Source organism: Vibrio albus, from assembly GCF_003144035.1.
GTDB lineage: Bacteria > Pseudomonadota > Gammaproteobacteria > Enterobacterales > Vibrionaceae > Vibrio > Vibrio albus.
Genome location: NZ_QFWT01000009.1, coordinates 115,344 through 215,817 on the forward strand (window position 1 = coordinate 115,344; position 100,474 = coordinate 215,817).

The following is a 100,474-nucleotide window of genomic DNA, read 5'->3' on the forward strand; positions in this document are numbered from 1 at the left end:
AAAACAGATCTGACACCCTGCAATACACAGCGCCCGGATAATGATCGGCTTCAATAGTGACCTCGGAGGTAAAGTCAGCTTTGATGCCCAAACGATAGCCAAAAGCAACACAGCAGGAATAAGAAAGCGTAAAAAACTCAAAAGCCCAACGCTCATTGTTCCGGTCAGTTGCTTGGCAAACAGTCCGGTCAGAGACAGACTGAAAGTCGATGTAAGCATATATAGTACGGCACGATTATTTAGCAGCATTTCATTCTCCTGTTGACCTGGCTAATAATAAGCCAGTGACAGAAAGTAAAAAAACGAATATTATTAACAAAACTTATTAGAAAAACTTACAGATGAGAAAGATACTTCCGCTAAAATCTATCTATGCATTTGTCGCGGTAGCAGAAACAGGCAGTATGACTGAAGCAGCAAAAGCGTTAAATGTCAGTCACTCGGCTATCAGTCAGTCAATAAAAAGCCTGGAGGCACAACTTAAGCAGCCACTCTTTCAAAGGGTGGGCAGACAGGTGAAGCTTAACCCGCAGGGGAAAAAGTACTATAAAGAGGTAGCACCGGCACTGGAAAAGATCGTTAACGCCACTGAAGCCATCATCAACCCGCCTAATTCAAACCGTATTATGCTAAACATGGTCAACTCACTGGCCATACACTGGTGGGTTCCTAAGGTGGGAGAGTTTCAGCAATACGCACCTGATATCGACGTCCGGCTATCTAATCTGATAGGCCCTTTTGATCTTGATCAGGAAGGCGTGGATGTGGCTATCATCCATGGAAAAACCGAAGAATGGCAGGACTATTACTGTGAAAAACTGGGTGACGATGAGCTGGTACTCGTCTGCAGCCCTGACTTACTGGACGAAGATAACCAGCCTTCACCTGACGATCTGATAAAACGTTACCCCGCCATTTATGCCGAAAACCTGCGACGCAAACATGACTGGAAAACCTGGTGTCAGACAAACCAGTTTCCTGTACCCCGCCAGAGAAGAAACCTCAGCTTTATCGCCTCCATTCAGGCTGTGCAGGCTGCCATAAGGAAGCTCGGCATACTGGTCACCCACCGGTTATTTGTTCGGGATGATATTAAGCACGGCCTGCTAATAGAGATCGGCGATCCGGTAAAAAACCCTCATCAGGACTTCTATTTTGCCTGCCAACCGGAAAAACTTCGACAGGATAGCGTTCTGACTCTTCGCTCCTGGCTTAGGGAAGAATTTAAAAACACCATGTCTTCTGACTGACCTGGTCATACACGTGAGCCAATAAGAAAACCGTGACATGCCCCATGGTAATTTGAAACAAAATGATTTGCCCCACTCACATTGTGATATTCACCCAACAAATGATTCATCTTATCGTTGATTGATTAACATATATCCTACAAAATATCCGAAAAATCAGCATTACCTTCTCAAGGGTAAGACGAAAAGAGCCATATAGATAATTTAACCTGGCTAACGGAAAAAATATGGATAATCAGAAAACTGAAAAGAAATGTCAGTCTGGCGAGCAAAAAGGTATCGGCGTTTATTTATGTACCCACTGTAATTTTGCTGTGGTAGGTATCAGGGCAGATTATGTATTGCCCGACTGTCCGTGTTGTGAAAATAACGCCTATAAAATTTTTCTCAATGCAGAGCCCGAGCTCGTCTGAGCGATAGCAACAGGTCGAATACCAGCCAGTAAAGGATGGCTGGTACGGAAGTGAGATCAGGTTATTCCGCGGTCTCGATCAGAGACTCAAATTTAGGGTTACCTCTCAGCATTTCAAAGTCCGTTTCTTCTGCCGCAAGATCCCGGTTGGAGGCACTGGCCTCAATGGATCTTTGCAAGTCATAGATCGCCTGCTCTTCCGCTCCCAGTCGGGCATAAGCACAAGCTCTCTGATACAGCGCATGAGAGTTCGAATCATCCACTTCCAAAACCCGATTACACAAACTCATCGCCCAGTGATATTCCTTAATTTCCATGGCCGCATCCGCTTTATAGGTCAATGCCTCTAAGTCACCCGGACGAATTTTCAGTATTTCATCAATGATCTCGATTTTTTGCTCTGCTGTCTGAGCGTTCTGAGCCCTTAACCACAGATTGTGGACTTCATTAATGATTTCAATTTCCCGGTTATTTTCCGAAATGATCCGAGTTTTACGTTTAAGGTCCCGTTCCAGAGCCAGGAATTTTTTCTCATAATCCTTAGTGATTTGTTCCAGACGTTTGTTGGCCATCTCTTTGGTATTTTGTTTGATCTCTTTCAGAGACTGCCAACCGATCAGGGCCACCAGAGAAGCCACACCAGCAATAATATAAAAGAAATAGGTCACGGTGACGTTCGCATAGTTCATTGATTTATCAGCCACCGTCAGCTCACGATCGGTTATCTGAATAATGACCCGACGCTCCAGATCCTGTTGCTCTTGCCTGATTGACTTTAGCTCATCAAGAATATAACGCTCCACCAGAGGCCGATCTAACAGCTCACTATCAGAATACTTCTCTGCAGCAAAGGACGAAAAAGAAAACAGTGCTGTCAGTAATACCAAAATCAGGTGTTTTACCATAATAATAATCCGGTTAATTTGGATGCTTGAAACATATCTACATATAACATAAACAGTTTACAGAAATTGATCTAATGACAAAACCACTACCAATACAATTAGATCCATTTGCTGTATGATTCACTCAACTTAATAGTAACCCAACTTAATCATAGCAGCATGTCGATCCCAGCAAATATCATTACCGGCTTTCTCGGTGTCGGAAAAACCACCGCGATTCTCAACCTACTGAAGAACAAACCTGTAAACGAAAAATGGGCCGTGCTTGTCAATGAATTTGGTGAAGTCGGTATCGACGGAGCCATCATGGCGGAAAGCGGAGCGATGATAAAAGAAGTGCCGGGAGGTTGCATGTGCTGCACGGCCGGAGTTCCGACCTCGGTGGGCATTACCACGCTACTGCGACAAAACCCAGACCGGCTACTCATAGAACCAACCGGCCTTGGTCACCCACACAAAATCATCAGCATTCTGACTTCCGGTCAGTTCAAAGATTATATTGACCTGAAAGCAACACTGGCGTTAGTCGACCCGAGAAATCTGGCCGATTCCAGATACACCGACAATCAGAACTTTAACGATCAACTGGATGTAGCGGATATTATTGTCGGCAATAAAGCAGATAGCTGTAGCGAGACGGATAAGCAACGATTCAATGACTGGTGCTCTGAGAAACAGCCCAAAGACAAGATTTGTATGCTGGGTAGTCACGGTGCGTTTCCTCCGGATCTGCTGGATACCGAACGCCGAACAGATAAGCAGGGCTCGAATATCGATTCACACCACCACGAACATGCCGCCATGGAGCCTCAGTTTCAGTTGCCACCAGACAAGGCGTTTATTCGTAAAGAGAACCAGGGCCAGGGTTACGTAAGTTGTGGCTGGATTTTTGGGTCGGAGATGACATTCAACTTTGATGGGCTGTTTTCTCTGATGTATCAATTGAATGTCGAGCGGGTAAAAGGGGTGATGAACACCAGCAAGGGCTGCTATGCCTTTAATGCCCATAACGGCGTTGTATCGGTAAATGAATTGTCTCTGGAAGGGTTTGAAAGCCGCGTTGAAATAATTAATAGTCATGCGCTTGCATGGGAAGAACTGGAAAACCGTTTTCTCCTACTTGCTGAACAGTGAAATCGCATCAACGGCTGAGCTTCAGCCGTTGACAACGTTCATCGTATAACCCGATCACTCCAGAACTTATTCCCTCTTATCGACTTGTTTCTGATTCCTAAAAGCCGGTATCGCATTGATGTAATCATATTCATCTTCAACCTGCGCAAGTAAAAAATCCATTAACGCTGGATTAAGCCTTTTGTTTTTGCATTTAAGTAAAGAGGCATCAAATCTCATGTAATTTTCTTCCCGGTTAAAACGGACTTCACTACCGAAAAAGGTATGATACTTATCGACGGGGAATACAGGATCGTGAACCAGATCAATATCGAAGTGATGAGGTTTTTCCTGAATATACCACCTCAGGATCGTAGCCAGGATAATAAAGTTTGCGACCGCAGTGCCAGCATAAAACTCAGGCATGGCCTGGGCAAAAGTCTCTCCGGAGAACTGAATGACAACCTGATCCTCTTCCTGATAACAGGAAAGATAATCCGATTCTCCAATCAGCCCCCGGTACCGAATGTAAGCATTCAGAGCACTGCCTGCATCCGGTTGGTTGACACACAATGCCGGCAAAGAGCCTAATTCCTCGACTAAATCATGAATCGTGATCTCCCAGATTTCGGTGTCCAGTCCCCCATAGCCATGCAACTTAAGAAGCTGAATAAAACGAAGATAATTTGGATATGAAATGCGTGCACTGCTGTTACAAATGTCTTTCTCACTAACACCAGTAGAACGATGGATATAGCTTCCATCTAACCCGGCATTCAAAAGCTTGTGGTAACGGTATCTGAGTACCTTACTTGAGACAGTTTTGTTTTTCACGTCCATGGCGGCATACGACTCGTTTTAGCGGATAAAATGCAGGTCGTGTATTTTATAGCCAATTAACGGATAAAAAACCGATATAGTTAACAGAATGTTGCTTTTGTGACTAAGAATGATCTGGGGGTCGAGAGTTTACTGAATTCTAAACGGCTTCTGATAATCCTTGGGTGTAGAGTCAGTGATAGCCAGCCGAATAACTGACTATCAAAGAAGTGGTAAAACGAGCGATAGAAAGTTTCCTGGTACTGTATAAAGCAGAAAGTTAACCGATCTTCCGGGTTGATTCTTTTACCTGTAATGAGCCCAGATACTGATAATGCTTCTGTTCCGTATCTTGCTTTTCATCCAGCGTCAGAGCGGTGGTAATAGCATCACGGGTCAGCTCAACAATCGGCAGTTTCACTGTTGATAAGCGTGGTACGGCAAAGGCTCCATTAGGTTCACCATCAATACCGATAACAGATACCTCTTCAGGTACCTTTATCCCTCTGTCAGTTAAAGCCCGTATCGCCCCCATCGCCATAGAATCCGTACAGGAAAAAACCGCGGTGAAAGGCACACCACTATCTATCAAGCTATTCGCGGCTTCATAACCACTTTCCAAAGAACTCTGTCCTTCGTAAATAAGAGCATCATCGATAGCAATATCATGTTCCTGCAAGCTAGTCTTATAAGCTGCCAGACGTTTCTGACCCGTGCTGCTGGACAAAGGTGTCGTGATACAGGCAACCTGCCGATGACCGAGCGCCAATAAATAGTCAGTCGCAAGACGTGCTACTTGCTGTTGGTCAAACCCGAAACTGAACAGCTTGTCATCATCCAATGAACGGTTAATTACAATTAACTGTGTTTTGATTTCCTGTTGAATTTCCGAAAGCTGCTGCTCCGACAAATGACGGCTATAAATCATAATTGCGTCACAATAATGCGCTTTCAATGAACGGATAGCATCTATTTCCCCTTCTACACTATCGTGGCTGTTCATTACAAAAAGCTTTTTATCTGCTTTTTGCATATCCTGGGCTGCCTGAGTTAACATCGAACCAAAGTAATGACTTTCAAAATGAGGAAGAATCAAACCGTACGTATTGTAAGTATTTGTCGCTAACGCCCGGGCAAAAGCATTTGGCTGGTACCCTAATGACTCCATTGCCGCCAGTACCGATTGACGGGTCTGCTCTTTTACTTGCTCACTGCCGTTAATAACTCTGGATACGGTCGCCTTAGATACCCCCGCCGCCTTACATACGTCTTTGATTGTTGCCATTTTTTTATTCCCCAAATCGTTGGACGCACAGTTTACACGATTTGTACAAATGAGAGTATTTCATTGGCGTATTTGGTTCATATTATCTTTGGATAAACGCCCTTTCATTCATTGATTCTATTAATTTGACGCTCGGACGGACTTTATGCGTAACTAATGGGTTCAGCGCTACCGATACAGACATAAAGCCTCAGGAGATTACATGAACAACTTTACCTATGATAACCCTACAAAAATCCACTTCGGAAAAGGCCAGATCGCGGCAATTAAAGAAGAGCTGACCAATAACACCCGCATCCTGGTGACCTATGGTGGCGGTAGTATTAAACGAAATGGCGTATATGATCAGGTTATGGCAGCTCTCGACGGTTATACTGTTGTTGAGTTTGGAAGTATTGAACCTAATCCTCATTACGAAACGCTGATCAAAGCCGTCAATATCGCCCGTGAGGAAAGGATTGATTTTATTCTTGCTGTTGGAGGTGGCTCAGTTATTGACGGCAGTAAATTTATTGCTGCTGCAACACGCTATGACGGTGACAGTTGGGACATCATCACGACAGGTTGCTAATGGTGCTGTAGACAGTTTTGTTCATACTGTTCTCTATAGCCGGACATTATCTTACGAGCATATCAAAAAGCTCCACGCCCAGCTCTCACCCCCTCTGGTTTTAATCAACCGTACCCTGCCAGAGCCTCTTTTTCACTCAGTTACGTTTGATCAGGAAGCCACAGCAACAATGATTATGAATCACCTGATTGGCTATGGGCATCAGCGAATAGCCTGTATCACCGGGCTCTTAGACAACCCCACTGGTAATGCGCGTTTAACTGACTACATCAATACTCTGAAAAAAGCATGCCATTGCATATAAACCAAATCTGGTAAAAAATGCCGATTATCTGATAGAAGGTGGATACTAGGCTTGTCAGGGGCTATTAGAAGAAGATACTTCCTTTACTGCTATTTTTGCATTTAACGATTATATGGTACCAGGTGCGCTCAAAGCGCTGACTGAGGCGAGTATCAAAATACCAGAACAGGTATCGACAATAATATGATGGCTGCCTATATTTCACCAGCTCTGACCACCATTGAACTGCCTATTGAAGTCATGACTAGAAAAGCAATTGAAAAAGCCATCGAACTGATTAATCAACAGAGCAACGCGATTTCTCATCAATACAAAGGAAAACTGATTCAACGGGAGTCAGTAACGCCACTGCATTCAACCAGCAACTGGCTCTCTTTGTACAGACTATTACACTGAGTATACATTTACCCATTAAAGCAACAGGAAACTATTTTGATTGAAACAGTAATATTTGATATGGATGGCATATTGGTCGATTCCGAACCATTTTGGCGTAAAGCAAAGGTCAACGCCGTCGCTAAATTCGGAGGAAACATCACCGAGCAACACGCTTATCAAAGCACCGGACTTCGGATAGATGAAATCGCCAACTACTGGATTCGCTATTGCGACCTGGATCCGGCATGCAGCCAGGATCTTGCTGATGCCATTCTGGATGAAGTGATCGGTCAGATTAAAACCCAGGGTCAGCTACTTCCGGGAGTAAAAGAATCACTGGAATCACTGGCACAAGCCGACCTGAAAATCGGGCTTGCCTCATCTTCACCTCTGCGATTAATTGAAGCGGTGATGGACACCTTTGATCTGCGTAAGTACTTCTCTGTGTATGTATCAGCTGAACACCAGACTTACGGCAAGCCCCATCCACAGGTTTACCTGTACGCGGCAGAGCAGTTAAAAACTGAGCCACACCACTGCTTAGCGATCGAAGATTCGGTCAACGGTCTGATTGCCGCAAAAGCAGCACGCATGACGGCTATCTGTGTGCCTGAACCTGGGCAGGAAACCAACCCCCGTTTTGGTATTGCAGATATCAAACTGGCTTCTCTGGCAGAATTTTCGACTTCTGAAGAGGTACAGAAAATCCTTGGGGCATAACCTTCACTTAGGACGAGATGCCCCACCAAAAACAGCAGGCCAACCTGAACATTCAGTTGGCCTGCTGTTTAAGCCCGGTCCCAGCAAAGAGCTCCCCCCAGTCTCAGAGTGTATTTACGCAGACGATCTGGCACTCACAATTTAGATCAACCTCAACCGTTCATGGCCTAAACCAAGACTCCTCCTAAAAAGCAAAGTGGATTTTAATTGACCAACAACGCAATTTTGTACAAAAAATATCGCCCTGATTCCGATATACTCACGTTAGCGATACCAGTAAACGAGGTTTTATACAGATACTTCCATGGGGAATGAAGCCAGCATCAAAAACCAACAAACACCAACGTCGAAAGAACGCGCCATATATCGTGTCGCAGAAGAATTCGGCGGTATCGAAGTGCTTGATGCAAACTACCACCATCAGAACTTTTCCCGCCACAGCCACGAAGGTTATACCATTGGCGTCATAGAACAGGGCGCACAACAGTTTTATCGTACAGGTGGGAATCATATCGCTCCTCAAGACAGCATTATTCTGGTCAATGCCGATGAAGTCCATAACGGCCATTCAGCAACGGAAGGCGGCTGGTCTTATCAGGCCATGTATCCCCTGCCAGAACAGTTTGAGTCAATCAATAAGGAGTTACATTCGGGTATGTCAGGCTCAGAAAATGGCGCGCCTTACTTTCCGGATCCTGTCGTCTTCGATCCAGAGCTGGCTAATCAGTTACGCCTGGTATTTGAGACACTAAAACACTCAGATAACCGCCTGCTCAGAGAGACTCTGCTATACAGTGTAATGACGAAGTTGATGTGCAAACACGGGAAGCGATTTATTGCTGTACCGGAAACGTATAAGGCTCAACAACAGCTCCGATTGGTTAAAGAGTTTATCGATGATTTCCCAAGTGCCGATATTTCACTGCAGGATCTGGCTAACTTAGCTTCATTCAGTCCATTTCACTTAGTACGTTCGTTTCAGAAGACCTATGGCTTGCCCCCTCATTCATATCAAATCCAGGCTCGCTTACGATTAGCGAAAAAGCTGATAAAAAATGGACAAAAAGTCTTGTATGCCGCCCAGGAAGCAGGCTTTCATGACCAAAGCCACTTTCACCGCCACTTCAAAAAAGCGATGGGGATAACGCCCGGACAGTTTGCCAGACAGGTTAACTGAGCAATCACATACAAGTTTACTTACTTCTCATCCGCTACAGTTGGGTGACATATCCACTCAGAAGTAAAGTAAAAAATTGCCATGAAAACATCCACTTCACTGCACAGCAGAGCCCTGCCTCTCTCTGAACCCAATATATTAAAACCCTTCCTCCAGGGGGCTCTTGCCATTAGTCCTCTCTGTTTAGCTGTTGTTCCATGGGGGCTGCTTGCCGGATCTTTTGCTATCGATGTAGGTCTGGACATGTTTCAGAGTCAGTCTTTGTCTCTCTTCGTCTTTGCCGGCTCAGCTCAGTTGGTCGTATCGGGACTCATCAATGCGGGAGCCGGACTGGTGACCATTCTGCTTACCACTTTTGTCATCACATCCCGGCATTTTTTATATGGGCTGACCATGCGTAATACCATCAGCCGACTCCCTCTGCGCTGGAGACTTTGCCTTGGATTTCTATTAACAGATGAACTATTTGCCGTTTGCGGCCACCAATCAGAAAAAATATTTAACCGCTGGTATGCACTCGGTGCAGGACTCTGGTTTTACCTTTGCTGGAACCTATCTACACTCGCTGGCATTCTCGCAGGTAAATTTATTCCTAATCTGGATTCATTAGGACTCGATTTCGCCATTTCAGCAACATTCATCGCCATTGTCATACCTATGATAAAAGAAGTCTCTGTTCTAATTTCTATTCTGGTATCACTGACTTTCTCTATCGGATGTCAGGCTCTTAATATTGATGGTGGACTGATGATTGCCAGCATTACGGCCATGGTGACAGGCTATGTCTACGATAACGTGTTCAGTAAACAGAAGATCAACGCAGGAGAAAGTATATGATCTGGTTCACTATACTACTTATGACCATCATGGTATTCAGTAGCCGATATGTATTTTTATCTCCCAGGCTTCCTATAAAACTCAATGCTGATGCTCAAAAGCTATTGAGTTATTCCACTCCTGCTGTTTTAACGGCCATCTGGGCTCCTATCGTCTTTTTGAAAGAAGGAAGTCTGGACATCAGTGTTTTGAATCCATACCTGATTTCAGCCCTGCTTGCCGCATTGATAGCCTGGAAAACCAAGAATGTTCTGGTCACTACCATACTCAGTATGACGACTTTCTTTTTGTTCAAAACCTTCGCAGGGCTTTAGTATCGGCACTAAGTAAGGGTAACTGCAATGCTATCGCTGATCTCCATCGTCTGTTCAATGGCATGATTCTGACTGATAAAGATAATGTGGCCTACAAGCCTTTTCATAATCAATTACGTAAGCCTGGATTTGCTATGTTTATGACGGAGCTAGGGGCTGTTGCTCCAAAGCCCGGAACGCCCCAGTTCCGGGTTTTTTATTCCCATATATTCACACGCCTCTTCTATCCGCTCCAAAATGAGCCATGCAAGAAATGATAAACAAGACCTGGAAATTTGCATTAAATCACAAAACTGACATCAAAGTGTGATGTTGGTTCCATTTTTGTCGTTACCCATGCTATTTATTGCCCTTACGAAAGATGAGACTACTCTGTCGCTGAGTCTTTCTTAGCTTTATAAAAAATAATAAATTACATAATCAAGGAACAATGTCATGGCTAGTGGCAAAAAAATCATGCCCATTGACAAGAATAGAGTGGAAACTAAATTCTATCGTTGGTGGCTGGAGATCTGTAAACTCGTTGGTCCAGACCAGCGCCAGAGCTTACGTTGTGCAATCAGTATTATCGAAGCATACCGGAGTGACATGCTGTATCTGCATCTGCGTAACGCATATAGTCACGCTGCTCAGAAAGAAGCATTCAATCGCCAGCAATGGGAAGCAAAATACATCAACGCTCTAGACCTCTACATGGAGCGAGATAAAAAACGTGTACACCGGATAGCCGTTGAGTGCCCGAATATGCTTATCAGTATCGCCGGGGTAATCAACGGCATAAGGCATTCAACGAACATCAGAGGTGCGATTAAAACCATCCTACTACTGGACTGTATTGACAGAACAAACATTAATCTTATCTCTCAAGTTGAGATGAGCCATATTTGTTTCTTACAAAAATCACACTCGGTCTACCTGCCATTAAAAGAACCTGAAATATATTCGGTAGTATCCGTTGTTGAAAATGTGCTAAGGCTAAATCCATCCCTTCACAAAATCGTTGAAGACAAATATCTGAAGAAAAGCCATTTGATAGCCCAAACTCTGGGAATAAGTATCAATACAAAGGAAAAATCTCTGACTTAAAAATCAGAACTATAACCAGAATGATAAATAGCTTAGTTAAATTGTGATCTGATACTAGTTGATTATGACTCTGTATCCGTTACACCTGATGAGTTTGAACTACTATGTATGGAGTGGCATAAGAGATGTAGAAATGCCTAACATAATAAATAGCGGCCACCCAAATAATATAAACTAAGCCGCATTGATAGGGATATTAATATGTCAGAGCTAGAGATCGAAACCAATTTTAAGTCGAGTTCGGCAATTGGTTTAAACGGCTCCAATATTACCTGGAGCCTGAATTATGAGACAAGGGCTTTTCAGATCCTGAAGCTCAGTGATGATGCAAAGCTGAATCAAGTGAAGCACATCACCATCTTCGAGGATTTTTTAGAGTGCTTCAAACCTAAGGAACGATTTCGTTTTAAACAGCACGTAAACAACATTCGTCACGGCAAAAAACCTAAGGCGGCACTTCGCACTCTACTCAGTCTGGATGAACAAGAGCTTCTATATTGTACCATCTCCGCGTCCAGAATAAGCGACAGTATTGTTCACGGTAACATTATCCTTCTATTCAAGTTACCAAAAAGGAGCGAGTTCTCTACGTTTTTTCTGAGTATCTTTGATAACCGGAACCATGGGGTAGTCCTGACTGACAAAAGGGCCAACATTGTGGCATGTAATCAATGTTATGAAGAGTCAATGGGCTATACCATAGAAGAATTGATTGGTAAGAATACGAATATATTCAAGTCAGGCAAATTCGATGAAATATATTATGTCGATATGTGGGCGACGATACACTACATGGGCCACTGGTTCGGCAATATCCTCAGCAAAAGAAAGGACGGGAGCATTGTTCCCCATGAGTTAACCATTCAGACGCTTAACTTCAATAAAAGCTCAACCTATTATTTAGGTATTACCCGTGAACTGACCAATATCCCGGTTACTGTATCACCTGAAGAGCGGTATGGAGGAGTGGAGCTTCTTACTCAACTGCCGAATGAAGTTGCATTTTTAAGAAAAACAGGCAGACATATTAATGAAATGCCCGAAGGTAACAGTCTGTTTTTAATGATAATGGATCCCGAGCTCTCTGATGAAGAAAGTCTTACTTTTAAAATTCAGATGTCCAAAGCGTTAAGTCAGAACAATGACCATTTTTACGGCGGCTATATTCGGGGAAACCGCTTTGCACTTGCGGTCTGTTTTGATGTGGTTTCCGGTAATGCGGACAGCTCGATTCCGCACAAAGAGCTGTCCAATATTCTCAGCTTGTTGAAACACAACCTTCCAAAAGCGTTCTTACACGCGCTGTCAGTGTCTAATATTGGCGTGTCTGTCCTGGGAACTGACGGAAACAGCGCCAATGAACTGTATGAACATGCGACCATAGCGATGGAAGAAAGCCATAGAACAAAGATCAGCAACATTTGCCTGTTTGATAAGGTTGCGCACTATCAGCAAAAAAGACGCCGGCGGCTGGAAGCTCTGGCCAGGCAAGGCATCCGGACAAGGAATGTCGACGTTTTTTATCAGCCTATTGTGGACACGGTCACCTGGAAAGTCAGAAAGGTTGAAGCGCTTTGCCGATTCCGGGATCAAAACGGTGGCTTGTTAAACACTCAGGAAATGGTAAACATCATTGAAGATCTGGGACTGGTCGAAGAGCTTGACCTTATCGTTGCCGAGAGAGCCATCACAGAGCGGGCACTACTTACCCAGAAGTTTGGCTCAGACATCGAAATCTGCCTGAATGTATCTTTAAATACGACCAGTAATAATATCGGTGCTCTTTCCAGGCTGCAGACATTATTGGATGATTTAGGTGCCGATGCAGGCAAGGTAACCATAGAGATAACGGAAAGCGCTTATTTTGGTAACTCCGATGAGCAGATGTCATTAATAACTGCCATAAAGCAGACAGGCGTCTCTGTAGCAATTGATGATTTTGGTACGGGCTATTCGTCGTTTAGCTATCTGAAAGAACCCGCTTTTGACATATTGAAAATTGACCGGGAATTTGTTTCAGGACTTAACACACACAGCCGCTATTATCACATCATCAAGATGATAGTAGATTTAGCGCATAAATTAGGCATTCAGATCGTTGCGGAGGGAGTAGAGTCTAGGGAGGAAGCAACGCTTCTCTACGATATGGGGGTTGATATGCTGCAGGGGTATTATTTTTCTCAGCCAATGTCGGTCACCGCACTGAAGCCGCTTACCAGCCTGTTGTATAGACTGAGAAAAACGATTCAGACCAGAGAACTAACGCAGCTTGTCACGCAACCTCTGGTGCTGGAGCCCAACACGCCGCTTGAGGATATAAAAAACGTCTTTGAGACAACTCCCTATGAGGTTTTGCCGGTTATAGAAGGAAGAAAGTGTGTCGGTCTGGTGGATAAGCCCAGTTATTACTTACATATTTCCTCTACGCTTGGTACCGATCTGGAGACGGCCAGGGATCTGGCCATATTAAAAAAACGAGCTTTGCAGATTATGGATCCGTTGTTCGAGCAAATGGATGAATCCATTACTATCAGTGACGTTGTGGATAACCTTCAACAGGGCAAACGACCGCCATGGGTCGTGGTGAATCAGGAGGGAAAGTATCTGGGGTTAATCGAGCAGGATAATGTCTTAAACATTCTCGTTCAGCCTTAGAGTAGTACTTTATCAATCGCAATGTGCATAATCAGACTCAAGACAAACTCTCGCCTTTGCTTTCGCTCGCGCGATCTGCTCTTGAGTCATGATCGCTTTTAGTTGGGCGAGAAAAAGGTTCACGGATTCAAGGTGATCAGGCTCAGACTGGCTATTATGTTTCGCTATGAACATCCACATATAGGCGAGAATATTGTCCTTCGAAACCCCTTCCCCCTTGCCATACTTTTCCCCCAGATTGTACTGAGAAGTGAATTGCCCCTGTGCCGCTGCTTTACGATACCAGGTAACGGCCTGCTTATTATTCTCAGGAATACCAAGACCGACATCATAAATAAATCCGAGCATACCCTGAGCCTCGACATCTCCCCGCTCTGCGGCTTTTTTATACCAGCTTACTGCCAATGTATTGTTTTGAACGACTCCCTCCCCAACCAGATAGGAGACCGCCGTTCTTCTCTGAGCCTCTGCGATGCCCTGCTCAGCAGCCCTGCGATACCACTTCACGGCTTCTTTACCACTCTGGGTAACGCCCTCGCCTTTCCTGTACATTTCTCCCAGGTGCAATTGAGCCCGGGCATCCCCCTGCAATGCGGCTTTACGTAACCAAAACTCGGCTTTGGCACTGTCCTGCTTAACCCCACTTCCCGCCAGGTAGATGGTGCCAAGTGTATTCTGTGCCTGAGCCAGTCCCTGCTTCGCGGCTTTTTCAAACCACTCCACGGCCTGCTCATCACTTTGCGCTACCCCCAGCCCATACAGATACATACCACCCAGATTATACTGGGCTTTTGCCATTCCCTGTTCGGCGGCTTTCTGGTACCACTGTGCAGCGGCCTTATTATCTGGCTTAATCCCGATCCCCCCCTGATACATAAGCCCCAGATTGAACTGCGCTTTCGCCAGTCCCTGCTCGGCGGCCTTTGTGAACCACTTAAGCGCATCCCTGTCACTGCGGATAACACCATGTCCATGATAGTACATGGCCCCAAGATTAAACTGAGCTTCCGCATCGCCTGAATCTGCCGCTTTACGGTATTGCTGATATATGGCTTGCAAGCGAACCGCTTTTGCCGGCAAGGCCTCCTGACTCACGGTCACCGCAAAACATATATTAGTCAATAAGGTTAACATCAGCAGGTACTTCATCATTACTCCTCGGTCAGGAAGTATCAGATTCAGCAGATAACACGCCAGGTTCCGTCCCCGTATGCTGGCTTAATGATAAAAGTATAGTTTGATAGGCCTTCCCCGGCGTCCAACAAATAAGAATGCCCGGAGTGAAACCCGTTCTTTACCGCATTTGATGCCTCTTTTCCCCTTTTTGCCCGGAATGGCCACGAAAAACCCGCCTACAGGTATAAAAGAGGAAGCCAGAAAACCATCATGATCAATATTTTATTGCTTCCATTTATGTCATTCTGAGCAGAACATTCAACACCCGGGAACAGGGCTGTATCCCAATGAGTGAATAAAAAGCAGCTGAAGACAAATAAATAGATAAATGAAGGAGTCACCATTTATGCCCCGCCAGATAAACAAAGACACCACTGTATGCATGTCGCTTGCCGCCAGACCAAGTAACTTTGGCACCCGTTTTCATAACTTTCTGTATGAAAAGCTGGATCTTAACTATCTGTATAAAGCCTTTACCACCACTGATATCGTTGCCGCAATTGCTGGCGTCAGAGCCTTAGGCATCCGGGGCTGTGCTATTTCAATGCCGTTCAAAGAAGATGTGATACCTCTGGTCGATGAAATGGACGCTTCAGCCAAAGCCATCGATTCCGTGAACACCATTGTGAACACCAATAGCTATCTTAAGGCCTATAACACCGACTACATCGCGATTGCGACGCTGTTGCAGCAGTACAAGGTACCAGCGAATTTGACCTTTGCGCTAAGAGGCAGCGGTGGCATGGCAAAAGCGGTTGCCTGCGCACTGAAAGATGCAGGCTTTGCTAATGGATACATTATCGCCAGGAACGAAGAAAAAGGACCAGCACTGGCCAAACTATACGGGTATCAGTGGCAACCGGATCTGGACAATGTACAAGCAGACATGCTGATTAATGTTACCCCTTTGGGTATGGCTGGCGGTGAAGATGAGCAGACACTGGCATTCAGCGAACAAGCAATTGACAGCGCTTCAGTGGTCTTTGATGTGGTGGCCTTACCGGCTGAAACGCCTTTAATTAAATATGCCAGACAGCAGAGCAAAATGGTTATCACCGGAAGTGAAGTTTTTGCTTTGCAGGCGGTGGAGCAGTTTAAGCTGTATACCGGCCAGGAGCCGACCCAGGAACAATTCGAGCAGGCAGCGGCTTACGCCAGAGGCTAAGATATGCCCGCTTAAAAAGCCGGTTATTTCAGATTTAAATATCGAATCGTTCAATGATGCAAAATCCCATTGTGCGCTATAGCGCACAATGGTATCGTTATTGCTGTGCGTTATTACGCACAAGGAGTTTTATCACAGACACAGGAAAACAAATGATGAAAAAACTATTTAATATGAGTCACCTTACTGCAGGTTTTACTTCGGTATTAGTTGGCTATACAAGTTCAGTAGTGATCATCATTCAGGCGGCAACGACTGCCGGTGCAACCCCCATACAGCTTGAAAGCTGGCTTCTGGCTCTGGGAGTTTCGATGGGGTTAACCTCTATTGTGTTTTCGTGGTTTTATAAAACGCCCATACTCACTGCATGGTCAACACCAGGCGCGGCAATGCTGGTTAGTGCTGTATACCAATACGAGCTAACTTCGGTAATTGGTGCCTTTGTTATATCGGGTTTATTAATCCTTCTGACTGGCCTGATAACCCCTTTGAGTAAAGCTCTGGAACGCATTCCTCCTCAGCTTGGAACCGCGATGCTGGGAGCTATCTTGCTGCCTTTTTGCCTTAAGAGCTTTGAAACTGTCACTAGCGATCCAGTAATTTTCTCCTGCATGTTTGCCGGATTCATGCTGGCAAAGAACTCTATTCCCAAATATGCAATGCTTGTTCTGCTTACTATAGGCGTGATATACGCTGTCGCGGTTGGCAATTCCGACTTGCGGACAACGGAATTGTCTTTAGCTACACCAGTATGGGTAACGCCTGAATTCGACATTTCAGCTATATTAAATCTGTCTGTTCCGTTATATATCGTTACGATGCTTTCTCAGAACTTACCGGGCATTGCGATGATGAAAAGCTATCAATATAACCCTCCGGTGAAACCGATACTTATTGGTACCGGATTAACCAATATCCTGTCTGCTCCGTTTGGTGGTTTCAGTGTCAACCTTGCCGCTATTTCTGCGGCAATATGTATGACTCAAGAGGTCGACTCTGACAAATCACAGCGGTATCGCGCGGTAATATGGGCAGGCTTTTTTTATGTTGTTGCAGGCGTCTTTGCCACAACTGTTGTTGCGATCTTTTTATCATTACCCCAAGAAGTCACCGTAATTTTAGCGGGATTCGCGTTATTGGGAACATTGCTCATGTGCTTACAGTCCGCTTTTAAAGACGAAAGATACAGAGAGTCAGCACTGCTGACCTTTCTTATTACGCTTTCCGGGGTGAGTGTTTTAGGAGTAGGTTCCACACTTTGGGGGCTACTTGTCGGAATACTTTATTTACGAATAATAAACGCATCCAGATAAATTTTGATAAATCAATCAGTTGAATACTTTCTGTCCCACACTGTTTTGATCTTTGAGCCCAACACATTGACGAGTGCGCCGGATACGATCAGCGCCCCTCCCAGATACGTCCACCCAGAAGGAAGCTCATTAAAGAATAGTGCGCCAATCAGTGCTGAGAAAATGATCTGTACATACGAATAAGCAGAAGCACGTCCTGCCTCCTGAGTCTGCATCGCTTTTGTCAGACCAAACTGACCCACCTGGGTAAAGATTCCGACCAGTACCAGCACACCGGTGAGATATAGATCCGGCATCACAAAACTATCCCCCATCAATACCAGTGATACCGGCAGAGCCACCAGCGGAAAATAGAAAATAATCACCGAACTGTCTTCTGTCTGACTCAGCTTACGCACAATCACATAGGCGATCGAGCTGCCAAATGCGCCCATCAATGCGATCAGCACACTAAACAGAGGCAGGTTAGCCGTGACACCACCATCAACTTCCGGTTTCACAATCAGAAACAGCCCGGTCAGACACAATACAATACAGATAAGCGTTGACCGCTGAAGGCTCTCTTTCAGAAACAACACAGCCAGAACGGCCGTAAATACCGGGTGCACATACTGCAAAATGGTTGCTTCTGCCAATGGCAGAGTCGTTACCGAGTAATACACACACATTAATGCCAATGTACCGACCATCCCCCGGGCCAACAGCAATGGTTTATTATTTCCCCAGACAGATATCCTTTTGCGTTTAACATCTAAATAACTGATGACCAAAGAGACCAACGCCCGCGCGGCGACAATCTCAAACACCGGAATATGGTAATTACTGACGTGTTTCACACTGGCGGCCATCAGGGCAAAACCAAGGGCAGACAGCAGCATAAACTGCACACCGACAGGAATAACAGAATGTTGAGTTACAGGCATAATCATAGGTATTAGTGGAGATTATTTGAACTGTATCACATTACGTGCAGTATAAGATAATTAGAGGAAAAAGAATCCATCGAGAACGGGCTTTTTGACATTCCCACCACCTTAGCCCCGGTAGTCTTATTTTCCAGTTAGCACTTCCGTGCTCAACAGCATCAACTGAACACCTGTTGTATCAGGAGATGACATTTAGGGAAAGCGATCAGGATATGGGTCGATAAGAAACTATTCTCTTGTTTACTCTTAGTTTTTATATGACTATACAGGCATATACTTTGCCGATATTTACAGATATGGTTTTGAACAAGCGAATGATTTTGAACAAGCGGATTGTTTTAAACAAGCGAATAGTGACTCCTATCTGGTGGTTTTCAAATAATAAGGTTATATCACGTTTAAGGTAATTCACATGAAGGCAAAAATTAATGCCATTGCGACAGCAATTACACTGTCGCTGTTGGCTGGTCATGCTTATTCTTCTGAACAACATCAACAGCAGATAGAAGTGCTACAATCGGTAGTAGACACAGTCGCATCTTCTATGGAAGTTCATATCGCTTCTATTGAGCATCAGCCTGCAGATACCAAGGCGAAATGTCCTGGCGGATATTGCTACCGCGCAGAGATCACTCTGACTAATAAAGGCAAAAAAGAGTTTGGTGAAGGCTGGGAAATTTATTTCTCCAATCTTCGCCGCATTCTGGATACGAAATCAGATCTGTTCGAGATTACACATGTGAATGGTGATCTTCATAAAATAACGCCGACCAGTAAGTTCAAAGGTCTGAAACCTGGTCAATCTGTCTCAATTCAATTTGACGCTGAACACTGGAAAATCGTCGATTCTGATTACATGCCCCGCTACTACGTGGCTGCACAAGGCGCAGAACCTCGAATTATTCCAAATACCATTCCGGTGGAAGGCGATGGTTTAGCCGACTTATCAGGTTACCTGGATTTGATCAGCACAGCCCCGGAAGACGCCAACATGTGGCAACGTTACCCTGAAGACAGCAGCATTATGGCGACAGCGGGAACGCGGTATGAAAGAAACCTTGCGGTAAAAGATCTCGGCTTACCATCTGTCTCTTCAAAAATCATCCCTTCTCCAGTCGATATACAGGTTCATAACGGCAGTGTTGACATCAGTTCCGGGCTGCATTTGCAGGTAACAGATGACAGCCTGGCAGCAACTCAGATAGAAGCACTTAACCACCGCTTTGCCCAGTTGGGTGTCACTCCAGATAAAGGGGTTCCTGTGGTCATTTCTGTTGACCCCAAACACAAGGTGTTTAGCAGAAAATCAAAGCAGGAAGCCTATACCCTGAAGGTAACGCCAAAAGAGATCCGGGTGATCGGAGCCGATCCCGCTGGTGCATTCTATGGTGTTCAGTCGTTAGCGGCGCTCATCAAAGTTGGCAGCCCGACTATCGCTAAAGTCACCATTGATTATGATGCACCACGCTTTGAACATCGCGGTATGCATATGGATGTGGCCCGTAACTTCAAATCAAAGGCCGAGATCATGAAAGTACTGGATCAAATGGCCGCTTATAAAATGAATAAATTCCACTTCCACCTGGCAGACGATGAAGGCTGGCGTCTGGAGATCCCCGGCCTGCCAGAACTCACCGAGGTTGGGGCTCAGCGTTGCCATGATCTGAGCGAACGTCAATGTCTGTTACCACAAGTGGGTTCCGGGCCAGATATATCAACCTCTGGTTCTGGCTACTACAGCGTTGACGATTATGCGGAAATCTTAGCATACGCTTCAGCACGGAATATTCAGGTGATCCCTTCTATGGATATGCCCGGCCATGCGCGCGCAGCTGTAAAATCAATGGAAGCCCGTTATCATAAGTATGCAGAACTCGGTGATATGGATGCCGCTGAAATGTATCTGCTTACTGACCGGCATGACGGCTCAGAGTATTTCTCAGTTCAAAACTATACTGACAATACGATTAACCCTTGCATGGAATCCAGCTTTGTCTTCATGGACAAAGTGATTTCAGAGATAGCCAAACAGCATAAAGAGGCGGGTCAGCCTCTGGTTGACTACCATATCGGGGCAGATGAAACCCATGGAGCCTGGGTTGATTCTCCTGTCTGTCGTGCACTGTTTGTCGATCCGACCAATAACATCGATGGTGTGGCCGATCTCGGGGGTTACTTCATTGAACGCATCAGCCATATTCTGGAGGCGAAAAAACTCAATCTCGCTGCCTGGAATGATGGCCTGAAACATGGCACGTATATGGATCCAGCCAAACTTGCTGGTGATGCCTCTGCTTATACCTGGTCAGCCCTGTTCTGGGGTGGTGCGAATGAAGCCCACTCTCTGGCCAATGCCGGCTACAACGTTATCTTGTCACTGCCTGAGGTCACTTACTTTGACCATCCATACGAAGCCGATCCAAGGGAGCCGGGGAATTATTGGGCAGGTCGTTACACCGATACGCAAAAAGTCTTTAATTTTATGCCGGAGAACTTGCCGGCCAACGCCGAAACCATGACGGACAGAGACAATAATCCATTCGAAATCCCGGCCAGTACAATAGCCCTTCAGGATGATAAGCACTTTAAAGGTATGCAGGGGCATGTCTGGACAGAAATGGTACGTACTGATGCGCAGTTGGATCACCGCGTATTCCCACGCATCTTAGCCATTGCCGAGCGGGCATGGTCGAAGGCTGATTGGGAACTGGAGTATGACGCTAAAAAGGCGTACCGGACCAACACCTCAGGTTATAAAGGCAGTAACCATATGGGCAAGCGCATTGTAAATCGCGATAAGGACTGGACTCTATTTGCCAATACTCTGGGTTATAAAGAATTTCCTAAGTTGGATGCGGCGGGTGTTGCCTATCGCCTGCCGGTACCCGGTGCAAAAATCGACAACAACGGGAAGCTCTCAATCAATAGCGCTTTCCCAGGAGTCATAATGCAATACTCTGTCAATGGCACTGACTGGCAAAACTACGACCAGTCGAATAAGCCAACAGTGAAAGCAGGCGTGAAGATACGATCTCTTGCCAAAACAGGTCGTGCAGGCCGGGTAATTGTCGTTAACTAACCTACATTAGGCTAACTATGGCTACCTGATGGTTTACCCCTCAGGTAGCCTTTTGTAATGCACATTATTTGATTTCCGGAGGAGATGGATGCGGGTATTAATCGTCGAAGACAGTATTCAGATCGCAGCAAATATCGGTGAATATCTCGAAATAATGGGACACTCGGTAGACTTTGCTTACACGGGGCAAGCCGCTCTGGCGTTATTGTCTGAGAATCAGTTCGATGTGATGATCCTGGATATTATGATGCCCGGTTTAGATGGGCTATCCACGTGCAAAAAAATACGGGAACAAGGCCGTGATCACCTCCCTATTTTGTTTCTTACCGCATGCGATACATTGGAAGATAAGCTGGCTGGATTCGCAGCAGGTGGTGATGACTATTTAATTAAACCATTTGCCATGCAGGAGTTACTGGCAAGACTCACCGCGATCACTTTAAGAGCGAAAGGGGGAAGAAATCATGAGATCACTTTTTCCGGTTTAACCTTATCAACAGAAACAGAGCAGGCTTTTTTTCACGATAATCAGCTTAAGCTGGATCCTTTATTGTTCAAGCTATTAAAAACCTTACTGCTGTCCGCCCCCCGTATCGTCCATAAACAAGATCTTGAATATGAGCTTTGGCATGGTGAGCCCATAGATAGTAGCGTTCTGAGAACACACATTTATCGGCTAAGGAAGGTACTGCCTGAAGGATTACTGGAAACCGTAAGAGGAAAGGGTTATCGGCTCAATGAGATTAGCTAGTCATTATTTGCATAAACGGCTTTATAACCGGGTTTTCGTTCTGATCATGGGGCTGGTGTTATTATTAACCCTTAGCTTATTGTTAATGGCATGGGTTAACGCACAACTGCACACAACCAGTCTGGTGAATCGAAAATTAAACCAGCAGATGCGCTTCTTATTGGATGATTCCATCAAAAAAGGCCGGCTGGTTAAAGTTAACTCTCCGATGTTTTCCAGTTTTGTGGGGTCGGATAAAGGCTTACCACTCTATTTATCAAACTTAACAGAACAAGGGGTATTTAAGATTGAACACCCCAAAGTTTACGTGCAAGTGGTCAGTTCTCCCTTTTCCGATGGCTTGCTTTATCTACTCTATTTTCCTGAGCAAGATCTGGAGAGAAGCCTCTATCAGAACAGGCTTAAATACTATGTTGTTATCGGTGTCATGGCGTTACTGGGTATAGGACTCGTTGCCAGTCTTTATATTACCAAGATTATTGTTAGTCCCATCACCACACTTCAGAAAAATATTGAACATGCCAGCCCTGACTCACCTCCCGTCGTGTTAGATCGGGAAGATGAGTTAGGCCAGCTGAGCCGGAGTTTTACCAACGCATTTCAGCGAATACGTGCTTTTGTGGAGCGAGAGCACAATTTTACCCGTTTTGCCAGCCATGAGCTCAGAACGCCAGTGACCATTATTCAGGGTGCTTTGGAAATCATCGCCTACTCACCGGATCTTGCTAAAGCACAGCCGGCGTTGCGCCGGATTGAAAGCGCAAATAATGATATGCAGGCCTTAATCCGCACTTTTCTTTCCATCAGCCGAGAGTCGAGAACAGAGCAGGTAGAGCTGGTGTCGTTACAAGGTTGTCTGGATTATTGCTTACAACAGTTAAGGCCCAACAAGGCTGAACTGTTATCGGTTCAATACAGTACCCATTCAAAATTGGTGAACAAAATTCTGGCGCATGTCGTGATACAAAATGTACTAAGAAATGCCTTTAGTTACAGCGCCAATAGTGTGGCAATTGAATTAAAGTTCGACAGACTTATGGTATCAAATGATATCGACCCCGATTGCCACTCTGGGTATGGTCATGGGATTGATATTATCAATGTCATTTGCGAAAAAGCAGATTGGCTGGCTTTCTACCGATGTCATGACAACAGGTTTAGCTGGTTAATCTATTTCTGATGGCTGTGATACCATCCTAATAAAGTTTCAGATCAATGATTTTTCCCGTTTGGTATAAGCAATCAGATAAACCGGCCAAATAAAAAAACACCCTATGCCTGAGGCATAGGGTGCATTGAATAGTCTTAAGCTCTACGGTTTACCTTATAGCTTCTCACCATTGCTGCTGATCACATCTTTGTACCAGAAGAACGATTTCTTGCGGGAGCGCTCCATGGTACCTGTGCCATCATCATGACGATCCACATAAATGAAGCCATAACGCTTACGGTATTCACCGGTACCATAAGAGACACAGTCGATACAGCCCCAAGGGGTGTAGCCCATGAGATCCACACCATCATGGATAACGGCTTTTTTCATCTCTTCAATGTGGGCCTTCAGATAATCGATACGATAGTCGTCGTTGATCTCACCATTTTCTTCAACAGTATCCAAAGCACCAAAACCATTTTCAACGATAAACAGTGGCTTGTTATAACGCTCATAAAGCTCACACAGTGAGTAACGCAAACCTACCGGGTCAATTTGCCAGCCCCAGTCGGATGCCTGAACGTATGGGTTTTTTACACTACCGGTAAAGCCGCTCATTGAACCTTCGTCGGCTTCCGGAGCATCAGCCTTCACAGCAACAGACATGTAGTAACTGAAACCAACGTAGTCACACACACCCTCTTTCAGAACCTCAAGATCACCCGGTTCCATCTGGATGTTATAGCCTTTACGTTCCCAATCCCTCAATGTGTACTCAGGGTATTCGCCACGCATGTGAACGTCACTAAAGAAGTAACGGTTACGCATCGCTTCCTGAGCCAGCATGACATCATCTGGTGCACAGGAATACGGGTAAATAGGTACCCATGCCACCATACAGCCAATCTGGAAATCAGGGTTAATTTCGTGGCCAAGCTTAACCACTTTGGCACTGGCAACAAATTCGTTGTGTACCACTTGGTACATGCACTCTTCCGGGTTTTCCTCAACGGTGTAATCAACACCGGAGTTAGAGTATCCCCACAGCGGCAAGTGCAGATCACGCTGGTTATTGATCTCGTTAAAGGTCATCCAGTATTTCACTTTGTTTTTGTAACGACGCATCACGGTTTCTGCGTAACGCACAAAGAAATCCACTAAGCGGCGATCTTTAAAGCCACCATACTCTTTAGACAAGTGCAGAGGCATTTCAAAGTGAGACAGCGTAATCACCGGTTCAATACCATGCTTTAGCAGTTCATCAAACAGATCATCGTAGTACTGCAGGCCCGCTTCATTAGGTACCAGCTCATCACCCTTAGGGAAAATACGAGGCCAGTAGATAGAAGTACGGAAGCATTTAAAGCCCATTTCGGCCAGAAGTGCTACGTCGCCTTTATAGTGGTCATAGAAAGCGGTCGCTTCGTGGTTTGGGTAGTGATATCCCTCAAGGACACCATCGGTAATTTTACGATGCGTGTTTACATCACCACCGGATAATACGTCAACAATACTTGGGCCTTTTCCATCCCGGTCCCATGCACCTTCAACCTGGTGGGCAGCGACCGCGCCGCCCCACAAGAAATCTTTTGGTAATTTATGAGTCATATTTCACCCTTTACGCCATCTGAATAACTGGCTGTCCAATTTCAATTTGTTCGTCTTCGGCATCTTGTCCCAGAAGGTCAAACTTATATTCATCACTGTTCATCACAATGAATGGTGTGGTTGTGTCGTAACCAGCCGCGGTAATGCTTTCTAAATCGAACTGAATCAATGGTTCACCCGCTTTCACTTTCTGATCCAGTTTGACCAACGACTCGAAATATTTGCCTTTTAATTGCACTGTATCCAGACCTACATGGATCAGAACTTCAGCACCATTTTCACATGTCATTCCTACAGCGTGTTTGGTTTCAATCACAGAAGAGATAACCGCATCACATGGTGCTCGAACAATGCCCTCTGTTGGTTTTATAGCAACACCATCGCCCAACAGCTTTTGAGAAAAACTTTCATCATTCACGGTTTCCAGCGGTACGATATTGCCTTTCAACGGGCTGACCAGTGTTGCTGTCTTCTTCATCGCTGGTGCGACGTCTGGCTGGCCTGAACCTTTTTCTTCTTTGCCTTTCGCTTCAACAGGGTCTGTGAATCCAACGAAATAAACCAGCACGGTTGTAACCACAATGGCAATACCTGTACCTGCCAATATGCCAATATGCCAATATGCCAATAAACGATGACGGATTATCTGGGCTAATACCATTTACCACTGTCAAAATGCCGGCAAGTCCCGCATAGACATAGTAGTAAGCATTAAACATACTTGCGACTGCAGCACCAATAGCACCACCAATACAACCGCAGATAAATGGCTTTTTCAGACGCAGAGTGACACCGTAGATTGCCGGTTCTGTAATACCAAAGAAACCGGTTAGGCCAGCTGAAAATGCTGTTGTTTTCATTCGGGTATTACGTGATTTAAAGCCAACAGCAAAGGCAGCAGCCATCTGAGCAACTACCGCAATACCACAGAATGCCTGAATGGAGTCATAGCCGAAGTTTTCGTAGTTAGCGAGTACAATTGGAGTGATGCCCCAGTGAACGCCAAAGATAACCAGTACCTGCCATAGGCCACCAATCATAGCGGCAGCGACCAGCGGAGCAGACTCGTACAAGGCGTTATACCCAGTTGCAATCATACTTGCGACAAAGCTGGTTGCAGGACCGATAACAACCAAGGTGACTGGCACAATAATCAACATACAGATGAGAGGGGTGAACAGCTCGGTCACCAGGTCTGGTAAAACCCGTTTAACAAATCGTTCAACATAACTGAGTGCCCAAATCATAAAAATGGCAGGCAAGACTGACGCTGTGTACACCGTTTTTGCCAGCGGCAAGCCCAGGAAAGTAATAAGCTCACCATCAGCAATCCTGGCAGCAATATCCGCCCAGGACGGGTTAATCAGTGCACAGGCACACACAACAGCAATAAGCGGGTTACAGTTAAAAAGTTTCGATGCTGTAAAAGCGATAAACACCGGCAAGAATACAAACGGTGTCCACGACATAAAGTTAAGTACTTCAAACGCACCTGTTCCGGTTAAAGCCGGGTTTAAATAATTGGTAAAGATCAACGCCCCTTGCAAAATCCCGGCACCCGCAAGAATATAGACAAAAGGAGCAAAGATAGCGGACATCGATGCAATAATCGCATCAAGCACACGTACTTTTTCTTTTCCTTCCGAAAGCAGCGATGAATCAACCAAAGATCCCATAACCGAATACACATCTTGTACGTGTGTACCGATAACCACCTGGAACTGCCCGCCACTCAGGACAACCGTAATAACCCCTGGCATTTCTTTAATTTTGTCTGCTGCGCCTTCCGGGGTCTCTTTCAGCACCAGACGCAAACGTGTCGCACAACGCGAAAACTGATTGATATTATCCTGTCCACCCACTTCCGAAAGAATATCTTTCGCCAGTTGAGCGTAATCTCTGACCGCAGCCATAATCTACCTCTCCATTGACCCTACAATTATTTACCTGTAACCGGTTTCAGTAACCGGTTACAGAATAAGAGGAATGATAAAATCCATTCAACAACACCAAGAGATAACAGAGAATCTGATCACAAAAAATTAGCTATAAAGACGAAAAAACACAATCCAGATCTCTTTTTCCTGCGAATAAAAAAACCCGCCGTAGCGGGTATAAGCAAACAACAAATAAAAAGACGGGATACAGACTATATAACTTTGACCACCTCCAGCATCGATGAAAAACGGTTATCAGCAAAAGCGAACTTAGGGGCCTGGCAATCGTGCGAAACCAGATATGTCGTCATCATCGCTGACTTCGCTGCAATCAACCCATTAAGACTGTCTTCAATAACCAAACAGTCTTTCGGCTGAACATTCAACTTTCTGGCCGTGGTCAGGTAGACAGCAGGGTGCGGTTTACCGTATTTTTCATCTTCAGCGCTGGAGATTTCATCGAAATATTCGACCAATCCAAGTTTATCCAGTACGACATTAACTACCCTCCGACTTGAAGATGTAGCCAATCCTATCTGGTATCCTAACGCCTTTGCTGCAGATATCATTTCCGAGACACCAGGCATTGCTCTGCCCTCTTCCATAACCTGAAGGCACAATTTATCTAAAATACCTTTTTCAAGCGTGTTTAAATCAACATCCAGATGGAACATATCCTTCCAGGTCTGAGCAATCGCATCAATACGCTTCCCCATGGTATGGCGTTCACACTCTTCCGGCGTCACTCTAACCCCGTACTGGGATAAACAGATATCCTGTGCCTTCTGCCACAAAGGCTCTGAATCGATTAACACACCATCCATATCAAATATAATTGCTTTATTATTCACTTTTACCTCTCTTTATATTAGGCCGTAGTTACTTCCTCTTCTGCTATAAATTCATTTTCAAATCCTGGCTGTTCTACTTTAATCATATAAGTAAAAATAAATGCCGCGAGATATAAAACGGTATAAGCAATCACAACACCAATCGTGCTGAAATAAGGCAGTAATATTGAAGCTATCGCCGGAGCTAAGAAATTAGACAAACCAGCAGACAGGTTATAAACCGAAATTGCCGCCCCTTTGTGTTTAGGTTCCAGAGCAGGAAATACGGCCGACATCGGTACGAATGCAGCGACAAAAGTACCCAGTAAAATAGCGGGAACCAACGCCATATAAAAGTTGTGACCAAAGTACTGAGGAATATAATAGAAGGACAGACTTGATACCGCCATACCAATACACCCGAACCAGCGCACGACTTTCATCCAGCCCATTTTCTCACCCATGATTCCCCAGAAGACGTTTGAGAATAGAGTAGTAAAGAAAAATGCCGCCCAGACCTGCAGCCATTCGGATGTGGTAAATCCTAAGTCATCCACAAACATCATCGGCATAATAACCGCAAAGCCAAACAGTGACAGGGTATTGATGATACGAACAAAGCTGGAATACATAATATTTTTATTCGTATACAGAAGCGTTACCGCCCGGCTTAGCTCCGTCAATTTTTCTTTCGTCGATAGCGACTGCATGTGGGTTGGTGTTTTCGCTTTACGCAGGGAAACCATGGCAATAACACCACCACTCAAACAAAATGCCAGTGCCAGCCACAAGGTACCCAGCTCTCCGATCATTGGAATAGTGAAGCTAGGAATATAGCTGCCGGCTACACCGATACCAACGGAATAGACCATCCAGAACCAACCCACCGCTGAACTGACTGAGTCACTTTTCACATTGTGAACAATCACCACGATAAAGGAGTACAGGAAGAGCGGATAAGCAAAGCCGCGAATACCATAGAACAGCAAGATAAGCGGATAATTGGCATTTCCTAATCCAAAAGTCAAAAATAAAACATGAAAAGTACACCAGAATAAGAAACCAATTTTCATCGTTTTCTGTGGGGTAATTATTTCTGCTACCACACCAGAAATCCATGCAGCCAGTGCCGCTGCAAGTCCATATAACGTAAATGCAAAAGAAGCCTGTGCCGGACTAAATCCAAGATCGGTTATATAATGGGATAAAAATGCTAATTCAAATCCATCACCAGTCATAAAAACGGCAATAGCGACATAGCCCCATATCAGGTTAAGGGGAAGCCCTAACCACTGCTTGCTAGTATTTTCCATATATTCCTCAATTTGTAGGGTACGAGAGAATCCAGCACCTTAATTTATATTAAGGTGCTTATTTATATTGTTTAAGATGTTCTATTTATTTAATAATTATTTACTGCGGAAACTCAGATCATTTTTATACAGCGATTGGAATGTATTATATCGCTCCATTAAATAATTTTTATTTTCCGCATTTGTTTCATAAACTTTGTATATTTCCGGTTTTTTACATACCTCTTCTTCCGGTTTTCCGACCGCCAGACAACCCAGGCGAGCCGCACCTAGAGCCCCACCGGTTTCCCCGCCTTTATGGGTAACCACAGAAATATCTAAAATGTCTGCCAGAAGCTGAGCCCAGTACGGACTTCTTGCGCCGCCACCCACCAGTGAACACTGGCTCAGTTCCGTGCCACTTTCTTTCAGCACTCTGAGCCCGTCAGCAATCCCGAAGCTGACCCCTTCCAGAACGGAATAACCAAGCACAGCCCTGTTCGCACTATGAGTCATACCATGGAAGATACCGGTTGCATTAGGATCGTTGTGCGGCGTTCTTTCCCCCGACAGATAAGGGAGGAATATCGGTGCTCTGGATTTCTGTTCCATATCCAGCTGTTCGATCTCTTCCAGCAGTTCAACTTCGGTGACACCCACAATGCGGCAATACCACTGCAGGCAACTCGCCGCACTCAGCATCACACTCATCTGATGCCAACGGTCTGGAAGTGCGTGACAGAATGCGTGGACCGCAGACTCGGGAGCAGGGCGATAAGTATCGTTCACAACAAATAACACACCAGAAGTACCCAGAGAAATAAATGCATCTCCTGGCTTAATCGCACCAACACCAATAGCACTCACGGCGTTATCACCACCGCCACCGGCTACCACTACCGATGGTTGCAGCCCCCAGGCTTTCGCTACTTCCGGAGCCAGTGTCGCTGACGCATCACTGCCTTCCACCAGCTCAGGCATATAACTTCTGTCCAGCCCACATTTGTCCAGAATATAGTCAGACCAGTCACGTTTGCTGACATCCAGCCATAGTGTTCCGGCGGAATCAGACATATCCGAGATCTTACGACCTGTCATTCGCAACCGCAGGTAATCTTTCGGCAGCAACACCGTTTTCAGTTTTCTGAAGATCTCCGGTTCATGCTTTTGCACCCACAGTAATTTAGGGGCTGTAAAACCCGGCATTGCCAGGTTACCAGCGATGGCGTGCAGCTCGGGAGCCGCGGCTTCCAGTTCTTCACACTCTTTCGGACAGCGGGTGTCGTTCCAGAGAATCGCCGGACGCAGAACGTTATCTTTTTCATCCAGCAATACTGCACCATGCATCTGACCGGATAAGCCAATCGCTTTGATGGCACTCCAGTGTTCGCCCAGCTCTTCTCTCAAGATAGTGACAAGGTAATTTGTCGCTTCCCACCACTCTTGCGGAGCCTGCTCTGACCAATGCGGCTGTGGTCTCTGAATTGTCAGCGGGGCGCTGTGTACAGCAACGGTATTACCCGTTTCATCCAGTACCAGCCCTTTGACTTCAGAAGTGCCTAAATCTAATCCTAAATACATCGTCATTCCTTACTGAATCATTGGATATACCGTTGCAATTTTGTCACGCAACAGCTGTTCAAACTCAAGGTTAGATGCAAGTTCACCAAATAAAGCCTGATCCGTCGCATAAACATGAATTGGATCAGCAGAATTGAACATGGCATGTACTGCCGCTTCATCCAGAATGCCGTCCTGATACTCATATGGCAGTTCACCTTTGTGCCACTGTTCCATAAAGACAAAGAACAGAGCAGGAAGCATTGCCGTAGCATTTGGCACCACACCACGCTGGTAACACTCAAGCATGGTCGGAGTGATCATCGCCGGAATTTTCGAGAAGCCGTCAGCCGCTACGCGTTGGTTAGTATCTTTAATATGCGGGTTGGTGAAACGCTCCAGTACCACGTCACGATACTTAGGCAAATCGATACCGTTGTCGCCCAGACAAGGGATCACATCTTCCGTGACATAATCATGGGCAATTTTGTAGATATAATCTGTCAGGGTACTTTCATGGATAAACTGCAGACCAACCAGTGTGCCCGCCCAGGCAATACAGCTGTGAGAAGAGTTAAGAATGCGGATTTTCGCCTCTTCATAAGGAATCACTGAATCGACCAGCTCAACACCAACCGCTTCCAGATTCGGTCGCACGTCTTTGAACTTATCTTCCACTACCCACTGAATAAAAGTTTCACCCATTACCGGTGCTTTGTCAGCAATACCAGTGACATCTTTAATACGCGCAGGCAGGTCTTCCGCTGGTCGCGGCGTAATTCTGTCAACCATAGTATTCGGACAGGTTACGTTGTTCGCCACCCAGGTCAGCAACTCAGGTTTGTCAGTCAGACCGATAAACTCAACCAGTCCGTCATGGAAACGCTCACCGTTATGACGAACATTGTCACAGTTCAGCAGAGTTACAGGACCGGTATTCTGCTCCATCCGTTGCAGCAAAATTTTGCAGATAGTGCCGTAAATCGTCTGGTTACCACCAGCAAGATCACCTTTAATGGCTTCGCTGTTAACTTCCAGCTTATAGCTGGTATCCAGGTAGTAACCCCCTTCAGTCACGGTAAAGGCAATCACTTTTGTGGTTTCCGCTGCACCTTCGTCAACTAAAGGCTTAAGGTCTGCCTGCCAAGGCAGAAGCTTACGGATAGAGGTGATCTCTTCATACTTGCATTCACCCTGAGGACTGACCGTTTCCAACACATATTTACCATTCTGATCAGCCAGCGCTTTGACAGTATGCTCTGCATCATTACGGATGTTACCTGCTGAAATACTCCAGCTTGCATCACCAGACTCAATCAGTTTGTGCAGGTACCACGCCTGGTGAGCACGGTGAAATGATCCAAGACCGATATGAAGCCACGTATATTGATTAGTCATTATTATTCCTCTTTGTGTTTTGTTGTTGCAAAAAATCATATTCGATCTTATGACCATGATCTGGGCTTTTGATCACAAAAGAGCAAAAGTAATTTATATTGAGCAAATGACCGATTGAGAGCAAAAAATCTGATCAAGAGCATGAGTCGTAAAACTAAGTGGTGTATTCTGTAACGAGCTGAAGACAAACGAAGAACACTGAGGTAATAGGGTTGGATAACTACGCAAAATCTGAACAGATCATACGTGCTGCCTGGATGTACTTTATTCTGGGAAAAAATCAGAATGAAATTGCAGCCGAGCTCGGCGTATCAAGGCCTGTAGTACAAAGACTGATTGCGGCGGCCAAAGATGAAGGGGCAGTGTCTGTCAGCATTAACCACCCTATTGCCACTTGTTTGAATTATTCTGAACTGGTTAAAGAAAAGTTTTCTCTGGAGCGCTGCCATATTGTCCCGGAAAATCAAGACGAAAGCGTTCTGAATAGTGTCGCCTATGGCGGTGCTCAAATCATGAGTGAATATATTAATCATCAGAACACGCATATTATCGGTATCGGTTCAGGTAATACCCTGAAACGCGTGGTCAGTTATCTGGATCCTATGGAACACTCAGATAAAAAATGTGTTTCCCTTATCAGCGCTATGGCGGTAGACGGACAATGTAACTATTACGATGACGTGCCACTGATTTTAGCCAGCCGAATCAAAGCGAACTACTATCAACTGCCTGCACCACGGTATTCCCGCTCGGCAGAAGCATACGATCTCTGGTGTCAAAACCCTCTCTATCAGGATATTACTGCTATCGCAGACACGGCGAACGTCACCTTTATTGGTATCGGTTCTGTTATTGATGGCGGTAACAGCCCGATCATTGCCGACGGCTTCATTTCCGATCAACAGGCAGGGGAACTGACAGAGCAAGGTGCAGTAGGTGAAATTCTGGGAACCTTCGTCGATATTGAGGGCAACGTGCTCGATCATGTGATAAATCAGCGCAATACCAGCTACAACGTACGCCGTAATCCCAACCTCAGAGTCGGTATAGCCGGTGGGGCAGAAAAACGCAAAACCATTCTCGCCGCTTTGCAGGGTAAATGGATTAATGGCCTTGTGACGGATGAAGCAACGGCCAAGTGGCTGCTGGTTCGCTAATATGCTGAAAATTTCTAACAATGTTGAGCTCGCCGACTGGGAAATTGACCTGTCGGCCATTCGTGCCATGGGCAGCGGAGGGCAAAACGTCAACAAGGTGTCCAGCGCGATACATCTACGGTTTGATATCAAACGTTCTACCCTGCCGGATGTCTACAAGCAAAAGCTACTCACACTGTCTGATTCCAGAATCACCAAAGACGGCGTCATCATCATCAAAGCTCAGACCTACCGGACTCAGGAACAAAACCGGGAAGATGCTCTGAATCGCCTTCGGGAGTTGATTCTCTCAGCCATGGTGGTCGTAAAAAAACGTCGGGCAACCAAGCCGACCAAAGGCTCTCAACGCCGACGGGTAGAGTCTAAAAAGAGAAAAGGTGCCACTAAATCACTGCGTAGAAAGGTAGATTTTTAGGTAAATACACTTATATATGCTTTACGTTTCTCACACTTTCGCTAGGGCGTGTATATGGTCCCCAGAAAATAATTTCGCTCCTGGCTGTGGCTTATAAAATAAATAACCCTGAGCGGTATCACAGCCTAGTGATGACAAATAGTTAAGCTGCTCAGTCGTTTCTACTCCTTCAGCAATAACAGATAAGCCTAAATTGTGTCCTAATTCAATGATAGATTTCACTATTGTCTGTTCGTGCTTATCAACCGTAATTTCTTCAATGAAACACTTATCAATTTTTAAAGTATCGACTCTTAGTTTACTTAAGTAAGAAAGAGAAGAGTAACCCGTTCCAAAATCATCTATAGAGATATTAAATCCAACGGATTTTAGTCTGGAAAAGAGAACCATAATTTTATCAGGGTCACTGACTAACATGGACTCTGTTACTTCCAGTTCTATCTTATAGGGAGATATATTTTCGCTGTTTAATATTGAAAGTAGCTGTTCATAGAAACGTGGATGTTCAATTTGTTGAACAGAGAGATTGATTGCTACCCGTCCGTTAAATGACTTTTGTTCGTTTTCCCAGCGGTTGAGTTGTTTGCATACCGCCATTACGACCCAATTTCCGAGTAAAGTCATCATTTTGTATTTTTCTGCTACAGGAATAAATTCTACCGGACTTATCATACCCAGTTCAGCATCATCCCAGCGAAGCAACGCTTCCATCCCATCGATTTGTCCTGTGCTTATGTCTACCTTGGGCTGATAAGCCAGCGATAACCGGTCATTCTCTATTGCTAAATGCAGTTTTCTGCTGAGTTCTAATTCTCTGGTATATTTAAAACCAATATCGGAAGAATAAGGACTGTAATTGTGACCCAATGTTTTGGCGTTATACATTGCCAAATCAGCTCTGGAAAGTATCTCGGTGAGAGTCCGCCCGTCTTCGGGCCATATAGCCGAACCTAAACTGGCGTCTAAATAATGTTCTTGCTTGTTTACCATTACCGGTTCATGAAATGACGCTACAATGTTTTTAGCCAGTTGAGATGTACTTTCTTCTGTCGCATTTCTGTGCGTAATTATAAATTCGTCACCACCTACTCTTGCGATAAAATCATCAGAAGAAATAGTCTTGCCTAAGCGCTTAGAGATTATTCTCAGTACTTTATCACCTGCCAGATGTCCATAGGTATCGTTAATATTCTTAAAACGATTTAAGTCAATAAATATAATTGAAAAGTGATTCTTTTTGACCGGCGGTAAAGCGGTCTGTCTGCCAACTTCTTCCACAAAATAAGCACGATTATATAAACCGGTCAGACTGTCAAAGATGGTTAATTGTTGAACTTCTTTTTCTGCTTTTTTTTGCGCTGTAATATCTTTCTTTTCACCAAGGTAACAAACTATCTCACCTTTAACATTCGTGATAGGGGATATCACAGCTTCTTGAATATATTCAACGCCATCGCAGCGAATATTAACAAACTCTCCTTTCCACTGCTTTTTAGCTTGTAATGTGCAGTGCATATCGTGGTATGTTTCTTCAGGCGTCTTATTGGAACTTAAAATCTTAGGTGTTTTACCCAATACTTCGTGATAAGTATAACCACTCATCTCTTCAAACTTTGGGTTTACATAAACAATATTCATATTGTCATCGGTAATAACAACCGAATTTGAACTGTGTTTGACAATAGAAAAATACAGCAGATATTTCTCTTCGACAGCCATATCCGAGATATTACAATCACGAATAAACGATGATTGCAGGAAAGGAACTAACTCCCTGTCACCACGCACAACCTCCTGAAGCCTCGGTTTAAACGGTGGCTTGGTATCATTGGAGTACTTCATGAGAAGTCCTGCCAGAGGTTCTTAAACATAAGATATCCTTATCCATAATTTAAAAACGTATTCCAAATAGATTATCCGGTTATGCTCAGAGTCACCATGATTTGTAAGTACAAGAGCAAACTCACCGCAAAAATACATTTAATCTATATGTAATAACATTAGCCAATTCGTGACCTCATTCCCAGTTTTACCTTGCAAGCCTTGATAACCATGCTATCAATATGGTTAATCTATCATTATCCGTCTATTTATCTCAAATGGGTTTTTATAACCATTAAGCACAAAAAAGCTTAGGTTTATTACTCTACGTCTTACCTGGCCTCTGTGATAGCAATCGCGTCATTGCATTATTCGATACAAAAAATCATCAAGTTATGATTGGGACAGATACATTCACTTATCACTCTGTCTCTGTCCTATGGTTCATGAATTATCTGACGAAATTGACAGACCCCGATCGATGGCATATTAGTTAATAGTAATGTTCACTAATCTTCGTTAGTAGGAAGGTGCCGGATGGAATTAAAAAAAGACCCAAGATGCTATACCGATGTCTGCGTAGACGGAAAGTGGTTTCACCATGATCACTGTACTGACAGTGCTTATATGCTTAAAGGTGGGGCTGCTCCTGACGTCTCACTACACAAGGTGCCAGAAACCGAAGAAGAACTTATTGAGCTGTTGCACGACGCCAACTATAAGTAGCCAGAAATACAATACCATTGCCGCAGCCTTTTTCTGCAAAAGGCTGCCAGTTCTTTGCTTAGCCGTTCAGTACCGCTTCACTAAATTCACTGCTTTGGTTAGCGGCTTCCCATCGCTAGTCACAATAGCCAAATCATCTTGCAGATTACTTTTTGCGGGCTGCATATTGCTCCCGAGCCTGAAGGATATCGTCTATATTCAGTTCAATCCAGTTAGCCAGCTCTTTCACCCGGTTAGCCACTTCAATACCACTGTCCGTCAGCTGATATTCGACATGGGGAGGAATAACAGGATGAGAGATACGCAGCACAAACCCGTCCGCTTCTAATGCCTGTAGCGTCTGAGACAGCATTTTCTCACTCACTCCGGTAATTCTTTTTCTCAGTTCACTGAACCTGTGTGTACCATCCAATAATGAGAACAGTACCAATACCCCCCAGCGACTGGTCACATCATGCAACACGCCCCTTGAAGGACAGGCCTTTGCCAGCACATCACCCCGCTGAAATTTTTCAGTCAGCGACTCTTCTTTTAACTGTCTGATTTCTTTTGCCATTTCCATAATATCCCTGCCCATCAGATTAATTTTCGGCTGCAGATTTACGCTTACCAAAAAGTGCGTACTTACAATTAGTAAGTATAAATGGCAAGCTATACAAAATCGAGTGATACCAGCTTCAGCTATAGAATTATTTAAACATCTCTATAGAAAACATGGCTGAGGCAGGTACGAACCAATAACAAAGGAGAAAGAACATGATTGCAGTTACCGGAGCAACAGGCCAATTAGGTCAACTGGTCTTAAAACATCTGACAAATACCACAGACGCAGGAACTGTCGTTGCGCTTGCACGCAACCCGGATAAAGCACAGCTACTGAAAGAGCTTGGTATTGAGGTGCGTGAAGCCGACTATTCAAAGCCAGAGACACTGACCAGTGCGCTAACAGGGGTTAAAAAGCTGCTGCTTATCTCATCCAGTGAAGTCGGCCAGCGCTTTGCTCAACACAAGAATGTCATTGATGCGGCTAAATCAGCCGGTGTCGAGCTGATCGCCTATACCAGCCTGCTTCACGCTGACACCTCCCCGTTGCAACTGGCTGAAGAACATATTCAGACAGAAGACTATCTGAAAGAGACAAATGTTCCACATACTATTCTGCGTAACGGCTGGTATACAGAAAACTACCTGGCCAGTATTGCTCCGGCTCTGGCAAATGGCGCATTCATCGGCAGTGCTCAGGAAGGAAAAATCAGCTCAGCGGCCCGGGAAGACTACGCAGAAGCCGCCGCGGTTGTGCTAACCAGCGATGAAGATCAAAGTGGTAAGGTATATGAGTTATCCGGAGATGAGAGCTATACGCTTGCTGAACTGTGCCAGATTATCAGCGAGGAAACCGGGAAAACCGTTCCGTACGTTGATATGCCGGAAGCCGAGTTTGCCAAAGCACTTGAAGGGGCCGGACTACCTACGCCGCTGGCAGCCATGCTTGCCGATTCCGATGTCGGTGCGTCAAAAGGCGGCCTGTTTGACGACAGCCACACCATCAGTAAACTTACCGGTCATCCAACCAAAGAGCTGCGCGAGTTGGTGAAAGCCTTTATCTAATCCGCTGTTTTTTTCGGCATGGTATCTGTTGGACACCATGCCGTTTATCCTATCCGGCAATTAACCGATAAATCCACCGGTCTGGCGTGCCCAGAGCTGGGCATAAATACCACCCGATTCAAGCAGCTCTTCATGCGTACCCTCTTCAGCAATACACCCGCCATCCATCACAATCAGACGATCCATTGAGTTGATGGTCGACAACCGGTGGGCAATCGCAATCACTGTTTTATCCTGCATCAGTGTCTGCAGGTTTTCCTGGATAGCAGATTCTGCATCCGAATCCAGAGCCGATGTGGCCTCATCCAGAATCAGAACAGGAGCGTCTTTCAGCAGTACCCTTGCGATTGCAATACGCTGCCGTTGGCCACCAGACAGCTTCACTCCACGCTCACCAACCTGAACATCCAGCCCGGTTTTGCCCTGTCCGTCAATGGCGATGGTTCCTGAGTTAATATCATAGAAACGCAGTAACAGATTGACTAACGTTGACTTGCCAGCACCAGAACGGCCAACGATACCGACCTTCTCCCCCGGTTTAATATGCAGGTTAAGACCATCAAATACCGCCTTGGTATTATCGTAACGGAAGTTAACAGCAGTGAAGCGGATTTCACCTGATGTCACCTGCAAATCCTTCGCCTGCGGAACATCTTTTACCTCTGCCTCATGGGCAATGGTATTCATACTGTCAATCACGATACCGATATTCTCAAACAGAGCGCGGATCTCCCACATAATCCATTTGGACATACCCTGAAGACGCAGTGAAATAGTAATACCAATGGCAATAACTCCCACACTCACCAGTTCATCCCGCCAGAGAAAGATAGCCAGTGCTGCCGTCGAAAGCAGCAGCAGATAATTCAGAATATCCAGACTAAATAGCAGACCGGTAATCGTACGCATCTGCCGGTAGGTGACGTGCAGAAAATACTTCATTCCGGTTTCAGCGAACTCGGTTTCCCGCTGAGAATGGGAAAACAGCTTCACCGTCATAATATTGGTATAGCTGTCAACAATGCGCCCGGTCATATTCGACTGGGCATCCGCCAGCTCGGTGGCATTCTTTTTCAGTACAGGCACAAAATAGAACTGGATAACGATGTAGATAATCAGCCATATAAGAACCGGCAGTACCAGAGTCTGATCCGCCTCTGCCAGCATAAACAGCACTGAGACAAAATACACGGCAATGTAGATCATGATATCCATCATCTTCATGACGGTTTCCCGAATCGCATTGGCGTTCTGCATCACTTTGGTGGCGACTCTTCCCGAAAAATCACGCTGAAAGAAACCGACACTCTGTTTAAGCAGATGGCGATGCGCCTGCCAGCGAACGGACATCGGATAATTACCCAGGATAGACTGGTGCATGATCATGGAATGAAAGAACGCCAACACCGGCATCACCACCATCACCAGCAAAGCCATGGACGTGATTCGAGCCCCCTGATGCAGCCAGAAATTCTCCCGGCTCTGGCTGCTGAGAATATCCACCAGCTCCCCCATATAACGCACCAGAGTGACCTCGGCTACCGCAACACAGGCACTCAACACGGACAGCAGAAGTAATGGCTTTTCAAAGCCTCTGGTGTAGTAACGGCAAAAGGCAAACAGACTATTGGGCGGCGTTTCCGGTTCATGTTTAGGAAACGCCTGAGTAAGATTTTCAAACCATCGGAACATGGATAACTAACCTAATTTAGCAGCAAGGAAAGGGAAATAAACGGAATATTTATTGACCTGAACGACTTTTCATTATTCAAATTATCAGTAAAATGAGGGCAAAACACTAACGATAACGCCAATTATTATCAATACCATTTACAGCCTAATATTAAAAGTAAGATGCTATGTTCACACTGAATAATGTACAAGTGGTACGCGGGGGAAGAGCGATTCTGTCCGTTGATCATTTGTCGATACCAACCAATGAGCTCACCGTGGTTCTGGGACACAATGGTTCCGGAAAATCCACACTGGTTAATCTGTTATCCGGGCAAAACCGACCGGATACCGGTGAGGTACTATTTCGTTCCCAGCCGCTGCACAGACTGAATGCAAAAGCGCGGGCCCGCGCCATTGCTTTCCTGCCACAGAAACTGCCAGCCAGTTTAGGGCTAACCGTCAGAGAGCTGGTCAGGCTGGGGCGTTTCCCCTGGCGCGGCACTCTGGGGCGCTGGCGGAATAAAGATGAAAAGATGATTCAGCAGGCCATGGAGAAAACTGATGTGGCGAATTATGCCAATACCTTTGCCGATGAACTCTCCGGCGGCGAACGGCAACGCGCCTGGGTAGCGATGTTGCTGGCGCAGCAGTCTCCCGTTCTGATACTGGACGAACCCACATCCGCACTGGACATCCATTACCAGTACCAACTGATGGATCTACTTTCAGAGTTGCATAAAAACCACGGAAAAGGCGTGCTCGTGATTCTGCACGATCTGAATCTCGCTCTGCGTTATGCCACCCGAATACTGGCTCTCAAACAGGGAAAAGTGATGTTTAACGGTTCCGCTGATGATCTGGCAGATGAACGTCTGCTGACGAAACTGTATCACACCCCTATCCGGCTGATTGATCATCCTCAGCCAGCCACACCATCCTCAGAAACTCATAAGGTCGCCATCGTATGCCGTTAATCTGCAACATAACTAACAAGCCTCTTATCCTGTTCTTGAGTGTATTTTCCTTTATTACGATCACACTGGGCACAGCCCATGCCACACCGGTACAGGTCACCGATAGCCGGGGTAAGCATACACTAACAGCCAAACCGGTTCGTCCCGTGGTTCTGAGCTGGGATACACTTGAACAAGTCATTGAACTGGGGATCACGCCCGTTGGCGCACCGGATCTGGAAAGTTATTCCGAGTGGGTTGTTCAGCCCGCGATTCCTCGGACGACAAAAAGTGTAGGTACCCGCAGTGAACCGAACCTGGAGAAAATCGCCTCACTGAATCCGGATATTATTATCACCTCCCAGATACACAGAGAGATACTGCCACGCTTAGAACAAATCGCTCCGGTACTGATCTATTCGAATTTCTCCGCCGGTCATCAACATGCCAATGTTGCTATCGAACAATTCAGTGAATTAGCCAAAGTCTTTGGTAAAGAAGAATACGCGCAGCAAAAACTGACCCGAATGAGCAACACATTCCAGGCTCTAAGGAAGAAAATCACCTCTGCTTTCCCAACGCAGACGCCTGAAGTCGTCGCAATGCGCTTTGCCGATACAACCTCCGCCTTTCTCTATACAGAAAATTCAACGGTGCAGTATGTTCTGGAACAACTGGGCCTGAAAACAGCGATACCACAGCCGACAGCCAAGTGGGGGATTATCCAGAAGCCCCTTTCTGAACTGCAGTATGTCACCGACGGTTATGTGCTTTATCTGCTTCCGTTTGCGGAAGAAAAGACACTGCAAAAGTCCATTCTGTGGCGGGCTATGCCGTTCGTTCGCTCAGGACATGTGAACTCAGTTCGCTCGGTCTGGAGTTATGGCGGCGCAATGTCGCTGATGTATACCGCAGAGGCCATCACTGAAAGTCTGCTGAAACTTGGACCTCAGTCATGACTATCCGGCATTTCTTATTTCCTGCCATGTTGCTTCTGTCAGCCGCCTTTATAAGCCTGCAGATCAATCAGTCGCTGAGCTGGCAGCACCAACTGACGCTGGCTTTTACCCCTTTTCAGGCAGAATCTTTTGCAGATTTTAATTTTGTCTATGCCCAACTGCCGAGGGTAGTTATCACCTTGTTGGTCGGTGCCACTCTGGGACTGGTCGGTAGCCTGATGCAACAGTTAACCCAGAATCATCTGACTTCTCCATTTACCCTGGGTACATCGTCAGGTGCCTGGCTGGCTCTGGTGATACTGAGTGTATTTCTGCCTGATTCCATACCAGATTTCAGTGCCATGGCGGCTATGGGCGGAGCACTGACAGCCTTTGCCTTTATCCTGCTGATCACCGGACTGAAAAATATTACCGGCCTGCCACTGGTGATCTCCGGTATGGTGGTTAATATCCTGTTTGGCTCGCTGGCAACCGCTATTATTCTGCTGAATCAACAGTATGCACAAAATGTCTTTATGTGGGGAGCCGGTGATCTGGCTCAGAACGGCTGGGACTGGGTGCTCTGGCTACTGCCACGCCTTTCGCTTGCCCTGCCTTTGCTGATCGTGGCACCGAGAATACTCTTGCTGTTACGCCTTGGACAAGAAGGCGCAGCAGCACGTGGTCTTCCCGTGGTGCCCGTCTTCCTGCTGCTGATGATTAGCGGGATCTGGCTGGTCTCAGCCGCAATCACTGCCGTCGGTCTGATTGGTTTTATCGGTCTGCTGACACCAAACATTTCCCGGGCTCTGGGTGCCAGAACCGCAAAAGAGGAGTTATATACCAGTCTGTTGCTTGGGGCACTGCTGCTTATCCTGACCGATATACTCTCTATGGCGATGAGCGAGTGGACAGGCCAGCTCATTCCCAGTGGCGTCACCGCAGCCGCTATCGGAGCCCCGGCTTTAATCTGGTTCAACCGGAAAAAAATGAAAGCGCAGGACAACATGGCTGTACGTTTACCAGACAGCCGCACTGTCATGAATACCACTACCGTACTTCTGTTCTGTGGTCTGTTTATTACGGCAGTAATACTTTATCTTCTGGCCCAGCCAAATGAACTTCAGTGGCAATTTGCTTTTCCCAATACCTACCAATGGGAACTGCGCTGGCCAAGAGCCATTACAGCGATGAGTGCCGGTGCTGGCCTTGCCGTTGCAGGCACCATACTGCAAAGATTGTTATACAACCCTCTGGCGAGTCCGGATATTCTTGGGGTTTCGTCCGGGGCAACATTTGCACTGGTTTTTTCGATTCTGTTCTTCGGGCAATCTCTGCTTGCGACGCCTTGGTTAACGGCCATGATCGGCAGCCTGGTCGTACTCTGCCTGCTTTTACTGCTGGGTAAACGACATCAATACGCGCCATCCAGTATGATCCTGACAGGACACCATGGAGACACCATTCTCCAGCACCAACTACACCTCCGAGCTGATCAGCAACCAGCAGGCACACAGTGTCGCTGATGTGCTGCAAAATGATCCGACAGTGCGCACAACCAGAGGGTTCGGAAACCTTCAGGAAATCTATATGATCCGCGGTCTTCCCGTATTCTCTGATGATATGCTGGTCAATGGTGTATACGGCATTCTTCCCCGTCAATATGTTGCTGCCGAGATGTTAGAACGGGTAGAAGTTTTCCGGGGATCCAATACGTTCCTGAATGGTGCCGCTCAGGCAGAGAGTGCTATTGGTGGTTCAATTAACGTAGTACCGAAACGAGCGGGTGAAAAGCCTCTGACCCGGGTTACGATGGGGTCGGAAACAGGTGGACAAGCTTATGCCGCATTAGATATCGGCCGCCGTTTTGGTAGTAATCAGGAAAATGGTATTCGGGTTAACCTGATCGGCCGTAATGGTGAAACCTCTGTAGAAGATCAGGAGCGTGAGCTTGGTGTTATCTCTGTAGGTTTCGATCATGACAGCGAACGTTTCCGTTTCTCCGCAGATATCGGGTATCAGGATCATCATGTCGATTCCCCAAGAGAAAGTGTGACCCCAAGTGGCACATCCATTCCATCTGCACCAGATGCCTCAACAAACTACGCCCAAGACTGGACTTACACCGATGACAGGCAATTGTTTGGTGCTGTTCGTGGAGAATATGATTTAACTGATGACACAACCAGTTGGCTGGCCGTTGGAGCCCGTAAGGGTACAGAGCATAACGTATTTGCTAACCTCTCAGTTGATGAAAATGGCAACGGCTCTTCATACATGCCCTATGAAAATATTCGGGAAGACGAAATTTTGTCCAGTGATGCAGGTATCCGTCATGAATTTACGACAGGCTCCATCGGGCATACTGCTGTCGTTTCCGGCTCTTATTACACGATGTCGGCAAAACAGGCATACGCATATGGCTACTATTTCTCCCCGGCAACCAGCCTGTATAACCCTACGAATCTTGCATCAGATATGACAACCACCACAGGTGACATGGGCGATCCAAAAGACCAATTGAAGTACGAGTTATCCGGTATTTCTCTGGCAGATACAATGGCGCTGTTCAATGAACAATTGCTGGTTACACTGGGCGCACGTTACCAGACTATTGAGCAGGAAAGCTCAACCAACTATGACGGGGTAATGGATGTCCAATATGATGATTCTGCGGTGACGCCTTTCGCGGGTATTGTGTATAAAGCCACAGACAACGTCTCACTATATACCAACTACGCAGAAGCACTCACACCGGGAGAAACCGTAAGTTCATCTCCGACGTGGAACGCTATTCGTTCTTCATACGTTACCTACGCCAATGCCGGAGAAGTCCTAAACCCTTATGTATCGAAACAGATCGAGCTTGGGATTAAATATGACAATAGCTTTTATGGGGGGAGCATCAATCTGTTCAGAACAACCAAAGCAGGGGCTCTTATTGACGGAAATGACAACCTGACTCAGGATGGCGAGCAAATCAATCAGGGTGCAGAGCTGACTATGTATGGTATGCCGGTTGAAAGCGTAAAAGTTCTGGGCGGTATCACTCTGACCGATACGGAGCTGAATAAAACAACAGACGGTGCTTATGACGGCAATGCTGTAATCGGTGTTCCGGAAGTTCAGGCAAATCTAAACCTTGAATGGGATACACCGTTTGTTGAAGGCTTAACATTGGAAGGCCGCACTATTTATACTGGTTCTCAGTATGCCAATGAGTCAAATACTCTGAAAGTTTCGTCCTGGACTCGTTTTGACCTGGGCGCTCGTTATCTGGTTAATCTGGATCAGCATGATCTGACTCTGCGGGCACGAGTAGAAAATGTAGCGGATAAAGATTACTGGGCTGCTGCCGGGGGCTATCCGGGTTCCGGATATCTGGTACAGGGCAACCCAAGAACTGTCGTTGTGTCTGCAAGTTATGATTTCTGACAACAAGTTATAACTTCTGACAAATAAATAGTAACTCTTAATCTTTGCTCTCCCCACTTTATGAGGGAGAGCAAAACCGTACTAAGTGCGATATAACACTTTCACCACATGAAAACCGAAGCGTGTTTTTACGATAAATGGCTTCAGTACTTCGTTCTTAAATACAGCCTTGTCAAACTGAGGCACCATGGCTCCCTGATTGAATTCGCCCAAGTCACCGCCCTTTTTACCAGAAGGGCATGTGGAGTATTTTTTGGCAAGCGTCTGAAATTTTGCCCCTTTTTTAAGTTGCTGCAAAATATCTTTTGCCTGAGCCTCATGTTTTACTAGAATATGCAGTGCGGCTGCGGTCCGGGCCATAGTGGTTACCTCTCTTTTGTTGACGCGCGGATTCTAGCGTAATCTGTATGTAATCGACAATCATTAACCTGTCTTGGACTATATACCCAAACAAACTTAACATGAGCGGTGTTTATTCCGCCTTATCAGGTATAATCTCTTAACACCACAGGGAAACAGGATACGATATGAAAAGCAAAGCAAACCAGTCTCAGGGAATGCTGTTATTTAAATTGTCTCTTCAACAGCAGAGCTTTGCTATCGGCACATTAAAAGTCCGGGAAATTATTCCGTATATGCCGACAACCCAAATTCCGTATTCTCACCATAATGTGATTGGCGCTATCACTTTTAGAGGCCTGACGGTTCCTGTGATTGATATGGCTGCCGCGATTGGGTTCCGTTCTATTGCCCCTGAAGAATATAACAACTGCTACCTGATTGTTACCGACTGCCTCCGTACCGTTGTGGCGTTTATGGTGCGTTCTATCGAGAAAATCATCGACTGTGACTGGCGAGCCATTGAACCGGCTCCAGAGACCGCCGGGCATAATATTTTTGTCACAGGAATAACCCGGCATGAAGATAACATCGTTCAGTTGATGGACGTTGAGTTATTGCTGTCCAAAATTTACCCGCAAGAAGCATCCGCCCGTTTTCCTATACTCACCGATGTTGAACGTGAAAAGCTTAAACCTCTTAATATTCTCCTGGTGGACGATTCAACCATTGCCCGTAAGCAGCTCTCTGACGCTCTGGACAGCATTAATATTCCTTACTTCGTCTGTAAGAATGGTGCGGAAGCTATTGATCTGATGAGAGAAAGAGCGGCAGAAGGTAATCCTATTGATATTCTGGTGAGTGATATCGAAATGCCGGGGCTGGATGGCTATGAGCTGGCATTTGAAGTCCAAAATGATCCGTTACTCAGCCACGCTTACCGTATCCTGCATACTTCTCTTTCCAGTGAAATGAGCGCAGACAGAGCCCATCAGGTTGGTGCCCATGAGGCTTTGACTAAATTTGATGCTACGGAGCTCGTTCAGGCAATGCTGCGCGGAGCCGAACAACTCAGCGCAGAAGCAATGAAAAGCTGATACATTACGTTATAACGACACTACTTAAGCTATTAACTGCTCCATCAAAAATGCTATTATCGCTGCCCGGCTTATCTCTGCACAATAAAAGACAGAGAACGCCATCACTGGACATAGCAGCAACATAGTAAATAGTATGAACTTACCATTCGAATTATTCTCATCTTCCCTGCTGACATTCGGGGTGATCTTCCTTGCCGAAATGGGAGATAAAAGTCAGCTGGTCTGTATGACACTCGCTTCCCGACACAGGGCCAGGCCGGTGGCTATAGGGGCTGTGGCCGCATTCAGCCTGTTAAACCTGCTTGCGGTGACCGTAGGCACCAGTTTAACCCACTTCATACCACAGCAATGGCTCACTCTTATTGCAGCCGGACTGTTTGCCGTTTTCGGAATACAGGCACTGCTGTGTCAGGAAGATGAAGAGGAAGGTATAAATGAGGGGAGTCAGAAAACCGGCCGGAATATTTTCCTGACCACCCTAATGATGATTTTCCTTGCGGAGCTGGGTGATAAAACTCAACTGGCCGTCATTACCATGGGAACCACCTATTCTCCTCTCAGTGTCTGGCTTTCAGCGACACTGGCATTATCGGCAACCTCTCTGATCGGTGTCTATGCCGGCCGGAAGTTCCTTTCCCGGATTAATATCCAGTCACTACACAGAATCAATGGCATGTTTTTTATTACACTGGCCGCTCTCTTACTTATCGACCAGCTCTGACCTGTTTACAAAAATGATACACCGGATACCCGTCCGGTGTATTCAGGCATTCTGCAGTTCTGAATGGGTCTGTCGCGATAGTTCATGGCGGAGAATTTTTACATCCCCTTAAACAAAGGCTGGGCATTGCGGCTTACGGGTAATTCATAGCCACTAATCACCACTTTCATCTGACCGGTTATTCCTTTTTTGACTTTCTCAATCGCCGATACATTCACCACGCTGGAACGGTGGACTTGCCAGAACAAGTCGGGATCCAGCCTTTGCATCAACTCTTTTAAGGATGTCCGGATAATAAACTCTTCTCCGCATCCGGTTTCCGTTTGTTTGAGTACCGAAACGTATTTGTCTTCCGCTCTGAAAAACAGCACTTCAGCAACCGGAATCAAATAAATCTCTTCGCCTTTAGCGGCCTTTATCCAGGCCAGGTAATCCGGTTTCGCGTTCTGCTGAAGATGTTGTAACTGGCTGACGAGTGCGGATAAATTGTCGGTATTGTCACCTTGATGTCTCTCATCCAGCCTCTTCTGGAGCTTTTCACAGGTCTCCCATAACCGTTTGTCATTGAGAGGTTTAAGAAGATAGTCCACCGCATTTTGCTCAAATGCTCTTACCGCATACTCATCATAGGCCGTAATAAACACCACCAGCGGTGGCTGAGACATATTTTTCAGTCTGGCTGCCAGCGCCATACCATCCAGCTCTGGCATCCGGATATCCAGAAACGCAATATCCGGATGATGTTGCTCTATCAGCTCCAGAGCCTGAAGGCCATTTTCAGCACGACCAATAATCTCCAGCTCAGCCCATGAATCTGCCAACATTCTATTCAGATGATGTCTTAGTAAAGGCTCATCATCAGCAATCACTGCACTTGTCATCGGTTTCACTCCCTTATTCCCGCCAATGCTTCTAACCCCTGGTAGCTGATCTGTACTGAGGCCGTCACCCCTCCGGAAAGATTTTCCTTTATCGTCAACTGCCCCTGATCACTGAACAATGCTTTTAGCCGGTTACGGATATTTGCCAGTGCGACACCATGCCCGGATCTATCATTGTCGAAGGTGAAGCCTCTGCCGTTATCAATCACTTTAATCCAGATCCAGTCATCATCTGCATAGATGTTTACCCGAACAACTCCCCCTTCACATTTCGGTTCAATACCGTGGGTTATCGCATTCTCAACCAATGGTTGTAACAGTAGTGGTGGTATCATGGTTTTCTTGAGCGGCTCTTCACACTCTACCTGATAGTCCAGCCGGGCACCGAGCCGAATTTTCTGGATATCCAGATACGCTGACAGCATGGTGATTTCCTGCTCCAGAGAGGTTAACTGCTTTCTGTTGGTAGTTAATGTTGTACGTAATAAATCGGTCAGGCGACTTAGCATTAGCTTGGCTTTTTCACTGTCATGATCGATGAGTACCGTCACATTAGCCAGTGTATTAAACAAAAAATGAGGCTCTATCTGGCTCTGTAACTGCTTTAACTGACTGAGCACCAGCTCTTTTTCCTTCTCCGATTGCTTGCGACGCGTAATTTCCAGCTCTTTCTGAATAATCAGGTTTTTTTCGTAAGAATAAAAATAGAAAAAACAGAATGAAGAGAAAATTAACCCCAACACTATTACCGGCAGCATGCCCGAAAAGGACTGAAGCCCTTCGTATTCTGACAACCAGTAATACGCGTTCAGCGTCCCGAATAGCATGGCTCCGGACAGGGAAAAAATATTAATAACACGGCTCGAAAGTTGTGGGAAAAAACAGGACAGCCCCTGTTCACAGATTAATGAACTGTATCCGAACCCAAAACTGATCAACAGATGTTCATGGTAAGGACTAACCGGCCATAAACTCCTAGTGAACATAGCAATGACTGCACACACAACCGTCGTGATCAGGAAACTTCTTGCTCTGGGAAGTACACTTTGAATACGATTATTTATCAAACTATTGCTCATCAAAATTTACCTTTTATATTCAATAGGAGCATAAAATCATCAGGAAGACGGGCATAAACGGAGGAATCGTCACCGCCGAAATAACGGCCTGCCACTTCCATTTCAGCCTTTGATCGTCCGGTATCCAGCATTAGATAGGTCAGCCATTGCGTCGCAATAATGCCGTGATCAACCGGGGAATACAGTAAATCCAACGTCGGGGTCAGGTTATTTAACCAACGGGAATCCAGACTCCAGTGCAACATTAAGTTATGCTGCATCAGATTGGCATGAGTCAACCCCTGAGCATAGGAATAACGCAGCGCATTCAAACCGGGATCCGATGAAAAACTCGTTACTCTCTGATGTGCCTCATTCCATTCATCTTCTCCCCAGGAACGGCTGTCATACCAGTACTCAAGGATCACGCTGTGTCCTGCTTCATTTGCCCATGTCGTACCAAGTAAGCCCTGAAAGGCCTGTTTCTGCTCGTTCAGCACAACCGGTTCATAATCCTCTTGAATGGCGTACCCCATAAAACGGGCCTGATAAACCGCGGATGCATGCACCTCCCAGGCATCATTGAGGACAGAAACTACACTGCCCCCAACCAAGCTATGACGAAGGTCATCATAGTAAAGTAACCATTGATATTCGTGATCACCAACCAGCTTATAACGACGAATCCCTATTCCCTGCTGTTCCGTTTTTTCTTCCAGAAGACTGCCACTTTCGTTAGTCCAGGAAGAGTTGGTATACAGAAGCGTCCACTCACCCTGGCTGTCAAAGTAAGACAGGGAGGCAACACCCGCTCCTTCTTCAACCTGAATGCCGACAGGATGACGCCGATAAGGTTTAAATATATCCAGAGGACGATACCCATAACCAACGCCCCAGTCGAGCCGGACTTTCCCCACCGTCATATCCAGACTGGTATCGGCAATACTGCCCGAACCCTGCCAGAACAGCTCCCGGACAATAAACCGGGAACTGGGGTCTTCTTTCTCATCACTGCTGTACAAGTTATTCCCTTTCAGAGAAAACAACCCCCGCCAATGACCGTAACCGGCTTCCACATCCAGCAGTCCATTTATCCGGTCAGTGCCAGTGTCATTTTTCACCTCGGTGTACAGGGTATCTCTGTGGCTAACCGCCTCAGCACTCACTATCCAGTCCCAGCTCAAAGAAAGCTCCTCTCCCTGAGCGCCAAATGCACCCAGCACCAGAAGCATTGATAATACAGATATTTTCATATTACAGATCCGATACCTGATTTCGGGACAAATAAGCCGGGTTGTAGTACTTATCATTCAGTGACAGCGGCTCTACCGACTGATATTCAATCTTCGTTTTCTTGCTTGGCTGAATCTTATCCAACAAAGTCATAGCGCTCACCACCACCCGGCCTTTTCTTTCGCCTTTGCTATACCGGGCCTCCTTAGCCAGTTTTCCGGAACGCAGATAAAGGTTCGCTTTCAGTGGAAAATCCGAGCCTTTCTCCAGCCACAACTCAATACGATGATAACTGGCCCCTTTGGTGACCGATTTTAGTTGCAGAAGATTTGCCGGTATCTCTGTACCGTCTTCCTGCAATATGGATTCTTCTTTAACCCAGACTCCCTCATAATCTTCACTCCAGGTCAGAGTGGAGATATCCCCGACCGACGCTTCACCAAGCAGCTTTTGCATGGGGGTGATTCGGATTGGCCTGCGGCTTTTTGGCATCAGCAGCCAGTAATTATCTCCAAGCATCAGCATTTTCTGCCCGGCCTCAGCTTTAGATTTGAATACCACCAGCGATTCCCTTTCCGGACGGGTATACACATGATAACGGCGGGTTTTGGTTTGCTCCCCGTTTTCATACAAAGTCACCAGAGAAACGACTTTAGAAGAGGCATTTTCCAGCCGGAAGTCATCTGCTGTTTGCAACATAGAGACCACATCAGGCATCGCGACGACACTGGCAGACGCACACACCGTGCATACAGACAATAAAGCGATTCTAATAAAATTACACATACGTCAGCGCCTCCGTTATTGGTTTTCTGACACCCCGGCGTGCTGAGAAATACGCGGCCACCAGACAGATCACTATCACGGCTGCCGAAGCATAAGCGGCCAGTTCAAACGAGAAGTAGATGAAAAGAGGGTAACCTTCCGTACTACCCGGTGGCGGTGGCATTTGCACATCCACCACCATCAGCAACCCACTGACACAAACCGTAATCAGTGTACCGGTAACAGCACCCAGCAACGCCAGCAGCCCGGCCTCGCGCATAAACCCAGCGATGATCTCTCCCGGATAACTCCCCAGTGCCGACAGTGTCCCTATCTCTCTGGTGCGTTCCGTTACACTGGTGGTCATGGAATTAAACAGAGAAACAAACACCACAATACTAAGGATGAACCCCATCATGCCAAATATACCGTCATACAGATCTTTTACTTTCTTATAAAAGAAAGCCCGCTCATTCCACGGTGTCACTTCTATTGTCTGTTCCAACGATAAGGTCGGTAATAAGGTTTCCAGTTTCTGCTGAACCTGCGTGGTTGCCCGGGTGTCAAACAGAAACACAGACAAGGTGCTCACTTTTTCAGACACCAGAAGATCCTGCGCCATGGAGATATGAATATAGAGCTGCCGTTTATCCAGCTCAGGGACACCCGTACCGTATATACCCCGCACCTTAAAATCATACGCATTCAACGCGCCATCGGTTGTAGTCGACAGCAGAGTAACCCAGTCTCCCACCTCTACTTTCAGGTTCTTCGCGAGGTCCTTTGCCAGCATCACCTGAGGTTCGGCCGGATCATAGCGGCTGCTGTTTACATCCATTAGTGTGCCGCCCTGCTTGATATCCAGAAACGGACCTTTCATGGCAAATTCCCGCTCGTTCACCCCGGTTCCGACAAAAATCGTCGATTTATTTCCATTCGAGATCAGCCCGTTAAAATAAATTCGGGGCTGGACACTGCGTACGTGCTCTTCTTTCATAATCTGACTGGAAATCGTCTTGATACCCTTCAGCCCATTACTGAGCGGCATTTCCTCATCTTTTTCAAAATAGCCGGGAATACTCAGGGTCAGATGACCTGTGTCTCTCGCCGCCATCTCTTTTAGTGAGTCATAGGTATACAGCCCATAGCCGCCAGCACTGGTAATGGCAAACACAGCAATGGCGATGATCATGGCTGACAACAAACTACGACGACCATTGCGTAACAGGTTTAGCCACGCCAGCCTGATAAGGTAAATATTCATTCGGTGACCTCCTCCTGAATGATTCCGTCCAGCAGTTGAATACTTCTGTCGCAACGATCAGCCATTCTTGAGTCATGGGTGGCAACAATAAACGTGGTATTCATCTCATGTCCCAGCGATTTCATAATATCAATCACCATATTGGCATTCTGACTATCCAGGCTGGCCGTTGGCTCATCAGCAATCACCAGAGCCGGTTTGTGAACTAACGCCCGGGCAATCGCGACACGTTGCTGCTGACCTCCGGACAGGTTATCCGGTTTATGGGAAATAAAATCAGCCAGGCCAACACGCTCCAGCATTTCCGCAGCAATGCTATCCTGCTCCTGTTTGCTGTACCCATTTAAGTGCAGCGGATAAGCCACGTTATCCTGAGCCGTCATTACTGGTATCAGATTAAAACGCTGGAAAACAAACCCCAACTGAGAGCGCCGTAATGTTGCGGCCTCCTTTGCACTTTTGGGGTAGGGTTTATTCTGAAACCAAATCTCACCCTGATAGTCCATGTCCAGCAGCCCAAGGATATTCAGCAAGGTACTCTTACCTGAACCGGATGGCCCACACAGTGCCACCATTTCTCCGGTTCGGATCTCTCCAGAGACACCTTGCAATGCCGGGACTATCTGATGTCCCAGCTGATACTGTTTCGAAAGCGCGTTAAACCTGATCATTATTAGTTCTCACTTATAAATTGACGTGCAGCTACTGTTTCTGGGTTATTCCGCTGTTTTTCTTCCATTAGTGTGAGCCATTTTTGCGCCTGCTGCCTGTCTTCCGCCTTTACTGCCGCTTCAATCGCGTAGCGGTATACCCATGCTGATGCAGCAAACGGCTGTTGCAAAAATTCGGGTTCCTCTAGAAGCTGCAGATACAGGTCGTAGCCGGGGTCAAAATGATTAAACATATCCGGCAATTGGGTATACGTCGTTGCCGCCATCGCTCTGGACAACTGATACTCCGGCAATCCCAGAACTCGTTCCTGCTCCGGCAAAGGCAAGCTATCCGTTGAAATCAGGTTTAAGCCTTTTTCAATTTTTGCCAGCCCCTGCTCCACATATTTCATCTTATTCCAGGGCATCCAGGCGTCCCTGCCAAGCAGGGTTTCGGCACTCCCCTGGTAAACCAGTGTCAAAGGTCTGGCTCCTTCCTGCTCAATTAAAGCAGTCAGTGTGTCATAGGCGGCTTCTGTCTTGCTCTCGTCGCCATCTGCAGCCTGATAATACAGTTGGATCATTTCCGGTGTTGGGTTTGCATTAACCGGCAGTGCCGTCATTAAAGTAATGCTGAATAGTACAAATATATTGATAGCCTGACGTTTCATCGTTGAATCCTTGTGTGTTTATGGTCGATGAGGAAAGCATACTGGCATAAAAAAAAAGCGGCTTAGCCATGCGACGAACAGAGATATCAGGGAGTGAATGGCACGAAGCAAAGATAAACAATCCACTTATTTATTGACATTAAATTAAGTTAATATTCCGACAAACTTCCCTTAACTCACTCGTCTTATAATGCAGATGATTGAGTACTAAACCGCCATAGAATAAACATGGAAAGAAGGATAAATAGCGGTACAATACGACGCCCTGAAGCATTCACAATTTGTAACGAATTTAGCAGTCCCGCCCCCTATAGGTTCTGCTAATAGCGGCCCGCCCTAGTCAAGCGGGCCGCATTCTTTTTATGCAACTTATCTGCTATGATAATTTTCATCAAAAAATAATAGGTAACACGATGAAAATATTAGTAATTGAAGATGATACCACTACAAGAGACTTTGTCGTGAAAGGCTTACAGGAACATGGCTATATTGTTGATGAGGCGGAAGATGGCCAGAAAGGGCTAATGATGGCCATCAGTTGCACCTACCAGTTAATCATTCTGGATCGCATGCTACCTGAACTGGATGGACTGAAAGTGCTCAATGCGCTTAAAGCCACAGGGATGGCAACCCCTGTAATTATTCTAAGTGCCATGGACAGTGTCGAAGAACGCATCTGCGGGTTACAGGCCGGAAGTGATGACTACCTGACAAAACCATTTGCTCTGGCAGAGCTTATCACCCGCACCGATATTGTTATCCGCCGCCATAGTGGGCCCAGTCAGTCAGAGCCAGCCATTCTCAGTTACGCTGGCATTAAGCTTGATCTGAAAACTCATAAAGTGACCTGCAATGGCAACCTACTCCAGCTACAGCCCAAAGAATTTCAACTGCTGCAGTATTTTCTTGAACACTCAGAACAAGTAGTATCACGCATGCGTTTATTTGAAGCTATATGGAATTACCATTTCGACCCTAAAACGAATGTTATTGATGTGCATATCGCCAATTTAAGAAAAAAGCTGGATGACGCGGGCTGTGTTCAGCTATTGCATACGGTAAGAGGGGCAGGCTATGTCCTACGTCGATGAGTACGCTCTGTCCCGCTCTTCTGTGTTCAAAACATTGCTGGGCCTTTTTCTGATTATCGGTGTGCTTTACGCGTTTATTGTTCAGCAGGTATTTGTCAATTCTGAAAGCTTTCATCAGTCCCGGCTGGCCCGTCAGCTTCTGGAGGAAAAACACGAAATTGACAGCATTGCAGAGTATGGCCCACAAGCTGTCGACCAACTGCTTAATAAAAAGAAAGCCTTAAATGCCCCCTTTTCTTATCGCTTTATAAGCCTATCAATGGATCAGAGTTCCCACTTATACCCTGCTTACCCGGGAGGATACCGAGGCTCACACCTGAAACTAAAAGATGGCCGGCAGCTGGAAATCCGTATCAGGCCGGAGCTACTAGAGGCTTACAGAAAATCAGTTCTTCCTGTGATGATGATGGGTGTTTTCCTGCCAGTTGCTCTCATGTTTGCAGCAGCGGCTGTCTTTGCTATCGTCATTTTGCGTAAACTCCAGCACGTTAATCAAGCGATGAACCGGGTTCTCTGCGGTGAGAAACAGGTAAAACTCCCCGTATCCACAGCAGATGATGAATTTGACATTCTGGCTATTCATCTGAATTTTATGATTGAGCAGATGGAAAAAAATGAAGCTTCTATGAAATCATTAACGGTGGGTATCGCCCACGATATGCGAACTCCAATGGCACGATTAAAACTACGAATAGAACAGCTATTGGACAATAGAAAGCACGATCCAAAAATAATGGAAGAACTGTGTGCCTGTCACGATGACCTTGAACTCACACTCTCGCTATTTAACAACATGCTGGACATTGCCAGAATCAACAGTGGTCAGCAATCTCTGAACAGTAGTCATATTTGCTTATCAGAACTCTCAGAGGAAGTCGTGGAATTTCTCCGCCCACTTGCAGAGCAAAAGCACCAAACATTATATTTTCGAACTGACGAAACATGTACCCTAAACGGAGACCGGACTCTGCTATTCCGGGCTATCTTTAACCTGGCAGAAAATGCCATAAAATACACCCCTGAACAGGGTTCAATAGAGGTTATTGTGGACAGTTTAGGCGTCGTAATCGCAGACTCCGGAAAAGGCATTACTGACAAAGACAAATCCAGAGTATGTGAGCCGATGTTCCGGGCTGATCACAGCCGTAGTGAGCCGGGGTGCGGACTGGGCTTGTCTCTGGTCGAAGCAATAGCTCACCGGCACAATATGAAAATTCTTTTTAAAGACAACATCCCCGGACTGAGAGCCCGGCTTTATATGGTGTTCTGATAATTTCAGAAGATGTCTGGGTTTCAGAAGATCTCTTGAGTTTCTACGTTCAAATACACTTTGTTCTGACGATCGGTTCCCGCACAATAAACAAAATAAACTCGCTGATCTTTATAAGTGACGGAGCGAACCCACCCCCCCAGCAGTTCAAAATCTTCCACTTTACATTGCCCAGAGCTAATTAAATTCTGCGTTGCACGAATAAATACATCTTCATACTTCAGAAAATCATCCGAATTTTTTATCAGAGCGATGGTTGTATTCCGCTTCTCTTCCTCTGTGATAACTGGCTCTGATGCAGACAGGTAGTCGATGTGGACCCACTGCGCCATATCTTTGCCACTCGGATGGACTTCGTAGCCGCCAATACGAACCCAGTCTCCTTTCACTTCCTTCGCTGTCACCTCATCTCCTTTGTACAATACCGCCCTGATAGACGATTCCGATTCAGGGTAAGCACGAATATTCAGCCGGGATGATGTTACATAATACGTTTTCCCCGTCTGAATACGAGGCGGTGATGGCACTTCTTGTGCAGACGATTGACTGTCCATTTCAGCCGAAACAGGTTGCGCTCCGTTATCATCAACAGGTTCTGACAGAGTCTCCTCATTCATCATAAAGAAATAGTAATATGCCCCTCCTCCGCCAGCAGCAAAAAGAAGAAGTACCAAGATCATGATCACCAGTTTTTTCATAGCCGCAAGAGATCTCCGAAAAGGAATAATACCTTTAAGTATGTACCACTATCTGCTTATATCGACTATTAACCGGTTAACTTTAGAGCTTCTCAGAAGAAGTTAAAAGTAGCGGAAAACGTTAAACACGTCCTAACTATTTTTTTCGATTAATTCACAGGCTCGAACTGAACGTCACCAATCTGAAGATGAACTAACAGATCCGATAAATGGTCACCACCGCCATGCTTCTTTAACTCACGAGAAAAATGCTCAGAGCACCACCCGTAACAGTTAATCGATTCTATCGTAGATAACCGGTGGTAATATTCTGAACTAACACTCCAGCCCGGGCAAATAACCACGGTATGTGGCTGATCGAGCTTATACCGCATCAGGTCTGATGACGCAGAACCGGACCAGACTAAAACCTTATCTGTTATAATCCCGGACTGCATGAGCAGTCGCTGCGCCGTTTCACGCGTGAGACTTTTACTGAAGATGACACACTCCGGACTAACGCTATCTTCCTGATGGAGAATAATTTTATAGCGGGAATCTCTGACCTTCACCAACTGCCCGCTCTTATCTGTCGCATTCAGCATGCCGAGTACCAGATCATAATCATTAACGTTAATTTCCAGTTCGTTTTCAAATGAGCAGATCACTACTCCCAGTTGAAACAGGTCATTCAATGTATTGACTAACTTGTCAGTCAGGTGTGGGCACACCAAACTTGAAACCGCCAGTTTGTAATGCTCCCTTGGGCTATGGTGATGTAGTTCATTAAAAAACTGTTCAAAAAGATCCAGATTCTTTTTCGTGAAAGAAAACAGTATCTCACCTTCCCGTGTCAGTGACACCCCGCCACTGCGTTCAAACACCGCAGCACCAATGCGTTCCTCAAGCTTTTTAATATGTTGTGACACGGCGGGCTGGGAAATATAGAGGGAATCAGCGGCTGCTGAGAAATTTTTAAGGACAGTGACCCGATGAAACGTATTTAAATACTTTACATCGATCATTTTAGTTTCTTTCAACATACGGTTACGCCACGATTTCAAACCAGGATCAATCCTGAACCTAAGATAATGTCCACGGTAAAAGAAAATGGCGGATAACCATAACTTACATTTTTATCTATAAGATACCATTCAAAATAACAGTGCTGTTTTTACATCAGATTATCATTTTTTCTGGAAATCCCCCGAAAATCATTGGCCTTTCTCACCACCGGGAAACCGCCATTTCCCGGCTAATGGTTTAAAATCAGAATGTTAGTTTATCCAGATATAGGCTTATGGTGACGCCATGCCCCGCAGAGACAGATAAGAACCGCCCATCCCCAGAAAGTACTGCCCCCCGAACCGGAAGACTGTGGCGAAGCCAGCGGTAAAGGTTCATATACTGTCACAGTATTCTGGTAAGGAATGGTATTGTGTTTGTTGACCACCACAGTAAAGTGGCCAGTAGGGGTAATATCAAACTCCGCAACTCCGGATTCATCCGTCATTTGTGATAGCGGGTTATTGTCCTCCAGAGAAAGAATAACCTCCGCATTTTTTACCGGTATATCATTATTAGTGACCGTAACGGCAAACGAAATCGGTTTGTGTTTGCGGGATCGTGCCGGATGTGTCACTTCATACTCAACAGGCGGAGCAGTACGCAATTCCAGTTCGGGATCGCCCAGATAATTAAACAACCGGGCGGTCAACTGGGCGTAATTGTCATCAATACCATAGGAAACAAACAACCGCTCTTTTGCCCGGTTCAGAGCCACTGCCGGACGCCATGACTGTCCGTATATTATACTTGTCCAGTTTTCTTCATAATCTTCCCAGAAAGTATCGAACAGCCCAACATGCAATAAATCGTTATAGCCTGAATAACTTACCCTTGCCGCCCCCAGAAACCCAGCAACACCACCATTTGCATTCAGTAGCCAGGATTCAGCAAAAGCATCTTTGCCATCAAACCATCCGGTTGCGCAGTTTAAGCTAAACACAAATGGGTAAGTTTCAGCATTAAAAAGTTCACTGGCATGAGCGTCCTGATAATGAGGGTGCGCCCAACCGGAACCATCCGAATAGCCATGGTCTCGGTGCATAACCAAACCGACACCACGGTTAATCGCGGCACTGATATCCAGATCGCTTCCCTCACCTTGCCGCAACCAGACCTCTGGGATTTGTTGCGGAGGCTGAAGGCGTCCCAAATAATCCCACCCTTGATACTCAAGATTGCGCCACTGATTGTTATGATCGAGAAGCCCTCCTTCCCAGAATAACGCCGTATGAACCGTATATCCTTTGTTAAATGGGTCCGGTACTTCTTCACTATCAATGAAAAAATCAAAGTCCGGCCCGATAAAATCGGCCACCCGATGTACATCTTCCATAAACATCCGGGCAGCGATACCATCCAGAGCTTCTGAATTTAAGCCTCTGTCCTGAAACTGGCCAGCCACTAATGCTTCATCAAACCGCCCGTCTCTGGGTGGGTTTCGTTGATAATCCATAGAACGCTGTAGCATCACTGCCAGTTGCTCACGGGTATCTGCAGGCATTCTGCCCACCGCAACATCAGCGATAAAATCCTCACCTTCGAGCAGAGTATATCCGTAATCAGTATGCCAGGTATGCGGGATATTATTTTCTGAATCATCATGAAACGGATGCCCGACTATCTGCTGCGCGGGAAGCTGCTCATGATCTCCGATAAGAAGCAGATATTTAAGAGGATTTTCAGTTTGATGGGCCGATTGCACATACTGTTTAATAGGGTCATAAGTACTCCCGGTTTCCTCTAATGTGGCAACGAAAACCCGGTAGCCAAGCTTCTTTTTCCACTCCACAAAAGGAACCAGTACATCAACATACTCCGCAGGTGTCACAATTAAATACTCCGCATTATTTTGCGTGACAATCAACGGCTGCTTTTCATCAGATTGGGGAGACACCAGACTTTGGCGAAGACTAAGAGGTGCGGTAGATATCACAAGCTCAAAATAGACCTGTGATGCTATCTGAAGCTCTTGAGTTAAAGGGTTATAGCGGATAGGCCTATATTTAAGTACAGCAAAACGCTTGCCTCCGCCTTTGACGATACGCTGTATTTCGACCAGAGGCTTAAATTTGGGAACACTGGCATACGCAGCTTCGTGTTTTATAAACTCTCGGTCCAGATCCAATCTTGTACCATCTGGCAATGCAGCATCCGGGATAGGCGGTTGTACCGGCTCAATCAGGATATTGGAATAAACCGGGCTCCACTGGGTACGTTGTTCGTCAATCTGCAGGGTGATTTCCACATCCTCTGCGATTTCAATCATCCTTTCATACGCTGGTATATTCGGCTCACCAACGGCAGCGTCACTGACACTGCCCGGCAATGTAATACGTGTGTAGTCAGTACCAGCGAGAGTCACCTTCTCACGGATAAATTTTTCCACATAACCGACGAATTGCACGGAATGCTGGCTGCGGTTTATCTCCTTAATTCCCCGATGAATATCAGAGACATCCACACTGGGTTCTGCCTGCGCAATATAAACGGTTTGTGGGTTCGCCGTGCTTATGTCCGCAGAGACCTCTGCCTGGCCCGAATAGCTGACCATTAGCAGTATCATCAACAAAAACTGAATCGGTTTCTTCATTGCCCATTACCCCTTCTATGCCATCTCGAACTTCTGAGACAAAAAGGGTATAAAAGACACAATAAGCCAGCAATTTTATAATGTTATACTACTATAAGCAGAACTTTTACGGCTTACAAACTAAACCACCACCGAAAAGGTGGTGGCTAACATATTATATATTCAGGTGACTTCAGAGTGACTGATTTACTGCCGTTTAGGCTGTTTATAGGTTTTCCCTGCAGCCAGATACGTATCTTTCTGTTTGACATCAAACATGGCATAGAAGAACCAGGCAACGAACCGGATAACATCATCGCCTTCATTCATCACATGCTCGACAAACTCTTCCTGTTCACCTTTTTCATTGGGCTGCATAGTGACGTGGTATATGCGTTTTTCTCCTTCCACTTCAGCCAGAGCAAACTGACCGGACAGTGACTCAGCCGCTTGTGCCACTTCAGCATCAGTACTGGCTTTGAGGCATTCCAATGCCTTAGGCAGGTTTTCTTGTTCACACAGCTGTTTTACCAGCGTTTCAAATTCATTCTGTAACATGCTTAATGACTACCTGTTTAGATAATAAAAAGGCTGCCTGAGGCAGCCTTGAAAAATAACTTAATTAAGCTTCGCTAATACCTGCTGATCCAGCATCTGATTATACTCTACTATCTTCGCTTTAAAGGCTTTCAGATCTTTTTTGGCAACTGAGCTGGCCATTGGAATTTTCGCTCTCATTGCATTCACCGGACGACCGCGGATCATGAACTCATAGTGCAGGTGAGGGCCGGTTGAACGCCCGGTATTACCTGAAAGCCCGATACGCTGACCACGAGATATCTTCTGGCCTTTCTTCACCAGGATTTTGCTCAGATGCAGATAACGGGTTTTATACACACTACCGTGCTTAATCACGATATATTTCCCGGCGTATGGGTGGTTGCGGGTCAGCACAACGGTTCCGTCTCCGGTAGATAACACCGGCGTACCTCTCGGAGTGGCAAAGTCAGTACCATTATGTGGAGAAATTCGCCCGGTTACCGGATGGTGACGGTTCGGATTAAATGACGAGGAAATACGCCACCTTTTAGACGTCGGGTAACGTCTGAACGCACGTTGCAGACTTTTACCCTCAGCATCATAGAATTGCCCGTCAGTATGCAGATAAGCGGTAATAGTCTGACCCCGGTTATGCAGGCGAATCGCCTGAATTTCCCGCTTTCCGGTTGGTTTAGAATCAACAAACTGGGTACGCTGAATCACTTCAAAACGGTCACCAGCTCTCAGATCACGGGCAAAATCGATCTTATCCTTCAGCAGGGTGTTTATCTGATCAATTTCTGCGATATTCAGACCCGCATCATTTGCCGAAACCGAAAAGTTCCCGTGAACTTCACCAACTATCGGTGTCATCTGCCAGGTACCAGGAATGGAAATATCTTTAAATTCAAAGTCACCATTATCCAGTCGGGTATACGATACCTGATCAGCGATATTAAATTTCAGAGCCATTTTTTTCAGGCTCTTTCCGTCCTCTCCCCGCCAGAAAAGCAAATCATTTCCGGGACGAAGGGTATCCAGCATCAGGAAGTTCAGATCGGCTTCCATGATTTTCATCATTTCGCTGTATGAGAAACCCAGCTTGTCAAAAATGGCGCTCAGATTGTCCCCTTTCTGAATGGTGTATACATAGTGGGGAATTTCTTTCATACCACCAATAGAGGCAACAGAGTCGACTATTGCTTCGTAAGTCGGCATTTCTTTAAACTGAATGGGGATCGCTTTACGCCCGTCAGAATCGCCAAGTAATGTCACAAACAGTGCTGCAGCGACAACAGGGAAGGAGAATACGGCCAATTTCTTTTTTACTGGCATATCAGCAATAGCAGTATTGGCAAAAGAGGAGATTAATTTCTTGTACACGTGAACAATCCAATTGATACTGAGAATTGGAAAGGCTAAAAGCTAATTTTTAACCCTCTATCATAATTGAGCAATATTATAACAAACTTTTTCGTGTGAGACCTTAATGATCTACACATTATTAGTCCTGCATATGCTGATCTATGCTTTGTTTTCGCAATTGCAATTTTGCAATACGCTTACTCAACGTGTACACGCGCTTAAGCTGTTCCACCCACTCCATCTCATAGCGAAATATGCGTAACCGGTTTGCATCCTGCTCCACCAGCCGTTCTGCCTGATGAATCAACACCTCTTCCAGCAGAGAGTTCAGTTCCCTTTTTGCTCCCAGTACCTGCTCCGCCAACGCATCATCTTTACGCCGGATAGCGTTCACACAATCCAGCATAGACTGGTTAACCCTTTCCTGAACATCATCCAGGGTATGTCGCATCATAGGGCTAATGTGCACATTTGAATTGAGCGCCCGATAGGCTAACGGCAACAGGGAATCGACCACCAGATCGGCAACACTTTCCAGTTGATCCGTAATACTGATCAGCCTTATCTGCTGATGGCTCTGAGAGTCTGACAGTGGTAACTTTCTCAGGCTTCCCAGATAAGACAATATCTGTGCATGTAACCGGTCCACTTCATCTTCAATCACATCTATCTGATTAAGCTGGATCCGTATCAGCTCTTTCTCTTCCTCATCCGACTGCCGGACAGCAAGCCGGGGCAGCATATTCAGCATATTACATACGCGACGCCCCACCCGCCCTATCTCCAGACGAGCCTGATCCAGAGCAATATCCGGTGTACGCAAAAATTCTTTTCCCAGATATTTAGGCTGAATACCTTTGGCTTTTTTCTTTGCGGCTGATTTGGGCTGATAAGGTATGAGCTTCCGGGCCACGAAAATAAACACTCCGGTAAACGGAAGCATAATCATAGTATTGATAACATTGAAGAGCGTATGCGCATTCGCGATCTGTCTCGGAAGCTCTGCGGAAATACGTTCCACACCGGACAGCTCAGCATAATCAGGAGAAAAATCTACGCTGATTTCAGCCAATACGTTTATAAGCGGTAGCCAGATCATGACGCCGACAATATTAAACAAAATATGTATTGTTGCTGCCTGAATAGATTCCCGGCTCTTACCTATCGAAGCCAGTAAAGCAGTTACACAAGTTCCTATGTTCGCTCCCATTGCCAGCGCTATTCCGGCCTCTAAGGAAATCAGCCCCTGACCCGCTAATACGAGAACAATACTTGTCGTTGCTGCAGAAGACTGAACCAAAGCAGTAAAAGCTGCCCCGACCAAAATAGCAAACAGCTCATTATCCGTATGTGAAAAAGCATCAATGAAAGGTTGATAGGAGCGCACAGGAGCCATTGAGTCTCCCATCATATTCATGCCCAGAAAAATCAGTCCGAACCCGAAAAGAATGTCACCATAGTGTTTGATTCGCTCCTGCTTCGCGTTAAACTGAATCAGAAACCCCAGAGCCACCATGGCCAAGGCTGACTGAGTCACTTTAAATGCGATAATCTGGACGGTAACGGTAGAGCCGATATTGGCTCCCATAATGACGCCAACAGCCTGACTCAGTGACATAAAGCCTGCAGATATAAACCCCACCAGTAATACGGTGGTCACCGATGAAGACTGCACGACCGAAGTAATACCTATCCCGGTTAATACACCGGTAAAACGATTCGTTGTGAGCTTAGCCAATACAGTTTTCAGCCGGTCTCCGGCAACACTTTTCAGGGCATGGGACATCTTTTCCATACCATAAAGGAAAATCGCCAATCCCCCCAAAAGTCCGATACTCATCGCCAAATAATGCATAAGCCACTGCCTACATTAGGGTTATACCGTTAATTTAAGCATAGACTCATGAAGCATCGAATTCTAAGCAGAAAATACTCTATTGTAAGTTTTAATTGTAATGCGACTTACATCAAAATTTCATTATCGGCTCTTCGGCCCTATTCACATTTATGCGGATAGCTCTCGTTTTGCTGTTTCAAATTCACCTATCCTTTCTACATCTCACCGCATACTAAGTGAATTATCATCTGATTTAACTGAAAGCGAATAACCAGAGCGTGTAACAATGTGAACAAACATAGCTACAAATTTCGATATATTTATGCATTAATCGCTGGCTTAAGCGCTTCGTTCGCTATAGGTTTACTCTCGTTATCAACCCAGTTAAGTCCCAATTTAGTGTTGTTAATAGCACCATTCGGTTCGACATCCGTCATCGTTTTCGGACTGCCCCACAGCCCCCATGCCCAGCCTAAAAATGTTATTTTCGGGCACTTTATTACCGCGTTTATCGGTGTCTGCTTTGTTGAGTTTATTGGTGTTACATCATTGGATATGGCGATCGCCACAGGCTTGGCGGTCAGCGTTATGTTGATTACCCGCACAGTCCATCCGCCAGCAGGCGCTAACCCACTGCTGATTATGCTGACGGCCCAGAGCTGGGACTTTCTGTTTACCACCGTGCTGTTGGGCACCTTAGTGATGGTTTCAATAGCTCAGGGGGTAAAAACCATTCGGGAAAAATACGTCTAGATCCCCCTCCAATAAAACTATCAGTTACGACAAAAAGACACCTCATTCAGAAAAGAATGACTTACGCCGTATAGCTCCTGTTAGAGTCCGCTTTTTCTGTGGTATCTTCTTGTTATGATTACCACTAGGGCGTGTATCTTTCATGGCCTAATGATAAAAAATAACAGGAGTATGGAGTCATGCAAGAAAAGCCCGTTCGTTGGGGAATAGCCGGAGTTGGCCAAATCGCACATCGCTTTGCCGCTGATTTAACTCAACACTGTCCAGATGCCACCTTGTATGGTGCTGCTGCCCGTTCGTTAACCCGAGCAACCGAATTTATCTCCAAATACAAGGGCATCAAAAGTTATGGCTCCTATGAGGAAATGGCAACGGATCCGGATATTGAAGCCATGTATATCGCGACCATCAATCCAGTTCACAAACCGCTAATTGAGCTGTATCTAAAGCACGGTAAACATGTATTGGTTGAAAAACCGGCATTAACCAATCTTGCTGACTGGGATGAAATGTTCACTCTGGCACAGAAGCAAGGGCGGATGCTGATTGAAGCGATGAAGACCATTACATTTCCGGCCTATCGTTCATTGCGTCAGTTTATTCAGGAGAACCATATTCAGATTAGCCACATTGATGCAGCCTACGGTGGTGCCGTCCCCTTTGACCCAAACAACCGGGTATTTGACGCCAACTTGTGTGGCGGCGCTTCACTGGATGTCGGGGTTTATCCGTTATGGTTATATGCAGACCTGTGTGACTGCTTGGACCAGCCAATAGGGGAAATGACCACTCAGTTTATTCAGGACGATCCGGAAGCTGGCATTGATGAAACGGCTGTCTATCAATTCTCCGGTCCGGTATCAGGCAACATCCGGGCATCCATTACCCAAGATATGGAAAGGATCGCCACACTGACCGGCCCGGATGTAAAGATCGTCATTCAGGATAAATGGTGGAACCCTAAAGTCATCGACATCGAATTTCAGGGAAAACCGTTTAAGATCAGTCCGCAGACACAAGGTGGCGGGTTTGAACATGAGATCCAGCATGTCTCTCAGTTAATCAAAGAGAAAGCCAACCATTCTGAGATGATTAAAGATAAAACCAGTCGGGCCGTGATCGAAATAGTTGAGACCGGCCTGACCGAAAATGGCTTTGTACACCTGGCAAAAAACCATATGTAAGCACCAAATATCTCACACCTGATATCAGGCAATGGTGCACCTACTGCCTGATATCAGATTTTTATTTTAACGGTAAGTAGACATTGGTTAATAACTCCCACTCGTCCACTTCATGAACAAAGTTTAAGTATTGGAAAAAACAAGGGAAATCTCTCAGTTGTTCTCCACTTTCCGGTAACCATTGCTGATACAGGTAATACACCGTGTCACCGATACGGTCATGACTGCCCTTGTGCTGAGCCACAGCGCAGCGGCCTCCGGGTATAAGGCCAGCTTTTACACCATAGCCATTGTCCGGAACCGCTCCTTTATGGGTTCCACAGATGTCAAAACGAAACTCGTCATCAGCGGTATCATTGGGATCAGAGTACGGAATACCAAAAGTTTCGCTGGTTTTTACTGGCGATAAACCTGTCGTTTTTCGCCATGAAATGAATTTTGCTGCGGTATCGAGAACCCGTCTGGGGCTCCCCCTATGCTCAATCAGGGCCACTTCTTTCTCGTTGAAGTCGACGACTTTTACTTCCACAATACGTTCTCCATTTATTGGTGGATTGAATTCATATTTTGAGTGCCAGGATTGCCACTCAGGTTGATTTCTGAACTGGGAAGGAGATTGCCCAAAAATTCGGGTAAATGCCCGGGAGAAAGCTTCCGGACTCTCGAAATGAGCTTCATAAGCAATATCTGTGATACTCTGTTCAGGTTCAAACGCTAACCTGAACGATGCCCTTTTCATTCGGGCCAGCAACACAAACTGAATAGCACTTAGCCCCATAAATGATTTAAAGATCCGGTGAAAATGATACTTGGAACATGCCGCAATATCACTCAATTGCTCCAGAGTAATATTCTGATCTAAATGTCCATTGATAAAATCACAGACTCTTTTTATTCGCTGGTTATGGAACGCCACTCTATCCATTGCTACTTTTCACTACCTCATTCAGAAATCACAAGCATGATATCGACGGGCCTCTCTGAGTGCCTGATTGAGATTGCTATATTTTACTTTCATTTTTTATCCTCAAATGGAAAAACAGGGCAAGTGAGTAAAGCAAGGAAAAATAATTCAACATATTCGATCACATATCATCCTCTTTACGGTAAAGTGATGAGTTAAAAATACCAACAAGGTCAAAAAACATTGTGATCTGGATTCTCTTCACTCTTCTTGCCGCTTTCAGTCAGTCATGGCGAAACGCATTCCAAAGTCAGTTAAGTAAAGATATCAATGTTGCCGGAGTCACCCTGGCGAGATTCTTATGGGCAAGCCCGCTGGCGCTGGCCTATCTGGTGGTACTCTATCAGTGGCGGCCAGCCCCGCTGCCACACATAACCGGAGAGTCTACCTTCTTTATTCTGGGTGCTTCTGTGATGCAAATCGTCGCAACATCGCTGATGGTCGTGCTGTTTAAACAGAAAAACTTTGCCGTTGGTGCCGGGCTGGCAAAAAGTGAAGCGCCGGTTTCCGCCTTTTTAGGGGTCCTGTTTTTTGGCACATCTCTCACCCTGTTAGGCTGGGTCGGGGTTTTGCTCGGCGGCGTTGCCGTACTGTTGTTAAGTTGCCCGAACGGTTTCCGGAGCATCTCTTTGTCTACAGCCTTACTAGGGCTGGCGTGCAGCAGCTCTTTCGCACTGACTTCTCTATGGATAAGAGAATCCAGCCTGAGTCTGCATCTTCCCTTTCCCCATAGTGCTGCCTGGGTGCTCTTTTTGGTGATCTCAATTCAGACAGTCATGCTGGTGACTTATCTGCTGCTTCGTGACAGAGCCACGCTTGTTACTATGTTTAAAAAGCCCAGGCTCGTTATTATGACCAGTGTCGCCAGTTGTGTCGGCTCTTTCGGCTGGTTCAGCGCGATGTCTTTACAAGCCGTACCATATGTAAAAACCCTCGGTCAGGTCGAAGTATTCTTCACTATGCTGATCTCTTTTTTCTGGCTGAAAGAGAAAATTAAGCGCAAAGATATTACAGCTCTGATTCTGGTAGCCATCGCCGCCATACTGGTGATGTGGCAGTAAGCCAGGGTGAAAACCACGGGTTAAAAAAGCCGTTTATGTCCGTCTTTGGGAGATGATACTCATGGCGTATCGGCATCTGCCATGAGCAAAGTTTAGACAAATAATTCACCAGCTCAATACAGACTCTGAGAACTGCTGGACAATTCCGAGCACCATAGAATGTCAGAAACGCTTCACCTATGCATAAAAGAGTATCAATGTTACATAAGTTCAGCTTTTCAGACTGGCGAAAGAATTTTCCATTCCAGTTAAGGGCATGTTCAGCGCCCCTAACTGAGGTGATATGAGCGGCTTATTTGTACTGATGGAATTTTTGTGCCAGGTATGGGTCCCACATCGCAGCGGTGGCACTCATGACCAAATCTGCCCCCATATCAAGCCTGCGGTGCAGATCTTCGGCGTTCATCATGCCGCCCACTGAGCAGATCACAAACTCGTCTTTCCACTTAGTGCGCAGATCGATAAGGTTTTGCGTAACCTCTTCAGCCAGTTCGCCAATGGCAAACCCACAGGTACCGCTGGAGAGACGTCCCTCACCTGGCAGGGCGGCTTTTCCATCAGGGGTAACCACCTTACGTGGAATGGTATTGATGGCTGCAAAGCCATCAACAAACGGTCGGTTCGCCTCAATAACCTTTTCAAGTTGCTCTGCTGGCATCCAGCCAAGCTTGATCATCAGTGGGGTATCGCCGATGGATTCGCGGATCTTTTTCGAGACCAGCGCTGAGTTTTCCGGATCGGAGAACAATGCCCCCTCCTTGCTTCCCCCAAGGTTAGGGCAGGAGTAGTTCACCTCAATGACTTTGGCCCCGGCCTCTTTGGCCATTGCGGCAACATAGCCGTAATCCTCAACCAGATCACGCTCTGCCAGACCCGGAGTACCATTCACGGAGACCACCATCAACTGGCCCTGGCCCATCTTGCGGTTGCCTGCTTCGATATCCTGCATCCATACCGACGGAGCCAGCGAAGGAACGCCAAAAGAGTTGGTGATGGTGATCCGCTCATCCTGTGACGGCCGCAGTCCTGGGTGGATCTCAGTATTAATTTCACCGTTTTTAAACTGCTTGTCAGTATCCAGGAAGATACAGTTTGGCGCAGGGTGACAGGCGCGCTCAACACTTCTTACGGTTTTGTATACCGGGATATCAAAGCCAAGTTGTGCGTAGACATCACACCAGTGGCTGTTCAGCAATGGTCCTGCCGGTACGCCAAGGCGGGAGTTGACTTCAAAGTCAAACACCTTGTGAGTCTGTGTAATCGCCGGGCGAGAGGGGAGCTCGGCATCAAAGAAGGGGCCGTTTTGGTAGTTATCCTCATAGGTTTTGAGAATGTCATAGAGTTCGAACTGGGTTGGTGTAGTCATCAGAAGCCTCTTACTGAGTGTACCAATATAAAATTGCGCAGATTCTACCGTTTATGGCTGCTGTTGAACATAGGTGTTATTGCATCAATGCGTGAAAGCTATTATTCTGATTAGCCCTTATCAGATCGAGTTGCATAATGACTGTAGTAACAGAACAATTTAATGGTAATGTTTATATCGTTATTCCTGCCTACGTAGCTAATAAAAAACTAAAAAATCAGCTAGAAAAAGAGTCATATTCAAAGGAGGGGGGAGACGAATTAATTCAAGAAATGTCCCGGCGGATAGAAAGTGAAATCTCCAGCCATTTACACCAATCTTTACAACGTTACAGTTTAGGAAGTCAAAAATTAGCTTGTTTTGATGAACTCGAGTGCTGCACCGGAGATGGTTTGTATGAAACCATAGATATCATCGCTACCGTCGATAGTAACACTCAGTTAGCGGTAGTCATGTTAGTTCTGCATGATAAGCACTTTATGGTATCTCAACTATTGGATCGGGTATCGGCAGATAACTTAATACTGAAAACGGGTCAACAGCAGTGCTGTGGTCTGAATGAATATTTACTAAACCGATTTGGAATTCAATTATTATCATCAGCGGCCAAAACATGCTTGTCCACACGCCAGCCTATCCCCACCGATATCCTGCCCAGTTACCTTGCCAGTGAAACCTACAACTCAGAAAATATGGATGCACAGATTATCTCTCCCGAGGTTGCTGAGCAGACTTCTTTAAACATTGCACAATATAATAGCAGCGATATCTATGCAGGTAAGAAAAGTGTACTCAGAGTTGACCGCCGACCAGGTGATCATCAGGTTGCAACGCTGGCATCAGATAGTGTTTTCTTGTTTGTTTTGGAAATCCTGGCGTTTAAGGAAGCGGCCGTATTAAGAACCAATACGAAAACCATCGAAGCAATCAGCGACAGCCGCTTGCTTGAAATGTCCACCATGGACCAGCTCACCTCTGAGTTTTCCACCACAATGCCATTTTGGGATATTCGCGTATTCCGCTACATTACAGCACAAAACCTAGCCAACAAACTGGACAACAGCTTTGGTATTGAAAAACACTTTGTTACTTATGATAAAAATCAACAATTTTTAGAACATAAGATCAATATTCGTCAGGCAATACGACAGGGTAACGAAGATAAAATTTTATTTTTTATAGCACTGATTTTATTTGTGTTCGAAATTGCGCCGTATCTGTTTACAATGTACCAGCGACTGCTAGACCATAAATGGTTTTCAATGTCAGAAATTTACTCTATTTTGGGTTCAGGGGTTAGTACCTGGGCTCTTGTATTACTCATTGTCAGCATCATTAAACGGCGTAAGAGACACCATGGCTCTTGAATCCAAATTAACTCATTTCTTCGATACACAGGCCAACATACATCAGTGCCAGTACCCCGACGATGTAAAAGAGGCCTTGGTAAACCTATTAAGTGACCCTGACACTTTTAAAGCGCAGCGCATGAGCACGCTTTTAATGAAAACAAATTTCACTACCCTTGAATGGCTGGAGTGGTTTAATTGGTACTATGTGGTGGCCAAGAAGCTAAATGAACCTGACTGGTTTACACAAGCCAAGGCAAGCATCGCCACATCCAAAAACATCACTTGTATGAGTTATCCGCAGCTTTTACAACATGGCTGGCAGATCAAAGATATTGTCATATCATCCGTGCTGCTATCAGATAGCGGGATTGCCAATTACCACGCCAATGATAATGAAGTTGCTCACTGGTGCAGGTTGCGCAGCAAAAACATAAACCTGTTTAGTGGTGCGATTTTAGCCGGAGAGTTAATAGGACAAGTGGGCTTTATAAAGTTGAATGCCCATGAATATGAACTGTTACGCCAAGGTAAACTCGCGGAAGAAGATATTCGAGGTGTATCTGATACGTACGCTGGCCCCGTATATTTATATGTCCCCAGCGTTGTCCTCAAACCAGAGTGGCGTAAAAAGTCACTCATGTTCAAATTATTTACGCATTTAACTGACCAACTCGAGCGGCAACATGAGTTGGTCGAGCGTGTTCAAGGCCTTATTGCACTTGCTTACACCAAAGATGGTGCCTCGTTATGCGATAGACTTAATTTTAAGTTGGAACAAAAAATGGAGAATGGAGAACGCATCTACACTGGCGATTTATCCCAGTTATTGACATTATTTGGCCGTTAAGCGATTTTGCCGTACTGGCATGTTTTCCGGCTCCCTCAGGAAAATTCAACCTCTGACTCAATACAGATAGCATCATGTCGCCAGTATTCCAGACAGCAGTCAATCAGAGTTCCATGCTGATCATAATTGAATTTTTTCACCAGCATCGCCGGGCTGCCGGATGTGGCTCTCAGAGCATGAGCCATATCTCCCACCAGTGAGGTAATGTTGATGCAGTAACGAGTGTTGCCATAACGCGTGTCAAAATGATCGTGATAAACATTCGTAAGAGATACAGCCAGGTCAAAGTCCAGCAGGTTGGGGAAAGGATCGGACTTGATAAAATGGGTCATATACACAACAGGACGATCATCCAGATAGCGCACCCGCTCTAAGCGGTGAACATCGCTGAAAGGCGGTAAGGCTAACAGTTCCGATGCCTGCTTTGTCGCCAGTATCGTTTTGGCCGATACCAGCTCAGTACCAAACTTACGGTTAGCCGCAATGGCGATATCCTCAAAGGTCAGTGCCAGTGCCGGGTTATAACAGACCGGTGGTGGTGAAATAAACCAGCCACGGCGATCTTCCCGGTAAATCCTTCCTTCAGATTCAAGTAACGAAAGCGCTTCACGCAGAGTAACCCTGGTCGTATCAAACGTTTCGGCTAACTTTCTCTCTGATGGTAATTTTTGCCCGGGTGACAACATTCCGGTATCAATCTGCTCCAGCAAAGCTTCTTTAATTTTGACGTATTGCACCCGCGTAGTCCTTTCTGCATTTCTCATAGAAAAGATAGCACGATGAAGCTGATGATTAAAATAACTTTAGGACACTCCGGATAAGTAACAAAAATGCCACCCGAAGGTGGCGTATTCTGATAAGTTGGGTAAAAGAATAGGTTTATTCAGCCGCAAACCAGTTCAGCTTTTCATGCAGCTTTGCCACACTTCCCACAACGATAAGAGCCGGACTTTCCGCCTGTTTTGCCGCTTGCGGTAATGCCGTCAGTGTGGTCAGAAATACTTTCTGCTTAGCGGTTGTCCCTCTCTCAATAATCGCGCAGGGAGTGCTGCCCTCCAAACCGTTTAACAACAGTTGCTCACTGATATGGCCGCTCTGCTTCAACCCCATATAAAACACCAGGGTGTGATTGGTCTGCGCCAGAGACGACCAGGACAGATAATCACCATCCTGTTTGATGTGTCCGGTAATAAACTGTACTCCCTGAGAATAATCTCTGTGAGTCAGCGGGATCCCGGCGTAAGCCGTCGCACCGGCAGCGGCCGTGATCCCCGGAACAATTTCAAACCGAATATGTTGCTCAGCCAGACATTCGATCTCTTCACCGCCACGGCCGAAGATAAACGGATCGCCCCCTTTCAGGCGCACCACATGCTTCCCCTTCAGGGCATGCTCAGCCAGGATTCGATTAATCTGGTCCTGAGGCACGCTATGATAATCCAGTTTTTTACCTACATAGATCTGCTCAGCCTGCTGATTGACCAGTGCCATAATCTCCGGGGAGACGAGACGGTCATAGACGACGACTTCTGCCTGTTTCAGTAACCGGTACGCTTTCATTGTCAGCAGTTCCGGGTCGCCCGGTCCTGCCCCGACAAGTGATACGAGCCCTTTTGTTCGTTTCTCTACTGTACCCATTACCGAGTGTTCAGAAGTATTCGTCATACTTTTTCCTTATAGTATTACTGGTACCTTATGCTTTGCTGGTTGCCAGTGTATTACGGCCCGCTTCAGCTACCACAACCGGACGCTCATCTTTCGGTGTTGCATACCAGTAGCCTAATCCCATAAAGACAACACCTGACACCGCGTTACCCAAAGACACCCATAGCAGGTTATGGCCGATACCTGCCAGAGAGTAACCCTGAGCACTTTCACCAAACCAGGACAGAGCGAAGATAGTCATGTTGGCAATCGAGTGTTCATAACCACTACCGATAAACGCCAGCAGACACCACCAGATAGCAATAAAACGAGCGCTGCCTTCGGTACGTTGGCACATCCAGATAGCCAGACAAACCAGCCAGTTACATAGAATACCTTTAAAAAACAGAACTGTCGCGGGTGCCGTGCTTTTCGCCAGTGCCACTTTATGTACCAGGCTGGTCGCATCCGGAAGCAGTTTACCACCACCGGCGTACATAAACAGTGCCGCAACAGCGACGGAACCGATCAGGTTGCCCAGCCAGGTCTTTGGCAAAATTCTCAGATTGTCAGCCCAGCTGATCTGCCCGGTTTTTGCACCCAGTGATAAAAACATGGTGTGACCGGTATACAGCTCAGAACCAGCAATGATCACCAGTGTCAGCGCAATACCAAAGGTAGACCCCATCACAATTGGACGAATAGAAGGATCAACAAGGTTACCAAAGGTAAAGATCAGAATAATACCCAGACCGACATAGGCACCAGCCATAGCAGAGCTGATCCAGAAGCCCAGCGGGTTATCTTTTTCTAGACGCTTAATCCGTGCTGCGGTATCACCGCACTTTTGAATAGTATCCGTAAACATTTTAATTTCCTCATAAGTTAAGACACTGATAGCGGCTCATGCCTGCTTGCAACACAAGCCGCTATGGATCTCTTAACTGTCAGTGTTTAAACCACAAGTTTTAAAACATAAGAGCTTAAACCGGCATCTCTACCACACCGTCTGTTACACGAGCGTCATAAGAAGCAACGCTAAAACGCTCGTCCTCAAGACAGCGCCCGTCATTCAGACTGAAACGCTGCTTTTTCAGCGGGCTGGCAACCCATAGCTCGCCCTTATGTTCACAGATAATCCCACGCGACAGGACATTAGATTTTGCAAATGGATCCATATTGTGGATAGCAAACACCCGCTCATCCGCATAAGGGCGGAACAAGGCGACCTGCTCGCCGTTGACCAATGCACACACACCTGTACCCGGAACAATGTCTTTCACATCACAAATTTTCTGCCACTGACTCATGATTCACTCTCCAGTTGTACGTGTAGGATATCGCCTTTCATCTCCGGGTGTTTTTCAGTAAACGTAGCCGGTCTGTGCTGCTCACGTTGTGGTACGAACACCACATTGTCATCACGGAGATCACTGTTGATGAAGTGGGCAAAACGCTGGTACTGAGCGCTGTCTTCAACGGTGTCTTTCCACTCACAACGGTAATTTTCAATCAGGCTGGCGACATCGTCCTCAAGCTGATCATTGATCCCCAGCTTGTCGTTAATAATGACCTCTTTCAGGTAATCGATACCGCCTTCCAGATTATCCAGCCAGACAGAAGTACGTTGCAGTTTGTCTGCGGTACGAATGTAGAACATCATGAAACGGTCGATATATCGCAGCAGGGTTTTCTCATCCAGATCCGATGCCAACAGATCCGCATGACGAGGCTTCATACCACCGTTACCGCAGACATACATGTTCCAGCCTGCATCGGTGGCGATAATACCCAGATCTTTACCCTGCGCTTCGGCACATTCACGGGTACATCCGGAAACACCAAACTTCATCTTGTGAGGCGTACGGATGCCTTTATAACGGTTCTCGATCATCACACCAAGGCCCAGGCTGTCCTGAACGCCGTAACGACACCAGGTGCTGCCGACACAGGTTTTCGCCATACGCAGTGCTTTAGCGTATGCCTGCCCGGTTTCAAATCCCGCGGCGATCAGTTTTTCCCAGATCGTCGGCAGGTCATCTTTCTGTACTCCGAACAGGCCAATACGCTGAGCACCGGTTACCTTGGTATACAGGTTATATTCCTCTGCCACGGCCGCCAGTGTGCCCAGAGCCTGAGGAGTCACTTCACCACCGGCCATTCGCGGAATCACCGAATAAGTACCGTCTTTCTGCATATTGCCCAGGAAGTTATCGTTGGTATCGTGGAGACCGACATGCTGAGGTTTGAGGATATGATCCCCCCAGCAAGATGCCAGAATCGAACCGATAGCCGGCTTACAGGTTTCGCAGCCATAGCCCTTACCGTGTTTCTGGAGCATTTCGTCAAAGCTCTGAATGCCTTCGATGCGGATCAGGTGGAACAGCTCCTGACGCGAATAGGCGAAGTGCTCACAGATATCGTTACACACTTCAACACCGGCTTTTTCCAGTTCAGCATTCAGCACCGAGGTCACCAGTGGCACACAACCGCCACAACCGGTACCAGCCCCCGTCGCTGCTTTAATCTCTCCGATGGTGTGATGCCCGTCCGCTACCGCCTGAGCAATCTTGCCCTTAGTCACGTCAAAGCATGAACAAATCACAGCAGATTCAGGCAGAGCATCGGCTCCCAGAGTCGGTTTTTCTGCACCGGCATGAGCTGGCAGGATCAGTGAGTCCGGATTTTCCGGCAGTTCAATATCGTTCAGTTTCAGCTGGAGCAGATCGCCGTAATCAGAGGTATCTCCGACCAGCACTGCGCCAAGCAGTTTCTTACCATCTTCAGAAACAATCAGGCGCTTGTAAGTTTCGTCGTCTTCATTCAGATAAACGTAGCTCTTACAGCCCGGAGTCCGTCCATTGGCATCACCGATACTGCCCACTTTCACACCCAGCAGTTTCAGCTTGGCACTCATGTCAGCCCCTTCAAACCGGCTGTCATGACCCAGCAGGTGATCAACGGCGACTGTCGCCATCTTGTAACCGGGGGCTACCAGACCGAAGAACTGACTGTTCCATGACGCACATTCACCAATAGCGTAAATGTTTTCATCCGAGGTCTGACAGCTGTCATTGATGGCAATACCGCCGCGGGGAGCAATGTCCAGCTCCATCTGGCGGGCCAGTTTATCCTGTGGACGGATACCGGTAGAGAACACGATAAAGTCCACTTCCAGCTTGCTTCCGTCAGCAAACTGCATGGTATTACGGGCATTGTCGCCACCAGCGACAATTTCTTGTGTGTTCTTGCTGGTATGGACCTGCACACCCATGCTTTCGATTTTCTTACGCAGTTGCATGCCACCCTGCTGATCCAGCTGTTCAGCCATCAGCACAGGCGCAAATTCAATCACATGGGTTTCCACGCCCAGCGCCTTGAGGGCACCGGCCGCCTCCAGCCCCAGCAAGCCGCCACCAACAACCACACCGCTTTTACTTTTCTTGGCAGTGGTTTCAATGGCTTTCAGATCTTCAATCGTACGGTAAACAAAACAGTCTTTATTTTCAGACCCTTTAATTGGCGGAACCCATGGATATGAGCCTGTCGCTAATATTAATTTGTCGTACGATACTTCTCGTCCGCTATTAGAAAAAACAATCTGTTTTTCCCGATTAATATTAATCGCTTTTTCACCAACTAAAATATTAATACCGTTATTTTCGTAGAAGCCAGATTTAACTAATGATAATTCGTCAGAAGTATGGTGAGAAAAATACGAAGATAAGTGCACTCGATCGTATGCCACTCGTGGTTCTTCACAAAAAACGGTAATTTCAAATTTTGAGGTATCTGCTTTTTCAACAAGGTCTTCTATATAGCGATGGCCAACCATGCCATTGCCTATGACGACAAGCTTCATTTTTCCGCACATAAAATGTCCTGCTCCCGGATACGTAACTGGGAGCAGTTTTAGTGAAGAAATCGATCATAATATTGATTTAAGTCAATTTCGCCCAAAAACACCTCTAAAGGGGTAGGGGATATATTTTGAGGTTAAAATAATAAAAACAGATATAAATCATTAAATTTATCAGTTAGTTATAACTTAGCTAACAGGCGTCCTGTGCCGATAAAAAAATTATCCCGGAAGAGATAGCATCCGGCACTTTTATCCCGTGTTCATCCAGCGCTTTAGTCGATAAAATCACCACTCTCTGTCCGGATTTAGCCAGTGCCCCTGCCCGGCTCCATAGCAGCTTATCCGCCGTTTTTTCTCTGTCTGCGTCCCGGCGGCAAAGATCCACAAAAATATCAGCACAGTCATCGCCGTATAAAATAAATTCTGACTGCTGCATCAGCCGCAAGGCTTTTATTGTCAATAATTCTGGATCCTTACCTACCTGAATATAAATAATAGATTGTTCTTCTGAATTATTATTTTTCAGGTGATTTTGAAATATATTTTCCAGTTCTGATTCACAAGTTATATTTTCCAGTTCCGGTGATCGGAAAAATCGCTCCCAAAATTTACGTCGTTCATCAACCGTAGAATAATATTGTTTAATCCGGTTACGTTGTTTTCCCGAAAATTCAGCCAGCAACGATAAATTCTGCGGCAATATCGTTTCCAGATTTTCCCGAATATACCGTACCAGCACCGGAGAGGCTCCTCCGCTGGAAATCGCAACCTGGATCGGACTGCGATCCACCATTGAAGGGGTAATAAAATGGCAGTATTGCGGATCGTCGACAGTATTCACCCACAAGCCGCGGGCCGTGGCATCGGTATAAATCTGGTGATTCACGTCCCTCTGATCCGTTGTCGCCCAGATTTGATCAAACCCGTCCAGATCACTCTGTTCATAATGCTTATGGATATAGCGGATACGTTCGGCATCGACATACCCGGCAAGGTGGGGGTGAAGCTCTTTAGAAATCACAGTGATATTAGCGTTCGCACGTAGCAGAAGATCCACTTTCCGGCAGGCGACATCCCCCCCGCCAACCACTAATACCTGCCTGTCTGAAAGGCGCAAAAAAACCGGAAAATATTGCATATCACTGTCCTGTGTTGTGGGTAAGCAAAATCTTCCGGCTACTATAACATGACAGACTGGTACTGTATCAGGATCTGTCCCGTGCCTGACTGCCGTATTCCGATCAGGCTGCCGGCTGCAGAGAATCTATCAGGTACATCAGAACCGGTTCGGTGCTGTTATCCGACACATCAAACCGGTAATGTGGTGACTGCAACCATTTTCGTTCTACCAGCTCATCTATCAGGTCATGGTATTTCCAGCTGCACTTTCCTATCAGCAGGTTGTCCAGAGAGCGCTGCTGCGCCTGATGTAACATCTCAATAAATCCGGCCAGATACAGGTGATCTTTGGTAAATCCACCACCCCGGTACACCCGGGTGGTGGTGGTGAATGCCATGTCCTTGTCTAACCCCAGCTCATCCGCCAGATAAGAATAGGTCTGATAAAAGTCCTGTTCTTTAAGCATGGAGTTAACCGCCAATACCCTGACAGCAAGCGTCCTCAGACGCTCGTGCGACATATACCCTGCCTGATATTCGGCCAGGATGGCCATCCCTTCCTGAGTAAAGGTCGAACCCGGCAGGCCCAGCCGGAAGATCTTCAGCGGCTGCATTTTTGCGTTCAGGGTCGTCGCCATATGCACACCCAGCTCATGCTGAATAAGCCGGTTGGTTTCCGCGGCGGAAAACTGAGCGGTGTTATTCAGGTACAGTGTCGGTGGCACGGATGACACCATTGCTCTTGCTGCCAGAGAACTGGTTTCCTGAATACGGCATTTCATTCCCCATTCTTTTGCAGCCTCCACCATTCTTGCTCTTGCATCAGCGGAAGTGAACACGTCTCCGGTCTCTTCCTGCAGCGTTTTGGCATACAACAAAAACTGGGCGTTTTTTACCGCGATACTGTCAGGCCGCCCATGATATTTCAGCGAGTTAAATAGAAATGCTTCCTGTCCGACACTGGTCAGCAGATCGATTTTTTCACTCATCTGATTGACCATATCGCTGTACAGCAGCCGCATCTCCGGATCTGCGATATTTTCGATCGGCAACTTATACAACTGATGCTTAAAATCATTGGCATTGATCGGCAACTGACGATAACGGTAATTCGGTTTATACCGGCCCGGAGAAGCAAAAAAACGAGTCCTTTCTTTCACCAGATTGGTCGGGTTCACATACTTCAGCGTTTCTATCTTTTGCGCCAGGCGATACAAAGCCTTGTCCACCGACAAAACCGCAGGCTCTATCTGTGAACTCAGCATATCAGCTTTTTTAACCCGGGTTTTCAGGTTAAAGCGACGCTGAAAATAGGCACTGGTATTACTGATAGCCTGCTTTAACCCTATCTGAAGCGCCTCCAGAACCAGCGGATACACTTCTCCGCTGTCTTCATCCATAAAGATTTTCTTTACTTCCGTAGGTAACACCAGAGTTCGGTCAAAATGAGCGTTGGTATGGGCAATAAGGTATCCCCGCCCCTCAAAAACCGCATCGACTTCCGCACTGCATGTCAGGTTAGGCAACCCTATCTGCCTGAGCTCGCTAGTGAATTTTTTTACTACTGGTTCCCAGCGCTCCATATCAATCTGTGTGCTGCCTATATTAAATACCGGGCTAGGCTTGGTGATCCGGTGATGATTATAGGAATGCAAATCGAACACAATCACCAGTCCGAATTTAGACTCCAGCTTTCCGATCAAAGCCTCATACAGCAGATAAAACAACTCATGTTTGCTGTGGCTCTTTTGCCGCTGTGAGTCAGATAGTGGTCTGGACCAGACTTTCTTGCTCCATGCCGATTTGTAATACGTACTGAGACTCTTAGGTCGGTTGAGATCATACTCAAACCGGGAGTCGAGCCCGTATAACGTAATAGGCTGAGAAGCGATCATCTCATCAGTGAAGGGATCTTCTTCGAAAAGACGCTCTTGTTCTGATAACTGGCACTGTTTTTCCAGCTCAGAACGCATACCGTGACCAGCATGAATGGCGGTACAAACAACGGGTAAATATTCTTCAATTTTAACCAGGCAACCAGAGCCGGAAAGCCATCCGGTAAACGGCTTTTCCTGCTCTATCAACTGAATCATCTCTTCTAGAGAGTAACTCGGATTAGTGTTCAATATTGGCGTCTTCCACAGCTCTTCTGAAGGCATTTTTCCTTTGTAGGACAAAGTCCTTAGAAGTGACAATATTTTCAACAAAATCAACAACGTGACGCTGAAGGCGTACCCGGTTCAGTTTATTAATACGCATAATCCCGCCCGGACTCAGAACATTAACCTCTACCAGCTTATTACCTATCACGTCCAGCCCGGTGAAATACAGCCCGTCCCGAACCAGTTTCGGGCCGATAGCGACACAAAGACGCCGTTCTTCCTTAGTGATAGAATGCCTCACAACAGTCCCGCCGGCATGCACGTTAGAACGAAATTCATCCTTAGCAGGAACGCGTTTCATCGCACCAATAGGCTCACCATTCAGCATCAGAATTCGTTTATCACCCTCTTCGGCACCTTCAATGTAATCCTGGAGGATGACATAGTTACTCTGATCACCGGTACCAATGTAGAAATCCAGCAGTGAGCGAAAGTTTTGTCGTGCGCTCTTTTCAATCACAATGACACCATGACCGCCAAACCCGTTCAGAGGCTTGAGGATCATTTTCTCACTGCTACTTTCTTCCAATACCCTTTGTAAGTAATCCCGGTTTTTAGACACATGAGTCGCCGGAATATACTCACTGGCCACGCCCTCCATACTGGCGGTATAGAGTTTGTTATTGGCCATACGTAACCCTTCAATATCATTCACTATCAGGGTGTCGTTTTTAATCGAATCCAGAAAATTCAGGGCCAGGTTATCCAGAGGTGGGTTTGCACGCATGAATATCACATCAAACCCAGCCATCGGCAGCCGTCTTTTCTGGAACTCCGCCTGCCGATAAAATCGCGGAATATTATCCGAGATTTTTTGGCCTTTCTTAATCACCTGACAAAACCCATATACGATACTGTCACGGATAGTCAGTCCACTGGTGGTGGTTATCGCAACCGTATGACCCCGGGCTGCACATTCATGCACCAGTCTTAATGTTGTATCCGTATCAGGAGTCACTTTCTCCCACGGGTACATAATAAAGCAGATATGCAATACTTAATCCTCGTAAAGCGTATTGGGTTCGTCTTCTAGTTCAACCAGACTCTGGCTGGTTGTTGATTTTTTACTATTCAGAGTATGAAATTGTTTTCTGCCACGCGCATACTTAATGTATTTCAGCCATGCTTTTTCAAGCTTAGTCTGTGCTTTGCCATGGTCTTCCAAGACCTTCAGAAAATGCTTCTCTTCCTTACTCTCTGCCTCCAGAATTCCGGCCTCTAACCCAGCCAGTGTATCGCCGTAATAAATCAGCAGCTCTTCTTCCAGAATAGTAAAGTTGCCCGATTTAGCAAACCCCCGAGGAAAGGCTTTGTTATCGTAAAAACGCTTTTCGCCCATGCGGATCTCTATCTCAGCCATGTTGACCTCACATCTATTGTCACTATTGAATTAAGGCGAAAAGTAGGCTTTATTTTCAAAAAAGAAAATCAAAACTTTTTTATCGTCACAACAAGGAATTATTGTTAATCTTCAACCAGAAAATGTTGAGATAATCACTATGGATGTAAAAGTTTTTCGAACCTTTCTGGAAGTCGTCAGAGAACGGCATTTCGGACGTGCAGCAGAGAACCTGTATATTACTCAAGCCGCCGTCAGCGCCAGGATCAAACAGTTAGAAACTTACTTCGATACCACCCTGTTTATCCGGGATCGAAATGCAATAAAACTGACCTCCTCTGGTGAACGCCTTATCAGCTATGCCGAGGTGATGGTCACCTCTCTGGAGCAGGCTAAATTTGACCTGTCACTGGAAAATGGCAAAGCCCTCCAATTGACTATTGGCGGGACTCCGAATATTTGGGACGCCTACCTGCAAAACTGCCTCAGCGTGGTCACCGATGCTTTTAACGGCTATGGTTTTATTGCTGAAGCACTGACCAGAGAGCAACTGAACCGTCATCTGGTTGAAAGAACCCTCGATTTAGCATTCATACTCGACCCGCTAAAATCTGAAGAACTGAAATGCAGGGAAATCGCCGATCTGGTATTAACACTGGTTTCAACAACGCCCTGCTCTGCAGAAGACGCTTTCCGGCATAAATATATCTATGTCGACTGGGGCACCCGTTTCTCATCTGAGCACGCCGAACGCCACCCTTCGATTCCGGCTCCTTTTCTGCGTACCTCAACCGGACGGATTGCGCTGGATTTTATTCTGGAGAAAGGGGGAGCAGCCTATTTACCCGTTTCGATGGTAGAACCGTTTCTCGCATCAGGTCAGTTGCATAAAGTGGAAGGGATAGATGAATGGCATCGCCCTATTTATCTGAGCTACCGTAAAAACAGTTCCAGCATTAATGCAATCAGACAAGTGGAACAACTGGTTATGGATATTAATCCATTGACGGCCTACAGCCTGCAACAAGCAGGAGAAATGGTCATTACCGATTATTAATACAGCGCATTGCCACCCTTGCTCTGAGTAACCCCGCTGACACTCCAAATACCTCTCTCCTTTTTGCTTTTTCCGCCTGTTTTTATCAGCGAAAACAGGCTTCACTTCCCGCCTCACTCTTGGTTTCAACCTCACACTTTAATGCCTCTGTGTTTCATTTATATTGCATTTTTATTTGAACTCTAAAGTTTAGACAGGAAATTATTTTTAATGAATAAAACCACTAATATCAACACTTTATATCCAAAAAACCGATAAAAAAATAAATAGGGGTTGATATTTCCCTGCATCACCCTACCATAATAAAGGCAAATTTAATTAGACCTCTAATGGATTATGTGGCCAACAATGATTACTACAGCACCTTGGGTAGCGTACCCGGAAATTTTAAAGCAGGAAAAAGATCAATGGGTTTTTCGCGTTCCGAACATCAAAGATGGGGATAGTATCCACCAGCTAATTGCGAGCTGTCCTCCTCTGGACGTGAACTCATCGTACTGTAACTTTTTACAGTCATCACATTTCAACAAGACCTGTGTGTTGGCGCTGCATGACGGTAACGTTGCCGGGTTTATTTCCGGTTATCTGAAGCCGGATAATAACGCACACCTGTTCGTATGGCAGGTCGCCGTTTCTCCGCAATACCGGGGGAAAGGGCTGGCTTTTCATATGCTGAAAGAACTTCTGATGCGTGACAACCTGCAGCAGGTTGAAGCAGTTGAAACCACGATTACAAAAGATAACAAGGGTTCATGGAGTCTGTTTAAGAAACTGGACAAGTCACAAGGCAGTAACGGTTCTGTTACGACGTTTCTGGACGAAGATGAACACTTTCAGGGAAAACACGATACTGAATATCTGTATCACATCCCATTATCTAAAAATCGCTAATTAAACAAAAACTTAATATCCATACCAGTCACCCGATAATGGGCTGGTACGGATAACTACATTCATTCACTAAATAGGAATAGCAACGGTCCCAACATGGATATCTTCAAGAAGCAGGAATCGAAAGTTCGCTCTTATTCAAATAACTTCCCGGTCGTATTTAACAAAGCAAAAGGATGCTGGCTGGAAACAGAAGAAGGCGCTCGTTACCTCGACTTCCTGGCAGGTGCAGGCTCTCTGAACTATGGACACAATAACCCAGTGTTTAAACAAGCACTGCTTGAGTACATAGAGATGGATGGTATTACTCATGGCCTGGACATGCACTCTGATGCGAAAGCGAATTTCTTAACAGTACTGAATAAACATATTCTTGAACCAAGAGAGCTTAATTACAAGGTTCAGTTTACCGGCCCAACCGGTACTAACGCCGTCGAAGCCGCAATGAAGCTGGCTCGTAAAGTGACGGGCCGCACCAACATTGTAGCCTTTACCAACGGTTTCCACGGCTGTAGCAATGGCGCACTGGCAGCAACCGGTAACCAGCATCACCGTGGTGGTGCAGGTATGCCTCTTGCGGGAATCAGCCGTATCCCATACGAAGGTTATGCCGATATCGATGGTCTGGCTCTGTTTGAAACCATGCTAAACGATAACTCTGGCGGTCTGGATAAGCCAGCCGCAGTACTACTGGAAGTCGTTCAGGGTGAAGGTGGTCTGAATGCCGCGTCTAATCAGTGGCTACAGAAGCTAAGCAAAATCTGTCAACAGCACGACATTCTGGTCATTGTCGATGACATTCAGGCTGGCTGTGGTCGTACGGGTACGTTCTTCAGCTTTGAACCATCAGGCATTAAGCCAGACATCGTAACGCTGTCAAAATCAATTGGTGGCTACGGCCTGCCGATGGCTGTCGTTCTGCTGAAACCAGAACTGGATGTCTGGAAGCCGGGCGAGCACAACGGTACATTCCGTGGTAACAACCATGCCTTTGTGACAGCGGCCAAAGCGATTGAGACTTACTGGTCAACACCTGACTTTGAACAGCATATTGCTGCACGTTCTCAGCAGATCAATACCGTTATCCAACGTTCACTGAAACGTTACCCGTCACTGTTTGTGAAAGGTAAAGGTCGTGGAATGATGTCTGGCATTGAATGTAAGAGCGGAGACATCGCCTCTGCGATATCTGCCGCCTGTTTTGATAACGGCATGATCATCGAAACCGCAGGTCCGGATGATGAAGTCGTTAAGTTCTTCTGTCCGCTGACCATCAGCGAATCCGAGCTGGAAAAAGGCCTGTCTATTTTTGATAAGGCAGCGGAAAAAATTGCCGAGAAAACTCTGAAAAAAGCATCTTAAGGTAAGGAATTAACAATGATAGTAAGAACTCTGGAAGAGTGTAGAGACAGCGAACGCCGTGTTGTTGCAGAAACCGGAACATGGGAAAGTGTTCGTATGCTTCTGAAAGATGACAACATGGGATTTTCTTTCCATATTACAACGATTTATGAAGATACAGAAACACATATTCATTATCAGAACCATCTTGAATCTGTGTACTGTATGAGTGGTGAAGGTGAGATCGAAGTGGTCGGTGGCGAAACCTATCCGATCAAACCGGGTACACTGTATATTCTGGATAAACACGATGAACACTACCTTCGCGCTTATAAAGATAAGGAAATGGTAATGGCATGTGTATTTAACCCACCGATAACAGGCGCTGAAGTTCACGACGAGAACGGCGTTTACCCTCTGGTTGACTAATCCCACCGAAGTACAACTGAGGAAAGGGGCGTAGCTACGCCCCTGTTTTTAACACTAATATTCCCCATAGAAATCATACTCATGAGCAAAAATCGGCACATGAGAGGCTGTGTATATCTAATGGTTTTGAACGCCATATATAAGCCGTTACGGGGACAAAAACAGAACGAGAGAAGGATATCATGACTTATACCGTAGAGAAGATCGGCGGTACATCAATGACGGAGTTTGATGCCGTTTTAGACAATATAATGCTTCGTCCTGCTAACCCATATAACCGGGTATTTGTAGTATCGGCTTATGGTGGTATTACCGATGCATTGCTTGAATGCAAACGCTCCGGCAAACCGGGTATTTACAAATACGTCGCCAAACGTGACGAGAAGTGGAAAGAAGCAACAGAAGCGCTGCAACATCGCTTGCTACTGATTAATGAAAATCTGTTTGCGGATCCAATTACCCGTCTGCGGGCAGATAACTTTGTCCGTTCACGGATCAGTGAAGCGATAAACTGCATCAATAATATTATGGAAACCTGCCGATACGGTCAGTTTTCCCTGCGCCACTATCTGCCGCAAATACGGGAATTCCTGTCTTCAATCGGTGAGGCACACAGTGCGTATAATACGGCACTTAAGCTGAAGACATTAGGGATCAACGCCAAATTTGTTGACCTGTCTGGCTGGTCAGATAAAGCGTCCGGTTCACTGGATAACGTTATTCTGAATGCCTTCGAAACGATTAATGTTGAGAAAGAGCTGCCGATTGTCACCGGCTACGCTTATTGCGATGAAGGCCTGATGAAAACCTATGACCGTGGCTACAGCGAAATGACATTCAGCCGTATTGCTTGTCTGACCAAAGCGGACCAGGCGATCATTCACAAAGAATATCATCTAAGTACGGCTGACCCTCGTATTGTAGGTACCGACAAAGTACGTCCTATGGGCACAACCAACTTCGATGTCGCAGACCAGCTTGCCAACCTGGGTATGGAAGCAATTCACCCAAACGCAGCGGCAGGACTACGCCAGAACGATATCGAACTATGCATCAAAAACACCTTTGAACCGGATCATAAAGGAACCCTGATTTCACAGCAGTTCCAGCCGGAAAAAGAGAAAATCGAGATCATCGCAGGTAAAGACAAGGTGTTTGCTCTGCATGTCTTTGATCAGGCTATGGTTGGCCGGGTAGATAATGTCAGCTATGAGATTATGGAAGTCATTGCCGATGAACATGTTAATCTGATCGGTAAAGAGATGAACGCTAACTCAATCACTTATTACCTGAAAGGTGGTGAAAAAAGCCTGAACAAGGCACTGTATAGAGTTGAAAAACGTTATCCGAATGCGTCCATCAAAGGCAAAATGGTCGCACTGGTTTCCGTCATCGGTGCATCTATCAATACCAACACGGCTTTATCTAAGGGCATGCTGGCATTGATGGATGATGATATTTCACCGATTGCGGCACACTCTTCTATGCGTAATGTGAACGTTCAGTTTGTGGTTGAAGATGAGTTGTATCATCAGGCGATTCAGGCCTTACATGATGAATTCATTGATTCCGGCGTGCCTGCTACGAAGAAGCAACCACAGTTGAAAATGGTAAATTAACCCTCCTCCCCTGAAATAAAATAGCCGGCTTAATTAAGCCGGCTATTTGTTTTAAAGCATATATTGCATTAACAGACTATTCCGGACGCTTGTTAAGCGCTACATCAATATCTGCTGCACTATGACGCTCAGCAATCGCTTCCCATTCCTCACCCATCGGCTTATTGACAATTCGTCCGCGCTGCACGGCAGAACGTTCCGAAACCATGCTGGCCCAACGCTGCACATGTTGATAACTCTTAACATCCAGAAATTCATCAGCCTGGCTGTAAGAATTCCCCAGAGCCAGATTACCGTACCAGGGCCACACCGCGATATCAGCAATACTGTATTCTTCTCCGGCGATAAAGGTATGCTTTGCTAACTGCTTATCCAATACATCTAACTGACGCTTTACTTCCATCGTAAAGCGGTTGATTGGATACTCAAATTTTTCCGGTGCATACGCGAAAAAGTGACCAAATCCACCTCCAAGGAATGGAGCAGAGCCTTGCAACCAAAATAACCAGTTCATCACCTTGGCCCGGTCAGAAACGTCTTTTGGTAAAAAATGACCAAATTTTTCTGCCAGATAAAAAAGAATATTACCGGATTCGAACACATTAACAGGTTCATCACCGGAGCGATCCACCATCGCCGGAATTTTGGAATTTGGATTCACCTCAACAAACCCCGAACCAAACTGGTCTCCATCACCGATTCTGATCAGGAACGCATCGTACTCGGCTTCTTTCACACCCAAAGCCAGCAGTTCTTCCAGCATAATCGTGACTTTTTGTCCGTTAGGTGTCCCCATCGAATACAACTGAATCGGATGCTTACCTACAGGGAGCGTTTTCTCATGCCGGGCTCCGGAATCAGGTCTGTTGATACTCGCCCATTGCCCGCCATTTTCATCATCCATTGTCCAGGTTTTGGGTGGGATATATTTGTTTGTCATGCTGCATCCTTATCGGTCTCTGAGTGTTCACATAGGGCACGCCCTACACTAGTAGATAGTAGGACAAAATCGATAGTTAAAAACCCTTCGGCTTCATTTCGTTAGAAACATCAGCCGAATATGCATCAACACCGGTATAAAAGTGAAAATAATGGTAGGCAGGTACAGACAAAACCGGGAACGTTCTCATTAATAAGTTAACCGGCTAGGAATTAACACGTTTCCCGCTCTACAGCCTGGAAACTCAGCACAACTTTACTGGTGTGTTGTTGCTTACCCTCGACAAGATCCAACAATACATCTGCTGATGTTTCTCCAGCAGAATCAAAGGCATAATTGAATGTTGACAGCGATGGCCGGGAAATAAAGCCCAGTTCATCATTACCGACACCCAACACTTTAATATCTTTACCAGGTTCTTTACCCGCTTCCAGAATCGCTTTAATAGCACCGACAGCAATTCTATCTGTCGCACAAAATACCCCATTTACTTGTGGATAATCCACCAGCAACTGACGCATTTGCTCATAACCAGACTCAATAAAGAATGTACCGCGGCTATGAAACAGAGGATCTCCCAATCCGGCGAACTGTAATGCCTGAGCCAACCCCAGAAAACGCATGGAGTCAACCGCGATATCTTCACTCTGAACCCCGATAAAACCAATGTTCGTCGCCCCGGCATCGACCAATCGTTGGCCAGCAGCAAAACCGACCCGGTTATCGTCGTGAATCACACTAGGAATATCAAAGAAGGAGCCATCCTGCCCCACCAGAACGACGGGAGCCTGGGACTGCTTAATCACTTTAACCAGATCCTGATCTAAATGAGTCGCATACAGGATAATGCCTTCAACCCGCTTCTGGTTAAATAGCTGAATAAACTCAATTTCTTTCTCATTGCTCTGCTGACTATTCGCCAACAATACATGCTTATTTGCCTGATCAAATATCCGGCTAAGCCCGTCTACACCTTGTGATACCGCACTTGACGACACTCGGGGAACGATAACCCCTATCAAATTAGTTTTCTGCGACTTCAGGTCTTTTGCAACCTGGTTGACCACATAACCGCATTCTTCGATGGCTTTTCTTACTTTGATTTTGGTACTTTCTTTTACACCATACTCATCATTGATTGCACGAGATACCGTTGACTTAGAAACGCCAGCCAGCTTAGCCACATCATGTAGACTCGCCATGTATTTTTTACCTTATTATTGTTTTTGCAATGGATTGCAATTTTGACAATTATTCCCCACAAAAGATAGTAGATATTGATCACACTCCAATAGAGATCTCAAAAGAAATAAGGATCGTAATCACACTTCCACTGGATACGCTTTGACTCACACGCCGCTTTCGCAAAAACTAGTTCTGCAAACGTTCCCGAAAGTCCATTTTGATACAAAAACAGCAATGAAATGGGCGATACTTTAAACAGAGAAATAACTGGAGTAAGTAAAGTTATGAACTACCCTACAGTAGCAAAAGAACTTTTAGAGCTGATTGGTGGCAAGGCCAACCTGGAAGCTCTGGCACACTGTGCCACCCGCCTTCGTCTTTCCGTAAAAGATGAGTCTCTTATTCAGGAAGACGCGATCGAAAACCTTGACGGTGTTAAAGGCCAGTTTAAGGTTGCTGGTCAGTATCAAATTATCTTTGGTTCAGGCATCGTCAACAAAGTTTACGCTGAAGTGGCAGCACTGACCGGAATGGCTGAAATGTCTACCCGTGATGTTGCGGCAGCCGGTGCTCAGAAACAGAACGTCGTTCAACGCGCAGTAAAAGGCCTGTCAGATATTTTCGTACCGATCATTCCGGCTATCGTGGCTGGCGGTCTGTTGATGGGTCTGTTTAACGTGCTGACGGCTAAAGGCCTGTTCATCGACGGCATGTCTCTGATTGATGCCAACCCTGGCATGGCCGACCTGGCAAGTATGATTAACACTTTCGCTAACGCTCCTTTTGTTTACCTGCCGGTTCTGCTTGCTTTCTCTGCATCGAAGAAGTTTGGCGGTAACCCATTCCTGGGTGCGGCACTGGGTATGCTGATGGTTCACCCTGACCTGCTGAATGGCTGGGGCTTCGGTGGAGCCAGTGTTGCCGGTACTATCCCTACGTGGAACGTGTTCGGCTTTGAAATCCAGAAAGTGGGTTATCAGGGTTCAGTTCTACCGGTACTGGTGTGTGCCTTTATTCTGGCTAAAGTGGAAAATGGCCTGCGCAGCGTTATCCCGTCTGTACTGGACAACCTGCTGACACCAATGTTGGCTATCTTTATCACCGGTTTCCTAACCTTTACTCTGGTTGGCCCTGCAACTCGTGATATCGGCTTCCTGCTGGGTGATGGTCTGAACTGGCTGTACGATTCTGCTGGTTTTGTTGGTGGTGCTCTGTTTGGCTTTATCTACGCGCCATTCGTTATCACTGGTATGCACCACAGCTTCATCGCTATCGAGACTCAACTGCTGGCAGATATCGCAGTCACTGGCGGTACCTTCATCTTCCCTATCGCAGCTATGTCTAACATCGCTCAGGGCGCAGCGGCTCTGGCTGTTGGTATGACAACTAAGGATGTGAAAACTAAAGGTGTTGCACTACCATCTGGTATCACTGCGCTACTGGGTATTACTGAACCAGCCATGTTCGGTGTGAACCTGAAACTACGCTACCCGTTCATCGCAGCTATCTGCGCGGCGGCTATCTCAAGCGCGTTCCTGACTATGTTCAACGTAAAAGCTCAGGCTCTGGGTGCAGCAGGTCTGCCGGGTATTATCTCTATCCGTCCTGACAGCATCAGCGTTTATGTAATTGGTATGATTGTGTCCTTTGCTGTTTCATTTGGCCTGACTCTGGTTCTTGGAGCTCGTCAGAAAGCAAAGGAGGGCACAGCTAAACAGGCAGCAGCATGATATTGCTCTGTGTGATATCCCTTTGACACCATCATTGTGTCTAAATCCAAGCCTGCGTAATATACGCAGGCTTTTTTTGATACCAATAAAAAGCTCCGGATTATCCGGAGCCTTAACGTATGAAGAAGACGGTGGGATCACCCTTTATGGGGATAGTTACGACAACCAAGTTTCTCCGAAATCCGTCCCGCAGCCGCATGCAGTTCAGAGATATACGTTTCTTTCTTTTCGTCAGTAAAACGGATCGTAGGAAGAGAGATACTCAGGCCTGCGACGACACAGTTAAAGCGGTCATAAACAGGGACAGCCAGACAACGCAACCCTACTTCCTGCTCCTCGTTATCTTCACCATACCCCTGCTCTTTAACCTTCGGCAATTCACTTAACAGAGAATCGATATTCTCGTGAGTCAGCTCTGTTGATTTAGCAAACGCCACATCCGCCAGAATGTCACGTACTTCCTCTTCGGATCTTTCCGCCAGCAGAACTTTACCAATTGCGGTTGAATACAGTGGATTGCGGCGTCCTATACGAGACTGCATACGCAGGTTGTATTTTGAATCGATCTTATGAATATAAATAATGCTGTCGCCATCAAGAGCACCAAGGTGCAGAGCTTCCATGGTCAGTTCAGAAATACGGCGCATCTCAATATCCGCAATATCGACAAGATCCACATACTCCAGAGCACTTGAACCTAACTCAAATAGTTTGAGAGTCAGAGAATAGTTCTCACTTTCGCCGTCCTGATCCACATACCCCAGTGTTTTCATGGTCTGAAGAAAGCGGTATACGGTACTTTTAGACATCATCAGTTTTTGTGCCAGCTCACTGATTCCAATGTCTTTTTGCGTACTTAGAGCCTGTAAAATTGCAAATGTTTTTAATACCGAAGAAACAGATTCAGGCTGTTTGCCATTTGACATTATTATTCCCTATATATTGTTAATTGCTTGTTCATATAGCCAACAGGCAGCAATAAACATGTTGAATATCAATCTGTAGATTAGCTTATCAACACAGTAAAAAGAAATAGAGTCCGTAGACCCTATTTTAAAAATTGGGATCAATTTAAAACAAGGTTCTATAAAAAAAAAGACTTTCTTACCATTATCTTGTTGTATCACTCACTAATTTTTAGTACAGCCAGCAAACAACTCGACTTCTATAATCGATTTACCTTTGGTAACAGGTGTAACCACTGCAGGAACACAAGCGTGAATATAAAGTAAATTCGTATTCGGAGCACATGGGTAAATATGTGTCGTCCCTGACCCCTGCGTTATTTTCATTTCACTAAATAGCCGGTTACTGCATATCTTGGGCTCCTGCTCTTCAAGGTGGGAATACCATGGAACCCATTTATCGACCGCATACCCTGTGATGATAAGATGAAGCTCTTCCTCAGCAGAGACTTCCACCCGGCGTCTTTCCTTTCCGTCATGCAGGGTCTGCACAACATTAATCGTACATCCGTCAAAAGGGCTCCATACTGAAACCAGCGCATCCCCCTCCCGGTAAGCGGACAAATTCCGGCTCCTGCCTATCCACTGACCCGTTTGCGGATGCTGAACAGCCATTATATTATCCCCGGCCCAACCCTGATCGATCCAGCGCGTAGACTCCACACTAAAGCCATGATCAGAGCTGTACGCAAACTTACTGTATTTATCCTCACAGTGACGCAGTTCACTGCTCGCCGGCCCGTTTGTCATCAGGTAGCAGCCTCTATTACGCCAGACAAGGTGTGACTCACCAATCCAGGTCGGCGAATGCACTGAGGGAATCTCTGCCACGTCTGCGAGCCAAAAAGCATGATTCTCTGATAAAGCCAGCGCGTTAAATGCCTTAAAGGCCAGCAGTGGTGACACCGGGCTGGTATAAAACTCCGTCGTCAGCAGATTCGGATAGGCATAACCAGGGAGCAATTGACCATTTTCTTCCCAGATAGGCTTACCGGCCCACCAGCGCATTCCGTGATGCCAGATGGCACGGGCTCGGGTAACGTCCACAGCCGGATGCTCACAGCGAGCCATCTCAGCCCAGAAAGCCAGACTGGCAAAACGGTAATTAAGAGAACGGCCATAACAGAGCTGCTGACCGTCACTGCCAAACCAGACCTGATAAGTTTGTGCAAATTCACAGGCTCGTTGCAGCAGACGCTCACAGCGAGGTCCTTTATAACCGTTCCAGCGACAGTAAACCAGCGCATACAGCTGAAAAGCAAAGGGATTATAATAATCGAACACACCGGAGGCTCCGTCCTGATACCAGCCATCCTGCCCATACAACGCATCAATAAAGTCAAGGTCCTCTTCCAGTACACTCCTGTCGATCTCGACGCCCAGTTTGTCCAGACTCGTCAGAATAAGTACCCGGAACCAGCGCCAGTTATTAGGTGGTATTTCCAGCGTTTGTACGGTTAACAGCCAGTCTGTCAGGTTCTGTTTTTCCCCGATATTAAGAGGCTCCCAGAACTGTTGTCGCGCATCTGTCAGCGCCATGGCCAGAGCGACCATTTCGACAACACGTTGATCATAATTGACCGGCCATTGCCAGAACCCGTTGCTTTCCGGATTGGTTCCGATAATGATCTGTTCTCTGATCTCAGCACAAACTGACGCCAGTTCAGTACTGGCCGGGATGACCCCCATGAGTAAGCGACTCAGGTGTTCAATACGGGCTGTCTGTTGAGAATAATGGGCCCCGCTGTAATCAGAGGGGCAACTGAGCGCCTCTCCTTTGATCTGTGTCAGTTGTTTTTCAGCCAGAACGGATAACACATTCAGTGTCGCAGCCCTGCCAGTAAAACACTCACCGGAATGAAACCATTGGTTTAATGAAATGCCCAAATTAACTCCTTGAATACATAGCGATATACGGACAGTGTTATAACGACAAAAATCGTTGATAATTCGCTGGCGGCAGACCTCTTCTCAGGCACTGCCCCATAGCTGAGAGGTAAGGGCTGATATGACTGAAGAACTGGTAATACCCCTTACACAGATAGTGGCCGGATGTAAAAGATACCTCGCCATGCTCGTCAACCCTCTGAGCCGGACAGGCTCCGTTACAAAGCCCTCTGACCGGGCAATTAAGGCAATGCAAACGAGCAGCCTCTGGCTTACTGGCCGCAAATTGTTGCTGTACCGGTGTTACGATCAGATCCGGGTAATCAGCCTGCGCTAAGTTACCCAGCCGGAATGATGGAAAAACCAGATGATCACAGCTGTACACATCACCGTTGTGCTCTGCCACCAGATTCTCACCACATACCGAAGCATGAACACAGGAAGACGACGGCATGCCCAGCGACATGCCCAGAGCATTGTCAAAGTGACTGATAAACACTCGTCCAATATCGTTCTCGCGCCAGCAATCAAACACCTCACACATGAAACGCCCGAACTGCTCAGGGCTTACGCTTCGGCATGAAACCCCTTTGCCCGGCTCCGGTTCCACCACCGGAATAAACTGGATAAACTGGACGCCCAGACCGACCAGATGTTGATATACTCGGCGGGCGTGATCACCATTGTGCTGCTGGATGACCGTCAGCACATTTACGTCTACACCGTGTTTCTGCAGACACTTAAGACCACGGATGACTTTCTGATACGACCCCTTACCGCTGTTTGTTTTTCGGTAGTGATCATGCAGCGCCTCATCGCCATCAATGCTGATACCAACCAGAAAATGATGCTGCTTTAAAAAGATGCCCCACTCATCATTGAGTAGTACACCGTTAGTCTGCAACGTATTGACAATCTTCATTCCCGGCCGGACATACTTCTGCTGTAGTGCCACCACCCGACGGAAAAAGTGCACGCCACGCAATGTCGGCTCTCCTCCCTGCCAGCCAAAGGTAACTTCTTTACAATGTACTGGCTGGCTCTCAATATAGTTGCGGATATGAGCCACCAACACCTCGTCTCGCATTTCGAAGCAGGTATTACCGGGATACAACCCGGTTTTATCCAGATAAAAACAGTAGTCGCAGGCTAAGTTACACACCGGCCCTACCGGTTTCACCAGGACATGAAAAGGACGTTTTGCCGCTACTTTTGTTACGGTAATGGGATCAGCTTTCATTTAGAGGTTCCGGAGCTGTCTATGTAGAAGTTGTCTTTTATAAAAATTAATTTTATATCATTTTTTATAAAACATTATTTTAATTTTGTTAAAGATCGTGAAGAGAGACGCAAAGTGAGAATAGGCTTTGCTATAAGATCAGCGCTGATTTCTGGCTATTGAATGAACAAAAGGATAATTAATGACCAAACCAGCCGACCCTAACATTATTATTATCTATGCCGATGACCTTGGATTTGGTGATCTCAGTTGCTATGGAGCGAATGGTATTCCCACCCCTAACCTGGATAAACTCGCCGAGCAAGGCCTTAAGTTTCATCAGGGGTATGCCACTGCGGCGACCTGTACTCCGTCACGCTATAGCCTGCTTACCGGCTCATACCCATGGCGTAACCCTAATGCGGCCGTATTACCCGGAGATGCCCCTCAAATCATAGGAAAATCTGATACTACCATGCCGAAAATGCTGCAAAGAGCGGGCTACCGGACCGGTATTGTCGGCAAATGGCACCTGGGGCTGGGTAATGGGAACCTGGACTTTAATCAGTCAATAGACGGTACACCCAATGACGTCGGTTTCGATGAGTCATTTATTATGGCCGCGACCAATGATCGAGTACCTTGTGTATATATCAATAACCGGCATGTTGAAGATCTGGATCCTGATGACCCGATTGAAGTTACTTATGACTGGGATCAGGCGTATGCCGATGTTCCTAACGGTCGCAATAACCCCGAACTCCTGGACATGATGTATGACCATGGTCACGATGGAACCATCATCAATGGTGTCAGCCGTATCGGCCATATGCGTGGCGGGAAATCAGCCGTATGGAACGATGAAACCATGGGCGAGATTTTTGCAGACCAAGCGATTGATTTCATTGAAACCAGCAAAGATGAGCCATTTTTCCTCTACTACGCACTTCACCAACCTCATGTGCCACGTATCCCTAATCCCAAATTCCGTAATACCACACCGTATGGGGTGCGAGGCGATGTTATAGCAGAAATGGACTGGTGTATTGGTCAGGTATTAAACAAGCTGAATGAACTGGATCTGACTGAAAAGACCCTCGTGATCTTTTCCAGTGATAATGGGCCGGTTCTGAATGACGGGTACAAAGATCAGGCCATCGAACTGAATGGCGAACACCGGATGGCTGGTCCGTTGCGTGGAGGAAAATACAGTCTGTTTGAAGGCGGTACCCGGGTACCCTTTATCGTCCGCTGGCCGGGTAAAATACAACCGGGCGAATCTCAGGCGCTGTATAATCAGGTCGATCTGTACCACACCTTCGCAGAATTAACAGGACAGGCGCTATGTAGCAACGAAGCCCCGGATAGCCTTGCCCTTGCGGATACGCTACTGGGTAAAGACAAAGTTGGCCGGGATTCTATGGTCCTGGAAGGGATGCAGTATAAGAAAGTATTCCGCAATCAACACTATGCCTATATCCCTCCTCATGATGACGACTTTATCTGTCAGTACACCGGCAACGAGAAAGGCAATACGCCAGAGCCACAACTGTATGATCTCCGTGATGACATTGGTCAGTTGAATAACCTGGCCGGACAGATGCCGGATAAAGTAGCAGAAATGGAACAGGAGCTGAACGACACAATTCGCCGGCATCAGACCCGTCAATAACAGTAAAGCCGCAGGATCTTAACCTGCGGCTGACTGGAGACCACAAAGCTGAGACTTTACCCTTCATTCAGGGCCTTGTAATAACTTACACTAGGCTCTTAGAGCGCATATCACCTAACAGGCCCATTGTTTTCACTTAGTCTTCTGTTCTATCTAATCAACTAACTCTATTCCCAGCGATTCTAATAAACTCAACGCCTCATATCTTGAGAATTTTGCACCAGATACCTGGTTTTCCAACACATTGATTACATAACCCGTCGAATCACTGAAATCGACATTACGCAGGTTTGTGCGCATAAACAGGCTGTGTGAAAAGTCACAGAAGTTCATCGTTGATTCACAAAAGTCACCTTCCCGGAAATCGACATCATGTAATTTACACTCAGAAAGAATAAGTTCATTCAGGGTCAGTCCGAAAAATGAAGAATCATTCAGTACGCAGCAGTCAAACTTAAGCTCAAAATCAAGGTGATAAGCCGGCCAGATAGCTTTGGTCCAGTCAACACCAACCAGTTTGCACTCCTTAAATGTCATGCCAAACAGTCTGGTATTGGACAAATCCATCAGACTTAAATTGCAGCGAATAAACTCACAATTGATAAATTTACAGCTCTTAAACCTGACTTCAGAAAAATCACAATCCGAAAACTGGCATTCTTCAAATTCAATGCCTGTGTAATGACTGTCTGTTCGTTCAAGCTTTTTAAATGACGCTTCGAAATACTGGTCATTACTTTTGAAACTATCCAATATACCCCCTGTCTCTTTCATTAGGTGTTAGCTATGACACCACAGAATCAGGTGTATGCTTGTTATCGTCTGCCGCAGAAAATATTTTCTGCACACTCAATGTGTCACAATTGCAGGCCATAATAGCATAAGCCAGCCCCACTTCCCTGAACCAACGTATCCAGTCAGAGATCTCGAATGTTAGGACAAAAGCGCCCCCAAATACCAGATGTTTTTATTCGCTAAAGTGGTCATTATACTTGTTGCGACAATTTAACCTGTAATATAACGTCATCGAACTCATCCCGATAATTTGATGAACACAGCCCAGACTCAACACAACCTATATCGGAATTATTGAAGATTGTTACTCGAAGCTCATACTTCTTTGTCAGCTTATAGCTTCCCCAAAACAAAATGGGCAAAATAAAAGCACCTATAAACGGATGGATAAGAAAAAAAGGGAAACTAAACACCAACGAAATTAAAGATGAACGCTTCATCTTATTTTTTAAGTCATACTCTTTGACGTAAATTTCTTCAATATTTTTTACTTTCATCGGAATTGATGACTTTCTACAATAAACCGATCCTGACTCAACCCAGACTATTCTATCATGCATATTTTCCCCTTTATAAGTATTACCTGTTAACTTGACCAACCGCTCTCCCTAAAATTGAACTGAACTGAACTGAACTGAACTGAATTAAAATATGTTTCCCTGTGAATGAAAGTAAACAAGCACCGTTATTTACTAATTAACTTTCTAAACAGAAGGGAAGTATAATGTATAAACATACCAACAGCACTTCCCAAAAAAACAGTCTTAATACTACCGAACCATAAGATCAAGCCAGAATACCCTTGCCCAGGCCCTAAATCACCTCTTTGAGAAACATCTAGGAGCATAAAACTGTTCCAGCAGATGTGTAAAAGTGCTGTAAAAATAAAAGCGGAAATAGCAATTTTATTTAGTATCGGATGATTAACTCTAAAGTTAGACCTACAAAACATCACAAGAATAAAAGAAATAATAAACAGAGGGCTGGATAGTAAGAGTGTAACGAGCAGTGTATCTAAATAATTTGTATTACCATAAGAAAAAGTCAAAAACACTATTATCGCCGAAAACAGTGAAATAATTAATGCTATTAAAGTAGACCTATTCATTGAATTCATCCTGAAAGCAGTTTGTTATGTATGTTCATACCCATCATTTGTAGCAGGCTCTAAAAATGTTCTATTAGGTGTTCATTGAAATGAGCAAAGAAATTTTCCATGTTTGGCTCTTTCATTAGGTCGTGGCACACAAATGTGTTAGGCGGCTCCAGACCTTACAACCCATGCCCACCTAAACAAACAATAAAATGAACGGGTGCTGGCACCAAGCCCTAAGACAGAGCTTTTCGATCAGATTAACCCTTTTCAATTATGATAAAAAAGAGGTGAGCTACCGGATTTAAAAAACGCATTTTGTACCGGCGGGGCCAGCCGTAACCTCAAAGCCAAACCGAACCAAAAATGCCGCGTATTTTTGTTCCTTTAAGTTGTTTGTTATATGCCTTATCATCACCTATACTTAATGCGCATTTAAAGCACGCATTAGGTTACTTTATGAGAAATATACATAGTACGAAAACACCAAAAAAGGCAACAAATCTTAGCCTTAACAGTGAGTTGCTGGCAGAAGCAAAACGTCTAAACATTAATCTTTCAGCAACAATGGAAAAGGCATTGGAAAAAGAAGTAAGCCAACGACTCAAAGCTGAATGGCTGGAACAAAATGCTAAAGCCATTGAAGCTTGTAATGAGCTTACCGAAAAACACGGGCTATTTTCTGATTCATACAGAGTATTCTGATGTCGCAATTTACCCTTTATAAAAATAACGATAAGAGCACAGCTACAGCCTATCCATTTTTTGTTGATGTTCAGAGTGAGCTACTAGACACATTGAATACTCGTTTAGTTATTCCTTTAACTCCGCTCGAGTTACTTGAGAAAAAGGTACCTAGCCATTTGTGTCCAACAATCCATCTTGATGAAGGTTATTTTGTAATCCTAACTCACCAAATGGCCAGCGTCCCAACAAAATTCCTGCAAGATCCTATCAATGATCTAAGCACCTTTAGGGATGAGATCATTGCTGCAATCGACTTTTTGATTACTGGCATATAACGCCCGGCTAACGGGCAAAAACTAATACCATATTCACTCAATTTAACCAGCCGAAACCTCAAAAGCAAACCAAACCAAAAATCGTGCGTGTTTTTGTCCCGTTGAGCCGTTTGTTAGTTTGCATTTCGCCTAAACCGTGCGATTTAATTAAACTGTACATTTAATGCGATACGCTATAATCTACATGAACACTGAATCGGGAACTTAACCATGCACACATTAACCGCGAATGATGCCAAACGACATTTTGGTGAGTTGCTTCTAAGCGCTCAACGCGAACCAGTAAAAGTAAGTAAAAACAGCAAAGATACTGTCGTTGTTATGTCTATGCGGGATTTTGAAGAACTTGAGGCCATGAAAGTTGAATACCTTAAACACTGCTTCAAGTCAGCAAAAGAAGACCTAAACAATGACACCGCCGTTGATGGTGAAAACTTCCTGAAATCACTGTAACTCTCTGATGGATAAAAACAAATATAAGCTAAGCAACTTAGCGCAGTCTCACCTGCGCAAAGTGAAAAATTATACCGTAGAAAACTTTTCCGAATTGCAGTGGCACAACTATCAACAAACACTACTTGCTGGGTTTCAGATGCTAGCCGATAACCCTGGCTTAGGAAAAAGTTGCAATGAAATATACCCAAACGGCTTTTACTTCCCTATAGGTAAACATACCGCTTACTTTACCAAAGAAAGTGGCTTTATCTTAGTTGTTGCAGTCCTGAGTCAATCACAACTGCCACAAAATCACCTGCAATAGTACTACATTCACCCTAAAATCCATGTGCTAGGGTGAAACTTGCTTCGCAAACTAACGCCCGGCTAATGGGCAAAAACCAATACCATATGCACTCAATTTAACCAGCCGAAACCTCAAAAGTAAACCGAACCAAAAATCGTACGTATTTTTGTCCCGTTGAGCCGATTGTTAGTTTGCGTGCCAAAGTGATACCAATCGCACTAATTTTATGATCTAACATCAGCTTCAAATAGGAGCTGATATGACAATCCCAGACTTCCCCAAACTCATTCGTTCAGCATCCGATGCTAGGATGCGCACGAGACTTCTCGCTATCTCCCATTTTGTTGATGGAAAAAATCGCACTCAGATCGCTCACTATTTAAAAGTCAGTCGC

At 45.8% G+C, this 100,474-nt stretch carries 90 protein-coding genes and 3 pseudogenes (1 of these 93 running past the window's edge); 45 read left to right on the forward strand and 48 right to left on the reverse strand.

Annotation, left to right across the window (positions count from 1 at the left end):
- Positions 1–249: the beginning of a DMT family transporter gene (locus DI392_RS15445; RefSeq protein WP_245884096.1), read on the reverse strand. The gene continues 675 nt to the left of window position 1, outside the view; the window shows 249 of its 924 coding nt (coding positions 1–249); its start codon is at positions 247–249; its stop codon lies off the left edge, out of view.
- 92 nt (positions 250–341) lie between these two features.
- Between DI392_RS15445 and DI392_RS15450 the strand changes: the two genes are divergently transcribed.
- A complete protein-coding gene (locus DI392_RS15450) occupies positions 342–1,250 on the forward strand; it encodes a LysR substrate-binding domain-containing protein (RefSeq protein ID WP_109320589.1) in 909 nt (302 codons plus the stop codon).
- 474 nt (positions 1,251–1,724) lie between these two features.
- Here DI392_RS15450 and DI392_RS15460 read toward each other — a convergent pair whose 3' ends face one another.
- Positions 1,725–2,567, reverse strand: a complete 843-nt coding sequence (locus DI392_RS15460; RefSeq protein ID WP_109320591.1) for a tetratricopeptide repeat protein — start codon at positions 2,565–2,567, stop codon at positions 1,725–1,727.
- A gap of 159 nt (positions 2,568–2,726) precedes the next feature.
- On the opposite strand from DI392_RS15460, the gene DI392_RS15465 reads away from it, so the two are divergent.
- On the forward strand, positions 2,727–3,701 hold the full coding sequence (locus DI392_RS15465; protein WP_109320592.1) for a CobW family GTP-binding protein: 975 nt from the start codon (positions 2,727–2,729) through the stop codon (positions 3,699–3,701).
- Positions 3,702–3,767: 66 nt separating this feature from the next.
- On the opposite strand, the gene DI392_RS15470 is transcribed toward DI392_RS15465, so the two are convergent.
- Both DI392_RS15470 and DI392_RS15475 read right to left on the reverse strand, forming a co-directional pair.
- Entirely contained in the window at positions 3,768–4,514 is a 747-nt protein-coding gene (locus DI392_RS15470) for an AraC family transcriptional regulator ligand-binding domain-containing protein (protein ID WP_219930911.1), read from the reverse strand.
- 265 nt (positions 4,515–4,779) lie between these two features.
- Positions 4,780–5,784 (reverse strand): LacI family DNA-binding transcriptional regulator, encoded by a 1,005-nt coding sequence (locus DI392_RS15475; RefSeq protein ID WP_109320594.1) that lies wholly within the window; start codon positions 5,782–5,784, stop codon positions 4,780–4,782.
- Positions 5,785–5,986: 202 nt separating this feature from the next.
- On the opposite strand from DI392_RS15475, the pseudogene DI392_RS15480 reads away from it, so the two are divergent.
- The 10 genes and pseudogenes from DI392_RS15480 to DI392_RS15525 all read left to right on the forward strand — a co-directional run.
- A pseudogene (locus DI392_RS15480) lies at positions 5,987–6,343 on the forward strand (iron-containing alcohol dehydrogenase); the annotation flags it as partial.
- The gene (locus DI392_RS20055) at positions 6,315–6,659 is read left to right on the forward strand and encodes a type 1 periplasmic-binding domain-containing protein (RefSeq protein ID WP_109320596.1); all 345 of its coding nucleotides are present in this window, start codon (positions 6,315–6,317) and stop codon (positions 6,657–6,659) included. The pseudogene DI392_RS15480 and the gene DI392_RS20055, both read left to right, overlap by 29 nt.
- 171 nt (positions 6,660–6,830) lie before the next feature.
- Entirely contained in the window at positions 6,831–7,055 is a 225-nt protein-coding gene (locus DI392_RS15495; RefSeq protein ID WP_281259834.1) for a substrate-binding domain-containing protein, read from the forward strand.
- Between the two features lie 36 nt (positions 7,056–7,091).
- Positions 7,092–7,757 (forward strand): hexitol phosphatase HxpB, encoded by a 666-nt coding sequence (hxpB, locus tag DI392_RS15500; RefSeq protein WP_109320598.1) that lies wholly within the window; start codon positions 7,092–7,094, stop codon positions 7,755–7,757.
- A gap of 304 nt (positions 7,758–8,061) precedes the next feature.
- Positions 8,062–8,934 carry an AraC family transcriptional regulator gene (locus tag DI392_RS15505; RefSeq protein ID WP_109320599.1) on the forward strand — a complete coding sequence of 291 codons (873 nt, stop codon included), beginning with the start codon at positions 8,062–8,064 and terminating at the stop codon, positions 8,932–8,934.
- 81 nt (positions 8,935–9,015) lie between these two features.
- Positions 9,016–9,771, forward strand: coding sequence for an AzlC family ABC transporter permease (locus DI392_RS15510; protein WP_109320600.1), 756 nt, complete (start codon positions 9,016–9,018; stop codon positions 9,769–9,771).
- Positions 9,768–10,085: an AzlD domain-containing protein gene (locus tag DI392_RS15515; RefSeq protein WP_109320601.1), complete on the forward strand. Its 318-nt coding sequence runs from the start codon at positions 9,768–9,770 to the stop codon at positions 10,083–10,085. The genes DI392_RS15510 and DI392_RS15515 overlap by 4 nt, the downstream gene beginning before the upstream one ends.
- Positions 10,079–10,237, forward strand: a pseudogene (locus DI392_RS20060) (IS4 family transposase); the annotation flags it as partial. The gene DI392_RS15515 and the pseudogene DI392_RS20060, both read left to right, overlap by 7 nt.
- A 283-nt stretch (positions 10,238–10,520) precedes the next feature.
- The gene (locus tag DI392_RS15520) at positions 10,521–11,171 is read left to right on the forward strand and encodes a hypothetical protein (RefSeq protein WP_109320602.1); all 651 of its coding nucleotides are present in this window, start codon (positions 10,521–10,523) and stop codon (positions 11,169–11,171) included.
- Positions 11,172–11,372: 201 nt separating this feature from the next.
- Positions 11,373–13,826 (forward strand): EAL domain-containing protein, encoded by a 2,454-nt coding sequence (locus DI392_RS15525; protein WP_109320603.1) that lies wholly within the window; start codon positions 11,373–11,375, stop codon positions 13,824–13,826.
- Between the two features lie 12 nt (positions 13,827–13,838).
- On the opposite strand, the gene DI392_RS15530 is transcribed toward DI392_RS15525, so the two are convergent.
- Positions 13,839–14,975, reverse strand: a complete 1,137-nt coding sequence (locus DI392_RS15530) for an SEL1-like repeat protein (protein WP_181388441.1) — start codon at positions 14,973–14,975, stop codon at positions 13,839–13,841.
- 373 nt (positions 14,976–15,348) lie between these two features.
- Between DI392_RS15530 and DI392_RS15535 the strand changes: the two genes are divergently transcribed.
- Together DI392_RS15535 and DI392_RS15540 are read left to right on the forward strand one after the other, a co-directional pair.
- Entirely contained in the window at positions 15,349–16,167 is an 819-nt protein-coding gene (locus tag DI392_RS15535) for a shikimate 5-dehydrogenase (RefSeq protein WP_109320605.1), read from the forward strand.
- Between the two features lie 155 nt (positions 16,168–16,322).
- Entirely contained in the window at positions 16,323–17,480 is a 1,158-nt protein-coding gene (locus DI392_RS15540; RefSeq protein WP_109320684.1) for a benzoate/H(+) symporter BenE family transporter, read from the forward strand.
- Positions 17,481–17,491: 11 nt separating this feature from the next.
- Here DI392_RS15540 and DI392_RS15545 read toward each other — a convergent pair whose 3' ends face one another.
- On the reverse strand, positions 17,492–18,403 hold the full coding sequence (locus DI392_RS15545) for a DMT family transporter (protein ID WP_109320685.1): 912 nt from the start codon (positions 18,401–18,403) through the stop codon (positions 17,492–17,494).
- 415 nt (positions 18,404–18,818) lie between these two features.
- Here DI392_RS15545 and DI392_RS15550 point away from each other — a divergent pair, with 415 nt between their 5' ends.
- From DI392_RS15550 to DI392_RS15560, 3 genes are all read left to right on the forward strand, one after another.
- Positions 18,819–21,485 carry a beta-N-acetylhexosaminidase gene (locus DI392_RS15550; protein WP_109320606.1) on the forward strand — a complete coding sequence of 889 codons (2,667 nt, stop codon included), beginning with the start codon at positions 18,819–18,821 and terminating at the stop codon, positions 21,483–21,485.
- Positions 21,486–21,573: 88 nt separating this feature from the next.
- The gene (locus DI392_RS15555) at positions 21,574–22,236 is read left to right on the forward strand and encodes a response regulator transcription factor (protein ID WP_109320607.1); all 663 of its coding nucleotides are present in this window, start codon (positions 21,574–21,576) and stop codon (positions 22,234–22,236) included.
- On the forward strand, positions 22,223–23,416 hold the full coding sequence (locus DI392_RS15560; protein WP_109320608.1) for a sensor histidine kinase: 1,194 nt from the start codon (positions 22,223–22,225) through the stop codon (positions 23,414–23,416). The genes DI392_RS15555 and DI392_RS15560 overlap by 14 nt, the downstream gene beginning before the upstream one ends.
- A 144-nt stretch (positions 23,417–23,560) precedes the next feature.
- Here DI392_RS15560 and DI392_RS15565 read toward each other — a convergent pair whose 3' ends face one another.
- The 7 genes from DI392_RS15565 to dalD all read right to left on the reverse strand — a co-directional run bounded on the left by DI392_RS15565 (position 23,561) and on the right by dalD (position 32,014).
- Positions 23,561–24,997: a 6-phospho-beta-glucosidase gene (locus tag DI392_RS15565; RefSeq protein ID WP_109320609.1), complete on the reverse strand. Its 1,437-nt coding sequence runs from the start codon at positions 24,995–24,997 to the stop codon at positions 23,561–23,563.
- A 10-nt stretch (positions 24,998–25,007) separates the two neighbouring features.
- Positions 25,008–25,577, reverse strand: coding sequence for a PTS sugar transporter subunit IIA (locus tag DI392_RS19810; RefSeq protein ID WP_245884097.1), 570 nt, complete (start codon positions 25,575–25,577; stop codon positions 25,008–25,010).
- Positions 25,528–26,910, reverse strand: a complete 1,383-nt coding sequence (locus DI392_RS15570) for a PTS transporter subunit EIIC (RefSeq protein ID WP_245884099.1) — start codon at positions 26,908–26,910, stop codon at positions 25,528–25,530. The genes DI392_RS19810 and DI392_RS15570 overlap by 50 nt, the downstream gene beginning before the upstream one ends.
- A 236-nt stretch (positions 26,911–27,146) precedes the next feature.
- Positions 27,147–27,785 carry a hexitol phosphatase HxpB gene (gene hxpB, locus DI392_RS15575; RefSeq protein WP_109320610.1) on the reverse strand — a complete coding sequence of 213 codons (639 nt, stop codon included), beginning with the start codon at positions 27,783–27,785 and terminating at the stop codon, positions 27,147–27,149.
- Positions 27,786–27,802: 17 nt separating this feature from the next.
- Positions 27,803–29,077, reverse strand: a complete 1,275-nt coding sequence (locus DI392_RS15580) for an MFS transporter (RefSeq protein WP_109320611.1) — start codon at positions 29,075–29,077, stop codon at positions 27,803–27,805.
- A 96-nt stretch (positions 29,078–29,173) separates the two neighbouring features.
- Entirely contained in the window at positions 29,174–30,637 is a 1,464-nt protein-coding gene (gene xylB / locus DI392_RS15585) for a xylulokinase (RefSeq protein ID WP_109320612.1), read from the reverse strand.
- Positions 30,638–30,646: 9 nt separating this feature from the next.
- On the reverse strand, positions 30,647–32,014 hold the full coding sequence (gene dalD / locus DI392_RS15590; RefSeq protein ID WP_109320613.1) for a D-arabinitol 4-dehydrogenase: 1,368 nt from the start codon (positions 32,012–32,014) through the stop codon (positions 30,647–30,649).
- A 212-nt stretch (positions 32,015–32,226) separates the two neighbouring features.
- On the opposite strand from dalD, the gene DI392_RS15595 reads away from it, so the two are divergent.
- Together DI392_RS15595 and arfB are read left to right on the forward strand one after the other, a co-directional pair.
- A complete protein-coding gene (locus DI392_RS15595) occupies positions 32,227–33,171 on the forward strand; it encodes a sugar-binding transcriptional regulator (protein WP_245884101.1) in 945 nt (314 codons plus the stop codon).
- Position 33,172: 1 nt separating this feature from the next.
- On the forward strand, positions 33,173–33,586 hold the full coding sequence (arfB, locus tag DI392_RS15600) for an alternative ribosome rescue aminoacyl-tRNA hydrolase ArfB (RefSeq protein WP_109320614.1): 414 nt from the start codon (positions 33,173–33,175) through the stop codon (positions 33,584–33,586).
- Positions 33,587–33,616: 30 nt separating this feature from the next.
- Here the strand turns inward: arfB and DI392_RS15605 are convergent, their stop codons facing one another.
- Positions 33,617–35,428: a sensor domain-containing protein gene (locus DI392_RS15605; protein ID WP_109320615.1), complete on the reverse strand. Its 1,812-nt coding sequence runs from the start codon at positions 35,426–35,428 to the stop codon at positions 33,617–33,619.
- Positions 35,429–35,944: 516 nt separating this feature from the next.
- Between DI392_RS15605 and DI392_RS15610 the strand changes: the two genes are divergently transcribed.
- Positions 35,945–36,133 (forward strand): hypothetical protein, encoded by a 189-nt coding sequence (locus DI392_RS15610; protein WP_109320616.1) that lies wholly within the window; start codon positions 35,945–35,947, stop codon positions 36,131–36,133.
- Positions 36,134–36,278: 145 nt separating this feature from the next.
- Here the strand turns inward: DI392_RS15610 and DI392_RS15615 are convergent, their stop codons facing one another.
- Positions 36,279–36,689: a winged helix-turn-helix transcriptional regulator gene (locus tag DI392_RS15615; RefSeq protein WP_181388442.1), complete on the reverse strand. Its 411-nt coding sequence runs from the start codon at positions 36,687–36,689 to the stop codon at positions 36,279–36,281.
- A gap of 200 nt (positions 36,690–36,889) precedes the next feature.
- Between DI392_RS15615 and DI392_RS15620 the strand changes: the two genes are divergently transcribed.
- Positions 36,890–37,741 (forward strand): SDR family oxidoreductase, encoded by an 852-nt coding sequence (locus tag DI392_RS15620; protein ID WP_109320617.1) that lies wholly within the window; start codon positions 36,890–36,892, stop codon positions 37,739–37,741.
- A gap of 60 nt (positions 37,742–37,801) precedes the next feature.
- Here DI392_RS15620 and DI392_RS15625 read toward each other — a convergent pair whose 3' ends face one another.
- Positions 37,802–39,433: an ABC transporter ATP-binding protein gene (locus DI392_RS15625; RefSeq protein ID WP_109320618.1), complete on the reverse strand. Its 1,632-nt coding sequence runs from the start codon at positions 39,431–39,433 to the stop codon at positions 37,802–37,804.
- Positions 39,434–39,600: 167 nt separating this feature from the next.
- Here DI392_RS15625 and DI392_RS15630 point away from each other — a divergent pair, with 167 nt between their 5' ends.
- The 4 genes and pseudogenes from DI392_RS15630 (at position 39,601) to DI392_RS15645 (ending at position 44,741) form a co-directional block, all read left to right on the forward strand.
- The gene (locus DI392_RS15630) at positions 39,601–40,389 is read left to right on the forward strand and encodes an ABC transporter ATP-binding protein (protein ID WP_109320619.1); all 789 of its coding nucleotides are present in this window, start codon (positions 39,601–39,603) and stop codon (positions 40,387–40,389) included.
- Positions 40,380–41,327, forward strand: coding sequence for an ABC transporter substrate-binding protein (locus tag DI392_RS15635; RefSeq protein WP_109320620.1), 948 nt, complete (start codon positions 40,380–40,382; stop codon positions 41,325–41,327). Before DI392_RS15630 ends, DI392_RS15635 begins: the two co-directional genes overlap by 10 nt.
- Positions 41,324–42,754, forward strand: a pseudogene (locus DI392_RS15640) (iron ABC transporter permease); the annotation flags it as partial. The gene DI392_RS15635 and the pseudogene DI392_RS15640, both read left to right, overlap by 4 nt.
- Positions 42,755–42,758: 4 nt before the next feature.
- A complete protein-coding gene (locus tag DI392_RS15645; RefSeq protein WP_109320622.1) occupies positions 42,759–44,741 on the forward strand; it encodes a TonB-dependent receptor in 1,983 nt (660 codons plus the stop codon).
- Between the two features lie 81 nt (positions 44,742–44,822).
- Here DI392_RS15645 and ppiC read toward each other — a convergent pair whose 3' ends face one another.
- On the reverse strand, positions 44,823–45,101 hold the full coding sequence (gene ppiC / locus DI392_RS15650; protein WP_109320623.1) for a peptidylprolyl isomerase PpiC: 279 nt from the start codon (positions 45,099–45,101) through the stop codon (positions 44,823–44,825).
- Between the two features lie 167 nt (positions 45,102–45,268).
- Between ppiC and DI392_RS15655 the strand changes: the two genes are divergently transcribed.
- Together DI392_RS15655 and DI392_RS15660 are read left to right on the forward strand one after the other, a co-directional pair.
- Positions 45,269–46,177, forward strand: a complete 909-nt coding sequence (locus tag DI392_RS15655; RefSeq protein WP_109320624.1) for a chemotaxis protein CheW — start codon at positions 45,269–45,271, stop codon at positions 46,175–46,177.
- A gap of 136 nt (positions 46,178–46,313) precedes the next feature.
- The gene (locus DI392_RS15660) at positions 46,314–46,901 is read left to right on the forward strand and encodes a TMEM165/GDT1 family protein (protein ID WP_109320625.1); all 588 of its coding nucleotides are present in this window, start codon (positions 46,314–46,316) and stop codon (positions 46,899–46,901) included.
- A gap of 98 nt (positions 46,902–46,999) precedes the next feature.
- Here the strand turns inward: DI392_RS15660 and DI392_RS15665 are convergent, their stop codons facing one another.
- The 7 genes from DI392_RS15665 to DI392_RS15695 are packed head-to-tail and all read right to left on the reverse strand — an operon-like array spanning position 47,000 to position 53,423.
- Positions 47,000–47,782, reverse strand: a complete 783-nt coding sequence (locus DI392_RS15665) for a LytR/AlgR family response regulator transcription factor (RefSeq protein ID WP_181388443.1) — start codon at positions 47,780–47,782, stop codon at positions 47,000–47,002.
- 5 nt (positions 47,783–47,787) lie between these two features.
- Positions 47,788–48,861 (reverse strand): sensor histidine kinase, encoded by a 1,074-nt coding sequence (locus DI392_RS15670; protein WP_109320627.1) that lies wholly within the window; start codon positions 48,859–48,861, stop codon positions 47,788–47,790.
- A complete protein-coding gene (locus tag DI392_RS15675) occupies positions 48,861–50,093 on the reverse strand; it encodes a hypothetical protein (protein WP_109320628.1) in 1,233 nt (410 codons plus the stop codon). Before DI392_RS15675 ends, DI392_RS15670 begins: the two co-directional genes overlap by 1 nt.
- A gap of 1 nt (position 50,094) precedes the next feature.
- Positions 50,095–50,859: an outer membrane lipoprotein-sorting protein gene (locus DI392_RS15680; RefSeq protein WP_109320629.1), complete on the reverse strand. Its 765-nt coding sequence runs from the start codon at positions 50,857–50,859 to the stop codon at positions 50,095–50,097.
- Positions 50,852–52,102: an ABC transporter permease gene (locus DI392_RS15685; protein WP_109320630.1), complete on the reverse strand. Its 1,251-nt coding sequence runs from the start codon at positions 52,100–52,102 to the stop codon at positions 50,852–50,854. Before DI392_RS15685 ends, DI392_RS15680 begins: the two co-directional genes overlap by 8 nt.
- On the reverse strand, positions 52,099–52,773 hold the full coding sequence (locus DI392_RS15690; RefSeq protein ID WP_109320631.1) for an ABC transporter ATP-binding protein: 675 nt from the start codon (positions 52,771–52,773) through the stop codon (positions 52,099–52,101). Before DI392_RS15690 ends, DI392_RS15685 begins: the two co-directional genes overlap by 4 nt.
- A gap of 2 nt (positions 52,774–52,775) precedes the next feature.
- Positions 52,776–53,423, reverse strand: coding sequence for a hypothetical protein (locus DI392_RS15695; protein WP_109320632.1), 648 nt, complete (start codon positions 53,421–53,423; stop codon positions 52,776–52,778).
- Between the two features lie 413 nt (positions 53,424–53,836).
- Between DI392_RS15695 and DI392_RS15700 the strand changes: the two genes are divergently transcribed.
- Both DI392_RS15700 and DI392_RS15705 read left to right on the forward strand, forming a co-directional pair.
- Positions 53,837–54,514 carry a response regulator transcription factor gene (locus DI392_RS15700; protein WP_109320633.1) on the forward strand — a complete coding sequence of 226 codons (678 nt, stop codon included), beginning with the start codon at positions 53,837–53,839 and terminating at the stop codon, positions 54,512–54,514.
- A complete protein-coding gene (locus DI392_RS15705; RefSeq protein ID WP_109320634.1) occupies positions 54,498–55,784 on the forward strand; it encodes a sensor histidine kinase in 1,287 nt (428 codons plus the stop codon). The genes DI392_RS15700 and DI392_RS15705 overlap by 17 nt, the downstream gene beginning before the upstream one ends.
- A gap of 23 nt (positions 55,785–55,807) precedes the next feature.
- Here the strand turns inward: DI392_RS15705 and DI392_RS15710 are convergent, their stop codons facing one another.
- From DI392_RS15710 to DI392_RS15735, 6 genes are all read right to left on the reverse strand, one after another.
- Entirely contained in the window at positions 55,808–56,482 is a 675-nt protein-coding gene (locus DI392_RS15710; protein ID WP_109320635.1) for an SH3 domain-containing protein, read from the reverse strand.
- A gap of 149 nt (positions 56,483–56,631) precedes the next feature.
- Positions 56,632–57,486 (reverse strand): LysR family transcriptional regulator, encoded by an 855-nt coding sequence (locus DI392_RS15715; RefSeq protein WP_181388444.1) that lies wholly within the window; start codon positions 57,484–57,486, stop codon positions 56,632–56,634.
- A 257-nt stretch (positions 57,487–57,743) separates the two neighbouring features.
- The gene (locus tag DI392_RS15720; RefSeq protein WP_109320637.1) at positions 57,744–60,119 is read right to left on the reverse strand and encodes a C25 family cysteine peptidase; all 2,376 of its coding nucleotides are present in this window, start codon (positions 60,117–60,119) and stop codon (positions 57,744–57,746) included.
- A 186-nt stretch (positions 60,120–60,305) separates the two neighbouring features.
- Positions 60,306–60,656: a hypothetical protein gene (locus DI392_RS15725; protein WP_109320638.1), complete on the reverse strand. Its 351-nt coding sequence runs from the start codon at positions 60,654–60,656 to the stop codon at positions 60,306–60,308.
- Positions 60,657–60,716: 60 nt separating this feature from the next.
- The gene (locus DI392_RS15730; RefSeq protein ID WP_425445698.1) at positions 60,717–62,021 is read right to left on the reverse strand and encodes a peptidoglycan DD-metalloendopeptidase family protein; all 1,305 of its coding nucleotides are present in this window, start codon (positions 62,019–62,021) and stop codon (positions 60,717–60,719) included.
- 121 nt (positions 62,022–62,142) lie between these two features.
- Complete coding sequence (locus DI392_RS15735; protein ID WP_109320689.1) at positions 62,143–63,843, reverse strand: Na/Pi cotransporter family protein; 1,701 nt, start codon at positions 63,841–63,843, stop codon at positions 62,143–62,145.
- 315 nt (positions 63,844–64,158) lie between these two features.
- Between DI392_RS15735 and DI392_RS15740 the strand changes: the two genes are divergently transcribed.
- Entirely contained in the window at positions 64,159–64,593 is a 435-nt protein-coding gene (locus DI392_RS15740; RefSeq protein ID WP_109320690.1) for an HPP family protein, read from the forward strand.
- Positions 64,594–64,772: 179 nt separating this feature from the next.
- Complete coding sequence (locus DI392_RS15745; RefSeq protein ID WP_109320639.1) at positions 64,773–65,777, forward strand: Gfo/Idh/MocA family protein; 1,005 nt, start codon at positions 64,773–64,775, stop codon at positions 65,775–65,777.
- Between the two features lie 61 nt (positions 65,778–65,838).
- Here DI392_RS15745 and DI392_RS15750 read toward each other — a convergent pair whose 3' ends face one another.
- Positions 65,839–66,702 carry an AraC family transcriptional regulator gene (locus DI392_RS15750; RefSeq protein ID WP_109320640.1) on the reverse strand — a complete coding sequence of 288 codons (864 nt, stop codon included), beginning with the start codon at positions 66,700–66,702 and terminating at the stop codon, positions 65,839–65,841.
- Positions 66,703–66,926: 224 nt separating this feature from the next.
- Here DI392_RS15750 and DI392_RS15755 point away from each other — a divergent pair, with 224 nt between their 5' ends.
- Entirely contained in the window at positions 66,927–67,802 is an 876-nt protein-coding gene (locus DI392_RS15755; protein WP_109320641.1) for a DMT family transporter, read from the forward strand.
- Positions 67,803–68,094: 292 nt separating this feature from the next.
- Here DI392_RS15755 and DI392_RS15760 read toward each other — a convergent pair whose 3' ends face one another.
- Positions 68,095–69,168 (reverse strand): beta/alpha barrel domain-containing protein, encoded by a 1,074-nt coding sequence (locus tag DI392_RS15760; RefSeq protein WP_109320642.1) that lies wholly within the window; start codon positions 69,166–69,168, stop codon positions 68,095–68,097.
- A 137-nt stretch (positions 69,169–69,305) separates the two neighbouring features.
- Here DI392_RS15760 and DI392_RS15765 point away from each other — a divergent pair, with 137 nt between their 5' ends.
- On the forward strand, positions 69,306–70,535 hold the full coding sequence (locus tag DI392_RS15765; protein ID WP_109320643.1) for a hypothetical protein: 1,230 nt from the start codon (positions 69,306–69,308) through the stop codon (positions 70,533–70,535).
- Positions 70,525–71,367 carry a hypothetical protein gene (locus tag DI392_RS15770; protein ID WP_109320644.1) on the forward strand — a complete coding sequence of 281 codons (843 nt, stop codon included), beginning with the start codon at positions 70,525–70,527 and terminating at the stop codon, positions 71,365–71,367. The genes DI392_RS15765 and DI392_RS15770 overlap by 11 nt, the downstream gene beginning before the upstream one ends.
- 35 nt (positions 71,368–71,402) lie before the next feature.
- Here DI392_RS15770 and phnR read toward each other — a convergent pair whose 3' ends face one another.
- The 9 genes from phnR to DI392_RS15815 form a co-directional block, all read right to left on the reverse strand.
- A complete protein-coding gene (gene phnR / locus DI392_RS15775; RefSeq protein WP_109320645.1) occupies positions 71,403–72,104 on the reverse strand; it encodes a phosphonate utilization transcriptional regulator PhnR in 702 nt (233 codons plus the stop codon).
- A gap of 142 nt (positions 72,105–72,246) precedes the next feature.
- Entirely contained in the window at positions 72,247–73,032 is a 786-nt protein-coding gene (gene cobA, locus DI392_RS15780) for a uroporphyrinogen-III C-methyltransferase (RefSeq protein ID WP_109320646.1), read from the reverse strand.
- A 28-nt stretch (positions 73,033–73,060) separates the two neighbouring features.
- Positions 73,061–73,879 (reverse strand): nitrite transporter NirC, encoded by an 819-nt coding sequence (nirC, locus tag DI392_RS15785; protein ID WP_109320647.1) that lies wholly within the window; start codon positions 73,877–73,879, stop codon positions 73,061–73,063.
- A gap of 115 nt (positions 73,880–73,994) precedes the next feature.
- Entirely contained in the window at positions 73,995–74,321 is a 327-nt protein-coding gene (nirD, locus tag DI392_RS15790; RefSeq protein WP_109320648.1) for a nitrite reductase small subunit NirD, read from the reverse strand.
- On the reverse strand, positions 74,318–76,885 hold the full coding sequence (nirB, locus tag DI392_RS15795) for a nitrite reductase large subunit NirB (RefSeq protein ID WP_109320649.1): 2,568 nt from the start codon (positions 76,883–76,885) through the stop codon (positions 74,318–74,320). The genes nirD and nirB overlap by 4 nt, the downstream gene beginning before the upstream one ends.
- A gap of 178 nt (positions 76,886–77,063) precedes the next feature.
- Positions 77,064–78,011: an NAD(P)-dependent oxidoreductase gene (locus DI392_RS15800; RefSeq protein WP_109320650.1), complete on the reverse strand. Its 948-nt coding sequence runs from the start codon at positions 78,009–78,011 to the stop codon at positions 77,064–77,066.
- 103 nt (positions 78,012–78,114) lie between these two features.
- On the reverse strand, positions 78,115–80,151 hold the full coding sequence (locus tag DI392_RS15805) for a flavohemoglobin expression-modulating QEGLA motif protein (RefSeq protein WP_109320651.1): 2,037 nt from the start codon (positions 80,149–80,151) through the stop codon (positions 78,115–78,117).
- Positions 80,108–81,148 carry a glutathione synthase gene (gshB, locus tag DI392_RS15810; RefSeq protein ID WP_109320652.1) on the reverse strand — a complete coding sequence of 347 codons (1,041 nt, stop codon included), beginning with the start codon at positions 81,146–81,148 and terminating at the stop codon, positions 80,108–80,110. Before gshB ends, DI392_RS15805 begins: the two co-directional genes overlap by 44 nt.
- Before the next feature lie 3 nt (positions 81,149–81,151).
- Positions 81,152–81,514, reverse strand: a complete 363-nt coding sequence (locus DI392_RS15815; protein WP_109320653.1) for a MaoP family protein — start codon at positions 81,512–81,514, stop codon at positions 81,152–81,154.
- A gap of 139 nt (positions 81,515–81,653) precedes the next feature.
- On the opposite strand from DI392_RS15815, the gene DI392_RS15820 reads away from it, so the two are divergent.
- From DI392_RS15820 to DI392_RS15840, 5 genes are all read left to right on the forward strand, one after another.
- Positions 81,654–82,550, forward strand: coding sequence for a LysR family transcriptional regulator (locus DI392_RS15820; RefSeq protein WP_109320654.1), 897 nt, complete (start codon positions 81,654–81,656; stop codon positions 82,548–82,550).
- Between the two features lie 348 nt (positions 82,551–82,898).
- Positions 82,899–83,441, forward strand: a complete 543-nt coding sequence (gene ectA / locus DI392_RS15825; RefSeq protein WP_109320655.1) for a diaminobutyrate acetyltransferase — start codon at positions 82,899–82,901, stop codon at positions 83,439–83,441.
- Between the two features lie 96 nt (positions 83,442–83,537).
- Entirely contained in the window at positions 83,538–84,803 is a 1,266-nt protein-coding gene (gene ectB / locus DI392_RS15830) for a diaminobutyrate--2-oxoglutarate transaminase (protein WP_109320656.1), read from the forward strand.
- A 15-nt stretch (positions 84,804–84,818) separates the two neighbouring features.
- Positions 84,819–85,211: an ectoine synthase gene (locus DI392_RS15835; protein WP_109320657.1), complete on the forward strand. Its 393-nt coding sequence runs from the start codon at positions 84,819–84,821 to the stop codon at positions 85,209–85,211.
- A 182-nt stretch (positions 85,212–85,393) separates the two neighbouring features.
- Positions 85,394–86,830: an aspartate kinase gene (locus DI392_RS15840; protein WP_109320658.1), complete on the forward strand. Its 1,437-nt coding sequence runs from the start codon at positions 85,394–85,396 to the stop codon at positions 86,828–86,830.
- A gap of 76 nt (positions 86,831–86,906) precedes the next feature.
- On the opposite strand, the gene yghU is transcribed toward DI392_RS15840, so the two are convergent.
- Positions 86,907–87,770, reverse strand: a complete 864-nt coding sequence (gene yghU, locus DI392_RS15845) for a glutathione-dependent disulfide-bond oxidoreductase (protein ID WP_109320659.1) — start codon at positions 87,768–87,770, stop codon at positions 86,907–86,909.
- A gap of 212 nt (positions 87,771–87,982) precedes the next feature.
- Positions 87,983–88,972 (reverse strand): LacI family DNA-binding transcriptional regulator, encoded by a 990-nt coding sequence (locus tag DI392_RS15850; protein ID WP_109320660.1) that lies wholly within the window; start codon positions 88,970–88,972, stop codon positions 87,983–87,985.
- 267 nt (positions 88,973–89,239) lie between these two features.
- Here DI392_RS15850 and DI392_RS15855 point away from each other — a divergent pair, with 267 nt between their 5' ends.
- Positions 89,240–90,685 (forward strand): sucrose-specific PTS transporter subunit IIBC, encoded by a 1,446-nt coding sequence (locus DI392_RS15855; RefSeq protein ID WP_109320661.1) that lies wholly within the window; start codon positions 89,240–89,242, stop codon positions 90,683–90,685.
- 137 nt (positions 90,686–90,822) lie between these two features.
- Here DI392_RS15855 and kdgR read toward each other — a convergent pair whose 3' ends face one another.
- The 3 genes from kdgR to DI392_RS15870 form a co-directional block, all read right to left on the reverse strand.
- A complete protein-coding gene (kdgR, locus tag DI392_RS15860) occupies positions 90,823–91,611 on the reverse strand; it encodes a DNA-binding transcriptional regulator KdgR (protein ID WP_109320662.1) in 789 nt (262 codons plus the stop codon).
- Between the two features lie 204 nt (positions 91,612–91,815).
- A complete protein-coding gene (locus DI392_RS15865; protein WP_181388446.1) occupies positions 91,816–93,537 on the reverse strand; it encodes a DUF2264 domain-containing protein in 1,722 nt (573 codons plus the stop codon).
- 37 nt (positions 93,538–93,574) lie between these two features.
- A complete protein-coding gene (locus tag DI392_RS15870) occupies positions 93,575–94,777 on the reverse strand; it encodes an anaerobic sulfatase maturase (RefSeq protein ID WP_109320664.1) in 1,203 nt (400 codons plus the stop codon).
- Positions 94,778–94,958: 181 nt separating this feature from the next.
- Here DI392_RS15870 and DI392_RS15875 point away from each other — a divergent pair, with 181 nt between their 5' ends.
- A complete protein-coding gene (locus tag DI392_RS15875; RefSeq protein WP_109320665.1) occupies positions 94,959–96,428 on the forward strand; it encodes a sulfatase family protein in 1,470 nt (489 codons plus the stop codon).
- Between the two features lie 153 nt (positions 96,429–96,581).
- On the opposite strand, the gene DI392_RS15880 is transcribed toward DI392_RS15875, so the two are convergent.
- Positions 96,582–97,181 (reverse strand): pentapeptide repeat-containing protein, encoded by a 600-nt coding sequence (locus DI392_RS15880; protein WP_109320691.1) that lies wholly within the window; start codon positions 97,179–97,181, stop codon positions 96,582–96,584.
- A 233-nt stretch (positions 97,182–97,414) separates the two neighbouring features.
- A complete protein-coding gene (locus tag DI392_RS15885; protein WP_245884104.1) occupies positions 97,415–97,822 on the reverse strand; it encodes a hypothetical protein in 408 nt (135 codons plus the stop codon).
- Between the two features lie 953 nt (positions 97,823–98,775).
- On the opposite strand from DI392_RS15885, the gene DI392_RS15895 reads away from it, so the two are divergent.
- The 4 genes from DI392_RS15895 to DI392_RS15910 all read left to right on the forward strand — a co-directional run bounded on the left by DI392_RS15895 (position 98,776) and on the right by DI392_RS15910 (position 100,098).
- Positions 98,776–99,021 (forward strand): type II toxin-antitoxin system CcdA family antitoxin, encoded by a 246-nt coding sequence (locus tag DI392_RS15895; protein WP_109320668.1) that lies wholly within the window; start codon positions 98,776–98,778, stop codon positions 99,019–99,021.
- Positions 99,021–99,338 carry a CcdB family protein gene (locus DI392_RS15900; protein ID WP_109320669.1) on the forward strand — a complete coding sequence of 106 codons (318 nt, stop codon included), beginning with the start codon at positions 99,021–99,023 and terminating at the stop codon, positions 99,336–99,338. Before DI392_RS15895 ends, DI392_RS15900 begins: the two co-directional genes overlap by 1 nt.
- A gap of 210 nt (positions 99,339–99,548) precedes the next feature.
- Positions 99,549–99,791, forward strand: coding sequence for a type II toxin-antitoxin system Phd/YefM family antitoxin (locus tag DI392_RS15905; RefSeq protein WP_109320670.1), 243 nt, complete (start codon positions 99,549–99,551; stop codon positions 99,789–99,791).
- Positions 99,792–99,798: 7 nt separating this feature from the next.
- Entirely contained in the window at positions 99,799–100,098 is a 300-nt protein-coding gene (locus tag DI392_RS15910; RefSeq protein WP_109320671.1) for a type II toxin-antitoxin system RelE/ParE family toxin, read from the forward strand.
- Positions 100,099–100,474 lie beyond the last annotated feature (376 nt).

Coding starts and splice junctions, on each gene's coding strand:
- DI392_RS15450 (WP_109320589.1), top strand. CDS start 342: ATGAGAAAGATACTTCCGCTAAAATCTATCTATGCATTTGTCGCGGTA.
- DI392_RS15460 (WP_109320591.1), bottom strand. CDS start 2,567: ATGGTAAAACACCTGATTTTGGTATTACTGACAGCACTGTTTTCTTTT.
- DI392_RS15465 (WP_109320592.1), top strand. CDS start 2,727: ATGTCGATCCCAGCAAATATCATTACCGGCTTTCTCGGTGTCGGAAAA.
- DI392_RS15475 (WP_109320594.1), bottom strand. CDS start 5,784: ATGGCAACAATCAAAGACGTATGTAAGGCGGCGGGGGTATCTAAGGCG.
- DI392_RS20055 (WP_109320596.1), top strand. CDS start 6,315: ATGACGGTGACAGTTGGGACATCATCACGACAGGTTGCTAATGGTGCT.
- DI392_RS15505 (WP_109320599.1), top strand. CDS start 8,062: ATGGGGAATGAAGCCAGCATCAAAAACCAACAAACACCAACGTCGAAA.
- DI392_RS15510 (WP_109320600.1), top strand. CDS start 9,016: ATGAAAACATCCACTTCACTGCACAGCAGAGCCCTGCCTCTCTCTGAA.
- DI392_RS15515 (WP_109320601.1), top strand. CDS start 9,768: ATGATCTGGTTCACTATACTACTTATGACCATCATGGTATTCAGTAGC.
- DI392_RS15520 (WP_109320602.1), top strand. CDS start 10,521: ATGGCTAGTGGCAAAAAAATCATGCCCATTGACAAGAATAGAGTGGAA.
- DI392_RS15525 (WP_109320603.1), top strand. CDS start 11,373: ATGTCAGAGCTAGAGATCGAAACCAATTTTAAGTCGAGTTCGGCAATT.
- DI392_RS15530 (WP_181388441.1), bottom strand. CDS start 14,975: ATGAAGTACCTGCTGATGTTAACCTTATTGACTAATATATGTTTTGCG.
- DI392_RS15535 (WP_109320605.1), top strand. CDS start 15,349: ATGCCCCGCCAGATAAACAAAGACACCACTGTATGCATGTCGCTTGCC.
- DI392_RS15540 (WP_109320684.1), top strand. CDS start 16,323: ATGAAAAAACTATTTAATATGAGTCACCTTACTGCAGGTTTTACTTCG.
- DI392_RS15545 (WP_109320685.1), bottom strand. CDS start 18,403: ATGCCTGTAACTCAACATTCTGTTATTCCTGTCGGTGTGCAGTTTATG.
- DI392_RS15550 (WP_109320606.1), top strand. CDS start 18,819: ATGAAGGCAAAAATTAATGCCATTGCGACAGCAATTACACTGTCGCTG.
- DI392_RS15555 (WP_109320607.1), top strand. CDS start 21,574: ATGCGGGTATTAATCGTCGAAGACAGTATTCAGATCGCAGCAAATATC.
- DI392_RS15560 (WP_109320608.1), top strand. CDS start 22,223: ATGAGATTAGCTAGTCATTATTTGCATAAACGGCTTTATAACCGGGTT.
- DI392_RS15565 (WP_109320609.1), bottom strand. CDS start 24,997: ATGACTCATAAATTACCAAAAGATTTCTTGTGGGGCGGCGCGGTCGCT.
- DI392_RS15570 (WP_245884099.1), bottom strand. CDS start 26,910: ATGGCTGCGGTCAGAGATTACGCTCAACTGGCGAAAGATATTCTTTCG.
- DI392_RS15580 (WP_109320611.1), bottom strand. CDS start 29,077: ATGGAAAATACTAGCAAGCAGTGGTTAGGGCTTCCCCTTAACCTGATA.
- xylB (WP_109320612.1), bottom strand. CDS start 30,637: ATGTATTTAGGATTAGATTTAGGCACTTCTGAAGTCAAAGGGCTGGTA.
- dalD (WP_109320613.1), bottom strand. CDS start 32,014: ATGACTAATCAATATACGTGGCTTCATATCGGTCTTGGATCATTTCAC.
- arfB (WP_109320614.1), top strand. CDS start 33,173: ATGCTGAAAATTTCTAACAATGTTGAGCTCGCCGACTGGGAAATTGAC.
- DI392_RS15605 (WP_109320615.1), bottom strand. CDS start 35,428: ATGAAGTACTCCAATGATACCAAGCCACCGTTTAAACCGAGGCTTCAG.
- DI392_RS15610 (WP_109320616.1), top strand. CDS start 35,945: ATGGAATTAAAAAAAGACCCAAGATGCTATACCGATGTCTGCGTAGAC.
- DI392_RS15615 (WP_181388442.1), bottom strand. CDS start 36,689: ATGGCAAAAGAAATCAGACAGTTAAAAGAAGAGTCGCTGACTGAAAAA.
- DI392_RS15620 (WP_109320617.1), top strand. CDS start 36,890: ATGATTGCAGTTACCGGAGCAACAGGCCAATTAGGTCAACTGGTCTTA.
- DI392_RS15625 (WP_109320618.1), bottom strand. CDS start 39,433: ATGTTCCGATGGTTTGAAAATCTTACTCAGGCGTTTCCTAAACATGAA.
- DI392_RS15630 (WP_109320619.1), top strand. CDS start 39,601: ATGTTCACACTGAATAATGTACAAGTGGTACGCGGGGGAAGAGCGATT.
- DI392_RS15635 (WP_109320620.1), top strand. CDS start 40,380: ATGCCGTTAATCTGCAACATAACTAACAAGCCTCTTATCCTGTTCTTG.
- DI392_RS15645 (WP_109320622.1), top strand. CDS start 42,759: ATGGAGACACCATTCTCCAGCACCAACTACACCTCCGAGCTGATCAGC.
- ppiC (WP_109320623.1), bottom strand. CDS start 45,101: ATGGCCCGGACCGCAGCCGCACTGCATATTCTAGTAAAACATGAGGCT.
- DI392_RS15655 (WP_109320624.1), top strand. CDS start 45,269: ATGAAAAGCAAAGCAAACCAGTCTCAGGGAATGCTGTTATTTAAATTG.
- DI392_RS15660 (WP_109320625.1), top strand. CDS start 46,314: ATGAACTTACCATTCGAATTATTCTCATCTTCCCTGCTGACATTCGGG.
- DI392_RS15665 (WP_181388443.1), bottom strand. CDS start 47,782: ATGACAAGTGCAGTGATTGCTGATGATGAGCCTTTACTAAGACATCAT.
- DI392_RS15670 (WP_109320627.1), bottom strand. CDS start 48,861: ATGAGCAATAGTTTGATAAATAATCGTATTCAAAGTGTACTTCCCAGA.
- DI392_RS15675 (WP_109320628.1), bottom strand. CDS start 50,093: ATGAAAATATCTGTATTATCAATGCTTCTGGTGCTGGGTGCATTTGGC.
- DI392_RS15680 (WP_109320629.1), bottom strand. CDS start 50,859: ATGTGTAATTTTATTAGAATCGCTTTATTGTCTGTATGCACGGTGTGT.
- DI392_RS15685 (WP_109320630.1), bottom strand. CDS start 52,102: ATGAATATTTACCTTATCAGGCTGGCGTGGCTAAACCTGTTACGCAAT.
- DI392_RS15690 (WP_109320631.1), bottom strand. CDS start 52,773: ATGATCAGGTTTAACGCGCTTTCGAAACAGTATCAGCTGGGACATCAG.
- DI392_RS15695 (WP_109320632.1), bottom strand. CDS start 53,423: ATGAAACGTCAGGCTATCAATATATTTGTACTATTCAGCATTACTTTA.
- DI392_RS15700 (WP_109320633.1), top strand. CDS start 53,837: ATGAAAATATTAGTAATTGAAGATGATACCACTACAAGAGACTTTGTC.
- DI392_RS15705 (WP_109320634.1), top strand. CDS start 54,498: ATGTCCTACGTCGATGAGTACGCTCTGTCCCGCTCTTCTGTGTTCAAA.
- DI392_RS15710 (WP_109320635.1), bottom strand. CDS start 56,482: ATGAAAAAACTGGTGATCATGATCTTGGTACTTCTTCTTTTTGCTGCT.
- DI392_RS15715 (WP_181388444.1), bottom strand. CDS start 57,486: ATGATCGATGTAAAGTATTTAAATACGTTTCATCGGGTCACTGTCCTT.
- DI392_RS15720 (WP_109320637.1), bottom strand. CDS start 60,119: ATGAAGAAACCGATTCAGTTTTTGTTGATGATACTGCTAATGGTCAGC.
- DI392_RS15725 (WP_109320638.1), bottom strand. CDS start 60,656: ATGTTACAGAATGAATTTGAAACGCTGGTAAAACAGCTGTGTGAACAA.
- DI392_RS15735 (WP_109320689.1), bottom strand. CDS start 63,843: ATGAGTATCGGACTTTTGGGGGGATTGGCGATTTTCCTTTATGGTATG.
- DI392_RS15745 (WP_109320639.1), top strand. CDS start 64,773: ATGCAAGAAAAGCCCGTTCGTTGGGGAATAGCCGGAGTTGGCCAAATC.
- DI392_RS15750 (WP_109320640.1), bottom strand. CDS start 66,702: ATGGATAGAGTGGCGTTCCATAACCAGCGAATAAAAAGAGTCTGTGAT.
- DI392_RS15760 (WP_109320642.1), bottom strand. CDS start 69,168: ATGACTACACCAACCCAGTTCGAACTCTATGACATTCTCAAAACCTAT.
- DI392_RS15765 (WP_109320643.1), top strand. CDS start 69,306: ATGACTGTAGTAACAGAACAATTTAATGGTAATGTTTATATCGTTATT.
- DI392_RS15770 (WP_109320644.1), top strand. CDS start 70,525: ATGGCTCTTGAATCCAAATTAACTCATTTCTTCGATACACAGGCCAAC.
- cobA (WP_109320646.1), bottom strand. CDS start 73,032: ATGACGAATACTTCTGAACACTCGGTAATGGGTACAGTAGAGAAACGA.
- nirC (WP_109320647.1), bottom strand. CDS start 73,879: ATGTTTACGGATACTATTCAAAAGTGCGGTGATACCGCAGCACGGATT.
- nirD (WP_109320648.1), bottom strand. CDS start 74,321: ATGAGTCAGTGGCAGAAAATTTGTGATGTGAAAGACATTGTTCCGGGT.
- nirB (WP_109320649.1), bottom strand. CDS start 76,885: ATGTGCGGAAAAATGAAGCTTGTCGTCATAGGCAATGGCATGGTTGGC.
- DI392_RS15800 (WP_109320650.1), bottom strand. CDS start 78,011: ATGCAATATTTTCCGGTTTTTTTGCGCCTTTCAGACAGGCAGGTATTA.
- DI392_RS15805 (WP_109320651.1), bottom strand. CDS start 80,151: ATGCCTTCAGAAGAGCTGTGGAAGACGCCAATATTGAACACTAATCCG.
- DI392_RS15815 (WP_109320653.1), bottom strand. CDS start 81,514: ATGGCTGAGATAGAGATCCGCATGGGCGAAAAGCGTTTTTACGATAAC.
- DI392_RS15820 (WP_109320654.1), top strand. CDS start 81,654: ATGGATGTAAAAGTTTTTCGAACCTTTCTGGAAGTCGTCAGAGAACGG.
- ectA (WP_109320655.1), top strand. CDS start 82,899: ATGATTACTACAGCACCTTGGGTAGCGTACCCGGAAATTTTAAAGCAG.
- ectB (WP_109320656.1), top strand. CDS start 83,538: ATGGATATCTTCAAGAAGCAGGAATCGAAAGTTCGCTCTTATTCAAAT.
- DI392_RS15835 (WP_109320657.1), top strand. CDS start 84,819: ATGATAGTAAGAACTCTGGAAGAGTGTAGAGACAGCGAACGCCGTGTT.
- DI392_RS15840 (WP_109320658.1), top strand. CDS start 85,394: ATGACTTATACCGTAGAGAAGATCGGCGGTACATCAATGACGGAGTTT.
- yghU (WP_109320659.1), bottom strand. CDS start 87,770: ATGACAAACAAATATATCCCACCCAAAACCTGGACAATGGATGATGAA.
- DI392_RS15850 (WP_109320660.1), bottom strand. CDS start 88,972: ATGGCGAGTCTACATGATGTGGCTAAGCTGGCTGGCGTTTCTAAGTCA.
- DI392_RS15855 (WP_109320661.1), top strand. CDS start 89,240: ATGAACTACCCTACAGTAGCAAAAGAACTTTTAGAGCTGATTGGTGGC.
- kdgR (WP_109320662.1), bottom strand. CDS start 91,611: ATGTCAAATGGCAAACAGCCTGAATCTGTTTCTTCGGTATTAAAAACA.
- DI392_RS15870 (WP_109320664.1), bottom strand. CDS start 94,777: ATGAAAGCTGATCCCATTACCGTAACAAAAGTAGCGGCAAAACGTCCT.
- DI392_RS15875 (WP_109320665.1), top strand. CDS start 94,959: ATGACCAAACCAGCCGACCCTAACATTATTATTATCTATGCCGATGAC.
- DI392_RS15895 (WP_109320668.1), top strand. CDS start 98,776: ATGAGAAATATACATAGTACGAAAACACCAAAAAAGGCAACAAATCTT.
- DI392_RS15900 (WP_109320669.1), top strand. CDS start 99,021: ATGTCGCAATTTACCCTTTATAAAAATAACGATAAGAGCACAGCTACA.
- DI392_RS15905 (WP_109320670.1), top strand. CDS start 99,549: ATGCACACATTAACCGCGAATGATGCCAAACGACATTTTGGTGAGTTG.
- DI392_RS15910 (WP_109320671.1), top strand. CDS start 99,799: ATGGATAAAAACAAATATAAGCTAAGCAACTTAGCGCAGTCTCACCTG.